Origin of the sequence: Leifsonia shinshuensis, assembly GCF_013410375.1 — a bacterium.
Lineage (GTDB): Bacteria > Actinomycetota > Actinomycetes > Actinomycetales > Microbacteriaceae > Leifsonia > Leifsonia shinshuensis.
Genome location: NZ_JACCFL010000001.1, coordinates 3,089,125 through 3,201,815, shown reverse-complemented (window position 1 = coordinate 3,201,815; position 112,691 = coordinate 3,089,125). Strand labels below are relative to the sequence as shown.

The 112,691-nt window shown below is 71.5% G+C and carries 109 protein-coding genes, 1 tRNA gene and 1 pseudogene (2 of these 111 only partly in view); 63 read left to right on the top strand and 48 right to left on the bottom strand.

What is annotated here, in order from left to right:
• The 4 genes from HNR13_RS15565 to HNR13_RS15550 all read left to right on the top strand — a co-directional run.
• Positions 1–256: the final stretch of an ABC transporter ATP-binding protein gene (locus tag HNR13_RS15565; protein ID WP_179607215.1), read on the top strand. Its footprint begins 347 nt before the window's first position; the window shows 256 of its 603 coding nt (coding positions 348–603); its start codon lies off the left edge, out of view; it ends in the stop codon at positions 254–256.
• On the top strand, positions 253–1,344 hold the full coding sequence (locus tag HNR13_RS15560; protein WP_179607213.1) for a hypothetical protein: 1,092 nt from the start codon (positions 253–255) through the stop codon (positions 1,342–1,344). Before HNR13_RS15565 ends, HNR13_RS15560 begins: the two co-directional genes overlap by 4 nt.
• Positions 1,345–1,417: 73 nt before the next feature.
• Entirely contained in the window at positions 1,418–1,735 is a 318-nt protein-coding gene (locus tag HNR13_RS15555; protein ID WP_179607211.1) for a hypothetical protein, read from the top strand.
• Positions 1,736–1,906: 171 nt separating this feature from the next.
• Positions 1,907–2,458: a hypothetical protein gene (locus tag HNR13_RS15550; RefSeq protein ID WP_179607209.1), complete on the top strand. Its 552-nt coding sequence runs from the start codon at positions 1,907–1,909 to the stop codon at positions 2,456–2,458.
• A gap of 32 nt (positions 2,459–2,490) precedes the next feature.
• Here HNR13_RS15550 and HNR13_RS15545 read toward each other — a convergent pair whose 3' ends face one another.
• Positions 2,491–3,852 carry a DUF2252 domain-containing protein gene (locus tag HNR13_RS15545; protein ID WP_179607207.1) on the bottom strand — a complete coding sequence of 454 codons (1,362 nt, stop codon included), beginning with the start codon at positions 3,850–3,852 and terminating at the stop codon, positions 2,491–2,493.
• Between the two features lie 75 nt (positions 3,853–3,927).
• On the opposite strand from HNR13_RS15545, the gene HNR13_RS15540 reads away from it, so the two are divergent.
• From HNR13_RS15540 to HNR13_RS15515, 6 genes are all read left to right on the top strand, one after another.
• On the top strand, positions 3,928–4,278 hold the full coding sequence (locus HNR13_RS15540; RefSeq protein ID WP_179607205.1) for a hypothetical protein: 351 nt from the start codon (positions 3,928–3,930) through the stop codon (positions 4,276–4,278).
• 97 nt (positions 4,279–4,375) lie between these two features.
• Positions 4,376–5,998: an MFS transporter gene (locus HNR13_RS15535; RefSeq protein ID WP_179607203.1), complete on the top strand. Its 1,623-nt coding sequence runs from the start codon at positions 4,376–4,378 to the stop codon at positions 5,996–5,998.
• An 82-nt stretch (positions 5,999–6,080) separates the two neighbouring features.
• Positions 6,081–7,913 (top strand): glycoside hydrolase family 15 protein, encoded by a 1,833-nt coding sequence (locus HNR13_RS15530; protein ID WP_179607201.1) that lies wholly within the window; start codon positions 6,081–6,083, stop codon positions 7,911–7,913.
• The gene (locus HNR13_RS15525; RefSeq protein ID WP_179607199.1) at positions 7,910–9,010 is read left to right on the top strand and encodes an ATP-binding protein; all 1,101 of its coding nucleotides are present in this window, start codon (positions 7,910–7,912) and stop codon (positions 9,008–9,010) included. Before HNR13_RS15530 ends, HNR13_RS15525 begins: the two co-directional genes overlap by 4 nt.
• 66 nt (positions 9,011–9,076) lie before the next feature.
• Positions 9,077–9,967, top strand: a complete 891-nt coding sequence (locus tag HNR13_RS15520; protein ID WP_246312784.1) for an MIP/aquaporin family protein — start codon at positions 9,077–9,079, stop codon at positions 9,965–9,967.
• 89 nt (positions 9,968–10,056) lie between these two features.
• A complete protein-coding gene (locus HNR13_RS15515; protein ID WP_179607197.1) occupies positions 10,057–10,608 on the top strand; it encodes a hypothetical protein in 552 nt (183 codons plus the stop codon).
• 11 nt (positions 10,609–10,619) lie between these two features.
• Here HNR13_RS15515 and HNR13_RS15510 read toward each other — a convergent pair whose 3' ends face one another.
• The 4 genes from HNR13_RS15510 to HNR13_RS15495 are packed head-to-tail and all read right to left on the bottom strand — an operon-like array spanning position 10,620 to position 14,767.
• Positions 10,620–11,291 (bottom strand): GAP family protein, encoded by a 672-nt coding sequence (locus HNR13_RS15510; protein ID WP_179607195.1) that lies wholly within the window; start codon positions 11,289–11,291, stop codon positions 10,620–10,622.
• Positions 11,292–11,312: 21 nt separating this feature from the next.
• Entirely contained in the window at positions 11,313–12,575 is a 1,263-nt protein-coding gene (locus HNR13_RS15505; protein ID WP_179607193.1) for an AI-2E family transporter, read from the bottom strand.
• Complete coding sequence (locus HNR13_RS22060; RefSeq protein ID WP_343063580.1) at positions 12,562–14,292, bottom strand: SulP family inorganic anion transporter; 1,731 nt, start codon at positions 14,290–14,292, stop codon at positions 12,562–12,564. The genes HNR13_RS15505 and HNR13_RS22060 overlap by 14 nt, the downstream gene beginning before the upstream one ends.
• Positions 14,293–14,305: 13 nt before the next feature.
• Positions 14,306–14,767 carry an SHOCT domain-containing protein gene (locus HNR13_RS15495; protein WP_179607192.1) on the bottom strand — a complete coding sequence of 154 codons (462 nt, stop codon included), beginning with the start codon at positions 14,765–14,767 and terminating at the stop codon, positions 14,306–14,308.
• A gap of 130 nt (positions 14,768–14,897) precedes the next feature.
• Between HNR13_RS15495 and HNR13_RS15490 the strand changes: the two genes are divergently transcribed.
• The 3 genes from HNR13_RS15490 to HNR13_RS15480 all read left to right on the top strand — a co-directional run bounded on the left by HNR13_RS15490 (position 14,898) and on the right by HNR13_RS15480 (position 19,960).
• Positions 14,898–15,941: a Fic family protein gene (locus HNR13_RS15490; protein WP_218881241.1), complete on the top strand. Its 1,044-nt coding sequence runs from the start codon at positions 14,898–14,900 to the stop codon at positions 15,939–15,941.
• Positions 15,942–16,008: 67 nt separating this feature from the next.
• A complete protein-coding gene (locus HNR13_RS15485) occupies positions 16,009–18,348 on the top strand; it encodes a sulfatase-like hydrolase/transferase (protein WP_179607190.1) in 2,340 nt (779 codons plus the stop codon).
• Between the two features lie 7 nt (positions 18,349–18,355).
• Positions 18,356–19,960, top strand: coding sequence for a SulP family inorganic anion transporter (locus HNR13_RS15480; RefSeq protein ID WP_179607188.1), 1,605 nt, complete (start codon positions 18,356–18,358; stop codon positions 19,958–19,960).
• Here the strand turns inward: HNR13_RS15480 and HNR13_RS15475 are convergent, their stop codons facing one another.
• Positions 19,961–20,866 carry a prenyltransferase/squalene oxidase repeat-containing protein gene (locus tag HNR13_RS15475; protein WP_179607186.1) on the bottom strand — a complete coding sequence of 302 codons (906 nt, stop codon included), beginning with the start codon at positions 20,864–20,866 and terminating at the stop codon, positions 19,961–19,963.
• 10 nt (positions 20,867–20,876) lie between these two features.
• Positions 20,877–21,716 carry a helix-turn-helix transcriptional regulator gene (locus tag HNR13_RS15470; protein WP_179607184.1) on the bottom strand — a complete coding sequence of 280 codons (840 nt, stop codon included), beginning with the start codon at positions 21,714–21,716 and terminating at the stop codon, positions 20,877–20,879.
• Positions 21,717–21,818: 102 nt separating this feature from the next.
• On the opposite strand from HNR13_RS15470, the gene HNR13_RS15465 reads away from it, so the two are divergent.
• On the top strand, positions 21,819–22,595 hold the full coding sequence (locus tag HNR13_RS15465; protein WP_179607182.1) for an SDR family oxidoreductase: 777 nt from the start codon (positions 21,819–21,821) through the stop codon (positions 22,593–22,595).
• Here the strand turns inward: HNR13_RS15465 and HNR13_RS15460 are convergent.
• From HNR13_RS15460 to HNR13_RS15450, 3 genes are all read right to left on the bottom strand, one after another.
• Positions 22,592–23,683 carry a DNA glycosylase AlkZ-like family protein gene (locus HNR13_RS15460; RefSeq protein WP_179607180.1) on the bottom strand — a complete coding sequence of 364 codons (1,092 nt, stop codon included), beginning with the start codon at positions 23,681–23,683 and terminating at the stop codon, positions 22,592–22,594. The two genes, HNR13_RS15465 and HNR13_RS15460, sit on opposite strands and share 4 nt — an antisense overlap.
• A 62-nt stretch (positions 23,684–23,745) precedes the next feature.
• Positions 23,746–24,444, bottom strand: a complete 699-nt coding sequence (locus HNR13_RS15455; RefSeq protein ID WP_179607179.1) for a DedA family protein — start codon at positions 24,442–24,444, stop codon at positions 23,746–23,748.
• Complete coding sequence (locus HNR13_RS15450; RefSeq protein ID WP_179607177.1) at positions 24,441–25,982, bottom strand: glycosyltransferase family 39 protein; 1,542 nt, start codon at positions 25,980–25,982, stop codon at positions 24,441–24,443. The genes HNR13_RS15455 and HNR13_RS15450 overlap by 4 nt, the downstream gene beginning before the upstream one ends.
• Positions 25,983–26,210: 228 nt before the next feature.
• Here HNR13_RS15450 and HNR13_RS15445 point away from each other — a divergent pair, with 228 nt between their 5' ends.
• Entirely contained in the window at positions 26,211–28,757 is a 2,547-nt protein-coding gene (locus HNR13_RS15445) for an AAA family ATPase (protein WP_179607175.1), read from the top strand.
• Positions 28,758–28,812: 55 nt separating this feature from the next.
• On the opposite strand, the gene HNR13_RS21305 is transcribed toward HNR13_RS15445, so the two are convergent.
• The gene (locus tag HNR13_RS21305) at positions 28,813–29,412 is read right to left on the bottom strand and encodes a DUF2510 domain-containing protein (protein WP_218881240.1); all 600 of its coding nucleotides are present in this window, start codon (positions 29,410–29,412) and stop codon (positions 28,813–28,815) included.
• A gap of 160 nt (positions 29,413–29,572) precedes the next feature.
• On the opposite strand from HNR13_RS21305, the gene HNR13_RS15435 reads away from it, so the two are divergent.
• Positions 29,573–32,095: a transglycosylase domain-containing protein gene (locus HNR13_RS15435; protein WP_179607173.1), complete on the top strand. Its 2,523-nt coding sequence runs from the start codon at positions 29,573–29,575 to the stop codon at positions 32,093–32,095.
• On the opposite strand, the gene HNR13_RS15430 is transcribed toward HNR13_RS15435, so the two are convergent.
• The 4 genes from HNR13_RS15430 to HNR13_RS15415 form a co-directional block, all read right to left on the bottom strand.
• Positions 32,092–32,973, bottom strand: a complete 882-nt coding sequence (locus tag HNR13_RS15430) for a 3-methyladenine DNA glycosylase (RefSeq protein ID WP_343063579.1) — start codon at positions 32,971–32,973, stop codon at positions 32,092–32,094. The genes HNR13_RS15435 and HNR13_RS15430 overlap by 4 nt on opposite strands.
• Positions 32,974–32,995: 22 nt before the next feature.
• Entirely contained in the window at positions 32,996–33,601 is a 606-nt protein-coding gene (locus tag HNR13_RS15425) for an HD domain-containing protein (RefSeq protein ID WP_179607171.1), read from the bottom strand.
• Between the two features lie 88 nt (positions 33,602–33,689).
• Positions 33,690–34,724: a zinc-dependent alcohol dehydrogenase family protein gene (locus HNR13_RS15420; RefSeq protein ID WP_179607169.1), complete on the bottom strand. Its 1,035-nt coding sequence runs from the start codon at positions 34,722–34,724 to the stop codon at positions 33,690–33,692.
• Positions 34,721–35,170 carry an NUDIX domain-containing protein gene (locus HNR13_RS15415; RefSeq protein ID WP_179607167.1) on the bottom strand — a complete coding sequence of 150 codons (450 nt, stop codon included), beginning with the start codon at positions 35,168–35,170 and terminating at the stop codon, positions 34,721–34,723. The genes HNR13_RS15420 and HNR13_RS15415 overlap by 4 nt, the downstream gene beginning before the upstream one ends.
• A gap of 39 nt (positions 35,171–35,209) precedes the next feature.
• Between HNR13_RS15415 and HNR13_RS15410 the strand changes: the two genes are divergently transcribed.
• The 5 genes from HNR13_RS15410 to HNR13_RS15390 all read left to right on the top strand — a co-directional run bounded on the left by HNR13_RS15410 (position 35,210) and on the right by HNR13_RS15390 (position 40,268).
• Entirely contained in the window at positions 35,210–35,752 is a 543-nt protein-coding gene (locus tag HNR13_RS15410) for an isochorismatase family protein (protein WP_179607165.1), read from the top strand.
• A 236-nt stretch (positions 35,753–35,988) separates the two neighbouring features.
• Positions 35,989–37,509: a tetratricopeptide repeat protein gene (locus HNR13_RS15405; RefSeq protein ID WP_179607163.1), complete on the top strand. Its 1,521-nt coding sequence runs from the start codon at positions 35,989–35,991 to the stop codon at positions 37,507–37,509.
• Positions 37,506–37,847, top strand: a complete 342-nt coding sequence (locus HNR13_RS15400; protein ID WP_179607161.1) for a hypothetical protein — start codon at positions 37,506–37,508, stop codon at positions 37,845–37,847. Before HNR13_RS15405 ends, HNR13_RS15400 begins: the two co-directional genes overlap by 4 nt.
• A 72-nt stretch (positions 37,848–37,919) precedes the next feature.
• Entirely contained in the window at positions 37,920–38,690 is a 771-nt protein-coding gene (locus HNR13_RS15395; RefSeq protein ID WP_179607159.1) for a hypothetical protein, read from the top strand.
• A gap of 6 nt (positions 38,691–38,696) precedes the next feature.
• Positions 38,697–40,268 carry an alpha/beta fold hydrolase gene (locus tag HNR13_RS15390; RefSeq protein ID WP_179607157.1) on the top strand — a complete coding sequence of 524 codons (1,572 nt, stop codon included), beginning with the start codon at positions 38,697–38,699 and terminating at the stop codon, positions 40,266–40,268.
• A gap of 37 nt (positions 40,269–40,305) precedes the next feature.
• Here HNR13_RS15390 and HNR13_RS15385 read toward each other — a convergent pair whose 3' ends face one another.
• From HNR13_RS15385 to hpaH, 7 genes are all read right to left on the bottom strand, one after another.
• Complete coding sequence (locus HNR13_RS15385) at positions 40,306–41,424, bottom strand: hypothetical protein (RefSeq protein WP_179607155.1); 1,119 nt, start codon at positions 41,422–41,424, stop codon at positions 40,306–40,308.
• A gap of 127 nt (positions 41,425–41,551) precedes the next feature.
• Positions 41,552–42,625 carry a 3,4-dihydroxyphenylacetate 2,3-dioxygenase gene (gene hpaD, locus HNR13_RS15380; protein WP_179607153.1) on the bottom strand — a complete coding sequence of 358 codons (1,074 nt, stop codon included), beginning with the start codon at positions 42,623–42,625 and terminating at the stop codon, positions 41,552–41,554.
• Between the two features lie 13 nt (positions 42,626–42,638).
• Positions 42,639–44,135 (bottom strand): 5-carboxymethyl-2-hydroxymuconate semialdehyde dehydrogenase, encoded by a 1,497-nt coding sequence (hpaE, locus tag HNR13_RS15375; RefSeq protein WP_179607151.1) that lies wholly within the window; start codon positions 44,133–44,135, stop codon positions 42,639–42,641.
• Between the two features lie 54 nt (positions 44,136–44,189).
• Positions 44,190–44,903, bottom strand: coding sequence for a GntR family transcriptional regulator (locus tag HNR13_RS15370; RefSeq protein WP_179607149.1), 714 nt, complete (start codon positions 44,901–44,903; stop codon positions 44,190–44,192).
• Positions 44,885–46,318 (bottom strand): fumarylacetoacetate hydrolase family protein, encoded by a 1,434-nt coding sequence (locus tag HNR13_RS15365; RefSeq protein ID WP_179607147.1) that lies wholly within the window; start codon positions 46,316–46,318, stop codon positions 44,885–44,887. The genes HNR13_RS15370 and HNR13_RS15365 overlap by 19 nt, the downstream gene beginning before the upstream one ends.
• A 91-nt stretch (positions 46,319–46,409) precedes the next feature.
• Complete coding sequence (locus HNR13_RS15360) at positions 46,410–47,222, bottom strand: HpcH/HpaI aldolase family protein (protein ID WP_179607145.1); 813 nt, start codon at positions 47,220–47,222, stop codon at positions 46,410–46,412.
• A complete protein-coding gene (gene hpaH, locus HNR13_RS15355; RefSeq protein WP_179607143.1) occupies positions 47,207–47,992 on the bottom strand; it encodes a 2-oxo-hept-4-ene-1,7-dioate hydratase in 786 nt (261 codons plus the stop codon). The genes HNR13_RS15360 and hpaH overlap by 16 nt, the downstream gene beginning before the upstream one ends.
• Before the next feature lie 140 nt (positions 47,993–48,132).
• On the opposite strand from hpaH, the gene HNR13_RS15350 reads away from it, so the two are divergent.
• The 6 genes from HNR13_RS15350 to HNR13_RS15325 all read left to right on the top strand — a co-directional run bounded on the left by HNR13_RS15350 (position 48,133) and on the right by HNR13_RS15325 (position 53,338).
• Entirely contained in the window at positions 48,133–48,369 is a 237-nt protein-coding gene (locus tag HNR13_RS15350; protein WP_246312783.1) for a type II toxin-antitoxin system prevent-host-death family antitoxin, read from the top strand.
• Positions 48,366–48,803, top strand: coding sequence for a type II toxin-antitoxin system VapC family toxin (locus HNR13_RS15345; protein WP_343063578.1), 438 nt, complete (start codon positions 48,366–48,368; stop codon positions 48,801–48,803). The genes HNR13_RS15350 and HNR13_RS15345 overlap by 4 nt, the downstream gene beginning before the upstream one ends.
• A 149-nt stretch (positions 48,804–48,952) precedes the next feature.
• Positions 48,953–50,230: a hypothetical protein gene (locus HNR13_RS15340; RefSeq protein WP_179607139.1), complete on the top strand. Its 1,278-nt coding sequence runs from the start codon at positions 48,953–48,955 to the stop codon at positions 50,228–50,230.
• Between the two features lie 48 nt (positions 50,231–50,278).
• Positions 50,279–51,235, top strand: a complete 957-nt coding sequence (locus tag HNR13_RS15335) for a helix-turn-helix domain-containing protein (RefSeq protein ID WP_179607137.1) — start codon at positions 50,279–50,281, stop codon at positions 51,233–51,235.
• A 104-nt stretch (positions 51,236–51,339) separates the two neighbouring features.
• Complete coding sequence (gene gap / locus HNR13_RS15330) at positions 51,340–52,335, top strand: type I glyceraldehyde-3-phosphate dehydrogenase (RefSeq protein WP_179607135.1); 996 nt, start codon at positions 51,340–51,342, stop codon at positions 52,333–52,335.
• A 73-nt stretch (positions 52,336–52,408) separates the two neighbouring features.
• Positions 52,409–53,338: an MBL fold metallo-hydrolase gene (locus tag HNR13_RS15325; RefSeq protein ID WP_179607133.1), complete on the top strand. Its 930-nt coding sequence runs from the start codon at positions 52,409–52,411 to the stop codon at positions 53,336–53,338.
• A gap of 34 nt (positions 53,339–53,372) precedes the next feature.
• On the opposite strand, the gene HNR13_RS15320 is transcribed toward HNR13_RS15325, so the two are convergent.
• Positions 53,373–53,675: a DUF1905 domain-containing protein gene (locus HNR13_RS15320; protein WP_179607131.1), complete on the bottom strand. Its 303-nt coding sequence runs from the start codon at positions 53,673–53,675 to the stop codon at positions 53,373–53,375.
• A 114-nt stretch (positions 53,676–53,789) separates the two neighbouring features.
• Here HNR13_RS15320 and HNR13_RS15315 point away from each other — a divergent pair, with 114 nt between their 5' ends.
• The 4 genes from HNR13_RS15315 (at position 53,790) to HNR13_RS15300 (ending at position 56,134) form a co-directional block, all read left to right on the top strand.
• Entirely contained in the window at positions 53,790–54,185 is a 396-nt protein-coding gene (locus HNR13_RS15315; RefSeq protein ID WP_179607129.1) for a DUF7144 family membrane protein, read from the top strand.
• Positions 54,186–54,275: 90 nt separating this feature from the next.
• Positions 54,276–54,902, top strand: a complete 627-nt coding sequence (locus HNR13_RS15310) for a hypothetical protein (RefSeq protein ID WP_179607127.1) — start codon at positions 54,276–54,278, stop codon at positions 54,900–54,902.
• Between the two features lie 132 nt (positions 54,903–55,034).
• On the top strand, positions 55,035–55,586 hold the full coding sequence (locus HNR13_RS15305; RefSeq protein WP_179607125.1) for a hypothetical protein: 552 nt from the start codon (positions 55,035–55,037) through the stop codon (positions 55,584–55,586).
• A 98-nt stretch (positions 55,587–55,684) separates the two neighbouring features.
• Positions 55,685–56,134 carry an HTH domain-containing protein gene (locus HNR13_RS15300; protein WP_179607123.1) on the top strand — a complete coding sequence of 150 codons (450 nt, stop codon included), beginning with the start codon at positions 55,685–55,687 and terminating at the stop codon, positions 56,132–56,134.
• On the opposite strand, the gene HNR13_RS15295 is transcribed toward HNR13_RS15300, so the two are convergent.
• A complete protein-coding gene (locus HNR13_RS15295) occupies positions 56,128–57,570 on the bottom strand; it encodes a lipase maturation factor family protein (RefSeq protein WP_179607121.1) in 1,443 nt (480 codons plus the stop codon). The genes HNR13_RS15300 and HNR13_RS15295 overlap by 7 nt on opposite strands.
• 80 nt (positions 57,571–57,650) lie before the next feature.
• Positions 57,651–58,301 carry an endonuclease/exonuclease/phosphatase family protein gene (locus HNR13_RS15290; protein WP_343063669.1) on the bottom strand — a complete coding sequence of 217 codons (651 nt, stop codon included), beginning with the start codon at positions 58,299–58,301 and terminating at the stop codon, positions 57,651–57,653.
• Positions 58,302–58,474: 173 nt separating this feature from the next.
• On the opposite strand from HNR13_RS15290, the gene ligD reads away from it, so the two are divergent.
• Complete coding sequence (gene ligD, locus HNR13_RS15285; protein WP_179607119.1) at positions 58,475–59,494, top strand: non-homologous end-joining DNA ligase; 1,020 nt, start codon at positions 58,475–58,477, stop codon at positions 59,492–59,494.
• A 145-nt stretch (positions 59,495–59,639) separates the two neighbouring features.
• On the opposite strand, the gene HNR13_RS15280 is transcribed toward ligD, so the two are convergent.
• Positions 59,640–60,710: an ATP-dependent DNA ligase gene (locus HNR13_RS15280; protein ID WP_179607117.1), complete on the bottom strand. Its 1,071-nt coding sequence runs from the start codon at positions 60,708–60,710 to the stop codon at positions 59,640–59,642.
• Between the two features lie 108 nt (positions 60,711–60,818).
• On the opposite strand from HNR13_RS15280, the gene HNR13_RS15275 reads away from it, so the two are divergent.
• Positions 60,819–61,268 carry an SIP domain-containing protein gene (locus HNR13_RS15275; RefSeq protein ID WP_179607115.1) on the top strand — a complete coding sequence of 150 codons (450 nt, stop codon included), beginning with the start codon at positions 60,819–60,821 and terminating at the stop codon, positions 61,266–61,268.
• Here HNR13_RS15275 and HNR13_RS15270 read toward each other — a convergent pair.
• The 7 genes from HNR13_RS15270 to HNR13_RS15240 form a co-directional block, all read right to left on the bottom strand.
• Positions 61,243–62,070 carry an SDR family NAD(P)-dependent oxidoreductase gene (locus tag HNR13_RS15270; RefSeq protein WP_343063577.1) on the bottom strand — a complete coding sequence of 276 codons (828 nt, stop codon included), beginning with the start codon at positions 62,068–62,070 and terminating at the stop codon, positions 61,243–61,245. The genes HNR13_RS15275 and HNR13_RS15270 overlap by 26 nt on opposite strands.
• 110 nt (positions 62,071–62,180) lie before the next feature.
• Positions 62,181–62,585, bottom strand: a complete 405-nt coding sequence (locus HNR13_RS15265; protein ID WP_382313465.1) for a Fe-S oxidoreductase — start codon at positions 62,583–62,585, stop codon at positions 62,181–62,183.
• Positions 62,582–64,033, bottom strand: a complete 1,452-nt coding sequence (locus tag HNR13_RS15260) for a dihydrolipoyl dehydrogenase family protein (RefSeq protein ID WP_179607111.1) — start codon at positions 64,031–64,033, stop codon at positions 62,582–62,584. Before HNR13_RS15260 ends, HNR13_RS15265 begins: the two co-directional genes overlap by 4 nt.
• Positions 64,034–64,108: 75 nt before the next feature.
• Positions 64,109–64,894 carry a crotonase/enoyl-CoA hydratase family protein gene (locus HNR13_RS15255; RefSeq protein ID WP_179607109.1) on the bottom strand — a complete coding sequence of 262 codons (786 nt, stop codon included), beginning with the start codon at positions 64,892–64,894 and terminating at the stop codon, positions 64,109–64,111.
• Between the two features lie 22 nt (positions 64,895–64,916).
• Positions 64,917–65,873: an arginase family protein gene (locus tag HNR13_RS15250; RefSeq protein WP_179607107.1), complete on the bottom strand. Its 957-nt coding sequence runs from the start codon at positions 65,871–65,873 to the stop codon at positions 64,917–64,919.
• Positions 65,870–66,517 carry an NADPH-dependent F420 reductase gene (locus HNR13_RS15245; RefSeq protein ID WP_179607105.1) on the bottom strand — a complete coding sequence of 216 codons (648 nt, stop codon included), beginning with the start codon at positions 66,515–66,517 and terminating at the stop codon, positions 65,870–65,872. The genes HNR13_RS15250 and HNR13_RS15245 overlap by 4 nt, the downstream gene beginning before the upstream one ends.
• The gene (locus HNR13_RS15240) at positions 66,514–67,161 is read right to left on the bottom strand and encodes a TPM domain-containing protein (protein WP_179607104.1); all 648 of its coding nucleotides are present in this window, start codon (positions 67,159–67,161) and stop codon (positions 66,514–66,516) included. Before HNR13_RS15240 ends, HNR13_RS15245 begins: the two co-directional genes overlap by 4 nt.
• A gap of 126 nt (positions 67,162–67,287) precedes the next feature.
• Between HNR13_RS15240 and HNR13_RS15235 the strand changes: the two genes are divergently transcribed.
• Entirely contained in the window at positions 67,288–68,031 is a 744-nt protein-coding gene (locus HNR13_RS15235) for a gamma-glutamyl-gamma-aminobutyrate hydrolase family protein (RefSeq protein WP_179607102.1), read from the top strand.
• Between the two features lie 117 nt (positions 68,032–68,148).
• Here HNR13_RS15235 and HNR13_RS15230 read toward each other — a convergent pair.
• The 8 genes and pseudogenes from HNR13_RS15230 to HNR13_RS15195 form a co-directional block, all read right to left on the bottom strand.
• A pseudogene (locus HNR13_RS15230) lies at positions 68,149–68,775 on the bottom strand (protein-L-isoaspartate(D-aspartate) O-methyltransferase); the annotation flags it as partial.
• A gap of 28 nt (positions 68,776–68,803) precedes the next feature.
• A complete protein-coding gene (locus tag HNR13_RS15225; RefSeq protein ID WP_246312782.1) occupies positions 68,804–69,823 on the bottom strand; it encodes an N-acetylglucosamine kinase in 1,020 nt (339 codons plus the stop codon).
• Positions 69,824–69,831: 8 nt separating this feature from the next.
• Positions 69,832–71,091, bottom strand: a complete 1,260-nt coding sequence (locus HNR13_RS15220) for a family 4 glycosyl hydrolase (RefSeq protein WP_179607096.1) — start codon at positions 71,089–71,091, stop codon at positions 69,832–69,834.
• A gap of 3 nt (positions 71,092–71,094) precedes the next feature.
• Entirely contained in the window at positions 71,095–72,000 is a 906-nt protein-coding gene (locus HNR13_RS15215) for a carbohydrate ABC transporter permease (protein ID WP_179607094.1), read from the bottom strand.
• Complete coding sequence (locus HNR13_RS15210; protein WP_179607092.1) at positions 71,997–72,980, bottom strand: ABC transporter permease subunit; 984 nt, start codon at positions 72,978–72,980, stop codon at positions 71,997–71,999. The genes HNR13_RS15215 and HNR13_RS15210 overlap by 4 nt, the downstream gene beginning before the upstream one ends.
• A gap of 4 nt (positions 72,981–72,984) precedes the next feature.
• Entirely contained in the window at positions 72,985–74,316 is a 1,332-nt protein-coding gene (locus tag HNR13_RS15205) for an extracellular solute-binding protein (RefSeq protein WP_179607090.1), read from the bottom strand.
• Between the two features lie 67 nt (positions 74,317–74,383).
• Positions 74,384–75,532 (bottom strand): ROK family transcriptional regulator, encoded by a 1,149-nt coding sequence (locus HNR13_RS15200; protein ID WP_179607088.1) that lies wholly within the window; start codon positions 75,530–75,532, stop codon positions 74,384–74,386.
• 108 nt (positions 75,533–75,640) lie between these two features.
• Entirely contained in the window at positions 75,641–76,636 is a 996-nt protein-coding gene (locus HNR13_RS15195; RefSeq protein WP_179607075.1) for an SDR family oxidoreductase, read from the bottom strand.
• 174 nt (positions 76,637–76,810) lie between these two features.
• Here HNR13_RS15195 and HNR13_RS15190 point away from each other — a divergent pair, with 174 nt between their 5' ends.
• From HNR13_RS15190 to msrA, 4 genes are all read left to right on the top strand, one after another.
• Positions 76,811–78,019: a mechanosensitive ion channel domain-containing protein gene (locus HNR13_RS15190; protein ID WP_179607073.1), complete on the top strand. Its 1,209-nt coding sequence runs from the start codon at positions 76,811–76,813 to the stop codon at positions 78,017–78,019.
• 187 nt (positions 78,020–78,206) lie between these two features.
• Positions 78,207–79,031 carry a type IV toxin-antitoxin system AbiEi family antitoxin domain-containing protein gene (locus tag HNR13_RS15185; protein WP_179607071.1) on the top strand — a complete coding sequence of 275 codons (825 nt, stop codon included), beginning with the start codon at positions 78,207–78,209 and terminating at the stop codon, positions 79,029–79,031.
• Positions 79,032–79,123: 92 nt separating this feature from the next.
• Positions 79,124–79,597 (top strand): peptide-methionine (R)-S-oxide reductase MsrB, encoded by a 474-nt coding sequence (gene msrB / locus HNR13_RS15180; RefSeq protein ID WP_179607069.1) that lies wholly within the window; start codon positions 79,124–79,126, stop codon positions 79,595–79,597.
• Positions 79,597–80,109 (top strand): peptide-methionine (S)-S-oxide reductase MsrA, encoded by a 513-nt coding sequence (msrA, locus tag HNR13_RS15175; protein ID WP_179607067.1) that lies wholly within the window; start codon positions 79,597–79,599, stop codon positions 80,107–80,109. Before msrB ends, msrA begins: the two co-directional genes overlap by 1 nt.
• Positions 80,110–80,163: 54 nt before the next feature.
• Here the strand turns inward: msrA and rlmC are convergent, their stop codons facing one another.
• Positions 80,164–81,294, bottom strand: coding sequence for a 23S rRNA (uracil(747)-C(5))-methyltransferase RlmC (gene rlmC, locus HNR13_RS15170; RefSeq protein ID WP_179607065.1), 1,131 nt, complete (start codon positions 81,292–81,294; stop codon positions 80,164–80,166).
• A gap of 130 nt (positions 81,295–81,424) precedes the next feature.
• Between rlmC and HNR13_RS15165 the strand changes: the two genes are divergently transcribed.
• The 5 genes from HNR13_RS15165 to HNR13_RS15145 all read left to right on the top strand — a co-directional run bounded on the left by HNR13_RS15165 (position 81,425) and on the right by HNR13_RS15145 (position 86,711).
• Positions 81,425–82,210 (top strand): DeoR family transcriptional regulator, encoded by a 786-nt coding sequence (locus tag HNR13_RS15165; protein WP_179607063.1) that lies wholly within the window; start codon positions 81,425–81,427, stop codon positions 82,208–82,210.
• The gene (locus HNR13_RS15160) at positions 82,207–83,154 is read left to right on the top strand and encodes a hexose kinase (RefSeq protein WP_179607059.1); all 948 of its coding nucleotides are present in this window, start codon (positions 82,207–82,209) and stop codon (positions 83,152–83,154) included. Before HNR13_RS15165 ends, HNR13_RS15160 begins: the two co-directional genes overlap by 4 nt.
• Positions 83,155–83,234: 80 nt before the next feature.
• A complete protein-coding gene (locus HNR13_RS15155) occupies positions 83,235–85,301 on the top strand; it encodes a fructose-specific PTS transporter subunit EIIC (protein ID WP_179607057.1) in 2,067 nt (688 codons plus the stop codon).
• Positions 85,302–85,360: 59 nt separating this feature from the next.
• The gene (locus tag HNR13_RS15150) at positions 85,361–85,630 is read left to right on the top strand and encodes an HPr family phosphocarrier protein (protein WP_179607055.1); all 270 of its coding nucleotides are present in this window, start codon (positions 85,361–85,363) and stop codon (positions 85,628–85,630) included.
• A 121-nt stretch (positions 85,631–85,751) separates the two neighbouring features.
• Entirely contained in the window at positions 85,752–86,711 is a 960-nt protein-coding gene (locus tag HNR13_RS15145) for a trypsin-like serine peptidase (protein ID WP_179607053.1), read from the top strand.
• Between the two features lie 96 nt (positions 86,712–86,807).
• Here HNR13_RS15145 and HNR13_RS15140 read toward each other — a convergent pair.
• Both HNR13_RS15140 and HNR13_RS15135 read right to left on the bottom strand, forming a co-directional pair.
• Positions 86,808–86,880 (bottom strand) — tRNA-Arg (locus tag HNR13_RS15140).
• Positions 86,881–86,961: 81 nt separating this feature from the next.
• Positions 86,962–87,573 carry an iron ABC transporter ATP-binding protein gene (locus HNR13_RS15135; protein WP_179607051.1) on the bottom strand — a complete coding sequence of 204 codons (612 nt, stop codon included), beginning with the start codon at positions 87,571–87,573 and terminating at the stop codon, positions 86,962–86,964.
• 99 nt (positions 87,574–87,672) lie between these two features.
• Between HNR13_RS15135 and argS the strand changes: the two genes are divergently transcribed.
• From argS to prfA, 8 genes are all read left to right on the top strand, one after another.
• Positions 87,673–89,376 carry an arginine--tRNA ligase gene (gene argS / locus HNR13_RS15130; protein WP_179607049.1) on the top strand — a complete coding sequence of 568 codons (1,704 nt, stop codon included), beginning with the start codon at positions 87,673–87,675 and terminating at the stop codon, positions 89,374–89,376.
• 4 nt (positions 89,377–89,380) lie between these two features.
• Positions 89,381–90,205, top strand: coding sequence for an LmeA family phospholipid-binding protein (locus HNR13_RS15125; RefSeq protein ID WP_179607047.1), 825 nt, complete (start codon positions 89,381–89,383; stop codon positions 90,203–90,205).
• 136 nt (positions 90,206–90,341) lie between these two features.
• Positions 90,342–91,757, top strand: coding sequence for a diaminopimelate decarboxylase (lysA, locus tag HNR13_RS15120; RefSeq protein WP_179607045.1), 1,416 nt, complete (start codon positions 90,342–90,344; stop codon positions 91,755–91,757).
• Entirely contained in the window at positions 91,754–93,109 is a 1,356-nt protein-coding gene (locus HNR13_RS15115) for a homoserine dehydrogenase (protein WP_179607043.1), read from the top strand. The genes lysA and HNR13_RS15115 overlap by 4 nt, the downstream gene beginning before the upstream one ends.
• The gene (gene thrC / locus HNR13_RS15110) at positions 93,109–94,230 is read left to right on the top strand and encodes a threonine synthase (RefSeq protein WP_179607041.1); all 1,122 of its coding nucleotides are present in this window, start codon (positions 93,109–93,111) and stop codon (positions 94,228–94,230) included. The genes HNR13_RS15115 and thrC overlap by 1 nt, the downstream gene beginning before the upstream one ends.
• A gap of 2 nt (positions 94,231–94,232) precedes the next feature.
• Positions 94,233–95,189: a homoserine kinase gene (gene thrB, locus HNR13_RS15105; protein ID WP_179609535.1), complete on the top strand. Its 957-nt coding sequence runs from the start codon at positions 94,233–94,235 to the stop codon at positions 95,187–95,189.
• A 260-nt stretch (positions 95,190–95,449) separates the two neighbouring features.
• Positions 95,450–97,642 carry a transcription termination factor Rho gene (gene rho / locus HNR13_RS15100; protein WP_179607040.1) on the top strand — a complete coding sequence of 731 codons (2,193 nt, stop codon included), beginning with the start codon at positions 95,450–95,452 and terminating at the stop codon, positions 97,640–97,642.
• A gap of 87 nt (positions 97,643–97,729) precedes the next feature.
• On the top strand, positions 97,730–98,806 hold the full coding sequence (gene prfA / locus HNR13_RS15095) for a peptide chain release factor 1 (RefSeq protein ID WP_179607038.1): 1,077 nt from the start codon (positions 97,730–97,732) through the stop codon (positions 98,804–98,806).
• Positions 98,807–98,879: 73 nt separating this feature from the next.
• Here the strand turns inward: prfA and epsC are convergent, their stop codons facing one another.
• Together epsC and cysK are read right to left on the bottom strand one after the other, a co-directional pair.
• The gene (epsC, locus tag HNR13_RS15090) at positions 98,880–99,449 is read right to left on the bottom strand and encodes a serine O-acetyltransferase EpsC (protein WP_179607036.1); all 570 of its coding nucleotides are present in this window, start codon (positions 99,447–99,449) and stop codon (positions 98,880–98,882) included.
• Positions 99,450–99,453: 4 nt separating this feature from the next.
• Positions 99,454–100,392 (bottom strand): cysteine synthase A, encoded by a 939-nt coding sequence (cysK, locus tag HNR13_RS15085; protein WP_179607034.1) that lies wholly within the window; start codon positions 100,390–100,392, stop codon positions 99,454–99,456.
• Between the two features lie 62 nt (positions 100,393–100,454).
• Here cysK and prmC point away from each other — a divergent pair, with 62 nt between their 5' ends.
• Complete coding sequence (gene prmC / locus HNR13_RS15080) at positions 100,455–101,330, top strand: peptide chain release factor N(5)-glutamine methyltransferase (protein ID WP_179607032.1); 876 nt, start codon at positions 100,455–100,457, stop codon at positions 101,328–101,330.
• Between the two features lie 122 nt (positions 101,331–101,452).
• Here the strand turns inward: prmC and HNR13_RS15075 are convergent, their stop codons facing one another.
• Complete coding sequence (locus HNR13_RS15075; protein WP_179607030.1) at positions 101,453–102,391, bottom strand: TetR/AcrR family transcriptional regulator; 939 nt, start codon at positions 102,389–102,391, stop codon at positions 101,453–101,455.
• Between the two features lie 118 nt (positions 102,392–102,509).
• Here HNR13_RS15075 and HNR13_RS15070 point away from each other — a divergent pair, with 118 nt between their 5' ends.
• Entirely contained in the window at positions 102,510–103,433 is a 924-nt protein-coding gene (locus HNR13_RS15070; protein WP_179607027.1) for an ATP-binding cassette domain-containing protein, read from the top strand.
• Positions 103,430–104,242: an ABC transporter permease gene (locus tag HNR13_RS15065; RefSeq protein WP_179607025.1), complete on the top strand. Its 813-nt coding sequence runs from the start codon at positions 103,430–103,432 to the stop codon at positions 104,240–104,242. The genes HNR13_RS15070 and HNR13_RS15065 overlap by 4 nt, the downstream gene beginning before the upstream one ends.
• Positions 104,243–104,299: 57 nt before the next feature.
• Here HNR13_RS15065 and HNR13_RS15060 read toward each other — a convergent pair whose 3' ends face one another.
• A complete protein-coding gene (locus HNR13_RS15060; RefSeq protein ID WP_246312781.1) occupies positions 104,300–104,980 on the bottom strand; it encodes an HAD family hydrolase in 681 nt (226 codons plus the stop codon).
• A gap of 17 nt (positions 104,981–104,997) precedes the next feature.
• Here HNR13_RS15060 and HNR13_RS15055 point away from each other — a divergent pair, with 17 nt between their 5' ends.
• From HNR13_RS15055 to HNR13_RS15015, 9 genes are all read left to right on the top strand, one after another.
• The gene (locus HNR13_RS15055; protein ID WP_179607023.1) at positions 104,998–105,786 is read left to right on the top strand and encodes an L-threonylcarbamoyladenylate synthase; all 789 of its coding nucleotides are present in this window, start codon (positions 104,998–105,000) and stop codon (positions 105,784–105,786) included.
• A 3-nt stretch (positions 105,787–105,789) separates the two neighbouring features.
• Positions 105,790–107,073, top strand: coding sequence for an MraY family glycosyltransferase (locus tag HNR13_RS15050; protein WP_343063576.1), 1,284 nt, complete (start codon positions 105,790–105,792; stop codon positions 107,071–107,073).
• Positions 107,070–107,564: a Cg1360 family ATP-synthase-associated protein gene (locus HNR13_RS15045; RefSeq protein ID WP_179607022.1), complete on the top strand. Its 495-nt coding sequence runs from the start codon at positions 107,070–107,072 to the stop codon at positions 107,562–107,564. The genes HNR13_RS15050 and HNR13_RS15045 overlap by 4 nt, the downstream gene beginning before the upstream one ends.
• A 170-nt stretch (positions 107,565–107,734) precedes the next feature.
• A complete protein-coding gene (gene atpB, locus HNR13_RS15040; protein ID WP_179607021.1) occupies positions 107,735–108,532 on the top strand; it encodes a F0F1 ATP synthase subunit A in 798 nt (265 codons plus the stop codon).
• 51 nt (positions 108,533–108,583) lie between these two features.
• Positions 108,584–108,805 carry a F0F1 ATP synthase subunit C gene (atpE, locus tag HNR13_RS15035; protein WP_179607020.1) on the top strand — a complete coding sequence of 74 codons (222 nt, stop codon included), beginning with the start codon at positions 108,584–108,586 and terminating at the stop codon, positions 108,803–108,805.
• 35 nt (positions 108,806–108,840) lie between these two features.
• Positions 108,841–109,416: a F0F1 ATP synthase subunit B gene (locus HNR13_RS15030; protein WP_179607019.1), complete on the top strand. Its 576-nt coding sequence runs from the start codon at positions 108,841–108,843 to the stop codon at positions 109,414–109,416.
• Positions 109,416–110,207, top strand: coding sequence for a F0F1 ATP synthase subunit delta (locus HNR13_RS15025; protein WP_179607018.1), 792 nt, complete (start codon positions 109,416–109,418; stop codon positions 110,205–110,207). Before HNR13_RS15030 ends, HNR13_RS15025 begins: the two co-directional genes overlap by 1 nt.
• Positions 110,208–110,241: 34 nt before the next feature.
• Complete coding sequence (atpA, locus tag HNR13_RS15020) at positions 110,242–111,879, top strand: F0F1 ATP synthase subunit alpha (RefSeq protein WP_179607017.1); 1,638 nt, start codon at positions 110,242–110,244, stop codon at positions 111,877–111,879.
• A 26-nt stretch (positions 111,880–111,905) separates the two neighbouring features.
• Positions 111,906–112,691, top strand: partial view of a F0F1 ATP synthase subunit gamma gene (locus HNR13_RS15015; RefSeq protein WP_179607016.1) — the 5' portion only. Its footprint extends 114 nt past the window's final position; 786 of the gene's 900 nt are visible here — the first part of the coding sequence; its start codon is at positions 111,906–111,908; its stop codon lies off the right edge, out of view.

Genomic DNA, 112,691 nt, shown 5'->3' with positions numbered 1-112,691 from the left:
CGCAGCGGATCGGCCGTTCCGTGCGTTGTCCGGCGGCGAGGCGCAGCGGCTGATGCTCGCCCGCGGCATCGCGACGGCGCCGGATCTGCTGCTCGTCGACGAGCCGACCGCGCAGCTCGATCAGCGCACGTCCGCCGTCGTGAGCGACACGCTGTCGAGAATCGCGACGGACGGCGTGATCATCGTCGTCGCGACCCACGATGCCCGCACCCGCGATGCGTGCACGGACCTCATCGATCTCGGGGCGCCGACATGACCGGCGCCGGTATGCGCTTCACGGAGGTGCGCAGGGAAGCCGCGCGGAACATCGCGACGGGCACCAGCCGCGCGGTCCTGCTCGCGGCCCTGATCGCCGTCGTCTCCGGGGTCCTCGCCGGCCTGGACGCGATCGCGATGAACGGCGTCATCACCCGGGCAGACGAATTCCGGGAGCGCGGCGCCTCCATCACGATCCTCACGGTCGAGGACGGGATCGACGGGCGGCTGTGCGACGCGCTCGCGAGCCAGCACGGGGTGCGTGCGGCCGGCGCGCTGAAGCCGGAGGCGACCCCGCTGAGCGTCGCGGGCGTCCCGGGGAACCCGCTCCCGTCCTTCACCGCATCGCCCGGGTTCTCGGCGATGCTCCCCGAATCGAGCGGCCGCGCCGCTTCCGGCCTCCTCCTGCCGAGAACGGTCGCCGAGACGCTCGGACTCCGGACGGGAGACCCGATCCACACCGCGGACGGGCCGACCCGGCTCGGCGGCACGTTCGAGTACCCCGACGACGGGCGCTCCCGCGGCCTCGGCTACGCCGCGATCGCGCCGACCAGCCCGGACACTCCGTTCGATCAGTGCTGGATGGACGCGTTCCCGGTGAGCCGGGCGACGACCGAACTGCTCTACACGACGATCGCGGCGAACTCCATCGTCGCGGACACCGCGCCGAAGCTCTCCCAGCACAACACGGTCCTCGGCGTGGCGATCGACCCCGCCGAGGCCTATCGGACCCGCACCGCTGTCGCGTTCTCGGCAGCCGGCCTGATCCTCGGCTCGTTCGCGGGATTCGTCGCGGTGTGGGCGCGCCGGCTCGAGATCGCGTCCGCGCTCCACTCCGGAGTCCGCAAGCGCGACCAAGCCGCGACGCTCCTGCTGGAGACCCTCGCGTGGTCCACGGCAGGCGCGGTCACCACGATCCCCGTGATCGCGGTCCTCACCTCGGGCTTGGCGGCTGCAGACCACCTTCCGGTGGTCTTGACCGCCTCATCGACTCCCGTCCTGACTGTCTCCGGGGCCGTCCTCGGGGCGCTGGTGGCGGCTCTCGCAATACGCGAACAACGTTTGTTCTCGTACTTCAAGGGCCGATGAACACCAGCACAGGCGGGGGCCGCCGCCCCATCGGCAGCGGGACACATCACCAGAAAGAGAAAGAGGAACAACGATGACTGCTACCACCATGAGCACGGGCCGGGTCTCGCGCCGGCTGCGCACCATGCTGCTCGCAGGAGTGCTCGCCACCGGCGGCCTTCTCGCGGCGCAGGTCGCCGCTGCGCCCGCGTCGAATGCCGCGGTCTGCGGCTCGTCGACGTTGAGCCCCGGCTACGCCTACGCGAACAACCCCTGCGGGTTTGCGCAGGCCGAGGTCGCCCGGGTCATCAACGGCCAGGGGAAGTACGTCAGCGGCACGGTCTACGGGACCTGGGTGTCCGTCAACTGGACGGCGGGGTCTCGCCTGTACGAGGCCGCCGCCCGCTGGTGAGCTCACTCGACCACTGACCCCACGGGGCGTGGGCGGCGCGTCGCGCGTCGTCCACGCCCCCCTTCTCCGAGAGCAGTTGACATGGCAAGACATTTCACCCGACGGTCCCTGGCCGGACTCGCGCTGGGGGCGGCACTCGTCGTGAGCGGGTGCTCCGCGGTCCCGGACGCGATGACCACGGCTCAGCCCGCTGTGTCGTCGGACGCCGCGCCGACACTGGACAGCCTGATCTCCGATGGTCTGCGTCAGGCGAAGTCCGAGTTCCAGAAGGAAGTGCTCACGAAAGCCCGCGAGACGGGCAGCATCAGTGAGGCGGACTGGAAGGAAGCGAACAACCGTTACAAGGCGTGCCTGGACGAGCAGGGGTACGCCGCCGACCTGCTCTACGACGGCAGCAAGGTCCTGATGGCCTTCGATGCCGATTCCAACGAATCGGAGGCGGCGAAGAAGACGCGCCAGGCCGCGGACCTCGCGTGCTATCAGAAGACCAGCGCGTTCATCAACGAGGTCTACGCGTACCTCAACGGCGGGTCGGACAGACCGGACGCCGACGCCGTTCAGCGCGCCGTGCTCGCGTGCCTCATCGATCGCAAGCTCGTGCCGGCGGACACCAGCTACGACCAGTTCCTGGCGGATCTCGAGCAGAACGAAGGCAAGCAGTTCGGCGCCCAGAGCGCTGCCGACGAAGAGGCCGTCACGAAGTGCTGGATCGAGAACACCTAGCGAACCGTACCGCCGCGCGGCACGGACGCGCCCTACCCGAACCGGCCGGAGTGGAGTGCCTCGACGAAGGTCTGGTAGTCCGCTTCGGCCTGGTTCGCGTAGGCCTCCGCCCACGCGGACACGGCCCGCACGAAGGTGGCCCCTGTGCCCATGTAGCCGGCGGCGAACGGCGCCTTCGGCGAGCGGGCGTGGGCACGGCCGAGCACGATCGCGCACGCCTGGGCGTACTCGCCGAACTGGACGCGGTTCATGTCGGCGATCTCGAACGAGGCGTTCCTGTTGCGGAACACGCGCATGTAGAAGCTGTAGTCCTCCACGTTGAGGTAGCCGAGGAACGGGTCGGACACCGCCTGCAGGATGCGCTGGCAGCCGACCACCCGATAGCCCTCGTGCTGCGCCGCCAGCTTCGCGTCGAGGTACCCGACCACGGGCGCGACGCCGCCGTACTGCTGGATCACCGACCGGCTGGCCTCCTTGAGCTGCAGGATCATCACGTCGCCGGTCGGGTCGCCGAGGGCGATGATGAAGCAGCGCGTGCCGACGCTGCCCACCCCGACCACGCGGCGGGCGACGTCGAGCACCGTGTACTGCGACAGCATCAGCGCGAGGTTCGTGGGGACCGTGTCGCGGTAGGCCGCGAAGACCGACTCGATCTGCGTGCGGATCTCCGGCTCCAGCCGGGTGAGGATCGGCGGGTTCTCGACGAACTGCAGGCTCCCGTCGCCGCCCTGCTCGAGGGTGCGCCGGGCGACGCGCTCGCTGGTGCGCTTGTCCGACTCCTTCAGGGTGCGCTTGATCATGCGCTCGCTGTCCGGGCTCAGGATCTGCCGGTCGACCAGGCTGGTCGGCCGGAAGTACCGGCTGTACAGCGTCTGCTGGAGGGCGTTCCGCAGCGAGTTGCGGTACATCGCCGCCGCCGCGAGCACGATCGACTGCAGGTCCGGTCCCGTCATCCCGAGGGAGCGGCCGGCCAGCACCACGCTGGCGAGCAGGCGCTTGACATCCCACTCCCACGGCCCGACCGAGGACTCGTCGAAGTCGTTGATGTCGAACACCATCGCGCGCTCGGGGGAGCGGTAGATGCCGAAGTTGCTGAGGTGCGCGTCGCCGCAGATGACGACCTCCGCGCCCGAGGTCGGCCCGTGGCGCATGTCGGCCGCCTGGATGGCCGCGCTGCCGCGGTAGAACGCGAACGGGTCGGTGCCCATCCGCTGCATGCGCAGCTGGACGAGCCAGGGGAGACGGGACTCGTTCTGCTCGAGCAGGATCCCGAGCGGGTCGCGGTCCGGCGGCGGCGTGTACTCGGCCTGGGAGGTCCGCGGCGTCTGGGAGCGCGCCGCGCGCCCTGCCTCGTAGAGCTCGGCTTCGGTGAGCGGGGTCGCGATGGTCGTCATGACGCACCTCCTGGGGTGGCGCTCATGCTAGCTCGGCGCGGTCCCGTCGGGTAGATCGCCGTTAGGGTGGACGCCGTGGACAGGAGCGACTGGATCGAGCACCGCAGGCACGACGGCGAGCGCGTCGGCTGGATCCGGCCGGACGGCGACCTGTTCGTCCCGGTCGATCTGCTGGGCCGCGACCTGAGCGGTCCGGTCGGCTGGCTGGAGGCCGAGGAGGCGCTGGAGAGCGCGGGCATCGGCTACCTCGCCGAGCTGTACGAGCTGCGGCGGCCGGACGGCTCCTGGCTGCGCGTGCGGCTGGCGGAGGTGTCGCCCGACCGCATCGTGGCGAAGAAGGACGACTTCGGCGCCGTGGGCGCGCCGCAGCTGTACTACGCGCTGCCGTTCCCGGCGCCCGACGACCTGCGCGTGCTCCGGCGCTGATCGGACGCCCACTGCGGCGGGGCCGGCCGCGCGGCGGGTCTGGTGCGCCGCGAGCGCCCCGGGCTACCATCGGGCAGATTTCCCGGAAGGGGCTGTCATGGCGGGACGGTGGGGCGCGGTCACGGTGCTGGCCTCTGCGCAGTTCGTCATGACGCTCGACAGCACCGTCATGAACGTCTCGATCTCGACGGTCGTCAAGGACCTGCACACGACCATCTCGGCCATGCAGGCCTGCATCACCTTCTACACGCTCACCATGGCCGCCTTCATGCTGCTCGGCGCGAAGCTGGGCGACGTCTGGGGCCGCCGCCGGGCCCTCGTCATCGGCTCGATCGTCTACGCCGTCGGCTCCGGCACGACGGCGCTGGCGCCGAACATCGTGGTGCTGTTCCTCGGCTGGTCGGTGATCGAGGGGCTGGGCGCCGTGCTGGTCATCCCGGCGATCGCCGCGCTCATCGCGAACAACTACTCGGGCCACGCGCGAGTCACCGCGTTCGCCACGATCGGGGCCGCCTCCGGCGTGGCCGTCGCCGTGGGGCCTCTGATCGGCGGCTTCCTCACCACCTACGCGAGCTGGCGGTACGTGTTCGCGGGTGAGGTCGTGATCATGGCGATCGTCCTGCTGTTCCGCACCGTGGTGTCCGACACCGGCGAGCGCGCGCACATCCGCATCGACGTCCTCTCGGTGCTGCTGTCGGCCGCCGCCCTGGTGCTCATCGTCTACGGCCTGCTGCAGACCAAGACCTGGGGCTGGATCCTGCCGACGCAGCAGGACATCAAGATCCTCGGCATCTCGCCCGTCCCGTTCATCGTCGGGCTCGGCGCGGTGCTGCTCTGGCTGTTCTTCCTGCGGCAGCGCCGGCTGATCCGGCTGGGCAGGCCGCCGCTGCTGAACACCGCGATCCTGCGGCTCCGGCAGCTGCGCGCCGGCGTCGGCAGCCTGGGCATCCAGTACACGGTGACGGCCGGCCTGTTCTTCATCGTGCCGATCTTCCTGCAGCTCTCGCTCGGGCTGGACGCGCTGGCGACCGGCCTGCGGATCTTCCCGCTGTCGGTCGCGCTCGTGCTGTTCTCCATCCTGGGCACAGCGCTCGCCCGGCGGCTGTCGCCCAAGCTGATCGCCCGGATCGGCCAGTTCGGGCTGGTGCTGTCCAGCCTGGTGCTGCTCGGCTCCGTCGACACCACGCTCTCCAACTGGGTCTTCGGTTCCGGGATGTTCCTGGCCGGCGCCGCCCTCGGCCTGCTGGCCTCCCAGCTCGGCAACGTTACGATGTCGGCGGTCGGGGAGGACGAGCTCAGCGAGGCCGGCGGCGTCCAGGGCGTCTACCAGAACCTCGGCTCGTCGCTCGGGACCGCCTTGATCGGCTCGGTGATGATCGCCTCGCTCACCACCCTGTTCAGCGGCGGCGTCGCGGCGAGCACCCTGCCGGACTCCGTGCAGCAGCAGATCGCCGCGCAGACGCAGGGCGGCGTCGCCGTCGTTCCGGTGGCGGAGGTGCCGAAGATCGCGACCGACGCCGGCCTCTCGCAGGACCAGGCGAACGAGCTGTCCACGATCTACAGCACGTCCCAGCTCGACGCGCTGCGGCTGTCGTTCGCGGCGCTCGCGATGGTCTCGCTCGGCGCGGTGTTCTTCTCCCGCAACCTGCCGTCGAGCGTGCTGGGCAAGCCGGAGGTCGCGGAGACGGAGGACGCCGAGGAGGACGCACCCTCCGCCTGACAGGTCTGGTGCCGCGCTCGCGCGCGGAGCTAGCATGCGGCCGTCGGCGCCCGGCGGCGCGGCACGAGGGGAGGAGATCGGCATGGAGGCGTTTCCCGACATCGCGGACCACGGTCTGATCGGCGACCTCCAGACGGTGGCGCTGGTCTCCACGGCCGGCTCGATCGACTGGTTCTGCGCGCCCCGCTTCGACTCGCCGACGATGTTCGCGTCGCTGCTCGACCGCGAGAAGGGCGGCTACTTCCGCATCCACGCGCTCGCCGACGACGCGCGGATCCGGCAGATGTACTTCCCGCAGACCGCGGTGCTGATCACCCGGTTCATGTCGTCGAAGGGCGTCGGGGAGGTCATCGACTTCATGCCCGTCGCCGACGAGCCCACCATCGCCACAGCGCGGCGCGTCATCGTGCGGGCGGTGCGCGTGGTGCGCGGCGAGCTGACCTTCCGGCTGGAGTGCCGGCCGCGGTTCGACTACGGCCGCAGCGTGCACACGACGACGGCCTCCGAGAACGGCGTGCTGTTCGCCGACGACACGACCAGCGCGGCCCTGCACGGGGTACCGGCGGACTCGGTGGCCGACGGCGACGTCGACCTGGAGTTCGCGCTCGCCGCGGGCGAGCTGCGGATCTTCGCGTTCGAGACCGAGCCGCGCGGCGAGCCCCGCGACATCGGCCGGGCGCGCGGCAACCGGCTGTTCCGCGAGACCGTCGCCTTCTGGCGGGACTGGATCGGCCGTAGTACCTACTCCGGCCGCTGGCGGGAGGATGTGGAGCGCTCGGCGATGGTGCTGAAACTCCTGCAGTACGCGCCGAGCGGAGCCTTGGTCGCCGCCCCGACCGCGGCGCTGCCCGAGCAGCTGGGCGGCGTCCGCAACTGGGACTACCGCTACACCTGGATCCGCGACGCGTCCTTCTCGGTCTACTCGTTGCTCGCGCTCGGCTACGAGGAGGAGGCCGTCGCGTTCGCGCTCTGGACGGCCGACCGGGTGTCCGAGCAGGTCGGCGAGAGCTCCGGGCCGCTGAAGATCATGTACCGGATCGACGGCTCCTCAGACCTGGAGGAGCTCACCCTCGACCACTTCGAGGGATACGCGGGCTCGACGCCGGTGCACATCGGCAACGGCGCCGCCGACCAGCTCCAGCTCGACATCTACGGCGAGGCGCTGGACGCGCTGTCCATCGCCGAGGACCACCATCCGATCGGTCACCCGGGCTGGATGAAGCTGGTCGGCATCCTGGACTGGCTGGCCGACAACTGGGACCAGCCGGACGAGGGCGTGTGGGAGACCCGCGGCGGCCGCAAGGACTTCACCTACGGGCGGATCATGTGCTGGGTCGCCTTCGACCGCGCCATCACGATCGCCAGGGAGCGGAGCAGGCCCGCGCCGCTGGAGCGCTGGATCACGACCCGCGACGCGATCTACGAGCAGGTCTTCACGAAGTGCTGGAACCCGGAGCGGAAGGCGTTCACCCAGCACCCCGGCACGGACGTCGTGGACGCGATCACCCTGCTGATGCCGCTGGTGGGGATGATTTCGCCGCAGGACCCGATGTGGCTCTCGACGCTGGACGCGATCGGTGAGGAGCTCGTCACCGACAGCCTGGTCTACCGCTACAATCCGTCGGCGTCGCCGGACGGCCTCCCGGGCGAGGAGGGCACCTTCTCGCTGTGCTCGTTCTTCTACGTGTGCGCGCTGACCGACGCCGGGAGGCTGGACGAGGCGCGGTACGCGTTCGAGAAGATGCTCACCTACGGAAACCACGTCGGCCTGTTCGCCGAGGAGATTGACCCGGCCGGCCTGCAGCTCGGCAACTTCCCGCAGGCGTTCACCCACCTCGCGCTCATCCGGGCGGCCATCGCGCTCGACACCGCCCTGACCGCGCAGAACAGCACGAACCGGAAGGCCGCGCGATGATCCCGCTCACCATCGGCACCACCGTCGGCGCGCCGGAGCGTCCCGCCGTCATCGACGGGTCGCGCTTCAACCGGCACACGTTCTGGTGCGGCCAGAGCGGGTCGGGGAAGACCTACGCGCTCGGCGTCGTGCTGGAGCAGCTGCTGCTGCAGACCGAGCTCCCGGTGGCGGTGCTCGACCCGAACGCCGACTTCGTCCGGGTGTCGCGCACCCGCGAGGACGCGTCGCCCCAGGAGCGCGATCGGTTCGCCTCCTTCGACATCCGGGTCTTCCACTCCAGCACCCGCGCCGAGCCGCAGCTGCACGCCCGCTACGTCGACCTCAGCGTGCGCTCGCAGGCCGCCGTGGGCAGGCTGGATCCGATCGCCGACGAGGAGGAGTACAACGCCCTCCTGCACCTCGACAAGTCGCAGGCGCAGCACTTCGACAAGCAGCGCTTCCTGGAGGCGCTCGCCTCCTCGCACGACCCGGCGCGACGGCGCCTGGGGATGCGGATCGACAACCTGGAGATCCTGGACTGGCCGCTCTGGTCGTTCGGGCGCTCCTCGGTCGTCGACGCGATCGACGAGCGGCCGCGCGTCACCGTGCTCGACGTGGGCGGCTTCGCGCACCAGGCCGAGCCGCAGGCGGCGGCGCTGTGCGTGCTGGAGCACCTGTGGGAGAAGCGGATGGAGCGCACCCCGCTCCTGATCGTGATGGACGAGGCGCACAACTTCTGCCCGCCCGTGCCGCGGAACAGCGTGGAGGCGCAGCTCACCGAGCAGCTCATCCAGATCGCCGCCGAGGGCCGCAAGTTCGGGCTGTGGCTGTTCCTCTCCACGCAGCGGCCGACCAAGATCCACCCCAACGTGCTGTCCCAGTGCGACAACCTCGGGCTGATGCGGATGAACTCGCCGCGCGACCTGGACGAGATCGGCGACGTGTTCGGGTTCGTGCCGCAGAGCGTGCTGGAGCAGTCGCCGACGTTCCGCAAAGGCGAGGCGCTGTTCGCCGGCGCGTTCTCGGACGAGCCGCAGCTCGTCCGGGTCGGCCGGCGCATCACGGTGGAGGGCGGGAGCGATCTCTCGGTCGAGCCCAGCGCGGTCGAGGTCGGATAGGCGCGGTCGAGGTCGGAGAGCGCGGTCGAAGATCGACACGCGCGGCGATCGGATGGAGGAGGCGGTATGAGCCAGGCACCGGATTCGCAGCAGGCGCCCGGTCCGCGGCAGGAGCGGACGCAGGAGGACGCGGTGGCGGCGCGCGGCATCATGGCGGACGTCGTCCACGGCCGGCTTATGCACGTCCCGGTGAGCCTGGAGCAGTCGATCGAGGACTTCCACGACTCGTCGCAGGAGTGGCGGCGCCTGTTCTCCGAGCTGCTCGGCACGTTCTTCCTGGTGCTCGTCGCGGCGGGCGGCGGCATGATGGGGCAGGCGTTCCCGAACACGATCTCCCGCACGGCCGCGGTGACCGCGCCCGCGCTGATGGTGTTCGCGATCATCCTGTTCATGGGCAAGGTGTCCGGCGCGCACCTCAACCCGGCGGTGAGCGTCGCGTTCGCGCTGCGCGGGGACTTCCCGTGGTCCCGGGTGCCCGGCTACATCCTCGTCCAGCTGGCCGGGGCCTCCCTGGCCGCGTGGTTCCTGGAGGGGGTCACCCACGTGTCGGCGCACTACGGCTCGAACTACCCGGCGACCGGGTTCACGTCGTGGGACGCCCTGCTGATGGAGACCGTGCTCACGTTCGGGCTGGTGAGCGTCATCCTGGGCACGGCGTCCGGCGCCCAGAACCTCGGCATCATCGGCGCCTTCGGCGTCGGCGCCTACATCGCGCTGGCCGGGCTGTGGGGCAGCCCGATCTCGGGGGCGTCGATGAACCCGGCCCGCACGTTCGGGCCCGACCTGGTGAGCGGGCACTGGGACGCGTACTGGGTGTACATCGTCGGGCCGCTCGCCGGCGCGGTGATCGCGGTCGGCGCGGCGTTCCTGCTGCGCGGCCGCGGCGGCGGGGTGGCGGGGTCGGAGGCGGCGCAGGGCGGGCTCATGACCCAGGCGCGCTTCCCCGAGCAGGAGTGAGGGCCGGTCGCCGCCGGGTTCGATCGCTCGCCGGGTCTGACGTCGTGCCGGGTCTGACGTGGCGCGCGGCGGCGGACCATGATGTCCTCATGGACTCGATGGACCTCAATCCGCCCGAGGCGCCCGCCGGCAGCGTCCGGGTGCAGCGAGCGCTCTGGCGGCACTGGGGGACCCCGGCGGGGATCTACGGCACCATCGTCTACGCGAGCGTGGTGGCGGCGAGCTCCGGCGGAGCCGCCAGCCAGGGGGACGCCCTGCACGTCCTGGTCTTCAGCCTGGTCAGCATCGTGGTCTTCTGGCTGGCCCACGTCTACTCCACCGCCCTCGGCTTCCACGCCGACGACGAGAGCGTCCGCGCCCGCATCGTCGACTCGCTCCGGCACGCCCTGTTCGAGTCGAGCGGCATGCTGGAGGCGGCGGTCGTTCCGAGCATCCCGCTGCTGCTGGCGGCCCTGGGCGTCCTCTCGGCCCAGACCGGCGTGCTGGTGTCGCTCTGGCTGACGGTGCTGCTGCTCGCGCTGCTCGGCTACCTGGTGTTCCTCATCCGCGGGAGGTCCGTGTGGATCTGCCTGACCGGCGCGGTGGTGACGGGGCTGTTCGGGGTCGTGGTGATCCTGCTGAAGGTCACGCTGCAGCACTGAGGCCCGAGCCCTCAGAAGCTCCCGATCCCCTTCCCGATCAGCACGACCCCGATCACCAGCAGCAGTACCGCCATCACGGTCGCGTTGTTGCGGACGAGCCAGTCGCGGAGCGCGTCGAGCGGGCCGCGCATCCGGTCGGCGGCGACCAGGTAGCCGATCACCGGGATCGCGACCGAGCTCGCTGCGACGAGCACGAAGATCAGGATGACCACCGTCGCGGAGCCCGCGGAGAGCCCGGCCGTTCCGATGGCCACGCCGGCGCCCGCGGCCAGCAGGAGGTTCTTCGGGTTCACCGCCGCCAGGATGAACGCGAGCACGAAACCGCGGCCGGCCGTCATCGAGTCGATCGCGCTCATCCACTTCGGGAGGGCCGCCGTCTCGCCCGGCGCCGGGCGTGAGCGCCACTGCCGCAGGGCGAGGAGGAGCAGCCCGAGGCCGAGCAGGATCTTGATGACGCCGGCGATCGGCTTCGCGGCGTTCGGGTCGGCGGCGGGGAGCAGCCCGGAGAGCAGCGTGAAGACCACCACCGCCACGACGATGCCCAGCACCCAGCCGATCAGGAACCCGACGCTCGTCCCTCTCGCCTTCGGCGAGAGCAGCATCAGGATCGCCGCGATGATCGGTATCGGGCTGATCGCGATGCCCAGCGCCAGTGGGAGGGTGTCCCCGATCGCACTCCCCATTGCGGTCTCCTCACCTCGTGGTTACGTCGTCCCTGTCGTTCCGTCCGCACCGCCCGCGCCGGCCGGCGGCTGCGGGCCGCCCGCGCCGCCGGAACGCGCGATCGCCTTCGCCTCCCGGCGCTCGGCCTTCGCGGCGTCGGACTCCTCCTTCATGAGGTCCTTGGTCTCCCGTAGGTCGCCGATCGCGGCGCGCCAGATGCGGGCGCGCGGGTCCGAGTCGACCAGGATCGCCCGGGCGAGCAGGGTCAGCGGGATGGCGAGGATCGCGCCGATCGCGCCCAGCACCACGGCCCAGAGCAGCACCGAGAAGAAGGTCAGCGTCTGGCTGAGCGCCACGGCGTTGCCGACCACCTTAGGCTGCACGACCGACTGCACGACCGCGTTGACGATCCCGTAGATGACGATGATCGCGATGACCGTGCCCCAGCCGCCGATCAGGTAGCCGAACACCAGCGGAGGCACGAGGGCCAGGAAGTAGCCGACGTTGGGGATGAAGCTGCACAGGAACGACAGGATCGCCCAGAGCAGCGCGGCCGGCACCCCCAGGATCCACAGGGCGATGCCGTTGATGACGCCCTGCACGATGCCGAGCAGCGTCGTGACGACCATGTAGCGGCGGACGCTGTGCGCGAAGCCGGTCATCGCGTAGACCAGGTTCGGCTTGGTCGGCTCCAGCTGGCGCAGCAGCGTCGGCGTGTAGGCGGCGTCGGCGGGCATCAGGATGAGCATGGTCAGCACGATCACGCCGAAGGTGATGAGACCGAACGCGCCGCCGAGCAGACCGCTGAAGAAGTTCAGGAGCTTGGTCGGGTCGAAGCCCTGGGTCACAACCTTGAGATCCTGCGGGCTGATGCCGATGCTCGACAGCCAGTTCGCGAACTGCTGCCCGAGCTGCTGGAACTGCGCCTTGTACTGCGGCAGCATCCCGACGAACTGGGCCATCGCGATGATCAGGAGGGCGACGAAGCCGGCCAGCAGCGCGAACGTCGTCAGAGCCACGGCGCCGGTCGCGACCCCGCTCGGCGTGCCGTGGCGCTCCAGCCAGACCCGCACGGGCTGGGCGCAGATCACCAGGACGAGGGCGAGCAGCGACGGCGCGAGGATGCCCGCGATCGCGTGGAACCCGAACAGGATGACGATCCCGCTCGCCAGGCCGAGCAGGATCCGGACGCTGCGGCCGTTCGCGGTCTCGGCCGCCTGGTCGGTGTCCGGGCCTTCCGGCGGTTGTGCTTCCGGTCGGCGAGTGCGCCGCCGGAACGGCCAGATCCCGCTAGCGGCGGCCATGATCGTTCCCCGCGATCGGTGTCTGGAGCGCCATGATGGCCTCCCGGTTGGTGTCGAAGAAGCGCACCCCGTCGAGGAGCCCGAGATGCTGGAGGCGGTCGCGGATGCCTGGGCGCACCCGCGTGAGGGACAGATCGGCGCCGTGGGCGGTCAGGAAGGACTGCACGGTCTCCCACGACTCGGCGCCGGTCACGTCGACGTCAGTGACGGCCTCCAGGTCGAGCACGACGTGCGCGGCGCCGGTGTCGCGGACGGCTCGCTCGACGGCCTTCTCGAAGGAGGTCGCGTTGGCGAAGAACAGCGGAGCGGCCAGCCGGACGACGACCACTCCCGGCACGGTCGGCTCTCCGGCGGACGCAGCCTCCAGGAGCGAGTGCTGCGGGTCGCCGTCGGCGGCGAGGGTGTCGATCGGCGGGTTCGCCGCGCGCCGGGTGACGTTGACGACCGCGAGGACGAAGGCGATCACGATACCGGCGATCGGCCCCACGAACAGGGCGCCGAGGAAGCAGGCGGCGCCGATCGCGAACTCGAACCGGTCGAGCCGCCAGAGCCGGATGAAGTCGGGGATGCCGAGCAGCGGCACGACCGCGACGGCGACGATGGTGCCGATGGCGGGCGAAGGGATGTCCTGCAGCAGGGCGGTGCCGAAGATCAGCAGCAGCAGGGTGCCGAGCGCGGTCACCAGCGACGGCAGCTGCGTGCGCGAGCCGGACTGGTCCATCGCGGCGGTGCGGGAGGTCGAGGATCCGACCGTGAAGCCGCCGCTGACGCCCGCGGCGATGTTCGCGGCGCCGAACGCGAAAAGGTCGCGGTCGGGACGCGTCGGGTAGTTCCGCTTCTCGCCGTAGGAGCGGGAGACGAGGAGGCCCTCGCCCATGGTGACGACGGTGAGAGCGATGGCGGAGGGGATGAGGGCGAGCCATTGGCCCCACTCGATGACCGGCCAGGTGAACGTCGGAGGCCCGGCCTCCACGGGTCCGAGCACGGCGACGCCGTCCCGCTCCGCGCCGGTGAGCAGGACCACGACGGTGGCCACGATGAGGACGAGGAGCGCCCACGGCACCGCGCCGGCGAGCCGGCGGCCGACCAGGAGCACGACGAGCGAGCCGAGCGAGATGAGCACGGACCAGACGTTGAGGGTCGGCAGCCCCGTGATGAGCCCGCCGACCTTCGCCACGAACTCGCCGCCCGAGTCGATCTTCACGCCCAGCATCTTGGCGACCTGGGACACCAGGATGTCGAGGGCGAGACCGCCGACGAAGCCCACCAGGATCGGCTTGGAGAGGAAGTTGGCGAGGAATCCGAGCTTGAAGAAGGAGCACAGCAGGAAGAGCACGCCGCAGATCAGGGCCTGCGCGAGGGCCAGCGTCACGTAGTCGCGGTGGCCGGCGACCGCGAGGCCGCCGAGGGACGACGCCACCAGGGCGGCGGCCGCGGCGTCCGGCGACGCGACCAGCTGGCGCGACGAGACGGTGAGCGCGTAGACGACGGCGGGGACCACCAGGGCGTAAAGCCCGGCGGTCGGCGGCAGGCCGGCGATCTGCGCGTAGCCGATGTTCAGCGGGATGGCGATCGCGAGCAGAGTGACGCCGGCGAGCACCTCGCGCACGGCGTTCCTGGCGGTGAGGCCCGCGAGCGGCCGGATGCGGGTATGGGACGGCGCCGGAGCCCTGCGGGACTCCGGCGCCGTCGCGGTCGGGTCGGTCACGTCGGTCACCGATCCCGTGGACTCACGCCGTGGGCGCTGCCGGCGGCGGGGTCGGCGTGGATGGCGCGGCCGGCGCCGCGTGGGCTCCGGCGCCCTGGTGGCCGAGGGCGACGCTCTTGAGGTGGTCGAACTCGGCGGGGGTGATGGTCCCGGCGTCCAGGAGGGCCTTGGCCTTGGCGATCTCGTCCGCGGGGCTCGCGGTCGCGACCTGGCGGATGTACGCGTCGGTGCTCTGCTGCACCTGGCGCGCCTCCTTCTGGCTGCGCTCCGCCATCCCCGGCCCGCGAGCGATGAGGTACACGAGCGCGGTGAGGAACGGCACGAAGATCAGGAAGATGATCCACAGGGCCTTCCACCACCCGTTGAGCTTGTGGTCGCGGAACAGGTCGCTGATGATCGCGAACAGCGCGAACAGGTAGGCGATGAAAGCGAAGCTCCAGAAGAACAGCCAGATGATGTTCCAGAAGTTGTTCCAGAAATCCATGTCGTTTTACCTTTCCCCCTGGCTCTCGTCCGAGCCTGGATGTGGGCTGAGAGTAACGCGGCGGGGGTCCGTGCGTCTAGAGGCCGATGGGGTGGGCTGAAGGTAGCCGATCGCAGAGCTCGCCATCCCGGTGAGCTCCGCCGTCACCGCCGAAGCGGTGGAGGCGGCCGCCCTGCTCACCCGCTTCGACGCCGAGTTCGGGCTGTCCGTGCTCCCGTTCGCGTCGATCCTGCTCCGGAGCGAGTCCGCGTCGTCCTCGCAGATCGAGAACCTGACCAGCGGTGCCCGGGCGATCGCGGAGACCGAGCTCGGCGAGCGCGACACCGGAAACGCCCCGCTGATCGTGCGCAACGTCCACGCCATGCAGGCGGCGCTGGAGCTCTCCGACGCCCTCGACGGCTCGGGCATCATCGCGACGCACGCGGCGCTCGTGGAGGATCACGCCCCCGAGCTGACCGGAGGGTATCGCCGCGAGCAGGTGTGGATCGGCGGCTCCGGCGTGAGCCCGCACGGCGCGGCCTTCGTCCCTCCCCATCACGAACGCGTGCCCGCGGCGATGGCCGACCTCGTCGCGTTCACCGGGCGCTGGGACATTCCAGCGCTGCTTCACGCGGCGATCGCGCACGCGCAGTTCGAGACCATCCACCCGATCCCCGACGGAAACGGCCGCACCGGTCGCGCCATCGTCCAGGCCATGCTGCGGCGCTCGCGGACCACTGCGACGGTCGTCGTGCCGGTGTCGGCCGGCCTCCTCCACGACGTAGACGGCTACTACGACGCGCTCACCGCCTACCGCGCCGGCGACCTCGACCCGATCGTCCGTGCGTTCACCGAGGCGGCGGGGTTCGCGGTGCGCGCCGGACGCGACCTCGCAGCGGCGATCGACGAGCTCCGCTCGCGCTGGGAGGAGATGCTGACCGGCCTTCGCTCCGACAGCTCTGCGCGCCGCGTAGCCGCCCTCGCCCTCGAGCAGCCCGTGCTCAACGTCGCCGTCGTGGAGGCCAGGCTCGGGCTCTCGGCGCCGGGAACGTACCGCGCGTTCGAGGCCCTCGTGGATCGCGGTGTCCTCCGTCCCGCGAACTCGCGCAAGCGCAACCGGCTCTGGATCGCGGACGACATGATCCAGGCGCTCGACGCGTTCGCCGACCGCGCGGCTCGTCGCTCCTCGTTTTAGCTAACTGGTCTAGACACTCCCGCACCCTCCTCGTTAGCGTGTGCCGCAAATCGAGGGGGCTGCTGCTGTGACCAGAGAATTCCAGGGAAAGATCGAACTCGATGTGCGGGACTCGGTGTCCGACTGGGACGCCTTCCTCCCGCCCGAGGCCCCGGAAGGGGCGCCCAATGTGCTGCTGGTGCTCTACGACGACACCGGGCAGGCGGCCTGGTCGCCGTACGGAGGGCGCATCCAGATGCCGACGATGGAGCGGCTGGCGCAGAACGGTCTGACCTACACCCAGTGGCACACCACCGCGCTGTGCTCGCCCACCCGGTCGACGCTGCTGACCGGGCGCAACCACCACTCCAACGGTTTCGCGACCATCTCCGAGTCGTCCACCGGCTTCCCCGGCTACAACTCGCACATCCCGGCGTCGAACGCGACCATGGCGAACCTGCTGCGCGACGCCGGCTGGGCGACGTTCTGGGTCGGCAAGAACCACAACGTCCCGATCGACGAGTGGACGGCGGGCGCCAGCAAGAAGAACTGGCCGCTGGCGCAGGGCTTCGACCGGTTCTACGGCTTCATCGGAGGCGAGACCAACAACTGGTATCCGTCGCTGGCGGAGGACAACCACTACATCGACCAGCCGTACCTGCCGGAGCAGGGCTACCACCTGTCGAGGGACCTCGCCGACCAGGCGCTCCGGATGTTGCGCGACGTGCAGCAGACCGAGCCGGGCAAGCCCTGGTACCTGTGGTTCTGTCCCGGCGCGAACCACGCCCCGCACCACGCGCCGCAGGAGTACATCGACAAGTACAAGGGCGTCTTCGACGACGGCTACGAGGCCTACCGCGAGTGGGTGCTGCCGCGGATGATCGAGAGGGGGCTGCTGCCGGAGGGCACCGAGCTCACCGAGCTGAACCCGATGCCGCCCGGGACGTTCTCGGCGAGCGACGAAGTGCGCCCGTGGGCCGAGCTGGGTGCGGAGGAACGCGCGCTGTTCTGCCGGATGGCGGAGGTGTACGCCGGCTTCTCCGAGTACACGGACGCCCAGGTCGGCCGGATCGTCGACTACCTGGAGGAGTCCGGGCAGCTCGACAACACGCTGATCATCTACTGCGCCGACAACGGGGCCTCCGGGGAGGGCAGCCCGAACGGGTCCGTCAACGAGGGCAAGATCTTCGGCGGCTATCCCGACGACCTGCAGGACAACCTCCGCATGGTGGACAAGCTGGGCTCGCCGGACACCTACAACCACTACCCGACGGGCTGGGCCGCCGCGTTCTCGACGCCGTACCGGATGTTCAAACGCTACGTCTACCAGGGCGGCGTCTGCGATCCGCTGGTGATCTCCTGGCCGAAGGGCATCGCCGCGCGCGGGGAGGTGCGCAACCAGTACCACCACTCGACCGACATCGTCGCCACGATCCTCGATGTCTGCGGTGTGGAGCTTCCCGCGACCTACAACGGGGTCGAGCAGCGACCGCTGGACGGCATTCCGATGACCTACAGCTTCGAGGCCGACGGCGAGACGACGAAGCGGACGCAGTACTTCGAGATGTTCGGCAATCGCGGCATCTGGCACGACGGCTGGAAGGCGGTCACCGAGCACGGCCCGGTGAGCGGCCGCGGCGACTTCCCGAGCGACACCTGGCAGCTGTTCCACACCGACACCGACCGCTCGGAGGCGCATGACCTCGCGGACGAGCACCCGGAGAAGGTGGAGGAGCTGAAGGCGCTGTGGCTATCGGAGGCGAAGCGCAACGATGTGCTGCCGCTCAACGACCTCCAGATCATCGGCAACCCCAAGGACTTCGAGACGTTCATCTCGATGGAGTTCAAAGTCCCCGTTCCGGCGAGCGGCCAGTACACCTACTACCCGGGCACCAGCGAAGTCCCGGAGCGGTCGGCCGCGAACACCCACGGCGTCTCGTACAAGGTCCTCGCGGAGGTGACGACGACAGCGGACACGCAGGGGGTGATCTTCGCCCACGGCTCGCGGTTCGGCGGCCACAGCCTGTTCGTGAAGGACGGGAAGCTGACCTACGTCTACAACTTCCTCGGCATCCCGCCGGAGAACGTCATCTCTGCGCCTGTCCCCGAGCCCGGCCCGCACGTCTTCGGGGTCTCGTTCACCAAGGAGCGGGTGGGGGAGTACCGCGAGGCCATCGGGCCGCTCGCTCTCTACATCGACGACGAGAAGGTCGCCGAGCAGGAGATCCGCACCATCCTGGGGCACTTCTCGCTGTGCGGCGAAGGCCTCTGCATCGGCTACGACTCCGGCGACGCTGTGTCGAAGCTGTACGAGGGCTCGCGGTTCGACTACACCGGCGGCGAGATCATCAAAGTGGTGTTCGACATCGCCGACGACGCCTACGTGGATGTGGAGGCGCACCTGGCCGCAGCGATGGCCAGGGACTGAGGGACAGATGACCACCGCGCCCCCGGTCACCCGGCGGCCGTGGCTGCTGCCCACCCTGGCGGGCTACCGCCGGGAGTGGCTCGGCCGCGACATCCTCGCCGGGGTGTCGGCGGGCGCGGTGGTCGTCCCGCAGGCGATGGCGTACGCGACCATCGCGAACCTGCCGGTGGAGGCCGGCCTCTACACGGCGACCGTGCCGATGGCGGTGTACGCGTTCCTGGGCGGCTCGCGGGCGATGAGCGTCTCCACGACCTCCACGATCGCCACGCTCACCGCCACGACATTCGTCTCGGCGGGCGTCGTCGCGGACTCGCACGCGATCCCGCGCGACCTGGTGACCCTGACGTTGCTGGTCGGCGTCGCCCTGCTCCTCGCGCGGCTGCTGCGGCTGGGGACGCTGGTCGAGATCATCAACAAGCCCACGCTGCTCGGCATCCAGATCGGCGTCGGCGCGACGGTAGCCGTCGGGCAGTTGCCCAAACTGCTGGGGGAGACCGACGCGCCGACCGGCCACGGCTTCATCCACAGTGTGAACGCGGTGATCGCCGCCGTCCCGCACGCGAACCCCGTCACCGCGGTGCTGTCGGCGCTGTCGATCGCCGCGCTGTTCCTGTTCAAGCGGTTCCTGCCGCGGGTGCCGGGGCCGCTCATCGTCGTAGCCGCCGGGATCCTGTTGGTCGCGTTCGGCGGCCTCCGCTCGGCGGGAGTCGAGCTCATCACGCCGGTCTCGCAGGCGTTCCCGCTGCCGACGCTGCCGAGCCTCGACCACGTCTTCCAGCTCATCCCGGGCGCGTTGGCGATCGCCGTGATGGCGTTCTTGGAGTCGGCGGCCGTCGCGCGCGGCCTCCGCGAGCTGGACGATCCGCGGATCGACAGCAACCGGGAGCTGCTCGCGACGGCGATGGCGAACCTGATCGGCGGCTGGTTCCGGACGCTGCCCGCTGCGGGAGGCTTCTCGCAGAGCGCGGTGAACAAGTCCGCGGGGGCCCGCTCGCAGCTCGCCGCCCTCGTCACCGTGGTGCTGGCGCTGCTGATCGGGCTGTTCCTCGGCCCGGTGATCAGCCTGCTGCCGCAGGCGACCCTCGCCGCGCTGGTGTTCGTCGCCGTCTTCGGGCTGATCGACGTGAAGGACCTGGTGCTGCTCTGGCGCGTCAGCCGGCGCGACTTCGCGGTCGCGATGGCGACAGCGGTGATCGGCCTGACCGCGGGGCTGTTGGCGGCGGTCGGCGTCGGCGTGCTGTTCACGCTCGTGCTGGTGCTCGCGGCGCTGAACAAGCCGCGCGTCCGCGTCGACGAGAGCGAGGGAGGCCGGCTCGCGGTCAGCCTCCTCGGGCCGCTCTACACGGCCAACGTGCTCGCGACGGAGCAGGCGATCCTCGACGCGACCGACGCCGCCCGAGCCGCGGGGGAGGTCACCGAGCTCACTCTGGACTGCTCGCCGCTCCAGGACGTCTCCGTCACCGTCATCCTCGCGCTGCAGAACCTCGACCAGGAGCTCGCCGGGCGCGGGGTGCGGTTGCGTGTGCGCGGACTCCCGGCCGCTGCGCGGGCGATCGCGGCGCGCACGAAGTGGTTCCGGGGGCTGGAGGCGGAGGGGCGGGTCGGGGACTAGCTACGCCCCCGCCCACTCCAGCACCCGCAGCGCCCGCAGCGTGTTCCACCGGCTCGGCTCGCCGACGGCCTCCATCTCCAGCAGCGCGCGCCCGGAGTGCTCGTGGTCGAGCAGCCAGCGCCCGTCCGGCTGCCGGCGGGACGCCACGACCGACACCGCCTCCGCGACCCGATCGTCCGCCGGGACGCCGGCCGCGCGCAGGTGGTCGAGCCCGCGCAGGACGTCGTACGACCAGTAGTAGGGGAACGAGAACTGCAGCCAGCTGTCGCGGATGATCGACCCGTCGCCCAGCCGGCGCATCAGCCCGCGCGCCAGCAGGTACTCGTGGCCGCGCTCGATCGCCGCGGCCACGTCGGTCGGGCCGCCCGCGTCCCGGTAGGCGGTCAAGCCCTCCAGCGCGCAGACCGTGCTGTGGAACGAGCCGGGTTCCTGCCGGGTCTCGGCGTAGCAGTTCCAGCCGCCGTCGTCCTGCTGCTCGTTCAGCAGCCGCTCCACGATCAGCTCGCTGGGATGCCCGAAGCGTGCGCCGGCGACGAGGACGCGGCCGTTGATGCACGGCTCCACCTCGCCGTCGAAGAAGGGATGGTTCCACCATTCCTCGCCCCAGTCCACCTGGCGCACCACGCGGTCCACCGCGACGCGAGTGCGCTCGCCGTCCGCCGGCGCGCCCAGCAGCGCCAGCAGGAGCATCGCGTCGTCCACGCCGAGCCAGTCGCGCTGCGTCCAGACGCCCTCGCCCCAGGTGCCGTCCTCGCGTTGCAGGTTGAGCAGGCGGGCGCCCCAGCCTTCGGTCTCCACGTTCGCGCGCTCCGCGGCCACGGCGGCGTCCGGCTCGTGCAGCAGGTCGCGGCGGACCTGCCAGCGGATCGCCGGGTCGCCGTCGAGAAGCCAGCCGAGGACATCCACGGCGGACAGGCTACCCCGCGAACGACTGCGTGCCCAGTACCGCCAGCAGCGCCAGCTTCTCCGCCGCCTCGGTGCGCGGTGCGGCTGTCAGCACCAGCAGGCACTGCGACTGGTCCTCGGTGAACAGCGCCTGGCAGTCCAGCTCGATCGCGCCGAGCTCCGGGTGGATCAGCGTCTTGTGGTCCTCGAATCGGCGGGCGACCTCGTGCCGCTCCCACAGCTCCGCGAACTCGGGGCTCCGCTCCAGCAGCGCCCGGACGAGCTCGCCGGCGCGCGACTGCGGGCCGAGCGCGCCGTACGCGTCGCGAAGGGAGGCCACCTGGGCGCGGCTCTGCCGGTCGCGGTCGGCCTCCGGGTACATCGCGCGCGCGGTCGCGGGCTCGGTGAACCAGCGGTAGTACTCGCTGCGTTCGAGACCCGTGTAGTGCGAGCGGTCGCCCAGCAGCGCGACGGCCAGCCGGTTCTGCAGGAGGGTCTCGCCGAGGTTCGACAGGACGAGGGCCGGGGTGTCGTCCAGTCGGTCCAGCACGCGCTGCAGCGCAGGGGGGACGTGCGCGCCGCCGAGCCGGTCGGGGGTGTTGTGGCCGGCGATGCGGTACAGGTAGTCGCGCTCGTCGGCGGACAGCCGCAGTGCGCGGGCGAGCGAGGCGAGCATCTGGTCGCTCGGCTGCGGGCCGCGGCGCTGCTCCAGCCGCGTGTAGTAGTCGTTCGACATCGCGGCGAGCATCGCGACCTCCTCGCGACGGAGGCCGGGCGCGCGTCGGCGGGGCCCGGAGGGCAGGCCGACATCCTCCGGGCGCAGCTCCTCGCGGCGGCGGCGGAGGAAATCGGCGAGCGCGGTGCGGTCCATCACACCATCATCCGACGTCGGGCGGGTCCGAGCCAGGGATCGCGGATCCCCCGATGAGCGCTCCGCTCCCGCCCGCGAGTGAACGCCCGCAGAGTGGAGGGCATGAACATCACAGGGAACACCGTCTTCATCCCCGGCGCCACCAGCGGCATCGGGCTCGCCCTCGCCGTCGCCCTGCACGAGCGCGGCAACACCGTGATCGTCGGCGGCCGCCGCACCGAGCTGCTGGAGGCCATCGCGGCCGAGCACCCCGGCATCGACACGGTCCGCATCGACACCGCCGACGCCGACAGCATCCGGGAGGCCGCCGGCACCGTGCTCGCCGCCCACCCCGACCTGAACGTCCTGGTCACGATGGCCGGCATCATGCGCGCGGAGGACTGGCACCGCCCCGAGGCGTTCCTCGCCTCCGCGGAGTCCATCGTCACCACCAACGTGCTCGGACCGATCCGCCTGATCGCGGCGTTCGTCGAGCACCTGCAGTCCCGCCCGGACGCCACGATCGTCACGGTCTCCTCCGGCCTGGCGTTCACGCCGCTGAAGGTGACGCCGAGCTACAACGCCAGCAAGGCGGCCATCCACATGCTCAGCGAAAGCATCCGCCTCCAGCTCGCCGACACGTCGGTCCGGGTCCTGGAACTCGTGCCGCCCGCGGTGCGCACCGCCCTGATGCCGGGCCAGGAGGAGAGCGACTTCGCGATGCCGCTGGACGAGTTCGTCGCGGAGGTCATGGAGCTGATCGAGACGCAGCCCGACGCCACCGAGCTCCAGGTGGAGCGGGTGAAGTTCCTCCGCTACGGCGAGGCCCGCGGCGACTACGACCGCGTCGTGGAGGTGCTGAACGGCTCCGACCCGCACGCCCGCGAGTCCGCCGCCTAGGAGGCGTACTCGGGCGTGAGGGCGAGCCAGGCTGCGAGCGCGTCGATCTCGGCGCGCACCGCGTCCCGCGCCTCCGGCGCGAACGGCTCGTCCTCGTGGACGGCCGCGACGCGGAGGATCCCGGCCTTCCGGTCGGCGGTGGCGTCGAGTTTGCCGATCAGCCGGTCGCCGTGCAGGATCGGCAGCGCGAAGTAGCCCCAGCGCCGCTTGGAACCGGGCTTGTACATCTCCAGCAGGTACTCGAAGCCGAACACCTCCTGGCTGCGCACCCGGTCGTGCACGAGCCGGTCGAACGGCGACAGCAGCGCGGTCCGGCCGGCGAACGGGAGGCCGACGGCGGCCGGGTCCACCCGCCATTCCAGAGTGCTGCCCTCGACGGTCGCCGCTTCGCCCGCGTCGCCCACCAGGGCGCGGCGGGCGATGCCGAGCGCGCGCAGCCTGCGCTCGTCGCGCAGCCGGGCGGCCTCCGCCTCCGGCACCACCTCGATGCCGGCCGGATAGACGCGCTCGCCCAGGTCCCAGGTGCGCTGACGGCCGATCCGCCCGGCGACGGCGACCTCCCCGCGACCCTGAAGCAGTTCGAGCAGGCGGGTGACGTTCTGGTCGTGCGTCCAGCCGGTCGACACCCACGGCACGACCGCGGTGTCCGGGATGTCTTTCGACAGCGTCGGGCCCCGGTCGCGCAGCAGCGCGAGCACGTCGCGGCGGAACGCGTCGTTCGCCTCCAGCCAGGCCTGCGCACCCGACAGGCGCTCGGGCCAGCGCGACATCCGGTCGAGGTGGAGGCCGAGGTCGGAGACCGGCCGCACCATCGCGAACGGCGGCGTGACCGGATCGTCCATCGCCTTCACCTCGTAGAGCAGCCGGTCGGTCTCCAGCGCCTCAACCAGCGCCTCGGGGCGGTAGGTCGCGCCGAGCCGGGTGTACGCGATGAGGTCCGCGCTCGGCGCGATGGCGGCGGTGGGGTCGAGCTGGAGGAAGGTCAGGTCCTCCACGAGCGGGACGATCCCGGTCGGCCGCTCGGCGTCCAGGCGCTGCGCGCGCACGGCGATCCGGCGCGCTTCGTCGCGGTCCAGGGTGACGGCCATGCCCTTACGCTAGCGGCGGGATCCGACGGAAGTGCGGTCAGGCGTCGAGCCCCGAGTCACTGTCAGCGATCCTCCGAGTCGACCCGCGACCTCCGCCGGCGCAGTGCGATCGCCCGGACGATGACCGGTCCGACCGACAGCACGACGATCGCGATGAGGACCAGGTCCAGGTACTTCGACACGAAGTCCGCGACGCCGGGGATGTGCCCGAGCCCGAAGCCGATGAGCACGACCGCGGCGGCCCAGACCGCTGCGCCGATCAGGTTGAAGACGCTGAACACCCCGTGCCGCATCCGCCCGACGCCCGCCGCGACCGGCGCGAAGGTGCGGACGACCGGCACGAAGCGGGCGACCACGACGGCCCCGCTGCCGTACTTGTCGAAGAACGCTTGCGTGCGCACGACGCTCGCCCGGCTGAACAGGCCGGACTCGCGCCGGTCGAAGACCGCCGGGCCGCCCTTCCGTCCGATCAGGTAGCCCACCTCGCCGCCGGCGATCGCCGCGACGGCGACCGCGACGATCACCAGCCAGAGCGGCTGCGGGATGTGGCCGGTGAGCGTCAGCACGCCCGCGAAGAACAGCAGGGTGTCGCCCGGCAGGAAGAAGCCGAGCAGGAGGCCGGTCTCGGCGAAGACGATCGCGCAGACGCCGAGCAGCGCCCACGGGCCGGCGGCCTGGATGAGACCTTGCGGGTCGAGGAGGCCGGTGTGGACGAGGGAGCCGGACTGGACGAGCGCGCCGGCCAGGGCGTGGGGGATCATGGGGTCCTTTCGTACAGCGAGATCAGCTCGCGATGGGTCGCGATCCGCGTGCTGGTCTCGTGGAAGCCGAGCGCGGCGAGGTCGGCCACTCCGTAGTCGTCGACCGAGCCGGGGGAGGCCGCGTACTCGATCAGCCAGACCCGGCCGACGCCGTCGAACCGGCCGAGGGCGGCCGCCTGGCGCACCGTGTAGACGCTGTCGCGCCACGAGGTGGTCTGCGCGAACGGGAGGTCGAGCGCGATGTCCTTCGTCCCGGCGAACCCGGCGGGGTAGGTGTGCTCGGCGAGGCGCGGGAGCTTCGAAGGCTTGGTCGACTCGTCGAAGACGACCCCGTCGCCTGCGTGCGCGTTCGCACCGATCGCGGCGGACACCTCCGCCCAGTCGCTCTGGTTCTTCGCATACGGGGTGCGCTCCGCCACGTACACCGGGACGCACAGCGCGAGGACGAGCACGCCGGCGACGACGCCCGCCCAGCGCCGCCAGCGCATCAGGTCGTCGACGCCGCACGCGATCAGGAGGGCCGCCGCCGGCGCGCAGAACGACACATACCGTGCGGTGAAGTCGGGCACCACCGACTGCACCGCGATCAGGATCGCGGGAGGCAGCACCAGCCACAGCAGCGCCAGCGGCACCAGCGAGGGGAGCCGCGTCCCGGAGCCGAAGAACAGCCCGCCGCCCGCGGCCCGCGCGACGAGCGCCCTGCGCCGGGCCTCCGTCACGACGGCGACGCCGATGAGCGCCCACGCCGCGATCGCGAGCGGCCAGGAGTCGCCGAACCACAGGCCGCTGAACAGCGTCTGCGGCGCGAGCTGCTGCACGGCGCCGAGGTAGGCGATCTGGTGGTGCTGGCCGATCGCGACGATCAGCAGCGGAGCGGTGGCGAGGATCGCCGCGCCCACGGCGATCAGCCAGCCGCGGATCGTGCGCCGCGGCGCGCGCGACACTGCGACGATCACGCCGTGGACGATCGCGAACAGTGCGGTGTAGAGGAAGACGTAGGTGCCGACGGCGAGCAGCGCGCCGTACCCGGCGAACCACGCCGCCCGCGGCCGGTCGCGGTCGAGCGCGGCGATGAGCAGGACGGTCAGCCACGCGACGATCGCCGCCGAGAACGCGAAGGAGCGGGCCTCCTCGCCCATGTAGGCGACGCGCGGGAGGATCGCGCAGACCAGGCCGGCGACGACGGCCGTGCGCACGTCCCGGAGGCGGGCGGCGAGGAGGACGACGGCGGCCGTCGCCAGCCCGACCGCGATCGCGCTGGGCAGGCGCACGGAGACGGGGGAGAACCCGAACAGTTCGCCCCAGAAGTGCAGGCCGAGGTAGTACGCGCCGTGCACGGCGTCCAGCCGGCCGAGCATCGCGAACAGCGTGGGCAGCGGCCGCTGCGCCGACATGATGCTGGTGGCCTCGTCGCCCCAGAGCGATGGGATCCCGGACCCGATCGCCGAGAGCACCGTCGCGAGCACGCCGAACAGCGCGGCGAGCGCCGCGGGGCGGGTGAGCGGCGCGGCCCTCCGGATCGGAGCCGGCCGCAGCATCGTGACGGACAGATCGGCACCGTCCTTTCGAATCAGCGTCCGCTTCCAGTCAATCCCAGAGTCCTATGCAATCCCAGAGTTCCCCAGAAAGGTCCAAGACGGCGGTTAACGGCTGAAGGACTTTCGGTGACCGCGCCCCGGACCGGATCCTCGCGTCCCGGAATAAACGCTCCCCGGCAGCGTTGAACTTGAGTGCAACCAACTCAACTTTCAGAAACAGGAGATCAGGTGCCTGAGAACTTCACCCCCGAGAGCGGCAGCGAGAACTCGTTCGACGAGTTCCTCTCGCGCTACCTCGCGGGCGAGCGCGCCCGCGCCGCGCGCTCCATCGACATCAGCCGGTTCCTCAGCCGGCGCACGCAGGAACTCCTCGCCGAGGCGGGCCGGTACGCCCTCGAGCACGGCCACCGCGAGCTGGACTCCCTGCACATCCTCCGCGTGATGGCCGGGCAGGAGCCCGCCGCCGACGCGATGCGCCGCATCGGCGTCGACCCGTCCGCGGTCGCCGCCGCGGCCGAGCAGCGCCTCCCCGGCTCCGGTGAGCCGATCGACGCCGACGGCGCCTCGATCACGGCGTCGGCCCAGCGGGTGCTGTTCCACGCCTACCAGGTGGCCCGCGCGTCCGGCGCGACCTACATCGACCCCGAGCACCTGTTCTTCGCGCTCGTGATCGGTCAGGACGCGCCCGCCGGCCAGGTCCTCCAGGCCGCGGGTGTCACCCCCGACTCGCTCACCAACGCAATGCGCCAGTCCGCGACGGTCGGCGCGGGAGCCCAGGGCGGCCCGGACGAGGCCGCGGCCGACTCCGCGACCCCGATGCTCGACCAGTTCGGCACCGACCTGACCGCGCTCGCGCGCGACGGCAGGCTGGACCCGGTCATCGGCCGGCTCGACGAGATCGAGCAGACCATCGAGATCCTGTCCCGCCGGACCAAGAACAACCCCGTCCTGGTCGGCGAGGCCGGCGTCGGCAAGACCGCGATCGTGGAGGGCCTAGCCCGCGCGATCGTGGCGGGCGACGTCCCCGAGCAGCTGCGCGACAAGAAGGTCGTCGCGCTCGACCTCGCCGGGATGGTCGCCGGCACCCGGTACCGCGGCGACTTCGAGGAGCGGCTCACGAAGCTCATGGACGAGATCAGCGCGGGCAAGGACGAGCTGATCGTGTTCGTGGACGAGCTGCACACCGTGGTCGGCGCCGGAGGGTCCGGCGAGTCCGGCGGGATGGACGCGGGCAACATCCTGAAGCCCCGGCTGTCGCGCGGCGACCTCCACCTGGTGGGGGCCACCACGCTCAAGGAGTACCGCCGCATCGAGAAGGACCCGGCGCTGGAGCGCCGTTTCCAGCCGGTGCTGGTGGGGGAGCCGAGCGTCGAGGACGCCGTGCTCATCCTCGACGGCCTGCGCTCCGCCTACGAGGAGCACCACGCCGTGACGTACACGCCGGAGGCGATCCGCGCCGCAGTGGAGCTGTCCAACCGCTACATCTCCGACCGCTTCCTGCCCGACAAGGCGATCGACCTGATCGACCAGGCCGGCGCCCGGCTGCGGCTGTCGCTCGGCAAGAGGGTCGACGCGTCCGAGCTGATGCAGCGGCTGGCGACCCTGGAGTCCGAGAAGAACTCCGCCGTCGCCGGTGAGCACTACGAGGAGGCGTCCCGCCTGCGCGACGAGATGGAGGCCGTCCAGCACGCCATCGACGAGCTCGGGAAGGCCCCGCGCCACGCGGCGGAGGCGGTCGTGGACGAAGCCGAGATCGCGGCGATCGTGTCGCGGGCGACCGGCATCCCGGTGTCCCGCGTCGGCGAGGCCGACCGCGAGCGCCTGGCCGCGCTCGAGTCGGAGCTGCACGAGCGCGTCATCGGCCAGGACGACGCGGTGACGGCCGTCGCCAAGGCGGTGCGCCGCAACCGCACCGGCCTCGGCGACGAGCGCCGTCCCGTCGGTTCGTTCCTGTTCCTCGGCCCGACCGGCGTCGGCAAGACCGAGCTGGCCAAGTCGCTGGCGGAGTCGCTGTTCGGCGACGACAAGGCGATGATCCGGTTCGACATGAGCGAGTTCGGCGAGCGCCACACGGTCGCCCGCCTGGTCGGCGCCCCTCCCGGGTACGTCGGCTACGACGAGGCCGGCCAGCTCACCGAGCGCGTGCGCCGCAACCCGTACTCGGTCGTGCTGTTCGACGAGATCGAGAAGGCGCACCCGGACGTGTTCAACCTGCTGCTGCAGGTGCTGGACGACGGCCGGCTGACGGACGGCCAGGGCCGGACGGTCGACTTCCGCAACACGGTCGTCATCATGACCTCCAACCTGGGCTCGGAGTTCCTGGCCTCCCGCAGCGGCGCCCTCGGCTTCGTGCCGGCGGGCTCCGACGGGTTCGCCTCGGACAAGGACATCCGCGACCGGGTGATGGGCAAGCTCCGCGAGGCCATGCGTCCCGAGTTCCTGAACCGCATCGACGAGATCGTGCTGTTCCGCAAGCTGGACGCCGAGCAGCTGCGCGACATCGTCCGCCTGCTGCTGCACGCGACGGCGGCGCGGCTCGCGCACCGTTCGATCGGCTTCGAGGTCACGGACGCGGCCGTGCAGTGGATCGCCGACGCCGGCTACGAGCCGGAGTACGGCGCCCGCCCGCTGCGCCGTGTCATCCAGCGCGAGGTGGACGACCGGATCGCCGAGCTGGTGGTCGCGGGCAGCGTCGAGGACGGCGGGACCGTCGTGGTGGACGCGGCCGACGGGGCGCTGCAGGTGCACGCCCGGGCGGTGTACGCCGCGGCGTGACGCCGGACAGGGTGCGAGAGGCGCCGGCTCCTTCGGGGGCCGGCGCCTTTTCGCGTCACCCGTACAACCGCAGCCAGGTGAACCAGAAGTACCCGGTCGCGAGGAGGCCGAGGACGAGGCCGATGATCGAGGTCACGCGGCCGTTGTAGCGCACGGCGGGGTCGATCGTGGACGCGCGGACGAGACCGGCGATGGAGAAGCCGGCGCCGAGCAGCGAGAGGATCGAGAACGGATTGATGAGGAGTCCGATGAGGACCAGCAGGACACTCGTGTAGGCCCAGGGGTTGTTGCGGCGCATCTGCCGCTCCCGGTCGGCGCGGCGCGGCGCGACGGGCTCCATCGGGTAGGTCGGGCGCGGGCTGTACGCCGGGCCGCCGAAGCCGGGCTGGCCGCCGAAGCCGGGCTGCGCGCCGAAGCCGGGCTGGCCGCCGAAGCCGGCCGGGCCGAAGCCGGGCTGCGCACCGAAGCCGGGCTCGGCGGGAAGCCCCGGCTGCGGCGGGAACATCGGCGGCATCGGCTGCACGGGCGGCTGCACCGGCTGCGCCGCCGCCCCCGGGTGCGGCCGCACGTGCCCCGTCCACGCCGCGCCGTCCCACCAGCGGACGCGCTGGGTGTCTCCGGGGTCGGTGTACCAGCCGGCGTCGGGTGTCGTCACGGGAGCTCCTCGCAGTTCGTCCCGGCAGTCTACGGACCGGGTGCGGCCGTCCGGCATCCCCAGGTCGGGGCACCGGTCGGGGCACCCTTCCTGAAAGTCCACGAAGGGGTACAGTGCATGTCCCAACCCCTCCCACAGACGACCCTGGAAGCGTGGAGACGTGCCCATCCCGGACAGATTCCAGAATTCCCCGCGCCTTCAGGCGATCGACGAGCGTCTCGAGCCCCTCAAGCGGTTCGAGCTGCGCACTCCGCGCAGCAGGAACGCCGCGATCGTCCAGTTCCTGGCGCTCGCGCTCGTCGCTGCGGTGCTCTCCGCCTTGTTCTTTCTTCCGGGTTTCCTGGGAGCCGGCGTAGCGGCGGCTGCGGGGATCAGCGACTTCAACCGGCTGCCCGCCGAACTGAACATCGGGCAGTTCGCGCAGAACTCCACCGTCTACGCCCAGCAGGGCGGCCAGCAGGTGCCGATCGCGCAGTTCTATGCGCAGAACCGGCGCGACGTGGGCTGGGCCGACGTGGCGCAGGTCGCCAAGGACGCCGCGACCTCCGCCGAGGACCCGCGCTTCTACAGCGAGGGCGCCGTCGACCTGTTCGGCACCGTGCGCGGCGCGCTCTCAACGGTCGTCGGCGGCAACGTGCAGGGCGGCTCGTCCATCACGCAGCAGTACGTGAAGAACGTCGAGGTGGAGCACTGCGAGGGGCTCACCGACCAGAAGAAGGTGCAGGCCTGCTACGACGACGCGGCAGGCGTGACCCTGCAGCGCAAGGTCCAGGAGATGCGCTACGCGGTGGGCCTGGAGAAGAAGTACAGCAAGCAGGACATCCTGCTCGGCTACCTGAACGTCGTCGGCTTCGGCGGGCAGAACTACGGCATCGAGACGGCGTCGGAGTACTACTTCAACACCACCGCCGCCAAGCTCACCCTCCCGCAGGCGGCGACGCTGATCGCCATCGTCAACAACCCGTCGAACCTGCGGATCGACGAGCCGAACAACAAGGACAACGGCGCCGCCAACGGCTACAAGCTCACCAAGGCGCGCCGGGACTACGTGCTCGACCGCATGTACATCAACCACAAGATCACGCTGGCGGACCGGGACGCCGCCAAGAAGACGCCCGTCCAGCCCACGGTCACCCCGACCACCTCCGGCTGCGCGGCGGCCCAGCAGGTCAACGCGGCGTTCTTCTGCGACTACGTCCGCGACGTCATCCTCAACGACCCGGCCTACGGCAAGACCAGCGCCGACCGGTGGGGGACGCTCAACCGCGGCGGGCTCAAGATCTACACCACCTTGAACCTCGACCTCCAGCAGGTGGCGCAGCAGTCGCTGTCGAAGTACATCCCGGCGTCGCGGCCCGACATCGACATCGGAGGGTCGAACGTCTCCGTCGAGCTCGGCACCGGGCGCATCGTCACGATGGTGCAGAACCGGGCGTTCAACAACACCGACCAGCCGCAACCCGGCACGACCGCGGTGAACTACAACACCGACGAGGCGTACGGCGGCTCGGAGGGCTTCCAGACCGGATCGACGTTCAAGGCGTTCGACCTCGCCGGCTGGCTGGAGGGCGGCCACTCTCTCTACGAGACGGTCAACGCCTCCCAGCACACCTTCCCGATGTCCGACTTCTCCAGCAGCTGCGGCACGGTCTCCGGTCCGCCGTGGCCGGTGTCCAACGACGAGGGCTCGGCGAGCAGGCTGTCGGTGATGTCGGCGACGGCGCAGTCCGTCAACACGGCGTTCGCCATGATGGCGACCAAGACCGACCTGTGCTCGATCCTCAAGGCGGCGCAGAACCTCGGTGTTCACCCGGCCAAGACCGGCGCGCAGCTGAACTCCTACCCGTCGATGATCCTCGGCACGAACAACATCGCGCCGCTGACGATGGCGACGGCCTACGCGGGCATCGCCAACGGCGGCACCGTCTGCACGCCGATCGCGATCGACAAGGTCGTCAACGCCGATGGGACGCCGCACAAGGTGAGCCCGTCGACCTGCACGCAGGGCCTGCCGAAGAACATCGCGGCCGGCATCACCTACGCCCTCCAGGGCGTCATGCGCGGCGGCGGCACCGCCGCCAGCGCGAACCCGTACGACGGCACGCCGATCATGGGCAAGACCGGTACGACGGACGACTCGCTGCAGAACTGGATGATCACCTCCACTACGAAGGTCGCCCAGGCGACCTGGGTGGGCAACGTGTCCGGCCAGACCCCGCTGCGCAGCCTCGAGTTCAACGGCATCGGCGGCGGCAACGTCAAGTTCTCGATCGCCAAGCCGATCCTGGAGGCCCTCGACAACCTGTACGGCGGGGACTCGTTCCCGAAGCCGGACGACTCGGTGCTGTACGGCAGCCAGGTGACCGTGCCGGACGTGAGCGGCAAGACGCCGGACCAGGCCACGGCGCTGCTCCAGGGCCTCGGTCTCAGCGTGACCGTCGACCAGACCCCGATACCGAGCGACCAGCCCGCCGGAACCGTCGCCGGGACCAACCCGTCGGCGGGCACGGCCGTGGACGGCGGGTCGAGCGTCACCATCCAGCTCAGCTCCGGTCAGAACACCGGCGCACCGACGCCGACCGGCACGCCCACGCCGCAGCCGACGAACACGCCAGGGAACGGCAAGGGCGGCGGCGCAGGAGGCGGAACCGGCGGCGGCGCGGGAGGCGGCACCGGCGGCTAGGCCGGAACGCGGTCCGCGGCGGGCGTGAGCCCGGCCGCGTCGAGCACCTGGCCGCGCAGGGCGTTCGACCGCTCGGCGAACGCGCGCTGGCGGCGCACGTACTCGGCCTTGCCCTCCGCCGTCTCGATCCGCACCGGCTCCGCGCCCCACGGCCGCATGTCGTAGGGCGAGGCCTGCATGTCGAGCAGCCGGATGTCGCGGGCGAGCTCGAACGCGTCGAGCAAGAGCTCGCCGGGGACCAGCGGGCCGAGCTTCATCGCCCACTTGTAGACGTCCATCCCGGCGTGCAGGCAGCCGGGCTGCTCCAGGTCCGGCTGGGTCTCCCTGGTCGGCGCGAACCGGTTGCGCGGGACCGCGTCCGGAGTGAAGAACCGGAAGGCGTCGATGTGGGTGCAGCGCAGCTCCCCGGCCTCCACGACGGCGTCGGTGCCGCTCCGGCCGAGCCGCAGCGGCACGTCGTGGCGGTGCTCGTCCTGCCGGTAGACCATCGCCCACTCGTGCAGCCCGAAGCAGCCGAAGCTCCCCGGCCGTGCCGCCGTCGAGCGGAGGATCCGCTCGACGGTCGTCAGGAGCGGCGCCTTCTCGCGCTGCATGCCCGCGCGGTCCACGACGAGCCCGCCGGGCGTCGCGCCGGGGGAGTACCAGCGCCAGGAGGCGCGCGGCTCGCCCGCGGCGTCCAGCAGTTCGATGTCCGCGCCGGGATGCCAGCGGCGCAGCACGGCGGGCGAGTAGGAGTAGTAGGTGAAGAGGAAGTCCTCGATCGGGTGCTTCTCACCCCGCGCGGCCCGGGCGCGGTGACCGGCCGTGAGCGCGTCCGCGCGCTCGGCGTGCGCGGCTTCGCGGGCGCGCCAGGCGGTGGCGGGGAGCGGGATGGTCACCAGACGAGGATACGTCGCCGGGTCAGCCGAGCGACTCCAGCGGGTTCCGCTGCAGCTTGCCGGCGACGCCGCCGGCCACGATGCGCTGCGCGGCGGTGTCCGGCTTGCGCTCGGCCTGGTCGGTGACGCACGCCGTGAACTCGGCGGCCAGGGTGAGCCGCGGGAACGCCGTCACGACCTCCCGGCGGAACTCCAGCGGAAGCGCGTCGGGCCGCGCTCCGGAGATGTCCAGGCCGGTCGCGATCTCCAGGAGGTGACCCTCCGGGTCGAACGCGGGGTCGACCTCCGGCCAGTTGTGCCGCACGATCACCTCGTGCGCGCGGGTCCGGCGCGCGGCGGGCCAGCCCGCCCCCGCGGTGAGCGCCTTCGCGACGTGCCCGCCCGCGTCCTCGTAGGCGAGGGTGTGGTTGTCGAAGGCGGGGACGATCCCGATGTCGTGCAGGACGGCGGACACGTAGAGCAGCTCGCGGTCGATGCCGTGGAGTCCCTCGACGGTGGCGAAGCCCTCCGCCCACAGCCACGACCGCAGCACGTGGTTGAGCAGCGCGGGCGTGTGGTACTCGGTGGCCAGTTCGAGGGCGGCGCGGGCGGCGACGGAGTCGGGGGCGGGGATGTCGGCGAGGCGCATGCCTCCATCCTGGCGCGCCGTATCGCACAGATCCGGCCCGCCGCCGTCGAATTCCGGACGACTTCCGTCGTCGCCACCGCGGGAGGCGCTACGGGAGGGCGGGGTCGAGCACGGTGATGCCGGTGGAGGGGGCGGCCTCGGCGAGCGGCAGGAGCCGCGCGGCCTCCGCGAGCCCGACGGTGCGGCCGACCAGCAGCTCCGGCCGGAGGGCGCCGGAGGCGACCAGCGCGAGCATCCCCGGATAGTCCGCGGCCGCCATCCCGTGGCTGCCGAGGATGTCGAGCTCCCACGCGATCGCGCGGTCCAGCGGCAGCACGGGCATCCCGCCGGAGAGCAGTCCGATCTGCACGTGCCGGCCGCGGCGCCGCAGCGAGAGCACACTCGCGGCGGCGGTGTCCGCCGACCCGACCGCGTCGACCGAGACGTGGGCCCCGCCGGAGGTCAGCGCGGCGATGGCGTCCGGCGCGTCGGGTCCGGCCGGCAGCGTGTGCTCCGCGCCGAGGCGGGCGGCGGTCTCCAGTGCGGCCGGCGACCGGTCGATCGCGATCGGCCGGGCGCCGAGGGCACGGGCGATGACGATGGCGCTCAGCCCGACGCCGCCCGCGCCGTAGACCGCGATCCATTCGCCGGAGCGCAGGCCCGCGCGCGCCGTCAGCGCCCGGTACGCCGTCGCGAACCGGCAGCCGAGCGCCGCGGCGGCGGCATCGGGGAGTCCGTCCGGCACCGCGACCAGGTTGAGGTCGGCCGCGCGCACCGCGACGAGCTCGGCGTGCGAGCCCGCGTGCGTGAACCCGGGCTGGGTCTGCTCCGGGCAGACCTGCGCCTGACCGGAACGGCACCACTCGCACCGTCCGCAGCCGTTGACGAACGGCGCGGTGACCCGGTCGCCCGGCCGCCAGCGCTGGACGCCGGGGCCGACCGCCTCCACCACCCCGGCGAACTCGTGGCCCGGCACGTGCGGGAGGTGCACGGAGTCGTCGTGGCCGGCCCAGGCGTGCCAGTCGCTGCGGCACAGCCCGGAGGCGCCGACGCGGATCAGCGCGCCGCCGTCGGGCAGGTCGGGCGCGGGGAGGTCGCCGACCGACACCGGGCCGGCGAACGTCTCGTAGTACAGCGCCTTCATCGGGCGTCCTCCTCCTCGATCGGGGCGGGCACGGCGGCCGCCGCGAGCTGGTTTGCAGCCAGCGCCCCGAGCACCGCCACCACCGGCCGGTCGGCGTCGGCCCAGTCCAGGCCCCCGAGGGCGTCGGTACGGCGCCACTCCAGCGCGTCGTGGTCGGTGGACGCGGACGGCGGGTCGCCGAGCAGGGTCGCGGCGTAGCAGGCGAGGTCGACCCGCCCGGTCACCGAGCGGTCCAGCAGCCGGCCCACCCGCACCTCCACACCGAGCTCCTCGCGCAGCTCCCGCCGCAGCGCCTCGGCGGGGGCCTCGCCGGGCTCCACCTTGCCGCCGGGGAACTCCCACCTCCCCGCCGCGTCCTTGTGCGGGGCCCGCCGGCAGGCGAGCACGGCGCCGTCCCGCACGATCACGGCGGCGACGACCCGGAGGGGGAGAGCGGGGCTGGTCACCGTCCCATCCTGCCCCGTCCGGGATGCCAGGATGGACACGTGACCGACACGAACCCCACCGTCCTGCTCGTGATCGACCTGCAGAAGGGGGTGCTCCCCGGCTGCCTGGACGCGGACGGCGTCGTCGCCCGCACCGCCGCCCTGGTCGACCGCGCCCGCGCCGCGGGCGCCCCGGTGGTCTGGGTGCAGCACGAGGCGGAGGACCTCCCGTGGGAGAGCGCGCCCTGGCAGCTCGCCGACGGCCTCGTCCCCGCCGCCGGCGAGGCGCGGGTCCGCAAGGAGTACCGCGACGCGTTCGCCGGCACCGACCTCGACGAGGTGCTGGAGCGTCTGGACGCCACCCGCCTCGTCGTCGCAGGCGCGCAGAGCGACTACTGCATCCGCACCACCACCCAGAGCGCGGCCGTCCGCGGCTACGACGTAGTGCTGGTCGGCGACGCGCACACCACGACCGACGCCGAGTGGGAGGGCGTGACGATCGGCGCGGAGCAGATCGTCGCACACACCAACCGGTACTTCTCGGGGCTGCGGTACCCGGGGCAGGAGTTCGCGGTGGTGAGCGCGGCGGAGGTGGAGCTCTAGCTCAACAATTGTGAAATGCAAGCGTAGTATTTGAGTGTGAGATTGAGTACCTTGGTTCGGGGGAACGCCCGTTCCTCACAACGAAGGGAGCAGCCATGGAGCTGACAGTCGAGACGCCCACGGAGGACAAGGTGGACTTCGCCGTCCTGTACGGCGGCAAGGTCTTCTGACTCCTCAGGGGGGACGCCGCATCGCGGCGTCCCCCCTGTCCCGTCTTCGATCCTCCTGAGGCACTCATGATCACTGTCGACGCTCCCGATCAGGACGTCATCTCCTTCGGAACCGCGAAGCTCGTCCTTTCCGGACTCGGGCTCACGCCCCGCGTCGCGGACCTCGCCGTCGCACGGAGCCTTCGGCTGCTCTATCCGCTCGATGCGAAGCTGACGGCGTTCGTGCGCGAGGGGGCGACGTCTCTCACCGACGCGGCGTCGGCGGACGAACAGATCCGCTTCTTCCAGCGTCGCCGCGTAGAGAGGAACTACATCCGCCTTGCTGAATGGGCGACGGCCCGCGGCCCGGTCTCGGTGCGCATCGGCAATGCCGCTGCGATCGACGGGCCGAGCAGGGAGCTGCTGCGGATCGCGGCGGCCGTCGCCGGCTGGACCGTCGAGTACTCCGAAGCGCGTCTGGTCCGCTCGGCTCCGGCCGTCGACCCGGAGACCGGAGAGCTGCTCGATGCACTCGAGCGCCTTCCGAGCGCGGACGACGCCGACCGCGTGTGGCGGGCCGCTTTCGACTTCGTCAATGCGGGGGATGCCTGGACAGCGGTCGGACTCGGCCGCCGTCTCGCCGCGGCAGAGAGCTCAGCACGGGTCTGGAACCTCCTGGCTATCGGCCACGCGATGCTCGACCAGACGGAGACGGCCGAGTACTACTACGACCGCTGGGCGGACAGCGATGACCCGCTTGACGGGATCCGCGCACTGTACGGGAAAGCAATGCTCTACGCTCGGCACCATCCGGACGGTCTGCGCGACCTGGAGACGAGCGGTGAACTGCTCAATGAGGCGTTCGCGCTTTTCGACCGTCTCCCCGAGGCCGAGCGTTCGAGCGATTCCGTCGTCTTCGACGAAGTCTTCAATCGCAACGGCTACGCCCTGATCCTCTTCCGGCGCGGCGAAGTCGAGGAGGCCCTGCGCTCGCTGCAGACCGGCATCGAGAGACTCAGCGGCACGAGCGAGAAGATCGCCATCCATCGCTCCGTGCTGATGTACAACCTCGCGCAATGCCTGCAGCGCCTGGGTCGGTTCGAGGAGGCGATCGCCGCGTACGAACGACTGATCGCCGTCGATCCGCACATGGCGGAGTATCGGCTGGAGGCCGCGAAGTGCCTTGCCGCGGGCGGCCGGCGCGAAGACGCGGTCGCCCGGTGCCGGGAGGCGATCGAGATCGACTCGTCGTTGCCCGTGGCGTGGAGCCTGCTCGGATTCTCTCTCGGACAGGTGCAGCAATGGTCGTCCGCCGCGGAAGCCTACGAACGCGCTGCGAGGCTCGATCACGCGAGCGACAAGGCCCGTCTCGACGCCGCCCATCATTGGATCTTGGCCGGGCGGACGGAGGCCGCCGAGCGTGCCCTGGAGACTGCGGTGATCGCGCGGATGAGTGCGAAGGAGTTCGAGCGCCACGCGATCCTCCGCGCCGAGACGATGCTCCGGAACGGGCGACGTCAGGAGGCGGTCGGCTCCCTCCTCGCCGCACTCGAGCGCTATCCGCGCTCGGAGGCGCTGCGATCGAATCACGACGCCCTCGTTCGATGAAGAGCATCAGCCTCCGCACGCAGCTCGGAGTCTTCTCGGCTCTTTTCGCGGCCGGGATGTGGATGTCGAAGGTCGCGCAGCCGCTCCACTACGACAACGCCGGCGCCCTGGTCGCGTTCGGAGTCGGGTACGCGGTGATGGCGGTCGCGGGCGGATTCTCGTTCCTCTGGGGCACTCTGGCCGACCGGATCGGCGGCGTGAACGCGATGCGCATCGGCACGGTCGCCTACGCGATCGGGATCGCCGGTCGGCTGATGACCGACCTCCTCCCCACGGTCGTCTTCTCCTTCATCGCGGGCGCGGGCGCCTCGCTGGCGCTGGTGGGCATCCGGCCGTAGATCCGATCGAAGGCCTCCGACGAGGAGATTCCAGGGATCGTCGCCGGTCGGAACCTCGGCAACCAACTCGGCGTGCTCGTGGGAACGCTCGGAGCGGCGGGGATCTTCGCGCTGGTGGGCGCCTCCGACTTCGGGCCCTCGATCGCGTTGGCACTGGCTCCGGCCGTGGTGCTCATCGGGTGCGTGTGGCTGCTCGTCGCGGTGAAAGCGGAGCGTGCGAACCCGAAACCGGCTCCCGAGGAGAGACCGCCGCGCGGCTCGTTCTCAGCACTGGCCGTCCGGCTCGCGATCATCGGAGGTCTGTCGGGGCTCTATGTCAGCCTCGTCACCCCGTTTCTTCCGTTGTTCCTCACCCAGGGCGGGCTGACCGACTCCGTCGCAGCGATCGTCGTCGCTTCGATGAGCGTCGTGCAGTTGCTCGTGACCTGGTGGATAACGAGACGGGGGATCGGTGAGCGGCCGTTCCGGCTGTTCTTCGTGACGGAGCTGGTCACGGGCCTGTCCACGGCCGCGGTCGCCCTCGTGCTCGATGTGTCGGTGGTCCTCGTCGCCGGACTGTTCCTCGCGCGGGCCGCCTTCGTCGCGATCGCCGTCGTCGCCGAGGAGACGATTCAATACGCCGTCATGCCCGGTGCGTCGGCCGGCGCACTGTTCGGGATCTCCCAGACCGCCTTCCTGGTGGGCGATGCGACAGGCGGCGCGGTCGGCGGAGGCCTCTGGGTGTCCGTGGGACCGGTCGGCCTGGCCGTTCTGGCCGGGGCGATCACCGTCCTCAACGCGCTTCTGCTGCCGACTTTGCTCCGGCGCCACGCGCGAGCCGCGCCGGCCCGCACCGGCTCCTGAACCGGGATGCCGATCCGAAGCCTCATCGAGGAGGACAGCCTCGTCCCGATCGCGTTCGACCGGAGCACGTGGTTCTTCAGCCGCGCGGACGGGAATCTTCGCTACGGTGCGCCGGACTACCGGAAAGTCTCGATCCGGCACCTCGACCGTCCGTTCGTCGTGCCGGGCGACCGCTGCCTCTTCGACTTCTCGGTCAATGGTCGGAAACTCGTGGTGGCAACATACGCGTTGCAGAACGGACTGCTGGTCCCGGAGCCGCCGTCGGTGATACCGCTCCCGATTCCGGGCAGCTGGTCCGTGTCCACGGTCGTCCCCGGCCAGGATGGAGATCGACATGTTGCGATCACGGCGTCGACGGGCGCGCACCTCGTGAACCTCCGAACAGGGAGCCGGCGGACGCTCGAAGTCGGTCGGAGGGCGACGGTTCACGCGGTGCTTTCGACCGGCGTCCTCGTCGGCGATGACCATTCGCATTGGATCTCGCGCGCCGAGGACCGGCGGACGGAGCGCCACCCCGGCCGGGTGGTGGGAGTCGCCGGCGATCGATACCTCGTCGCCGGATCTGGAAAGGAGGTCCGGGACTTCTCGATCATCGACGCGGCCGGCTCCCACGACCTCCGGCCTCCCGGTCAGTGGTCGCCCGTTCAGGTGGGTCTGTGGGGTCGAGGATTCCTGGCCGCCTGCGTGCATCCGCGATTCGGCTACGGGTTGTGGGACGGGCACGACATCGAGCGGGTGAAGGGCACGGCGGCGATCTTCCCGGCCGGTGCGTCGGCGCCTCCGTTCGTGCGGGTGACGTCCGTCCGAGGAGGATCGCACTGGCGCTCCGCTGGGGGCGCCGCTCCGGGAGCGGCAGCTCCGTCCGCCGACATCGAGACCGTGTCGTCCGTCATCGACGGCGTTCCGACCATTCACCTCAGGTCGGGACGGACGAACACCCGGCTCCTCGTGTCGCTCCACGGTGGTCCCGACAGCCACGAGTGGGACGACCTGCGATACGGCGGCGCCTACCGCACGATTCTGGCGTCCGGGTTCGACATCCTGGTCGTGAACTACCCCGGCTCCCGCGATCTGGGGCCGGCCCTGCAGCGCTCCGGCTGGAATGCGTGGGGGGCGAGCGCGGCGTCGATCGCAGACATCGCGTCACGCGTCACGAAATCGAGGGGCTACCAGGAGGTCCGCGTGTTCGGCGTGAGCTTCGGGTCGTGGCTGGGAGTGCAGGCCGCTCAGCTCCTCGGGGCTGCACGGATGATCGCGATCTCGCCGATCTTCCAGCTGGAGTCGCACCTGGCATCCCATGCCGCGAAGGGCGAAGAGTTCGCCCGGTGGGCACAGCGCCGGTTCGGCGATCGGTTCGAGCATGCGGCGGAGGGCGACCGCGTATTGCGGGCGGCGACGACGCCGGTCGAGGCTGTCATCCCGCGCGACGACGAGGTCGTGTCCGTGGCCGAGACCCGCGCCGTGGCGAGACGGATGAACTGGCGGGAGGTCATCGTGGATGGGGCGCACTTTCCGGCGACGGCTGACCACGCCGAGCAGCGGTGGCGCTCACTGGTCGCGGCGGTCACGCGCGACTGAGGACGACGCTCAGCTCCGGCCGGTCACGTCCGACCCCTCACGGCGTCCACCGCAGCTCGATGATCTCGTGGGAGTCGCTGAGGTAGAACACGTTCTGCGTCCCCTGGTCGACCTCCACGAATGCCTTGGGGGCGCCGACGATCGGCGGGGCGCCGACCAGGGGCCCGATGTCGTTCGTGTGCCAGACGCCCTCGCGCCACCACAGCTCGTGGACGTTGCCGTCGTTCCCGGTGAAGATCACGTGCTGGGTCGCGATCGGCTGGAACGGGCCTGCCTCGAACGCGTAGCCGGCCGGGCTGGACGTGGGGAACGGCGGCACGGCTCCGCCGGCGGTGGTGAGGTCGTTGTGGTGCCAGCCCGAGGGGTCCCACCACAGTTCGTGGAGGTGCCCGTTCCCGCCGACGTAGTCGATGTGCTGGGTGCCCTGGCCGCGGAAGACGTACCCGGAGACCGTCTCGGCGTCGCTCACCACGGGTGCGCCGGTGACCGCTGTGAGGTCGCCCCAGTGCCAGGCGGTGGCGTCGCGCCAGAATTCCAGGAGGTGCCCGACTTCGGTGCGCACCAGCACGTGCGCGGTCCGCTGGTCCTCGAACGAGTACCCGGTCGGAGCGGCGTCGGGGGCGCAGGGCGGCGCGCCGGTCGCGGCGGTCAGGTCGAGGTCGTGCCAGCCGTCCCCTGAGTTGCTCAGCTCGTGGATGTGGCCGCCGACGCGGGCCTGGTAGACGACGCGCTGGGTCCCGTCGTAGAAGGTCTCGTAGCCGTACGGCTGCGACAGGGTGAGCGGGGCGCCGGCCGCCTCGGTGAGGTCGTTCGCGTTCCAGCCGTCATCCTCCGTGTACCAGAGCTCGTGGACGTGGCCGTCGAACCGCTGGCCCTGGTACACCACGTGCTGCGAGCCCTGGTGCGCCCAGATGTACCCGTTGGCGTTGGTCGCGGCGGCGGCGCCTCCCGCCTCGGAGACCAGGTTCTTGACGCTCCAGTCGTCGCTCCCGCTGCAGTACAGCTCGTACAGCTGGCCGTCGCCTCCTGTGGTGGCGTTGTAGCCCTGGAACACGACGTGGCGCGTGAACTGCGCGAACAGCCACGCGGTCGGCTGGTACACGGCGAGCGGCGCTCCCGCGGTCGCCGTCGTCAGGTTGGTGAGACTCCATCCCATGGTTCCGCTCCGATCTGCTCGGCGTCGGCGTCGGGAATCGGCGTTGACAGCACCCAGGGTAGGCGCGCGCGGGCCGCTGCGGGCCAGCGGATCGGTGGCACGTCGCACGCGGCCCGCGACCGCCGCCCTACAGCTGCGCCCCCAGCTTGAACCCGTGCTCGGTGTCGTCCTTGCGCGTGTACGAGAACCCGTCGGCGCCGATCGTGACGGCCATCTCGGAGTCGTCCGTGCGCGCGGTGAGCGGCTGGACATTGCCGTCCAGATCGAGCACCGGGGACGCGTCGGTGTACCAGGACGGGACCACCGGGTTGCCCCACCAGTCGCGGCGCTGGTTGTCGTGGACGTCCCAGGTGACCACCGGGTTGTCCGGGTCGCCGGTGTAGTAGTCCTGCGTGTAGATCTCCACCCGGTGGCCGTCCGGGTCGCGCAGGTACAGGTAGAACGCGTTGGACACGCCGTGCCGGCCGGGTCCGCGCTCGATGGCGTCGCTGCGGCGGAGCGCGCCGAGCTTGTCGCAGATGGCGATGATGTTGTGCTTCTCGTGCGTGGAGAACGCGACGTGGTGCATCCGCGGGCCGTCGCCGCCGGTCATGGCGGTGTCGTGCACGGTGGGCTTGCGGCGCATCCAGGCCGCATAGGTCGTGCCGGCCTCGTCCTGGATGTCCTCGGTCACCCGGAAGCCCAGGTCCTCCATGTACTTGACCGCGCGCGGGACGTCGGGCGTGACCTGGTTGAAGTGGTCGATGCGCACGAGCTCGCCCGGGGTGTGGACGTCGTAGCTCCAGGTGAGCCGCTCGACGTGCTCGACGTCGTAGAAGAACTCGTACGGGAAGCCGAGCGGGTCCTCCACGCGGACGCTGTCGCCGACGCCCTTCGTGTAGCCGCCCGCTCGCCGCTCGACGCGGCAGCCGAGCTCGGTGTAGAACGCGACGGCGCGGTCCAGGTCCGCGGGAGTGCGCACCCGGTACGCGAAGGCGGCCACCGCGGCGACCGGGCCCTTCCGCAGCACCAGGTTGTGGTGGATGAACTCCTCGAGGCTGCGCAGGTAGACGGCCTCCTCGTCCTCCTCGGTGACGTGCAGGCCGAGGACGTCGACGTAGAAGTCGCGGCTGGCCTGCAGGTCGGTGACGACGAGCTCCATGTAGGCGGCGCGGACGACGTCCGGCGGCGTGGCGGCGGGGGTGGGGATGGGGGTGCTCATGCTGACTCCTTCGTCATTCGGCGCCGAAGCGCGGCGTGTGGACCTGGCCCAGCGTGATGTGGACCGCCTGCTGGTCGGTGTAGAAATCGATGGACCGGTAGCCGCCCTCGTGACCGAGGCCGGAGGCCTTCACGCCGCCGAACGGGGTGCGCAGGTCGCGGACGTTGTGCGAGTTGAGCCACACCATGCCGGCCTCCACGTTCTGGGCGAAGGTGTGGGCGCGCTTCAGGTCGTTGGTCCAGAGGTAGGCGGCGAGGCCGTACTTCACCCCGTTGGCGAGGCTCAGCGCCTCCTCGTCGGAGTCGAACGGCGTGATCGCGACGACCGGGCCGAAGATCTCCTCCTGGAAGATCCGCGCGTCGGGCGCGACGTCGGCGAACACGGTCGGGGCGATGTAGTTGCCGTGGTCGATGCCCTCGGGGCGGCCGCCGCCGGCGAGGAGCCGGCCCTCCTGCTTGCCGAGCTCGACGTAGCTCATCACCTTCGCGTAGTGCTCGGGGTGCACGAGCGCGCCCACCTCGGTCTTCGGGTCGTGCGGGTCGCCGACGACGATGCGCTGGGCGCGCTCGGCGTAGCGGGAGCAGAACTCGTCGTAGACGGCGCGCTCGACCAGGATGCGGGAGCCCGCGGTGCAGCGCTCGCCGTTCAGCGAGAACACGCCGAACAGCGTGGAGTCGATCGCGGCGTCCAGGTCGGCGTCGGCGAACACGACGGCGGGGGACTTGCCGCCGAGCTCCATCGAGAGCCCCTTCAGGAAGGGCGCGGCGTTGGCGAAGATGAGCTGCCCAGTGCTGCTCTCGCCGGTGAAGGAGATGAGCGGGACGTCGGGGTGCTTCACCAGCGCGTCGCCGGCCTCCTCGCCCAGGCCGTTGACCAGGTTGAACACGCCGTCCGGCACACCGGCCTCGCGGAAGATCTCGGCCCACAGCGACGCCGACAGCGGGGTGAACTCGGCCGGCTTGAGCACGACCGTGTTGCCGGTGGCGAGGGCGGGGGCGAGCTTCCAGCTCTCCAGCATGAACGGGGTGTTCCACGGCGTGATGAGCCCGGCCACGCCGATCGGCTTGCGGTTGACGTAGTTGAGCTGGCTGCCCGGCACCTTGTAGGCGTCGTCCGCCTGCGCCACGATCAGGTCGGCGAAGAACCGGAAGTTCTCCGCCGCGCGCTGCGCCTGGCCGAGAGCCTGCGTGATCGGGAGGCCGGTGTCGAAGGTCTCCAGCTCGGCGAGCCGGGCGTCCTGCGCGGCGACGGCGTCGGCGATGCGGTTGAGGACGCGAGCGCGCTCGCGCGGCTTCAGCCGGGGCCACGGACCCTCGGTGAACGCGCGGCGCGCGGCGGCGACGGCGAGGTCGATGTCCTCCTTCTGCCCGGCCGCAGCCTGCACGTAGGTCTCGTTCGACACCGGGTCGAGGACGTCGAAGGTCTTCCCGGAGACGCTGTCGACGAACGCTCCGTCGATGAAGTGCTGGATCTTCCCCGGCAGCCCGTCGGGGATGTGGTGCTGCGGCATGCGCGGCCTCCTGTCTCGTGCGTGGTCGTGGTGGTGAACGGTCGGTTCGCGCGCTCAGTGCTGGTGCTCGGCCTGGTAGCGCTGCAGCGCGTCCAGGGTCGCGAGCCGGTGCTCGCGGGCGGCGAGCTCGACGTCGAGGGGCTCGGCGCCGCTCTCGATGAGCCGCAGGATCTCCTCGTGCTCCGCCACCGACTCGCGGGCGCGGCCGGGAACGAAGCTGAAGGTGGAGTCGCGCAGCACGGTCAGGCGGTTCCAGCCGCGGTGCACGAGGTCGAGGATGTGCGGGTTCGGGCACTCCTCGAACAGCACCGAGTGGAACTGCTGGTTGAGCTCGGTGAAGCGGTGCGGGATGAAGTCGTCCAGGCACGCGATCAGCTCGCGGTTGATCAGCCGGGCCCGGTGCAGGTGGTCGCCGTTCAGCAGCGGAGCGGAGAGCCGGGTGGCCGCGCCCTCCACGAGAGCGAGAGTCTCCATCGTGTAGGCGTACTCGGCGTCGTGCAGCAGGGCGACCTGGGCACCGACGTTCTTCTCGAACGTCACGAGGCCCTCCGCCTCCAGCCGCCGGATCGCCTCGCGCACCGGGACGACGCTGACCCCCAGCTCGCCGGCGATCTGACCGAGGACCAGGCGGAACCCGGAGACGTAGCGGCCGTCGTCGATGCGCTCGCGGACGAACTCGTAGGCGAGCTGGGACTTGCTCGGCGCCACGGTCTTCGCGGCGGCGGGCGTCGCCGCCGGGACGACGGGCTTCAGCGCTGCGTCTGCCATGCGCGGTACCTCTCCTTCCACGCGGCGTTCATAGGGAACAGGCCGTCGACCTTCTCGCCGGACCGCACCATCTCCGCGATGAACTCCTCCTCGCGTTCCTGCTCGATCGCGTCCGCGACGACCTCGGCCACGAGGGCGGGCGGGATGACGAGCAGGCCGTCCGCGTCGCCGACGATCACGTCGCCCGGCAGGACGGTCGCCCCGCCGCACGCGATCGCGACATCGGCGTCCCACGGCACGTGCCTGCGGCCGAGCACCGCCGGGTGCGGGCCCGCCGAGTAGGTGGGGATGTCGAGGGCCGCGACCTCCGCGAGGTCCCGGACGCCGCCGTCGGTCACGATGCCCGCCGCGCCGTTCACCTGGGCGCGCAGCGCCAGCACGTCGCCGACGGTGCCGCTGCCGCGCTCGCCGCGGGCCTCGATCACGAGCACCTCGCCGGCGCCGACCGCGTCGAACGCGCGCTTCTGGGCGTTGTAGCCGCCGCCGTGCGAGGCGAAAAGGTCCTCGCGGCCGGGAAGGTAGCGAAGCGTCCGCGCCGTCCCGATCAGCTTCACGCCGGGGCGGGTGGAGGTCAGCCCGTCGATGGAGACGTCGTTCAGGCCGCGCTTGCGCAGCTGGGAGCTGAGGGTGGCGGTGGCGACGGAGGCGAGCTGGGCGCGCAGCTCGGCGGTCAGCTCGAACGGCTTCTCGGGGCGGACGCCGAAGGCCTCGCTCCGCTGGGTGTCGTCCACGCTGGGCTTCGAGCCGAAGTCCCCGAACGGGACACTCCCTTGGGTGACGCGGGTGACCAGCCGCCCGGTGGTCGGCGCGCCGGGAGCGGTCGGGGCGTCCACCTCGACTTCGACGGTGTCGCCGGGCTGCGTGACGGAGGATCCCGCGGGCGTCCCGGTCAGGATGACGTCGCCGGGCTCCAGGGTCATCAGCTGGGAGAGGTCGGCGACGAGCCGGCCGAACGGGAACAGCAGGTCGTCGGTCGTGCCGTCCTGCACCAGTTCGCCGTTCAGCCAGGTCCGCACCCGGAGCGCGTCCGGGTCGACGGCCGCGGCAGGGATCACGGCGGGGCCGAGCGGGGTGAAGCCGTCGCCGCCCTTGGAGCGGACGTTGGAGCCCTTGTCGGCGGCTCGGAGGTCGTAGAGCCCGAAGTCGTTCGCGGCCGTGACGCCGGAGACGGCCGCCCAGCCCTCCGCGGGGGAGACCCGGCGGGTGGGGCGGCCGATGATGAGCGCCACCTCGCCCTCGAACGCGAGCAGCTCGGTCCCGGCCGGGCGCTCCAGCTCCGAGCCGGAGGCCGAGACGGAGGAGGCCGGCTTGAAGAAGTACGACGGCTGCGCCGGGGTGCGACCGCGCTGCGCGGCGCGCGAGCGGTAGTTGAGGTGCACCGCGATGATCTTGCCTGGCCGGCCGATGTCGCTCACAGCTCGGTCTCCTCGTCGTCGGGGATGAATGGGACGCTCACGATGGAACGTATTCGAGATTGTATACGATTCGCAGCGCCAGCGGAAGGGGTCAGTAGGAGGCCGGGGCCGGACCCGCCGATCCGTCGCCGATGAACCGCGTCGCGAGGCCCTCCGAGGCGCGAGCGAGCAGCGTCACATCGCTGCCGACCAGCACATAGGCCGCGCCGGCCTCGGCGTAGCGGGCGGCCATCGCCGGGTCGAAGGCGTTGACACCGACCGGGGTGCCCGCGGCCCGGCCGGCCCGGATGACGCTCTCGACGGCGGCGACCACGTCCGGGTGGTCCTGCTGCCCGAGCAGCCCCAGCGACGCCGCGAGGTCCGCCGGCCCGACGAGCAGGGCGTCGACGCCCTCCACCGCCGCGATGCCGGCCGCGGCGGCGAGCCCCTCCACCGTCTCGATCTGCACGGTCAGCGAGACCAGCTCGTGGGCGCGCGCCAGGTAGTCCGGGATGCGGCTCCACCGCGATGACCGCGCCAGCGCGCTGCCGACGCCGCGGACGCCGAGCGGCGGGTAGCGCACGGCCCGCACCGTCGCCTCGGCGTCCTCCACGCTGGAGACCATCGGCACGAGCACGTTCTGCGCGCCGAGGTCGAGGAGCTGCTTGAGGAGCACCGGGTCGCCGATCGGGGCGCGCACGACCGGCACGACCGGGTAGGCGGCGGCCGCCTGCAGCTGCGCGAGGATCGACTCCAGGCCGACGGGGGAGTGCTCGCCGTCGATCAGGAGGATGTCCAGCCCGCTGCCGGCGCAGATCTCCGCGACGAGCGCGCTGCCCGCGCACGACCAGATCCCGTACAGGGTGCGGTCGGCTCCGCGCAGGCGGTCGGCAAAGGTGGCGTCGGGGGTCAGGCGAATCGGCATGTCACGGCTCCCAGGGTCCCGTAGTCGGCGTGGATGGTGTCGCCGCGCTCCACCCACAGCGGGCGGGTGAACGAGCCGGCCAGGACGATGTCGCCGGCCTCCAGGCGGGTGCCGTGCTGGGCGAGCTTGTTCGCGAGCCAGGCGACTCCGGCGGCGGGGTGGTCGAGCACGGCGGCGGCGACGCCGGACTCCTCGATGGTCTCGTTGCGGTAGAGCAGCGCGGACACCCAGCGCAGGTCGATCGCGTCGACCGCGACCGGCCGGCCGCCGACGACCATGCCGCCCATCGCCGCGTTGTCGGAGATGGTGTCCACGATGGTGCGGCCCTGCAGCTCGATGCGGGAGCTCAGGATCTCCAGAGCGGGGACCACGTACTTCGTCGCGCCCAGCACGTCGAACAGCGTGACGTCCGGCCCCTGCAGCGGCTCGGCGAGCACGAACGCCAGCTCGACCTCGATGCGCACGTTCGAGTACTGGTCGAACGGGATGACGGAGCCGGTCTCGTACACCATGTCGGCGAAGATCGCGCCGTAGTCGGGCTCGGTGATCCCGGTCGCCTGCTGCATCACCTTCGACGTCAGCCCGATCTTGCGGCCGACCAGCCGGCGCCCGGCGGCGAGCCCGCGCTCGACCCAGACCCGCTGCACGGCGTAGGAGTCCTCCACGGTCATGCCCGGGTGCCTGGCCGTCAGCAGCGGCACGGTGGCGCGCTCCCGTTCGGCGTTCGCGAGCTCGTCCGCGATCGCCTGGATGGTGGTGGTGTCGAGCATCGGCGGCTCCCTGTCGTCGTCGGTAGGAGGGCGTCATCCGGGCCCGGGATGAGCCCGTTCAGGATCGTATATCATCCAACCGGGCTGCGCTGTGATATATTCGTACCTACGTAACTACAGGGGGGAAACAGATGGCAGTCATGACGGCGCGAGCCTTCAACCAGGACGCCTCGGCCGCGAAACGGGCGGCGGCGCGCGAGCCGCTGATCATCACCGACCGCGGCACGCCCTCGTTCGTGCTCCTGACGTACACGCAGTATCGCGAGCTGATGGGGGAGCTCGACAACATCGTCGACCTTCTGCGACAGGATGACGAGGGCGATTTCGAGGCCGAGTTCCCGCCCATGGTCCTCGGGTCGAGGGAGATCGACCTGTGAAGTGGCTGCTCGACACCATGACGCTGTCGGCGACCCGACGGCCCGATCGCGAGGACCCGGACGTCATCCGGTGGCTCGAACGCCAGAACCCGTACTCGCTCCACATCTCGGCGATCACCATCTTCGAGCTCGAGGTCGGCATTCAGCGCACGGAGCGCATCGACCCGGCGCAGGGGATCGTGCTGCGACGATGGCAGGACGATGTGATGATGGTCTTCTCCGATCGCATCCTGCCCGTCGACGGGGAGGTCGCGGGCCTCGCCGCCGGCTACCACGTGCCGGATCCGCGGCCCGAGCGGGACGCCCTGATCGCTGCGACCGCGGAGGTGGGCAACCTCACCGTGGTCACGCGCAACTCGCGCGACTTCGAGCCGTTCCGCGTCCGGACGTTCAACCCGTGGATCACCCGGCTCGCGAAAGCCGCGACGTCATAGCCGGCGGCTGCGGATGTCCTCCGGCGGCTGGTGGACACCCGTGCGGTGAGCGGCCGGTGGGCGCGCGCCGCTAGGCTGTGCTCACCTCCCGGCTCGTCCGGGATCACCCGAACCGGCGCGGACCCGCGCGCCCCACCCGAAGGACCACCGTGCGCCGTCGCCCGTCCCGCTCGCTCCCGTACCTCTCCGGCCTCCTGCTCGCCGTCGGCGCCGTCGCGCTCGCGGGGACCCCCGCGCTGGCGAACAGCGCCTCGCCCGCCACCTGCGTCACCGGTTGCACGGCCGTCTTCGACACCGCGGGCACCGCGACCTTCACGGCTCCGCCCGCGGCCACCAGCCTCACCGCGACGATCGTCGGCGCTTCGGGCGCCCCGGCGCCGCTCGCGATCACCGCCGACCCGACCGCCGTGGGCGGCGCGGGCGGCAGCGCGACAATCGCCCTCGGCGCCGCGTACGCGGGGCGCACTTTCAGCGTCACGGTCGGCGCCGCCGGGACCGGCAGCGCCAGCCAGCTCACCTCCGGAGGCAGCCTCGTCGCGATCGCCGGCGGCGGAGGGGGCGGCGGCTACGCCGGCCTCCTCGACCTGCCGGGCCAGATCTTCGCCACCTACCCGGGCGGCGCGGGCGGCTCGCCCACCACGGCCGGCGTCACGGCGGGCGGCGCAGGCACGGCGTTCGGGACGCTGGCCGCCAACGGCGGAGGCGGCTCCGCGGCGGCCGGCGCAGCGGGCGCCGGCGACGCGCCGGGCGTTCCGGGCGCCGCGCCGAGCGGGACCGCGGCGGTCGCGGGCGGCGCGGGCGGCTCGCTCACGATCGGCGCGACCACCCACCACGCCGGCTCCGGCGGAGCCGGGTACGCCGGCGGGGGCGGCGGCGCGATCATGCGCAACGTCCCGAACGGCGACAGCCCCGTCGACGTCGTGGCCCCGGGCGGCGGCGGCTCCGGCTTCCTCGCGACCGGGCTGACGGCTTCCGCTGCCGCAGCGGGGACCGGCTCCGGCACCGTGACGTTCACCTGGTCGTTCACGCCGAAGGCGACGACCGCTGCCACCACCGTCAAGCCCGGCGACACGGTCACCGTGCAGGTGAGCGGACTGCCGTCGAACATCCCCTTCACCGAGACCTTCGCCGGAGCGACCGTCGCGAGCGGGACCACCGACGCCTCGGGCGCCGCCACCGTGACATTCACGGTCGCCGCCGGCCAGGCCGCCGGATCGTTCCCGGTGCAGACCGTGGTGGCGGGCTCCGTCGTCGCGAGCACGAGCGCCGTGACCGTCGTCATCCCGGCCGCGGTCGCCGGAGGCCCCCAGCTCGCCGACACCGGATCGACCGCCGCGACGTGGGCGCCGGCGGGAGCCACGGCCGCGGTGCTCCTGGTCGCGGCCGGCGCTCTGCTGCTGGTGCTGCGCCGCCGGCTCCGCGCCTGAGCGCCGCGGGCGACCGCGTCGCCGACCGGCCGGCGCTAGCCTGAAACCGTGTCCGACCGCCTGAACCGCGTCGCCGTCCTCGTCCTGGAGGGGGCCAAGCCGCTGGACGTCGGCATCCCCGCGCAGGTCTTCACCACACGCGCGAGCATGCCGTACGAGGTCCGCGTCTGCGGCGCCGCGCCCGGGCTGGTGACCGGCGGCGACGGCCTGTCGTACCACGTGGCGCACGGGCTGGAGGCGCTCGGCTGGGCGGACATCGTCTTCCTGCCGGGCTACCGCCACCCCGACCGCGACGATCCGCCGCCCGCGGTGGTGGAGGCCCTGCTCGCCGCGCACGCGCGCGGCGCCCGGCTGGCGGCGATCTCGACGGGCGCGTTCGCGCTCGCGGCGACCGGCCTCCTGGACGGCAAGCGCGCCACCACGCACTGGCACTACACGCGCGCCCTCGCGCAGCGCCACCCGCGGATCCGGGTGGACGAGAACGTCCTGTTCGTCGACGAGGGCGACGTGCTGACGTCGGCGGGAGCGGCCAGCGGCATCGACCTCTGCCTGCACATCCTGCGCGGCGACCTCGGCATCGCCGCCGCCAACCACGCCGCCCGGCGGCTGGTCGCGGCGCCCTACCGCAGCGGCGGGCAGGCGCAGTACGTGCCGCGCAGCGTCCCGGAACCGCTCGGCGAGCGGTTCGCCGCGGTGCGGGAGTGGGCGCTGCACCGGCTGGGGGACCCGCTGACGCTGGAGGTGCTCTCCCGCCGTGCGGCGGTCTCGCCGCGCACCTTCTCGCGCCGCTTCGTGGAGGACACCGGCTACACGCCCATGCAGTGGGTGATGCGGGCGCGCATCGACGTCGCGCGCGAGCTGCTGGAGCGCTCGGAGCTGAGCGTCGAGCAGATCGCCGCGGATGTCGGGCTCGGCACCGGCGCCAACCTGCGACTGCACTTCCAGCGCATCCTCGGCACGACGCCGAGCGAGTACCGGCGCACCTTCAGCGGCGACGCCGGCTGAGCCGCACTGCCCTGGCGGGATCCTTTCGAACCGTGGCGATCACGCCCCTGTCGGCCCGAGACTGCGGCGGCGAGGCTGGGAGGGAACGAAAGGATCCCCTCCGCATGACCCGCATCGCCATCAACGGATTCGGCCGCATCGGCCGCAACGTGCTCCGCGCCCTCCTGGAGCGCGACAGCGACCTGGAGGTCGTGGCCGTCAACGATCTGACCGAGCCCGCCGCCCTCGCCAAGCTCCTCGCCTTCGACTCCACCGCCGGACGTCTCGGCCGTCCCGTCTCCGTCGACGGCGACGTGCTCGTGGTCGACGGCCGCCGCATCCGCGTGCTCGCCGAGCGCGAGCCCGCCCAGCTGCCGTGGGGCGAGCTCGGCGTGGACATCGTGCTCGAGTCCACCGGCCGGTTCACCTCCGCCACCGCCGCGCGCGCCCACCTGGAGGCCGGCGCGAAGAAGGTGCTGATCAGCGCCCCCGCCGACGGCGCGGACGTCACGCTGGCGTACGGCGTGAACACCGACGCCTACGACGCGGCCGTGCACACCATCGTCTCGAACGCGTCCTGCACCACGAACGCCCTCGCGCCGCTCGCCGCGGTCCTGGACGAGCTGGCCGGCATCGAGCACGGCTTCATGACCACCGTCCACGCCTACACGCAGGAGCAGAACCTGCAGGACGGCCCGCACCGCGACCCGCGCCGCGCCCGTGCCGCCGCCGTGAACATCGTGCCGACCACGACCGGCGCCGCCAAGGCGATCGGCCTCGTCCTCCCGAACCTCGACGGCAAGCTGTCCGGCGACTCGATCCGCGTGCCGGTCCCGGTCGGCTCGATCGTGGAGCTGAACACCACGGTCTCGCGCGACGTCACCCGCGACGACGTGCTGGCCGCGTACCGCGCCGCCGCCGAGGGGAAGCTCGCCGGCATCCTGGAGTACTCCGACGACGCTCTGGTCTCGTCCGACATCACCGGCAACCCGGCGTCTTCGATCTTCGACTCCGCGCTGACCCGGGTGGACGGCCGCCACGTCAAGGTCGTCGCCTGGTACGACAACGAGTGGGGCTTCTCGAACCGTGTCGTCGACACCCTCGGGCTGCTCGCCGGCTGACAGCTGTCCTCCCGAACGGACCGCGTCCCTCGCCGGGGCGCGGTCCGTTCCGCGTCTCCAGTAGCGTGAGGGGATGCCGTCGACTTCCGCCACCGAGACCATCGCGCCAGGTGTGCGCCGGGTGCGCGTCCCGATGCCGCCCGGCACCGGCCTGCCGTTCAGCAACGCCTATCTGATCGACGACGCCGACGGCCGGGTCCACGTGGTCGATCCCGGGTCGCCGACGCGGGCGGCTCGGGCGACGCTGCGCGAGTCCCTCGGCGCTGCGTCGGTCGCGGCGATCGTGATCACGCATCTGCACCCCGACCACGCCGGCGGCGCCGCGGCGCTGGCGGCGGAGACCGGCGCGTCCGTCCTCGTCCACGACCGGGAGCGGGCGGCGCTCGGGCTGATCGCCGCAGGTCTCCCCGCGCCGGACCTCGACGCGTGGGGTGTCCCGCCGGAGCGCCGGCCGGAACTGCTGGCGGCGGCCGCGGTGCCCACGGGGCCCGCCGCGGAACTGGTGGACTCGGTGCTGACCGGCGTGCTGACCGACGGCGAGCTGCTGGCGCTCCCCGGCCGGAGGATCCGCGTCGTCGGCACGCCCGGCCACACCGGCGGACACCTGTGCCTGCACGACGAGGAGGCCGGCCTGCTGCTCACCGGCGACCACGTGCTGCCGACCGTCAACTCCGGCCTGGGGCTCGGCGGGCCGACCACGACCAACCCGATCGCCGACTACCTCGCCTCGCTCGACCGCGTCGCGCGCCTGGACCGCGACGGGCTCCGCGCCCTCCCCGGCCACGAGGACCCGTTCACCGGGCTGCGCGAGCGCTGCGCCGCCCTGGCCGCCCACCACCTCCGCCGTGCGGAGGAGGTCGCCGCGCATCCGGGCGGCACGGTGTGGGAGACCGCGCGCACGCTGACCTGGACTTCAGGCTGGGACGCCCTCGCCGGCTTCACCCTGCTCTCCGCGCTGCGGCAGACCGCGCAGCACCGCGAGTTCGTCGCCCGCGCGGCGTGAACGGCCGGTGCCGTCGCCGAGACCGTGCCGTCGCCTACAGCAACGTCTCCACGCCCAGCAGCACCCGGTCCCCGAGGCCGACGCCCTCGCGCCGGCGGACGTCGCCCTTGATCGCCACCACGTAGGCGCCGTCGGCGCTCTCCGGGAACACCGAGGTCGACCAGCGCGACCCGCCGAGCGTCACCATCACTTTGACCGAGCCCCAGCCGGCGGGCGGATGCGGCTGCAGCCGGATCTCCTCCGACACGTCGTCGGGAAGCCGGGCGAACACCCACAGGTCGCGCCGCGCCTCCCAGCGGAACAGCTCCGTCTCGAACTCGTAGCGCACACCGGCCATGACCCCAGCCTGCCACGGCCTCCCGACATCCGCCGGGCGCGCGACCGACGCACGATGCCCCTGCCCGGCGCGCGGCCTCCGGCGCTATCCTCGCAGCAACTGTGAGGAGGACCCATGCCAGCCACCCGTCCCGGCTCCGTGACGTTCGTCGCCGTGCTCACCTACATCGACGGAGTCCTCGGCATCATCGGCGGGGTGGTCATCCTCTTCACCCGCGACCAGATGGTGCGCGCGTCGGACGCGGGCGCGGTCGCCGGGATCACCACCTCGGCCATCCTCTCGATCATCCTGGGCATCGTGGTCCTGATCGTCGCCCGCGGCCTCCTGAGCGGCAGCCGGTTCGCGCGCGGACTGGTCACGGTCGTCATGATCCTCAACGCGGTCAGCGGCGTGATCCTGCTGTTCAGCCTGCAGTTCTTCAGCGGGATCCTCGAGATCCTCTGGGCCGTGGTCATCCTGTCGCTGCTTTACACGCAGCGCGCCAACACCTTCTTCGCGAGCCGCGGCTGAGCCCGTCGCGCCGGGCTGTCGGCGCGATCGGACAGAATGGGAGGTGGCGCCGAAGCCCGGCGTCCCCGACCGACCCGAAAGGCTGTGGCCATGCGCTGGCCGAACTGGCTGAGGAAGCGCACGGAGAAGACCGTGCGCACGCGTCCCTTCGACGAGGACGCCCTGCCGGAGACCGCCGCGCCCACGCTGGAGCAGACGGTCGAGGAAGGTATGCTCCTGGCGGAATACGCCACCCGGATGGCCGTCAAGAACCACATCGTGGTGGACACCCTGCAGTACGGCAACGACTTCGACCCCGCCCGGCACACCGGCGAGGCGGCGCACCTGCTGCGCGAGCTCGCCTCCGAACAGGGGGAGGCCGCCGGCCGGATCGACGCGGATCTGGAGGTCGCCCAGGGCCTGCGCGGCGACGCGACCCACCCGCACGACTACCGCGACGTCGACGTGGCGAACCTGCGGCTGCGCAGGGACGCGGCGGTCGCGCTGGCGAGCGCGCTGCGGGCCAAGGCGGACTCGGAGGACGAGCTGCTGGCCCTGGTCGAGCGCGGCCGGGTGGACGCCTGGGACGAGGTCGGCCGCGCGATCGAGGCGGGGCTGGACGCGTTCTCCGGCGTCGAGGCGCTGAAGGCCGACTACGAGCGGGAGAAGCCGGCGAGGCTCAAGCTGCTGATCTGGCGCGACCTGGCCCGGCTGCAAGAGGAGCGCACCGGGTACTGACGCTCGCGTCTCTCGGGAACCGCGCCCCTGAAGACAGATCTGCTCCATCGCCCGGTTGAGATATTTGAGATGGATGTGGTTAGAGTCGCCATGAAATCGTTTCATCGGTTCGGATCTCAACGAGGAGCCAGCATGAGTGAATCAACCACTGTCGGTACGCACGCGACTGCACCCCGGCCCACACGCGGAGTCTCGGTCGTCGTCATTGCCGTCGTCGCGGCTATCTTCGCGATCGGGGCCACGGCGCCCCCAGCGAACGCGGCCGAGGTTGCGGAGTCGAGCTATGAGCTCACCATCGGCGGCGAGACCATCACCTTCGCGGAGGGTGAGACGGTCACGGTCGGTATGGAGCGGATCGCTCCGGACGAAGCTGCTGCTGGGACCTTGTCGCGCGCTGTGTTCAGCGGCAACGCAGGAACGCTGACAGTCACCGGTTCGAATGGTGCGTTCCGCTATGGAATCGCGATGTCCATCCCGGTGACGACCTTCGTGGGAGTCTTCACGGTGACTGACATCTCCCACGGCGGATCTGGGGGTAGGAGCCCGGTCGTCGGATTCTCCGGCTCCGTCCCCACCAGCAACTTGCGCGGCCACACATACAGCGGCGTTCTCGAAGGCACGGCATTCCTTCTGGGCGCGGCCGTTGCCAAGACCATGCCGATCTACACGACGTTCAAGAACTAGCGAAACCCTGGCATCGCGTGCGTGAATCGGAGCACGCACAGCGTGTTCGAGCGGCACCGGGTGCGCGGTGCGAGGGCGACGCGGGAAGGGAATCATCGATGGGCGGAACGAGCTTCAACACCGTGGCCGAGCTGCGGCGCATCGTCGCGCAGGGCCGCGTCTCAGAGACCGCGCTGGAGGCGATCACAGGAATCGCCGGGGAACGCCTTGGGGCAGTCCTCGCGGAGTCGAATCGTTACGAGGTGGGGATGTCAGCGGCGGCGTTCCCGCTCTCAAGTGACGAAAGCACTCGCTTATCGGTTCTTGCAGCGCAACTGATCCAGGGGATGGAGATCGGAGACGACGAACGCCTGAAGGCGATTCTCGAAGGGCTGACCATCGAGTTCAAGCTGACGACACTCAACCTTGCCCTGCTCACCGGTACGAACCTGGATGACATCGAGGCCTGTCTCGTCGATCCGGCGGCGGTGGCTCCCGAGCGGAAGTATCCGCTTGCTGTCCGGGCCTCCTATCTGAGCCTCGCAATCGCTAATGCCCGACCCTATTGACCCCGCAGCGCGACCGGCGGCACCAGCGTCCCGACCTCGGTGCGCACCCAGCGGTCCCCGGTCGCGCGCTTCTCGGCGCGCGTGGCGAAGCGGTACAGGAACATCCGCGCCCGCACCGAGCGCGGAGCCTCCCCGCCGAACGGGTCCTCGCGGAGCAGCCGGAGCGTCGGCCGGTCCGCCTCCAGCAGGCGCAGCAGGAACACCTCGAACCACGGCGAGTCCCGCGAGCCCAGCGCGAGGAACCACATCAGCCAGTCCAGCCGCAGATGGTACGGCGCGTACTGCCGCGGCAGCCGCCGCACGTCGCCCGGCTTGCCCTTGAAGCCGTACTCGCGCCACTCGGCGCCGGCGGCGTGCGGGTCGTCGGCCGTGCCCTCCACCACCACCTCGTAGCGCTCCTTGGTGACGCTCCCGAACGCGCCGTAGGCGTTGACCAGGTGCCAGCGGTTGAAGCTCGCGTTCATCAGCTGCCGGCGGCGGAACAGGTTCCGCAGGGGCCACCAGCTGAGCGCCACCAGGAACGCGCTCACCAGCAGCGCGACGACCGCGTACCAGAGCGGCACCTCCGCCGCGCCGATGCCGCCGTGGATCGCGCCGCCGCTGATCCAGCGCCACGCGCCGTCGCTGACGCCCGCGAAGGCCAGCACGATGGTGATCCAGTTCAGCCAGGCGAAGTTGCCGGTCGCCACCAGCCAGAGCTGGGTGAGAATGACGACCGCGGCAGCGGCGCTCGCCACCGGCTGCGGGAGGAACAGCAGCCACGGAACGACGAGCTGTGCGAAGTGGTTGCCCAGCACCTCCACGCGATGCCACCACCTCGGCAGCAGGTGCGCGGTCCGGGAGAGCGGGTTCGGCATCGGCTGGGTCTCGTGGTGGTAGTACAGCGCGGTCAGGTCGCGCCAGGAGCGGTCGCCGCGCATCTTGATCATCCCGGCGCCGAACTCCAGCCGGAACACCAGCCAGCGCAGCAGGAAGACGATCGTGATCGGGGGAGCGGTGTCCCAGGCGCCGAGGAAGGCGACGGTGAAGCCGGCCTCGCAGATCAGGCTCTCCCAGCCGAAGCCGTAGAAGGTCTGCCCGATGTTCACGATGGAGAGGTACAGGAACCAGATCACGAGGAAGACCGGCACGAACACGTAGGACGGGGCGAGCTGCAGCACCCCGACGACGACCAGGGCGGCCAGGACGGCTCCGGTCCAGGCGACGGCGAGCAGCAGCCGGTCGGAGTACCGCCACCGGAACAGCGTCGGCTGGCGCCTGGCGTAGGTCAGCCGCAGGAAGCGCGGCGCGGGCAGGAGGCCGTGCTCGCCGAGGAGGGCGGGGAACTGCGCGACGGCCGAGAGGAACGCCACGACGTAGAGTGCCGCGACCCCGCGCTGCAGGATCTCGCGCGCGATCGTGTAGTCGGTCCCGGCCAGCCAGCCCAACGCGTCCATCGGACCTCACGGTACGCTCGCCGCGGCGGAGGGCGAACGCCGGATCGGCCCGGTCGGCCGCTTCCCTGATGGAGGGGAGGCTAGGCCGCCAGCTCCGCGTCCAACCGGATGGCCCGGTGGTCCGACGCGCCGGCGGGGAGCACGTCCACCCGGTCCACGTCGAAGCCGGTGGAGGTCACGAAGTCGAAGTACCCGCTGAAGAACTTGTACCGCAGGTAGGTCGGCTCGTCGCTGCGCTTGAGCGTGTAGCCGGACGTGGTCAGATGCCGCTCCAGGCCGCGGATGAACCACGGGTAGTTGAAGTCGCCGACCATGATCGCGGGTGTCTCCGGCGCGAGCGACCGCATCCCTTCGTGGGCGGCGGCGATCTGCTTGCGGCGCAGCGAGTTGGAGGCCGTGAGCGGTGCGGCGTGGAACGATCCGAGCAGCACGCGCTCCCCGGAGTCGCGGTCGCGCAGCAGCGCTGCGAGCAGCCGCTCGTTGGCGGGGGCGAGGACCCGGTCGTGGAGGGACTTCTGCACGGCGAAGACCTGTGTGTCCAGCACCTCCCAGCGCTCGTCGCGCACGTAGACGGCGAGCCCGAGCCGGTTGGCCTTGGTGGTGTCGGCGAGCTGGAGGTCGTGCAGGCGGGGCGCGAGCGCCTCGCTGTCGCACTCCTGCAGACACAGCGCGTCGGCGTCGTACGTCTTGGCGATGTCCTCGAGTTCGTGACCGGCGGCGTGCTTGCGCAGGTTGTAGCTGATGATCCTCAGGGCCCCGCACCTCCTCGCGTCGTAACGTCGCCGGGCAACACCCGGTCACCGCTCATTGTGGCCCAACCATCATGCTGCACAACGAGGACCGATCGTATCCCACACGGAATTCACACCCTGGTCATCGCCCGTTGGGCCGGTACGGTGGTCGCATGGCAGGCGACGCAGTCACCCTCCGGGTCCCCGGTCCGCACGGCGAGCGCGAGGTGCGCATCTCCAGCCCGGGCAGGGTGCTCTACCCCGAGCTCGGCATCACCAAGCTCGACCTGGCGAACTACCTCGTCGAGGTGGGGGAGGCCTTTGTCCGGGCCAACGGCGACCGGCCGCTGTCGCTGCAGCGTTTCCCGGACGGGATCGACGGCGAGCAGTTCTTCTCCAAGAACCCGCCGCGCGGCACGCCGGACTACGTGCGCTCGGTCATGGTCGTCTACCCGAGCGCCCGGTCGCACCCGCAGCTGGTGATTGACGAGCCCGCGGCCGCCGTGTGGGCGGCGCAGATGAACACGGTGGTCTTCCACCCGTGGCCGTCGCGGGCGGAGGACTCCGACAACCCGGACCAGCTCCGCATCGACCTCGACCCGCAGCCGGGCACGGACTTCACCGATGCGATCCCCGCCGCGATCGAGCTGCGCTCCGTGCTGTCGGAGGCCGGGCTGGAGGCGTACATCAAGACCTCGGGCAACCGCGGCCTGCACGTCTTCGCGCCGATCGAGCCGAAGCGGGAGTTCCTGGACGTCCGGCACGCCGTCATTGCGGCGGCGCGCGAGCTGGAGCGGCGGATGCCCGATCGGGTGACCACGGCGTGGTGGAAGGAGGAGCGCGGCGAGAAGGTGTTCGTCGACTTCAACCAGGCCAACCGCGACCGCACGATGGCGGGAGCGTACAGCCCACGGGCGCTGGCCCACGCGCCGGTCTCCACGCCGGTGACCTGGGACGAGCTCCCGGAGGTCGACCCGCGCGACTTCACGGTGCGCAGCGTCCCGGAGCGCCTGCGCGGCACGGGAGACCCGTGGCAGGACTTCGGCGAGCGCCCCGGCACGATCGACGCCCTGCTGGAGTGGTGGCAGCGCGACCTCGACAACGGCCTCGGCGAGCTGCCCTTCCCGCCCGACTACCCCAAGATGCCCGGCGAGCCCCCACGCGTCCAGCCCAGCCGAGCCAAAAAGCCGTGACCTCCCCGCACCCGCCGACCCGCCGACCCGCCGAGTACGCAGAGAATCAGCCGGAAACAGCCGAGTACGTCGATAATCTGCGTACTCGACGGTTTCCGGCTGAATTTGTGCGTACTCGCGAGGTTGCGGGTGGGTGGGGGCGGGGTCAGGACATGACGTCGGCGAGGTCGTAAGCGATGGGGCGGTCGAGCTGGTCGTAGGTGCAGGAGGCCGCGTCGCGGTCGGGGCGCCAGCGCTCGAACTGCGCGGTGTGCCGGAAGCGCCAGCCCTCCATCTGGTCGTAGCGCACCTCCATGACCCGCTCCGGGCGCAGGCGCACGAACGAGACCTCCTTGCTGGCCGAGAACCGGCTGCGCTCGGTCTCGCCGGTCACCGCGGCGCCGCTGTCGTCGCGCTCGACCAGCGGCGCCAGGTCGTCGACGAGCTGGAGCCGCACCTTGTCGCTGAACGCGGAGACGCCGCCCACGTTGCGCAGCACGCCGTCCTCGCCGTAGAGCCCGACCAGGAGCGAGCCGACGCCCTGGCCGCTCTTGTGCACCCGGTAGCCGAGCACGACCACGTCGGCCGTGCGGTGGTGCTTGATCTTGAGCATGGTCCGCTTGTTGGGCGCGTAGACGCCGTCCAGCGGCTTCGCGACCACGCCGTCGAGCCCTGCGCCCTCGAACTCGACCAGCCACCGGCGGGCGCGCTCGGTGTCGACGGTGGTGCGGGTGACCTTGATGGGGTCGGGGAGGGCGCCGGCGAACTCCTCCAGCGCCGCCCGCCGCTCCGCGAACGGGCGGTCCAGGTAGGAGTCGGCGCCGAGCGCGAGCAGGTCGAACGCGACGAAGGTGGCCGGGGTCTGCTCGGAGAGCAGCTTCACCCGGCTGGCGGCCGGGTGGATGCGCTGCGACAGGGCCTCCCAGTCGAGCCGCTGCGCGCCGGGCTCGCCGGTCGGCACCACGATCTCGCCGTCCAGGACGCACGGACCGGGCAGCAGCTCGCGGAACGCCGCGACCAGTTCCGGGAAGTAGCGGGTGAGCATCTTGGACCCGCGGCTGCCGATCTCGACGGCGCCGATGGTGCCGTCGCCGGCGTCGTCGGCGTAGACGATGGCGCGGAAGCCGTCCCATTTCGGCTCGAAGCTCAGCCCGCCCGGCACGCTGTCCTGGTCGGGCACGGCGGGGACCGCCTTGGCGAGCATCGGGGCGACAGGGGACTCGGAGGTCGGACGCATGTCTCGATCATGCCGTGAGCGGGGGCCGACCGGAAGGGCGGCGGCGTCCCGGTGCGGCGCCCTGCTCCCGGCGGGGGTTAGGTAAGCCTCGCCTATAATCGAACAGCCATGTACCGCCCCGACCACGCCACCCACACCGCATCGACCGCGCACAACGACGACCGCGTCCAGTTCCTGGTCGTCGGCGACGAGACGTCGCTGGCCGAGCTGGAGGCCGAGCTCGCCCTGTTGCCGCTCTGCGCGCGCGGCCGCGTGTTCGTGGAGGTCGCCGAGCAGAGCGCGATCGTGCCGCTGACCGCGCCGATCCGGATGACGGTCACCTGGCTGGTGCGCGCTCAGCGCTCCGGCCGGCCGGGGACGGCGGCGCGCTGCGCGCCGGGCGAGGCCGCCGTGCGCGCGGTCCGCGCCTGGAGCGCCGAGATGCTGTGCGACGGCCCCGGCCGCACGCGCGCGATCGTGACCGGGTCCTGGTCGCTGGAGACCGACGTGCGCGAGCTCCTGGTCGACGAGGCCGGCATGGACGCGGCCGCGATCAGCCCCGCACCGCGACTCCCATGAGCCCCTCGCTCAGCGCCCACAGGTCGCGGCCGAGCTGGGGGTCCTTGGCCTGGGCGCTGACCCGGCCGTTGGCCGTGAACCGGTCGAAGTAGGTCCCGCTCGGCGCCCCGACCGGCACCGGGCCGGCGAGCCGTTCGAGCGGAGCGGCGCCCGCCTCCGGCGTGACGCCGTACCGGCCCCCGGTGACCGCGCCGCCGAACCGGATGAGCGGCGAGCTGGAGCCGAACCGGGTCACGACGGTGCCGGGGTGGAACGAGTAGGCCGTCACGCCCGTGCCGGTCAGCCGCTCCGCGAGCTCGACCGCGAACAGGATGGTCGCGATCTTGGCCGTGCCGTACGCCCGCCAGCCGCCGCGCCAGCGCCGCCGCTCCCAGTCCAGGTCGTCCAGCCGGAGGCGCCCGAACAGGTTGGCCATGCTGGCCGTCGACACGACGCGGACGTCCCGGCCCGACGCGGCCGTCTCCTCGAGGCGCGGCCGGAGCAGGTGGGTGAGCAGGAAGGGCGCGAGGTGGTTGAGCTGGATGGTGCGCTCGTGCCCGTCCACCGTGACGCGTCGCTCGTGGTACAGCCCGCCCGCGTTGTTGGCGAGGACGTCGATGTGCTCGTAGCGCTGGAGGAGGGCGTCCGCGAGGGCGCGCACGTCGTCCAGCCGCTCGAAGTCGGCGAGGAAGGCCGTCGCCCCGATGCGCTCGGCCACGGCCCGTGTGCGCTCGGGATCGCGGCCCACCACCGCGACGTCGTCCCCGGCCGCGGCCAGCCGTGCCGCCGCTACCTCGCCGATGCCCGAGCTGGCTCCCGTCACGATCACGGTGCGCCGCGCCGGGCCAGAGGATGCGGGGCCGGAGGATGCCGGGCGCAACGATGTCGGACGCGCGGCTTCGGGGCGCGTCGGTTCGGGGTCCGCTTCCCGGCTCATCGGTAGCCGCCCTTCTCGAGGCCCGCCTCGATTTCGAATCGGTTGCGCAGCGGGTCGCGTCCCGCCAGGAGGTAGAGGAACGGGAAGAGCATCCCGTAGCGCTGCCACTGCCGCTTGTGCACGGCTTCGTGCTCGAGCACGTCGTCGCTGACGTTCCGGTCGGTGAGGTAGCACGCGCCGACGCAGGAGCCGCCGCGGCCGAAGGTGCGCCGGGGCATGCCGCGGAACACGAACAGGCCCGCCCGCCGCTCGACCCTGCCGGTGCTCCAGACGAAGCCCCAGACCAGGCCGACCGCGGTCGCGTACAGGTAGCCGAGCCGGCTGATCGGGGAGTCGAGGAACAGCACGGTGAGCCCGCGCGCCGCTGCCGGGCGTTCCGGCTCCGCTGTGGGCGCCGTCACTCCGCCGGCCTGCCGTAGGTCTCGAGCAGCCGCAGCCAGACCTCGCTGACCGTGGGGTAGGACGGCACCGCGTGCCAGAGCCGCTGCAGCGGCACCTCCCCGACGATCGCGATCGTCGCGGAGTGCAGGAGCTCTCCCACGTCCTGACCGACGAAGGTCGCGCCCAGGACGACGCCGCGGTCCTCGTCGACGACCATGCGCGCCATGCCGTCGTAGTCGTCGGCGAGCACGTAGGCGCCGCTCACGGAGCCGATCGGGTAGTCCACCACGCGGATCCGGTAGCCAGCCTTGTCCGCCGCGGCGGCCGTGAGCCCCACGGACGCGACCTCCGGTTCGGTGAAGGTGACCTGGGGGACGGCCTGGTGGTCGGCGGTCGCGACGAACGCCCCCCAGGGCGCCAGCGAGACCTCACGGCCCTTCGCCCGGGCGGCGATCGCGTCTCCCGCCGCGCGGGCCTGGTACTTGCCCTGGTGCGTCAGGAGCGCACGGTGGTTGACGTCGCCCGCGGCATACAGCCAGCCGCCGTCCACCGGCTCTCCGGCCGCGTCGAGCACCCGCATGCTGTCGTCGACGGTCAGCCAGCCGCCGTCCTCCAGGCCGAACGCCTCGAGACCGAGCCCGGAGGTGCGGGGGAGGCGGCCGGTCGCGACAAGCAGCTCGTCGGTCTCGACCACCGACCCGTCGCCGAGCCGGATGCGGAACCCGTCGTCGTCCGTCCGCTCGACGGACTCGGTCGTGACGCCGAGGTGGACGTGCGCGCCGAGCTCCTTCAGTCCGGCGGTCACGCGCTCGCCGGCGAACGGCTCCGCGCCGCCGAGCAGCCCGCTGCGGGCGATCAGGTGAACCTCGGTGCCGAAGCCCGCATAGGCGGTCGCCATCTCCGTGCCGACCGTGCCGCCGCCGAGGATCGCGAGCGAGACGGGAACGCGCTGCACGCTGGTGGCGTCGCGGCTCGTCCACGGCTCGCTGTCGCGCAGACCAGGGATGTCGGGCAGCACGGCCGCGGAGCCGGTGCAGACCGCGACGGCGTGCCGCGCGGTCAGGACCGTGGTCGCGCCGTCCGGCCCCGTCACGGTGACCTCGCGCGGGCCGGAGACCGTCGCCCAGCCGCGGACCAGGTCGATGCCGGCGCCGTCGAGCCACTTCACCTGGCCGTCGTCGGTCCAGTCGCTCGTCATGTAGTCGCGGCGGCGGAGCACGGCGGCCACGTCGAGCGGCCCGGTGACGGCCTCTCTGGCCCCGCCGACCCGCTGCGCAGCCCGGAGTGCGGCTGCGGATCGCAGCAGCGTCTTCGACGGAATGCAGGCCCAGTACGAGCACTCGCCGCCGACCAGCTCCGCCTCGACGATCACCGTGCGCATCCCGCCCTGGGCGGCGCGGTCGGCGACGTTCTCACCGACCGTCCCTGCTCCGATGACGATCACGTCGTACTCCGTGGCTGCGGACATCTCTCCTCCTGCGTTCTCCTGCGACTGGAACTTCGTGCGACTGCTCGTGGACCGGCGGTGCGACGCTCTCGGCCGTCAGCGGCCGACGAACTCCGCCGTGCTGCGGGTGAGGAACGCCTGCATGCCGATGCCGGCGTCCTCGCTGGCGGCCAACCGGACCAGCGCCGGCTGCAGCGCGGCCTCGGCGGCGGCGTCGCCGTCGCGCACCGCGGTGACCGCGTTGGCGAGCGTGGCCTGCACGGCCAGGGGCGCCTGGGCGGCGATCCTGCCGGCGATGGCGAGCGCGGCGTCGAGCTGGTCGCCGTCGTCGACCACCTCCTGCACGAGGCCCATCCGGTACGCCTCGTCCGCGTCGAACGCGTCGCCCGTGAGGATGTAGCGCATGGCGTTGCCCCAGCCGGCGGAGCGCGGGAAGCGGATGGTCGCCCCGCCGAACGGCAGGATGCCGCGCCCGACCTCGATCTGGGCGAAGCGCGTCGAGCGCGCCGCCACCGCGACGTCCGCCGCGAGGATGAGCTCGATCCCCAGCGTGAGGCAGGTGCCCTGCACCGCCACCACCACCGGCTTGCGGACCCGCGGCCCGGACACGCCCCAGGGGTCGACGCCCGTCTCTCCGACGAACGACAGTCCCTCCGGGCCGATGCGCGGCCCCACGTCGGCGAGGTCGAGCCCGCCGGTGAAGTGGTCGCCGATCGCGTGCACCACGCCCACCCGGAGCTCCGGATCGCGGTCGAGCTCGCCGTAGGCCTCGGCCAGGGCGTTCAGCAGCTCGTAGTCGGCCGCGTTGCGCTTCTCGGGCCGGTTCAGGCCGATCAGCAGCAGGTGGCCCCGCCGTTCGGTCAGGATCTTCGGTTCGCTCATGCCTCTCAAGCTACCGGGGGGATCAGCGGACGTCATCCGGCGGCGCGGTATCCGTGGAAAGGTGGCGCGGCCCGTGATCTGTGGAGGAGCCGCCGCCGACCGCGCTCTCCGCCGCCTCGGCCCGCGCCGCGCCCTTCAGCGGCGCCGTCAAGCTGCCCAGCACGCGCAGGATGACGCCCAGGTCGCGGCCCGCCGCGTCCGGGGACTCCGGCGCGAACTCGGTCACGGCGGCCCCGGCGAGCTCGAACCGCGCCCGCAGCGCCCGGATGGCGTCGGTGAGCTGCTCCGGCGTCACGCCGAACGGCTCCGGGTACCCGATCCCCTCGATCGCGGAGGGGTCGAGCACGTCCAGGTCGACGTGCAGGTAGACGGCCGTCGCACCGGTCGCCTCCACGGCGCGCACCAGCGCCTGCGGGTCCTCGAACTCGCCGGGGGCGACCACGCGGATCCCCATGTGCTCCACGAACGCGGACTCGCCGTCGTCCAGCGCGCGGGTGCCCGCCAGCACCAGCTGCTCGTGATGCAGGCGCGCCGCGCCGGTCGCGGCGAGGCCGTCCGGCCCGTCGCCGAGGAGGGCGCGGACGACCATCCCGTGGAACGCGCCGGACGGCGACGTCGAGACGCTGTTGATGTCGCCGTGCGCGTCGAACCAGACGACGGTGACCGAGCCGGGCGGGTGCGACGCGACCGCGTGCTGCACGCCGGCGAGGTCGGAGCCGCAGTCGCCGCCGATCGTCACGACCGGCGCCTCCAGGACCGCGAGCTCCGCCGCGGCCAGTTCGCGCACCAGGCTGAGCGACGAGTACCGGAGCACGCCGGTGCCGAGGGCCTCGCCCGCCGCGGCCGGGACCGCCACGCTGTGCGTGGCGTTCGCCGGGAGGTCGCCGCGGATCGCGTCGGCCCCGTCGATCAGGCGCATCGCCCTGGACGAGCCGGAGCCCTGCCATTGCGGTACGACGAGGAACGATGCCGGACTCATCCTCTCTCCTTCCGTGTCGCCGCCGCGGCCGCGCTGCGCAGGCCGGAGGCGGTGAGGTGCTGGCCGTAGGCGGGCATGTCGCGCTCGAACCGCCAGCCCTCGGCGAGCGGCCCGAGGTCGACGACGTCGAAGCCGAACTCGTCGAGCAGCTCGGAGACGAGCGCCTTGGCGTCGGGGTCGTCGCCCGCGATCGCGAGGGCGCGCCGGCCGGGGGTGCCGGGCGGCGCGGCGTCGGCGGTGAGGTTCGCCGCGGGAATGTGGTTGAAGGCCTTCACCACGCTCGCCTGGGGCAGGATGCGCTGCAGCAGGCCGGACACCGTCTCGCGGCCGTCCTCCAGCTCCGGGATGACGCCGTCGCGGGCCGGGTAGTAGTTGCCGGTGTCGATCACGACCTTGCCGGCGAAGGCGTCCGGCGGCAGGGCGGCGATGGAGCGCAGCGGGATGGCGACGACGACGATGTCGCCGGCGCGGGCGGCCTCAGCCACCGTGGCGGCCCTGGCGTGCGGGCCGAGCTCGCCGATCAGCGCGGCCAGCGACTCCGGCGCCCGGGAGTTGCTCACCACGACGTCGTAGCCGTGGGCGATCCCGAGGCGGGCCAGCTGGCTGCCGATGCGGCCGGCCCCGACGAGCCCGAGTGTGGTCATGGTGCGGTCTTCCTCTCGTCCGCGTTCTGCTTCGCGCCGCGCCGTCGCCGGAGGACCAGCAGGAGCACGAGGGCGCCGATGACCAGGACGACGGCGAGGACGACCCAGAAGATCACCGCGCCGCCGCTGGCGCCGACCGCGGCGCCGAGGCCCTGCGCGGCGGCGACGGCGGCCGGCGTCCAGTCCTGGGTGCTCAGCTTGGGCTCGATCCGCGTCTGCTCGATCGAGGTCAGCTCGCGATCGCTGACCGGGCCGCTGCTGTCGCCGGAGAGGTAGTAGCCCTGACCGTCCGTCGCGACGGCGAGGAGGTAGTCGGTCGGGCCGAAGTCGTTGCGCGCGGCGGTCTCATTGGCCCAGTCCTCCGCGTCGGCCGGGTTCGTGAAGTGGTCGACGTAGGCGACGTAGAGCCGGATCCCGTGGTCCTTGTAGAGGGCGGAGGAGGCCGCCTCGATGGTGTCCACGTCGGCGTCGGAGAGCACGCTCGCCTGGTCGACGACGTGGCCGGAGCCGAAGTCGACCGGGTCCTGCGCCCGGGCGGCGCGGGCCGCGGACGCCGGCAGCGCCAGGGGAGCGGCGGCGACGCCGAGCGCGAGCAGCAGGGCGATGAGCGCGCGACGCCCGATCAGCGAAGGATGCACCGGCATTCACCCACTCTCCCGAGCTTTCCTGTCATCGAGCCGAGTCTATGAGCGGCGCTCCCGGCCTGTCACTGTTTCGACCTGTTACGCCCGCGGGTGCGCTCGGCGGCCGCCCGCCGCAGAATGGCTGTCATGTCTCCGGCCGCCCGCACCCTCGCCGTCGTCGAGGCGACGCGCTTCCGCGGGCACGACCCGGAGTACCACGCCTACGTTCAGGTGCTCGTCGGGGGAGTCGTCCGAGCGGCGGAGGCCGACGGCTGGACGGTCTCCCGGCTGGCGGCCGACGCCGGAACCGACTCCCTGCTCGCGGCGACCGAGCGCGCGGACGCGGTCGTGATCGTCGGCGGCGAGGACATCGCGCCGCGCTTCTACGGCGGCGCCGGAGGCTACCCGCACGAGAGCCTGCACCGCGAGACCGCCGACGCCGCCCAGCTCGCGCTCGTGCACCGCGCGATCGAGCGCGGCGTCCCGCTGCTCGGCATCTGCCGCGGCCTGCAGATCGTCAACGTCGCGCTCGGCGGCACCCTCGTCCAGGACCTCGGCGAGTCGGACCACGTGCGCCGCGGCGTGCCGATCCCCGAGGTGCTGACCACCCATCCCGTCCTCCTGGAGCCCGACAGCCGGGTGGAGGAGCTGCTCGGCGGCCCGGTGGTCGCCGTCCGCAGCGCGCACCACCAGGCCGTCGACGTCCTCGGCGCCGGCCTGCGCGTCACCGGCCGGGCGCCGGACGGCCACGTCGAGGCGATCGAGCACGAGACCGCGCCGATCCTCGGTGTGCAGTGGCACCCGGAGGATCCCGCAGCGCCCGCCGGGCAGCTCGCCGCGCTGCTGGGCGCGCTGCGCGTGCCGGCCCGCGCCGCCTCCCTCGCCGCCTGAGCGACGCTGCGTCAGGGCGTCCAGCACATTCGCCACGAATGTCCCGAATGGCGCCGCGATACGCGACATTCGTCACGAATGTTTCGGGCCCCCTCCACGGAGGATTCGCGGGTCGCGTCAGGAGGTCCAGCCGTCGTCGCCGACGAGCGGCACGAACGCCACCGCGCCGAGGTTGCGCTCGTGCAGGGCGCCGTCCGGTCCGCGCTCGAAGACGGCCAGGTGCTGCGCGCCGCCCGGATGCCCCACCGGCATCACGATCCGGCCGCCCGGCGCCAGCTGCTGCGGCCACGCCCGCGGCACCGCCGGCCCCGTGGCGGCCGCGACGATCGCGTCGTAGGGCGCGCCGGCCGGCCAGCCGAGCGTCCCATCGCCGGTGACGACGTTCACGCGGTAGCCGAGGGCCTCCAGCGTGGCCGCCGCCGTCACGGCGAGGTCGGGATGGCGTTCGATGCTGACGACGCGGTGGCCGAGCTCGGCGGCGACGGCCGCCGCGTAGCCCGAGCCGGTGCCGACGTCGAGCACCACGTCCTCCGGCCCGATCCTCGCCGCCTCCAGCATGAGCGCGACGATGTACGGCTGGGAGATCGTCTGGCCGTCGCCGATCGGCATCGGATGGTCCTCGTAGGCGTACCGCTCCGCGCCCTCCGGGACGAACTCGTGCCGCGGCACACGCCGCATCGCATCGAGCACGCGCTGGTCCTCGATCCCGCGGAGGGCGAGCTGCTCCTCGACCATCCGTTCGCGTTCGGCGGTGAATTCCCTGTTCGTACCGCTATTGAACCACCGCGGCCCGCCGGTCCTGAAGGCTCGATGTCGCGGTGTCCAGGGCCTCCTGGGAGGCTCCGGCCGCCTCCAGCGCGAGCAGCGCGGCCCCGAGGATCGGCGCCGCCGTGACCAGCCGGATGCGGGCGAGCGGAGCGCGGGCGGAGAGCCGGCGCTCGATCCCAGAGAGCAGCCGCTCGTCGCGCGCGCCGATCACGCCGCCGCCGAGCACGACGGGCACCTCGCGGTCCAGCAACCCGAGCCGCCGGAGCGTGGTCACGGCGAACACCACGATCTCCTCCGCCTGCCGGTCGACCAGGTCCTGCGCCACCACGTCGCCCGCGCGCGAGGCCGCGAGCACAGCCGGCGCGATCCGGGAGAGGTCGCTGCTCGGGATGCGCTGGAAGTGCAGCGCCTCGATCACGGCCGGGATGTCCGCCAGCCCGTAGATCGGCGGGATGGCCTCCGCCAGGGCGGTGGCGGAGCCGCGGCCGTCGACGGCGCGCGCCGCGTGCCAGAGCGCCTGCTCGCCGAGGTGCCAGCCGCCGCCCCAGTCGCCGGAGGTCATCCCCAGCGACGGGTAGCGCACCACGGCGCCGTCGGCGCGCACGCCGACGCAGTTGATGCCGGTGCCGCAGACGACGGCGACCGCGTCGGGCTCGCTGGTGCCGGCGCGCAGCAGCGCGAACAGGTCGTTGTCGACCACCGCGTCCGCCCACGCGTAGCCTGCGATGCCCGCGCGGAACTCGGCCTCCTCGGCGGGGAGGTCCAGCCCGGACAGGTAGATGTTGGCGGCCGCGATCGGGCGCGGGCCGGTCTCGGCCAGCAGGCGCTCGATCAGCTCGTCGACGAGGGCGGCGGTCGCCGTCATCCCGATCAGGTGCGGGCTGGAGGTCGCGCCGCGCGCGGTGGCCGCGACCGTGCCGTCGAGCTCGAGCGCGACCGCGTCGGTCTTCGAGCCGCCGCCGTCGACCGCGATCACGATCGGGGGCGCCGGATCACCGGACGCCGGATCACCTGCCGCCGTCAAAGCGCCGCTCATCGCGCCCACGCCAGGTGCGCACGGTTCTCCGCCAGGAGCAGGTCGGTCAGCTTCTCCGCGCGGTCGTACTGCCCGACCAGCGGGTGGGCGAGCATCGCCCGCAGCACCCGGTCGCGGCCGCCGTGCACCGCGGCGTCGAGGGCGAGCCGCTCGTAGCCGGCGACATGGCCGATCAGCCCGGCCAGGTCGTCGGGGAGGGCCGGGACCTCCACCGCCCGCACGCCGGACGCGCCGACGACGGCCGGGACCTCGATCACGTGGTCGTCGGGCAGGAAGGGCAGCGTGCCGTCGTTGCGCAGGTTGACCACCTGCACGTCGCCGCGGTCGCCGGTCAGCGACGCGAGCAGGTCGACCGCCGCCTCCGAGTAGAACGCGCCGCCGCGCTGCGCCAGCTGCTCCGGCTTGGTGTCGACGGACGGGTCCGCGTACAGCTCCAGGAGCTCGCGCTCGACCCGCTGCACGGCCTCCGCCCTGGTCGGGGCGTCGAGCTGCTCGCGCAGCACCTCGTCGTGGGCGTAGTAGTAGCGCAGGTAGTAGCTGGGGACCGTGCGCAGCAGGCGGATCAGCGACGCCGGCAGCTCGATCTCCTCGGCCAGCTGCGGCAGGTGCGTGCCCAACAGGTCGGGGAGGACGTCCCTGCCGCCCACGGTGACCGACCGCTCCCAGGTGAGGTGGTTGAGCCCGACGTGCCCGAGGGCGACGTCGGACGGTGCGACTCCGAGCAGGCCGGCGAAGCGGCGCTGGAAGCCGATCGCGACGTTGCAGAGCCCGACCGCGCGGTGGCCCTCCTGGAGCAGCGCACGAGTGACGATGCCGACCGGGTTGGTGAAGTCGACGATCCAGGCGTCCGGCTTGGCGTGCTTCCGCACGGCCTCCGCGACCGAGAGGACGACGGGGACGGTCCGCAGGGCCTTGGCGAAGCCGCCCGGGCCCGTCGTCTCCTGGCCGATGCAGCCGCACGCGTGCGGGAACGTCTCGTCGCCGTGCCGGGCGGCCTGGCCGCCCACGCGCAGCTGGATGAGCACGGCGTCGGCGTCCGCGACGCCGGCGACCAGGTCGGAGGTCGCCACGATCCGCCCCGGATGCCCCGCGGCGCGGAACATCCGCTCGCTCACGCCGCCGACCAGCCGGAGCCGCTCCGGGTCGGTGTCGACGAGCCACAGCTCCTCGATCGGCAGCAGGTCGCGCAGCCGGGCGAACCCGTCCACGAGTTCGGGGGTGTAGGTGGAGCCTCCGCCCACGACGGCCAGTTTCACGAGTTATCCCTTCACGCCGGTGAGTGTGATGCCCTCCACGAAGACGCGTTGGGCGAAGAAGAAGATGATGACGACGGGCACGGTGACGAGCATGGTCATCGCCATGGTCAGTCCCCAGTCCGTGCCGTGCACGCCGCGGAACGACGCCAGTCCGTAGGCGACCGGCCACGCCGCCGGGTTCTCCGACGTGTAGAGCAGCGGGCCGTAGTAGTCGTTCCAGGAGTTGAAGAACATGAAGATCGCGGTCGCCGCGATGCCGGGCTTCGCCATCGGCAGGACGACCCGCCAGAGCACGCCGAACTCGCCGTTGCCGTCGATCCTGGCCGCGTCGGAGTACTCCGGCGGGATGGTCAGGAAGAACTGGCGCAGCAGGAAGATCGAGAACGCGTCGCCGAGCAGGTTCGGCAGGATCAGCGGCCAGAGCGACCCGGTCAGGCCGAGCTGCGACCACATCACGTAGATCGGGATGGCCGTCACCTGCGGAGGCAGCAGCATCGCCACGATGATCGCGGTGAACAGCACGCCGGAGCCGCGGAAGCGGATCTTCGCCAGCGCGTAGGCGGCGGGCACCGACGAGACGAGCATGAAGGCCGTGGCCAGGATCGCGTACATCGCGGAGTTCGCGAACCACTGCGCCAGCGGCACGGTCGTGAACACGGTGACGTAGTTGCTCCAGACGAACGGCTGCGGCCAGAGCGACGCTGTCAGCGTCTGCGAGCTCGACATCAGCGAGGTCAGCAGCACGAACACGACGGGGGAGACGAACAGCACCGCGAGCACGATCAAGACGGCGTGCTCGGCGATCCAGCCGAGCGCCTTGCGGGTGCGCAGCGAGCGTGGGCTGCGGATCTTCCGCTGCGGGGCGGCGGGAGACGTCGCCGTCTCCGGGGTGAGGGTTGCGGACGTCATTGTGCGCCTTCCGGAGTGAACGCCTTGAAGCGGCGCAGCAGCAGGACGAGGATGATCGCCGCGACGACGAACAGCAGCACGGCGAGCGCCGAGGCGTAGCCGAGCTGGTAGGTGCCGAAGCCGCGGACGTAGAGCCACTGCGTGTAGGTGAGCAGCGAGCCGTCCGGGTAGCCGAGCGTGTTGCCGATCCCCTCGCCGACCACGGCTTTGCCGCTGGCGACCGAGGAGGCGACCGCGGCCTCCGTGAAGTACTGGATGGCCGCGATCACGCCGGTGACCACCGCGAACAGCAGCACAGGCGAGATGCTCGGCAGGGTGACGTAGCGGACCTTCTGGAGGCCGCCCGCGCCGTCGAGCGAGGCCGCCTCGTACTGCTCGCGCGGCACGTCGAGCAGCGCCGCGAGCAGGATGATCATGATGTCGCCCATCACCCAGACGCCGAGCAGCACCAGCGACGGCTTCGACCAGGCGGGGTCGTTGAACCAGAGCGGTCCCTTGATCCCGAACCAGGCGAGCACCTGGTTCACCGGCCCGGTTCCCGGGTTGAAGAGGAACACGAACGCGACGACGCTCGCCACCGGCGGCACGAGGGCCGGCAGGTAGAAGATCGTCCGCCAGATCCCGGAGGCCCGGCGGGCGCGGGCCAGGAGGCCGGCGACGATCAGGGCGAACCCGGTCTTCACCGGCACCCAGATCACCACGAACCACAGGGTGTTGAGCGTGGCGAGCCAGACGTTCGGGTCCTGCGTGAACAGGTACTCGTAGTTGCGCAGGCCGATCCACTCCGGCGGCGAGATGAGGTCGAAGCGCGTGAACGAGTAGTAGACCGAGGCGATCAGCGGGTAGACGAAGAAGATCGCGAGCCCGAGCAGGGCGGGGGCGAGCAGCGCCAGCGTCACCAGGTTGCGGCGCAGGCGGCCCCGGGAGGACCGCGCGGGGCGGGCGGTCGCCCGCCCCGCGCTGCGAGCCGTGGTCGTCACGAGCTCACGGACCCTTGGACAGGGCGAGGGCGTCGTTGATCTGCTTGTCGACCGACTTCAGCCCGGCGTCGATGTCGCCGCCCTGGCTCTGGTACTTGTTCCACCAGTCCTGGAAGCTGTTCTGGTAGCCGGCGCCGAGCGGGCTGGCCGGCGTGGTCATGACGTGCTTGTTCGAGGCGATGTCGAGGAACGTCTTGTACTGCGGAGAGACCTCCAGGTTCGGCGAGGCCAGCGCGTCCTTCGTGGTGGGCACGTTCTTCAGGCCGTTGGCGAGCTTCACGACCGCGCCGGTGTCGGTGGTGAGATACTTCAGCAGCGTCCAGGCCAGCTCCGGCTGCTTCGAGCCCTTGGAGATGCCGATGATGTTGCCGGTGATGTACCCGCCGCCGTAGAGGTCGGTGTGATCGTCGGCCGTCGGGAACGGCGCGGTGCCGTAGTCGAGGCCCTTCGCCTGGTCGTCGATGAACGCGGTGCGGTACTCGCCGTCCATGTTCATCGCCACCTGGCCGGTCTGGAACGCGTTGTCGGCCGAGAACTCCTGGCCGAGTCCGGACGTGAAGGCGTTGAGCTTGTCCCAGCCGATCTTGTCGACGTAGGCCTTCTGCCACTGGATCAGCTCCTTCCAGCCGGGGGAGGAGGAGATCGCGCTGGTGCCGTCGGCCTTCAGCCACTCGGCGCCGGCGGCCGGGCCGTAGTGGGCGGCCGAGTTCTCGTACCAGCCCATGGTCGGGTTGAAGCCGAGCGTCTTGATGGAGCCGTCCGGGTTGAGCGTCGTCAGCTTGTCGGCCATCGACTCCAGCTCGCTCAGCGTCTTCGGCGGCGCGGTGAAGCCGGCGGCTTGCAGCAGCTTCTTGTTGTAGTAGAGGCCGTACGTGTCGGCGAGCATCGGCATCGCGCAGCGGTTGCCCTTGAACTCGGTGTACGACTTCACGGTGTCGCTGAACTGGCTCATGTCGACGTGGTCGCGCGCGATCACCTTGTTGAGCGAGCGGAACGCGCCGTTGGTGCAGAAGTTGCCGACGATGTCGGTCGAGTAGGACAGCCCGACGTCGACCTTGCTGCCGGTGGCGATGGCCTTCTGCAGCTTCTCGTCGTCCTGGCCGGCATGCACGTCGACCTTGATCTTCGGGTACTTCTTCTCGAAGTCGTCGACGACCGACTGGATGACCTTGGCCTCCCGGTCGGAGAAGAAGTGCCAGAACGACACGGTGCCGGAGAGGTCGGACGGCGTGCTGTCCTGGAACGACGATCCGCTGGACCCGCCGGAGCAGCCGGCCAGGGTGAGGGCCGCGGCCGCCGCGACGGCGACGGCTGCGATGAGGTGACGATGTTTCACGGGTGGTTCCTCGCTGATCCTTCTCGTGATTTCAGTGGACGGGTGGTGCGGAGGTGCGCGCGTCGCCTCAGACGGCGATGCGCGACACTTCGTCGAAGAGCGCCTCGCGCACCTCGCCGAGGAGGTGCTCGCGGGCGCCGCGGAGGACGGGATGGGTGGGGACCCCGGTGGCGACGACGGCGCGCTCGCCCCAGGCGTCGCGCAGCTCGGCGGCGACGAGCTCGGCCAGCCGCGGTCCGCAGGCGGCGCCGGTGGGGCCGCCGAGGACGACCAGCTCCGGGTCGAGCAGCGCGAGAACGGGGACCACGCCGACGGCCACGCGCGCGGCGAGCTCGGCCACGAGCGCCTCCCGCGCAGCCTCGTCGCCAAGGAGGTCGCCGCTGAGCCCGTGCGCGGCGGCCAGCTCTGCGACGGCCGGGCCGCCGATGAGGTCCTGGAGGTCGGCGGCGGCGGGGTCGAGCTCCGCGGCCGCGCGGGGGATGGGGAGGTAGCCGATCTCGCCTGCGCCGCCGGAGGCCCCGCGGTGCACGGCGCCGGCCTGGTCGACGGCGAGGCCGAGGCCGTCGCCCATCCAGAGCAGCGCGAAGCCGGCGGTGTCGCGCCCGGCGCCGTCGGTGCGCTCGGCGATGGCGGCGAGGTTCACGTCGTTGTCGATGTGGACCGCGATGCCGAGGGCGTCCTCCAGCCGGTGGCGGATGCCCCGCTTGGGCCAGCCGGGCAGCGTCTCGATGTAGGTGAGCTCGTCCGTGCGCGGGTCGAGGGCGCCCTGAACGCCGACGCAGACCGCGCGCACCCGCTCCGGGTCGACGGAGGCGGCCGAGCAGGCCGCGTCGATCGCGAGGCGCAGGTCCGCCTCCGGCGTCCGCGCGGCGAGCGGGGTGACGGCGATGGGGTGTTCGGCGCCCGCCGCGTCCACGATGGTGGAGCGCAGGGAGGTCGCGTCGATGTCGACCGCGACGCCCAGCATCCGGTCGGTGCGGACCGCGTAGCCCGCGGCGTTGGGGCCGCGGCCGGCGGAGACCTCGCCGACGACGTGGATGAGGCCGGCCGTCTCCAGCCGCGACACCATCTGCGCCGCCGTCGGCTTGGAGAGCCCGGAGAGCTCGCCGATGCGGGTGCGCGTCAGGACGCCGTGCTCGAGCAGCAACGCGAGCGCCGTGCGGTCGTTGGTCTCGCGGAGCCACCCCGGGGTTCCCCGGACGGGTCGGTCGGCCATTGTCATCCCCTCGTCGGAACGATCTGATGGCCCGAATGTATCAGGAAACTTTCTTTATAGTAAAGAGACCGCGGGAAACGTGATCGAACCGTGAGGTGACCCGCCCGCTCAGACCACCGAGCGCGCGTGGTCGACGAGCCGGTCGAACGCGGCGTCGAGGTCGGGATCGAGCCGCTGGCGCGACGCGTCGGCCAGGTACCAGTCCACGATCTCGCCCGCGCCGTGTGCGAAGGTCACGCTGGCCCGGTACTCCGGCACCAGGGCCTTCACCTTGGCGTTGTCGAAGTGCATCGAGTGCGCCTTGTCGCCGAGCAGGCCGGGGCCGAGGTCGGGGATCGCGGCCGCGATCGTCTCGCTCGCCACGTGCACGAGCTCCGCCTCCACACCGAGCGCCTCGGCCAGGTAGCAGTAGATCTGATCCCAGGTAGGCGCCTCGTCGGAGGTGATGTGGAAGGAGTCGCCCACGGCCTCCGGGCGGCCGAGCAGCCCGACGAAGGCGACAGCGAAGTCGGTGTTGTGGGTGATCGTCCACCGGCTGGTTCCGTCGCCGTGCACCACCACCGGCGCCCCGCGGCGCATCCGCTCCAGGTCGGTCCAGTGGCCGCTGGTCGGGATCATGGTGCGGTCGTAGGTGTGCGAGGGGCGCACGATCGTGATCGGGAAGCCGCGCTCGCGGTACGCCTCCACCAGGAGGTCCTCGCAGGCGATCTTGTCGCGCGAGTACTGCCAGAACGGGTTGCGCAGCGGCGTCGACTCGGTCACCGGCAGGCGCGACGGCGGGGTCTGGTAGGCGGACGCCGAGGAGATGAACACGTACTGCCCGACCCGGCCCTCGAACAGCTCGAAGTCGGTGCGGATGTGCTCCGGCGTGAACGCGAGGAACTCGGCCGCCACGTCGAAGCTGCGCTCGCCGAGCACGCGGTGGACGCCCTCGGCGTCGCGGATGTCGGCGTGCAGTACCTCCACGCCGTCGGGGAGCGGGCGCAGCTCGCTGCTCCCGCGATTCACGACCGTGACCTCGTGGCCCTGGGCGAGGGCCCGGGCGACGCACGCGGAGCTGATGACCCCGGTGCCGCCGATGAAGAGTGTCCGTGTCGCTGCCATCCCCTGCTCCTCGCTTCATCGCCGGCCCTGACGCACGGGTTCGTGGTCCACTCCGGCCGCGCCCCCAGACTGCCCAGACTAACGCGCCGAGGGCCAGGAGGTTAAGGTCCGGTCACGCTCCGCGTACAGTGCAGGTCGTCCACCCGGCAGACAAGGGAGAGGAGCCGCCCCGTCGTGGTTCTGCGCAGCTGGCCGTCGCTCGTGATCGCGTGCCTGATCGCCGTCGTCGTCGCCGTGGTGGTGACCGCGATCGTCGGCCTCATCCTCCGCGGGGTGGGCCGCCGTCGCCAATGGCCCGCTGTCCTGGTGAAGCGGGCGAGGGTCCCGTTCCGGCTGCTCCTCGCGATCGTCGTGCTCTGGATCGCGGTCGCGCTGACGCTGCCGGCGGAGGTGCCGCCGGACTGGGCCGCGCGGATCAACCACGGCTTCCTCATCCTCACGATCGCCGCCGGGACCTGGTTCCTCGCGGCGCTGGTGGTCTTCGCCGAGGACCTCGGGCTCAGCCGCTACCGGGTCGACGTGCCGGACAACCGGTACGCCAGGCGCGTGCGCACGCAGGTGCTCGTCCTGCGGCGGCTGACGATCGTCGCCGCCGTCGTGATCGGGCTGGCCGCGATCCTGCTCACCTTCCCGGTTCTGCAGGCGGCGGGCGCCAGCCTGCTCGCGTCCGCGGGGATCATCGGTGTGATCGCCGGTGTGGCCGCGCAGTCGAGCCTCGCGAACCTGTTCGCGGGCATCCAGCTCGCCTTCAGCGACGCCATCCGGATCGACGACGTGGTCGTGGTCGAGCAGCAGTGGGGGACCATCGAGGAGCTCACCCTCACCTACGTGGTCGTGCACATCTGGGACGACCGCCGGCTGGTGCTGCCGTCGACCTACTTCACGACGAAGCCGTTCGAGAACTGGACGCGCCAGCACAGCGAGCTGCTCGGCTCGGTGGAGTTCGACCTCGACTGGCGGGTGTCGCCGTCGGGGATGCGCGCGGAGCTGAACCGCATCCTGGCGGCGACCGACCTCTGGGACGGCCGCACCGGGGTCCTCCAGGTCACCGACGCGACCCAGGGCTGGGTGCGCGTGCGCGTGCTGGTCACCGGCAAGGACGCGCCGACCCTGTTCGACCTCCGCTGCCACGTCCGCGAGCTCCTGATCGACTGGATGCAGCGCTACTCGGACACCGCGCTGCCGCGCAAGCGCGTCGAACTCGTGGAGACCCCGGAGACCCAGGTGCCGAGCGCCCGGGCGCGCACCGCCCAGGAGGGCGAGGGCCGTCTCTTCGGCGGCACCCCGGAGAAGGAGCAGCGGGCCTCCCAGTTCACCGACGCCATCCCGATCCAGCCGGACCCGGTGCGCACCGACGAGCGCCAGGCCGACCCCGCCGACTGACCCTCGCCCCCCTCGCCCCGCAAACCGGAGATTTCCCCGCGACACACCTCGAATGTCCTTCCGAAGCCCCATCGGCAGGAGATTCAGATCGTGTCTCCTGTCCACACCAAACGCCTCGACAGCGGAGCTCTCCACAGATTCGCTCAGGAGAGCCGCGGAGCGGCGCTCCGACGTCCACGATCGGTCCATGACCTGGATGAATCGGCTCAGGGAACTCGGTGGCGCGGCCACCACCCATCAGCTCCGGATGGCGGGTGCGACAGCCGAGGATCTGAAACGCGCCGTACGCAGTGGCGCGGTGGATCGGGTCCGCAGGGGCGTCTACATCTCGCCGCTCCTCGACGGAGCAGGCCTCGACGCCGTCCGCGCGGGAGCTCGCCTGTCGTGCGTCTCGGCCTGCGCCAGCTACGGGCTCTGGGCCGGATCGGGTCGACGGACGCACGTCACGCTGTCGCCGCAGTCGCGTCGTGCGCCGCCGGGCCTCGTCTGCCACTGGTGGCCGGTGGAGGCGCATCCGGAGCTCTGGCGGGTGTCGCTCGCCGACTGCCTGCGGTCGGTCGCGCGGTGCGGTGACGAGGAGACGGCAGTGGCGGCGTTCGACACGGCGCTGGCGGCGGGGCACGTCAGTCCCTCCGGTCTGCGACGGATTCTGGAGGGGACTCCGAAGGCTGCGCGGGACCGTGCGGCGCTCGCCCGACCGGGTTCGGACTCCGGGGTCGAGTCGGTGGTGCGGCAGCGGCTCGAGCGGCACGGGCGCCGGGTCGAGCAGCAGGTGCACGTGCGCGGCGTCGGCCGGGTGGACATGCGGATCGACGGCGAGCTGTATCTGGAGATCGACGGGTACGCCTTCCACGGCGACGCGCGTGCTTTCGAGCGCGACCGGCTGAGAGACGCCGCTCTCGCCGAGCTCGGACACCGGCGACTCCGGGTGAGCGCACGGCAGGTCGTCGAGGATTGGCAGAGGGTCGAGACCGCGATCGACCGCATCGTCGAACGGCAGCGCCCTCAGTGAACTCACAGGAACCCAGGGACCAACCTGGCCGCCTCCGCTGTTCTCCTTACTGACGGCGCCGCAGCCAGCGCTCGCCGCACACAGGAGGAAACGTGACACAGGACTATCGCAAGAGCCAGGACGCCGTCGCGCGGCTCACCCCCGCGCAGTACGCGGTCACCCAGGAGGCGGCCACCGAGCCCGCCTTCCGCAACGAGTTCTGGAACAATCACGAGGCGGGGCTCTACGTCGACATCGTGTCGGGGGAGCCGCTCTTCGCGTCCGTGAACAAGTACGACAGCCGGTCCGGGTGGCCGAGCTTCACCGTTCCCGTCGAGCCTGCCAACATCGTGGAGAAGACCGACCGCACCTACGGGATGGTCCGCACCGAGGTGCGCTCCGCCCACGGCGACAGCCACCTCGGGCACCTGTTCGACGACGGGCCCGCCGAGGCCGGCGGCCTGCGCTACTGCATCAACTCCGCCGCGCTCCGCTTCGTCCCGCTCGCCGAGCTGGATGAGCAGGGCTACGGCGACTACCGCCACCTTTTCGAGAACGACAAGCACGAGAACGAGGAGAACCACTGATGACGACGGAGAAGGCCATCCTGGCCGGAGGCTGTTTCTGGGGCATGCAGGATCTCATCCGCAAGCGCCCGGGCGTCGTGAGCACCCGCGTCGGCTACACCGGCGGCGACGTGCCCAACGCCACCTACCGCAACCACGGCAGCCACGCCGAGGCGATCGAGATCGAGTTCGACCCCGAGAGGATCAGCTACCGCGACCTCCTCGAGTTCTTCTTCCAGATCCACGACCCGTCGACGAAGAACCGCCAGGGCAACGACGTCGGCACGAGCTACCGGTCGGCGATCTTCTACGAGAACGCCGAGCAGCGCCGGGTCGCCGAGGACACCATCGCCGATGTGGACGCGTCCGGTCTCTGGCCGGGCAAGGTCGTCACCGAGGTGGAGCCGGCCGGGCCGTTCTGGGAGGCCGAGCCCGAGCACCAGGACTACCTGGAGCGGATCCCGTGGGGCTACACCTGCCACTACGCCCGCCCGGACTGGAAGCTGCCGCGCCGCGAGGCCGCAGCGAGCTAGTCCCGTCCCGCAGAGCAGGAGGCCCGCGTCATGATGACGCGGGCCTCGTGCCGTTCACGCTCCTACCCGGTCGAGCAGCACTGCGACCTCCAGGTGCCCGGTCTGCGGGAACATGTCGAGCACGCGCCCGGTGCGGATCCGGTACGACGGCATCCGGGCCAGGTCATGCGCCAGGCTCTTCGGGTTGCAACTGGAGTACACCACGCTCGGCACGCCGGAGCCCTCCAGCCAGCCGGAGAGCTCCGCGCCGATCCCGCGCCGCGGCGGGTTGACGATCACCAGCTCCGGCGCGGACTTCGCGGCGAGCGCGAAGGCCGTGGCGTCGCCGGCGCGGAACGCCACCAGCGGCAGGCCGGCGGCGGACGCGGTCGCCCGTGCGCTCCGCACCGCCTCGGTGCTGGTCTCCACGCCGACAACGCGCCGGCCGGGCGCAGCGACGTTCAGGGCGAAGCCTCCGACGCCGCAGTAGAGGTCCCAGACGCTGGCCGGCCCGACCTCGTCCACCCAGGACGCGACCTGAGCGTAGAGCGCCTCGGCGACCGCCGTGTTGGTCTGGAAGAAGCTCTGCGGGCGCAGCCGCAGCGGGATGCCGCCCACGCGCATCACCAGCGACGACTCCGGCGTCAGCACGATCTCCCGGTCGCCCTCGACGACCGCCTTGTGCTCCGGCTGGAGGTTCGCCGTCACCACGCGCGCGTTCGGCAGCGCAGCGAGCAGCTCGGGCAGCCGCGACCGGATGCGCCCGACGGCCTCCTCCGAGCGCACCACGAACCGCACCAGCAGCTCGTCGTCGGGGGAGTGCGTCACGAGCACGTACTTGAGCTCGCCGCGCCGCTCCGGCACGCTGTACGGCTCGATGCGCGCGCGGGTCACGAAGTCCGCGAGCACGGGCAGCGCCGCCCGCACGCCCGGCGCGCAGATCCCGCACGCGCGCAGGTCGACGCCGCGGCCCGCCTCGTCGAGGATGCCGATGGTCGGCGCGTCGACGGTGCCGGAGACGACCATCTTCGCCTTGTTGCGGTAACCGGACTCGGCGCTGGCGACCGGCGGCAGCCAGCTCGCGTCCCCGTAGGGCGCCAGGAGCTCCCTGGCGTGCCGGTCCTTGCCGGCGAGCTGCTCGGCGTAGGGGACGCCCATCAGCGTGCACGAGCGGCACACGCCGGCGTCGAAGTACGAGCAGTCCATTCCGCGATCGATTGTACGTGGCGCGCCGATTCCCACCGCGTCGCGCGGAAACGCAGAAACAACCACAGAATTCCCTCTTGCTCGATGTTGATTCGTGTTGTAATGTGTGGGAAACCAAAGGAGGCGCGGCGTGTATGCAATGGAGCGTCAGGAGCTGATCGAACGGCTGCTGCTCGAAGAGGGCCGGGTCGCCGTCATCGAGCTGGCCGAGCGTTTCGGGGTCACCACCGAGACCGTCCGCCGCGACCTCGACGCGCTGGAGACCGCAGGCGCCCTCCGCCGCGTCCACGGCGGCGCCGTCGCCCTGGAGCGCGTCAGCACCGCGGAAGCCACCGTCTTCGAGCGCACCGGGCTCCGGGCCGACACCAAGCAGCGCATCGCCGCCCGCGCGCTCGACGTCCTCGGCGACGGCTTCCGCGGCTCCCTCTACCTCGACGCCGGCACGACGACCGCCGCCGTCGCCCAGCTCCTGCCCGCGCGGCTCACCGCGACCGGGGGAGAGGCCGAGGTCGTCACCCACTCGCTCACGCTGGCGCCCGCCCTCGCGGCCGCCGACCGGGTGGCGCTGACGGTCGTCGGCGGCCGCATCCGCGGGGTCACCGCCGCCGCGGTCGGCGCGGCGACGGTCCGCTCGATCCAATCGCTCCGCCCCGACATCGTGTTCGTCGGGGTCAACGGCGTCTCCGCCGGCTTCGGCCTCAGCACCCCCGACCCGGAGGAGGCCGCCGTCAAGGAGGCGATCGTCCGGGCCGCCCGACGGGTCGTCGTCGTCGCGGACGCGACCAAGTTCCAGCAGGAGTCGCTCGTCTCGTTCGCGCCGCTCGACGCCGTGGACGTCCTCGTGACGGACCGTGCGCCGGAGGGCGAGCTCGCCGACGCGCTCGCCTCCGCCGGGGTGGAGGTGGTGCAGGCATGATCGTCACGCTCACCGCCAACCCGTCCCTGGACAGGGCCGTCACGCTGAGCGCGCCGCTGCGCCCCGGCGAGGTGCAGTCCGCGGCGTCGTCGCGCGAGGACGCCGGCGGCAAGGGCATCAACGTGGCGCGCGTCGTCGCGGCCGCGGGCGTCCCGGCCCTCGCGGTCCTCCCGCTCGCCGCGGACGACCCGTTCGGCGTCGCGCTCCGCTCGGCGGGCGTGCTCATCCGTCCGGTGCCGATCCGCGGCCACGCCCGCGCCAACCTGACCATCACCGACCCGGCAGGGGTCACCACCAAGCTCAACCTCCCCGGCGCCGCGCTCGATCGCGACGACGCCGCGGCACTGGTGGAGGCCGTGGTCGAGGCCTGCGCCGGCGCGCGGTGGCTGGTGCTCGCCGGGTCGCTGCCGCCGGGCGCGGGCGACGACTTCTACGTGACCGTCATCCGCGCCGTGCGCGAGCGCTGGGCGGGCGCCGCACCGCTGATCGCGGTCGACACCTCCGGCGAGGCCCTGCGCGCCGCGGTCTTCGACGGCCATCCCGACCTCATCAAGCCGAACGAGGACGAGCTCGCCGAGCTCACCGGCGCCTCGTTCCCGGACGGCGGGCTGCCGGAGGCGGTCCTCGCCGTCGCCCGCACGCTCGTCCCCGAGCAGGCCGGCGCCGCGCTGGTCACGCTCGGCGCGCTCGGCTCCGTCCTCGTGACCGCCGACGGCGGCTTCACGGCCGCCGCGCCGCGCATTCCGGTGCGGAGCACCGTCGGCGCGGGCGACAGCGCCCTCGCCGGCTACCTGCTGGCCGACGTCGCCGGCGCCGGCCCGCACGAGCGGCTCGTCCACGCGATCCGCTACGGCTCCGCCGCCGCCGCGCTGCCCGGGACGCAGGCGCCCCGGCCGGCCGATCTGCCCAGCGGCGACCCCGCGGTCGCCGCACTCCATCCCTGAACCCGCTAACCCTCTCAACCTCGAACCCTCGAACCCGCGAACTCCCTCGAGTTCACCCCAGCGACACCCTGGAGGAAACCGTGTCATCGAAGACCATCACCCCGGCGCTCGTCAGCCTCGACAGCGGCGTCGTCGGGGACAAGAGCGCCGTCATCCGCGCACTCGCCGCCCGCGTCGTCGCGGAGGGGCGCGCCAACGACGCGGACGCCCTGTACGCCGACGCCTGGGCCCGCGAGCAGAAGGACGAGACCGGCCTCCCCGGCGGCATCGCCATCCCGCACGCCAAGAGCCCGTCGGTGACCGTCCCCACCCTCGCCTTCGCCCGGCTGGAGCCCGGCGTCGACTTCGGCGCGCCGGACGGCCCCGCCGACCTCGTGTTCCTGATCGCGGCGCCGGCCGACGCGGCGGAGGCGCACCTCGCCGTCCTGTCCAAGCTCGCTCGCAGCCTGATGACCGAGGAGTTCACCGCGGGCCTGCGGTCCGCGAAGACCCCGGAGGACGTCGTGGCGCTCGTGGACGAGGCGATCGGCGAGGGCGAGCCTGCGGCGGCGCCGGCTGCGGCCGCGCCGTCGGCGAGCCCAGTTCCCGCGACCGACAGCGCCCTGCTGATCGACGGCCGCCCCGCCCGCATCGTCGCAGTCACCTCGTGCGCCACCGGCATCGCCCACACCTTCATGGCCGCGGACGCGCTGACCGCCGCCGGCACCAAGAACGGCGTCGCCCTCGCCGTCGAGCCGCAGGGCTCCAGCGGCTACCAGGCCCTCCCGCAGAGCGTCATCGACGACGCCGACGCGGTCATCTTCGCCAACGACGTCGACGTGCGGGAGGAGGCGCGCTTCGCGGGCAAGCCGGTCGTCCGCTCGACCGTCAAGCGCGGCATCGAGCAGCCCGACCAGCTCATCGCCGAGGCGGTCGCCGTCGCGGCCGACCCGCGCGGCGCACGCGTGACCGCCACCGGAGGGTCGTCCGCCGCCTCTACCGCGGCCACGCTCTCCTGGGGAGCCAACCTCAAGCGCATCCTGCTCACCGGCGTCAGCTACATGATCCCGTTCGTCGCCGGCGGCGGCCTGCTCATCGCGATCAGCTTCCTGCCGTTCCTCGGCGGCTACGGGATCGCCCTCGCGCACGGCACGTCCGGCATGAACAACGCCGTGTACACCCTGACCCACTACGCGATCTGGAACCTGCCGCCCGAGGGCCTCGGCTACTACCTCGGCGCGATCGCCTTCGAGATCGGCAGCGTGAGCCTCGGCTTCCTGGTCCCGGCCTTGGCAGGCTACATCGCCTTCGCGATCGCCGACCGGCCCGGCATCGCACCGGGCTTCGTCGCGGGCGCCATCGCGGTCTTCATGAACGCCGGCTTCCTCGGCGGCCTGATCGGCGGCCTGCTCGCCGGCTACGCCGCCTGGCTGATCGGGCGCCCGGCCGTGCCGCGCTGGCTGCGCGGCCTGATGCCCGTCGTGATCATCCCGCTCGGCGCCTCGATCATCGCCTCCGGCTTGATGCTGCTCATCCTGGGCGCGCCGATCGCCTGGCTGATGACCCAGCTCACCCAGTTCCTGAACGGCCTCTCCGGCGCCGGCGCGATCGGCCTCGGCGTCATCCTCGGCCTGATGATGTGCTTCGACCTCGGCGGCCCGGTCAACAAGGTGGCCTACGCGTTCGCGGTCGCCGGCCTGGCTCAGCAGACCGATGCGAGCTTCCACATCATGGCGGCGGTCATGGTCGCCGGCATGGTGCCCCCGCTCGGGATGGCGCTCGCCTCGACCGTGCTCTACCGCCGCGGCTTCACCCAGGTCGAGCGGGAGAACGGCGCGGCCGCCTGGCTGCTCGGCGCCTCCTTCATCTCCGAGGGCGCGATCCCGTTCGCGGCCGCCGACCCGCTGCGCGTCATCCCGGCCAACCTGGCCGGCGGCGCGGTCGCCGGGGCACTGGCGATGGCCTTCAGCGTGAGCTCGCGGGCGCCGCACGGCGGGATCTTCGTGTTCTTCGCGATCGATCCGATCTGGGGCTTCCTGCTGGCGCTCGTCGCCGGCACGCTCGTCACCGCCGTGCTGGTCGTCGGCCTCAAGCGGTTCGCGGCGCCCCGCGTCGTGACGCAGCAGGCGGAGGCCGAGCAGCCGGTCCGCGAGACCGTCGCGGCCTGACCGCGCCCGGTCCCGATCCCCACCACTCCACCGACAACGACCTCCGAGAGAAGACACCGATGACCGAGCGCACCGCCACCGTCGCCAGCAGCTCCGGGCTGCACGCCCGCCCCGCCAAACTGTTCGTGCAGGCCGTCCAGGAGAAGGGGATCCCCGTCACGATCGCGGTCGGCGACGGCCCGGACCTCAACGCGGGAAGCATCCTCTCGCTCATGGGCCTCGCCGCGAGCAAGGGCACGGTCGTCACCCTGAGGTCGGACGCTCCGGGCGCCGAAGGCGCACTGGACGAGCTCGTCGTCCTCCTGGAGACCGACCTCGACGCCGTGTGACGGCTGAGCGTCGCCCCCTCCCGAGCACGACGCGGCGCGGCGGGTCCCGGCCCTAGCGTCGAAGGACACCGCTCGGGAAGGCGCGTCCGCCGGGGCCGCGGGAGCGGGAAGGGGGACGACGATGCGCAGACATTCAGCCAGCACGCACTCGGTCAGAGGATCGGCCGCACTCGCTGGCGTCCTGCGGGCGGCGGCGGTGCTGGCCGCGGCCGCCGCGGTCGCCGTCGGCGGACTCGCGCCGGCGTCGGCCGCGGAGCCAGCCGCGGAGTCGCCGCAGGGGGCGAGGGCCTACTGGACGTCCGAGAAGATCTGGGCGGCGGAGCCGGACCAGGAAGAGCCGGCGACCCAGCCGCCCCCGGTGGCCGCGCTGGGGAGCGCCGACCAGGCGTCGTCCGGCTCCGGCGCCGGAGTCAACGTCACCGTCGGGAGGCTGTTCTTCCGCAAGCCCACCGGTGACGCGTACTGCACCGCCGCGGCGGTCAACAGCGCGACGCGCAACCTCATCATCACCGCGGCCCACTGCGTCCACGCGGGCGGGGCCGGGCAGCGCTACTACGACGACTTCCTGTTCGCGCCGGGCTGGAAGAACGGGCCGTCCGTGCACGGCTACTGGACGGCGACGGCCGTGGGCGCCCCGCCCGAGTGGACGCAGAGCAAGAAGTGGGACCACGACTACGCGTTCGTGCGGCTCGCCGCGGACAACGGCCGGCAGCTCGTGGACCGGGTGGGCGGCAACGCCGTCGTCGGCGGCGCCGGGCACGTCGTGCCGGATGCGCAGATCTGGGCCTACCCGGGCGACGCCCCGTACACCGGTCAGGTCGCCTACCGCTGCGTGGTGACCACCACCCGCCCGTTCAGCTACGCGCCGGACGCCAGAGCGGGGTGCGACTTCAACCACGGCGCGAGCGGAGGCCCGTGGCTGAAGGACGTGCTCCCGTCGGGGCAGGGCTACATCTGGGCCGTGACCTCCCGCTGCGAGAGCGCCCCGGGCGGCGGAGGGGCGTGCGCGGGGACCGCCCTGTTCGCCGCGCCGCTCCCGCCCGACGTGTACGCGCTCCGCGATGCGGTCGGCAGCCGCTGAACACCGGTCCCTGATGACGCGGGCCCGTCTGGATGCAGGCCCCTCTTGATGCAGGAAGGCCCCCTCGCTGCGAGGGGGCCTTCCGGCGTTCCGATGTGCCCCCAGTAGGATTTGAACCTACGGCCTTCTGCTCCGGAGGCAGACGCTCTATCCCCTGAGCTATGGGGGCCAGGAGTGCCCGTCCAGGCTAGCATCCTTTCGCGCCGTGCCCGTCCAGCGCGGCGGTGGAGCGGCCCCGACCGGGCGCGGCTCAGCTCGCGGGCAGGTTGCCCAGGACGCTCTGCATCACCGGCGCGGCGTCGCCCGGCTCGAAGAACGCGGTCGACTCGGCGACGACCCAGTACTTGCCGCGGAAGACCTGCACCTGGCCTGCGGTGCCCGGCTTGAAGTAGCCCTCCACCTGCGGAGGGGTGCCGTAGGTGGGGACCGGCTGGGCCACGGTGATCGCGGTGTTCTTGAGCCCCTCGAGCTTGTCCGAGGGCGGCATGGCGATCGCGATCTGGACGACGTCCCCGCTGGTCTGGTTCTTCCAGGCGCAGGTGACGCCCTGCCAGTCGGCGACCTGCTTCTCGAGCGTGCCTGCGGTCGGCGCGTAGCCGGGGTCCTTCGAGAAGTTGGGGTTGTACGCGTACACCTGGTCGGCGGTGAGGACCTGGTCGCAGGTGAGCGTGACCGGCGTGGGCGGCACCGTCGCGGTCGGCGTCGGCGTCGGCGTGGCCGCCGGGCCGCCCTGCGAGCCGCCCGCCTGCGCGGACGAGGAGGAGGTCGTGCCCGGCTTCGCGGCCGAGGTGCACCCGACCAGCGTGACGGCGGCGGCGGCGATCGCGAGGGCGGCGAGGGTCCGTGCTGTGTGCTGCTGCATGCGGGGTGTGCGTCTTCCGTGTCGGCCGGTGCGTATCGCATCGCACCCTATCAACACCCGGATCGGGTTAGCTCGGAGTGGGAACTAGACTTGTTCCTCATGACTCCCGCTGACCTCTCCGCCGCCCTGCTCGCCATCGTGACGACCGTGGTCAGCCGCCGACGCGAGGCCGACGAGAGCATCCCGGAGCTCACGATCACGGCGGAGGACATCCCGCTGGAGCGCCCCAAGAACCGGGAGCACGGTGACTGGGCGTCGAACGTCGCGATGCGGCTCGCCAAGCGCCTCGGCGCCAACCCGCGCGAGCTCGCCGGCGAGATCGCCGAGGGCGCCGCCGCGATCGACGGCGTCGCCTCCGCCGAGGTCGCAGGCCCCGGCTTCATCAACTTCCGCCTGGAGGCCGCCGCCGCGGGCAAGCTGGCGCAGACCATCGTGGAGGCCGGCGACGCCTACGGCCGCGGCGACCTGTACGACGGCCTCCTGGTGAACCTCGAGTTCGTGTCGGCCAACCCGACCGGCCCGATCCACCTCGGCGGCGCGCGCTGGGCGGCCGTGGGCGACAGCCTCGCCCGCATCCTTCAGGCCGAGGGCGCCGACGTGACGCGCGAGTACTACTTCAACGACCACGGCTCGCAGATCGACCGTTTCGCGCGCAGCCTCCTCGCGGCCTACCTCGGCGAGCCGACCCCGGAGGACGGCTACGGCGGCGCCTACATCGGCGAGATCGCGGCCCAGGTCGCGGACCGCGCCGCGGCCGACCCGGAGATCGGCGACCTGGCCGGCCTGCCCCGTGAGCAGCAGCAGGAGGTCTTCCGCCGCATCGGCACCCAGCTGATGTTCCAGGAGATCAAGGACCGCCTGCACTCCTTCGGCGTCGACTTCGACGTCTACTTCCACGAGGACTCGCTGCACGAGTCCGGCGCCGTGGAGCGCGCGATCGCGCGCCTCGACGAGCTCGGCCACATCTTCGAGGCCGACGGCGCGATCTGGCTGCGCACCACCACGTTCGGCGACGACCGCGACCGCGTCGTCGTGCGGTCCAACGGCGAGCCGGCCTACATCTCCGGCGACCTCGGCTACTACCTGGACAAGCGCGAGCGCGGCTTCGAGCAGAACATCATCATGCTGGGCGCCGACCACCACGGCTACATCGGCCGCATGATGGCGATGACGGAGGCCTTCGGCGACATCCCGAACGTCAACCTGCAGATCCTGATCGGGCAGATGGTCAACCTGGTCAAGGACGGCGAGCCGGTCCGGATGTCCAAGCGCGCCGGCACCATCGTGACCCTCGACGACCTGGTGGACGCGGTCGGCGTCGACGCCGCCCGCTACTCGCTGGTGCGCTCGTCCACCGACTCGCAGCTGGACATCGACCTCGACCTGCTCGCCAAGCGCAGCAACGAGAACCCGGTCTACTACGTCCAGTACGCGCACGCCCGCACCTGCTCGGTCGCCGCCAACGCCGCCAAGGCCGGCGTCGACCGCAGCGTGTTCAAGCCGGAGCTGCTGACGCACGAGACCGAGAGCGCGCTCCTCGGCGGGCTCCAGGAGTTCCCGCGCGTGATCGCGCAGGCCGCCGAGCTCCGCGAGCCGCACCGCGTCGCCCGCTACATCGAGGAGCTCGCCGGGCTGTACCACGCCTGGTACGCCGTGCGCGACGGCTCCACCCGCGTGCTGCCGCACGGCGACGAGCCCGTGACCGACGCGCACCGCACCCGCCTCTGGCTCAACGACGCGACCGGCCAGGTCGTCCGCAACGGCCTCGGGCTGGTGGGGGTGTCCGCTCCGGAGCGGATGTGACGTCATGAGCGACCAGCGCGATCAGCCCACCGAGGTCCTCACCGGCGCGCAGCCGCCCGCCGGCGCCGCGGCCGCGCCGCCGCGCGCCCGCCGGCCGCGCCGGCTGAGGACCGTCCTGCGGATCGTCATCCCGATCGTCGTCGTCGTCCTGCTCCTCGTGGTCGCCGACTCCGTCACCCGTGCCGTCGCCGAGCAGCGGGTGGCCGCGGAGATCGAGAAGAACCTCCCGGACACGGTGAAGGGCGACGTCACCGTGCACATCGGCGGCTTCTCCGTGATCGCGCAGTTCCTCCAGGGCAGCTTCGAGAGCGTCGACCTGAACGCCCCGCACGCCACCGTCAACGGCGCCCCGCTGAGCGCGGCCATCCACGCGACGGGCGTCCCCGCCGACTTCAGCAAGCCCATCCAGTCCGCGACGGGCACGCTGAGCATCTCGCAGGACTCGCTCAACAAGCTCGTCACCATCCCCGGCGCGAAGGGCGACATCACCCTCGGCGACGGGGTGCTCGGCTACGACGGGAGCATCGACCTGCTCGGCCTCCCGGTCGACTACACGGTGAGCGCGACCGCGAAGGCGAACGGGAGCACCGTCCTGCTCACGCCGGGCAAGGCCAGCGTCTCGGCCGGGTCGGGCAACGTGAACGTCACCAAGCTGCTCCAGGCGCTGACCGCGAGCGGGCCGTTCCCGCTGTGCGCGGCGCAGTACCTCCCCGCCGGCGTGCAGGTCAGCGACATCCACGTCACGCCGAATCGCGCCACCGTCACGCTGACCGCGTCGAACTTCGTCATGGACGAGAAGTTCCTGCACAGCAAGGGGAGCTGCTCGTAACACGGCGAAGCGGTGCGCGGCGCGTCGATAGACTGCTTCCAGCTTCTCCACCGGCTTCAGGGGCCAATCCGGGTCCGCTCGCCAGAGAGAACCCCACTCGTCGACTTGTGATTTCCGTACTCGTGAGGTTGTCCCCATGGCATCGAATCCGCTCGCACCCCCGTGGCTCAGGGAGCCCGACGACGCGAACGCGCTCGTCCCCGGCCTCTGGTCGCGCACCGTCCACCGTGACGAGGGCGCCATCGTCGTCGGCGGCGTCCCCGTCGCCGAGCTGGCCGAGCGCTTCGGCACGCCGCTCTACGTCGTGGACGAGGCGGAGGCGCGCGAGCGCGCCGTCGAGGTGCGCTCGGCGTTCCAGCGCGCGTTCGCCGAGGTCGGCTCCGCCGCCCGCGTGTACTACGCGGGCAAGGCGTTCCTCTCCATCGAGATCGCCCGCTGGATGACCGAGGCCGGGCTCAACATCGACGTCTGCTCGGGCGGCGAGCTCGCCGTCGCGCTGGCCGCGGGCGTCCCGGCCGAGCGGCTGGGCTTCCACGGCAACAACAAGTCCGCCGCCGAGATCGACCGCGCGGTGGCGGCGGGCGTCGGCGCGCTCATCATCGACAGCCTCCAGGAGATCGACCGGATCGCGGAGGCCGCTGCGCGGCACGGCGTCGTCCAGCGGGTCCGCCTGCGCGTGAACAGCGGCGTGCACGCGCACACGCACGCCTTCCTGGCGACCGCCCACGAGGACCAGAAGTTCGGCATCGCGCTCGCCGACGCCGCCGACGCCGTCGCGCGGATCCGCGCGCACGCCGGGCTGGCCTTCCTCGGCCTGCACTGCCACATCGGCTCGCAGATCTTCGGAGCGGACGGTTTCGCGGAGTCCGCCGCCCGGCTGCTCGCCGTCCACAAGGAGCTGCTGGCGGGCGGCGACGTCCCCGAGCTCAACCTCGGCGGCGGCTTCGGGATCGCGTACACCGCGGCCGACGACCCCGCCCCGATCGAGACCCTCGCCCGCAGCATCGCGGAGACCGTCGCGGCGGGCTGCGAGGACCTGGACATCCCGTTCCCGGCCGTCGCCTTCGAGCCGGGCCGCTCGATCATCGGCACAGCCGGCCTCACTCTGTACACCGTCGGCACCACCAAGGACGTCACGGTGTCCGCGCAGGACGACGGCGAGACCGCGGTGCGCCGCTATGTGAGCGTCGACGGCGGGATGAGCGACAACGCCCGGCCCGCGCTCTACGGCGCCGACTACTCGGCCAGGATCGCCGGCCGCGCGTCCGCCGCCGCGCCCGCGCTCGTGCGCGTGGCGGGCAAGCACTGCGAGAGCGGCGACATCGTCGTGGACGCCGAGTACCTCCCGGGCGACGTCGCCCCGGGCGACCTCCTCGCGGTGCCGGCGACGGGCGCCTACTGCTGGTCGCTGGCCAGCAACTACAACTACCTCGGCCGTCCTCCGGTCGTCGCCGTGCGAGACGGCGAGGCCCGCGTCATCGTGCGCGGCGAGACCGAGGCGGACCTGCTGGCACGCGACGCCGCGTACGAGAACGGGAGCACCCCGCGATGATCGAATACCGCAACCTCCGTGTCGCGCTGCTGGGCGCCGGCTCCGTCGGCTCCCAGGTGGCCCGGCTGCTGCTGGAGCAGGGCGACGAGTTCGCCTCGCGCGTCGGCGCCCGGCTCGAGCTCGTCGGCATCGCCGTGCGCGACGTCGACGCCCCCCGCGACGTGGACCTGCCGCGCGAGCTGTTCACCACCGACGCCACCTCGCTCATCCTCGGCGCCGACATCGTCGTGGAGCTGATGGGCGGCATCGAGCCGGCCCGCGGCTATGTGCTGGAGGCGCTGAACTCCGGCGCCGACGTCATCACCGCCAACAAGGCGCTGCTCGCCACGCACGGCCCCGAGCTGTTCGAGGCCGCGGAGCAGGTCGGCGCACAGCTCTACTACGAGGCCGCGGTGGCGGGCGCGATCCCGATCATCCGGCCGCTGCGCGACAGCCTCGCCGGGGACACGGTCTCCCGGATTCTCGGCATCGTCAACGGCACCACCAACTTCATCCTCGACCGCATGGACGCGACGGGGGAGACGCTCGCCGACGCGCTCGCCACCGCCACGCACCGCGGCTACGCGGAGGCCGATCCGACCGCCGACATCGGCGGCTACGACGCCGCGCAGAAGGCGGCGATCCTCGCGAGCCTCGCCTTCCACACCACCGTGCCGCTGGAGCAGGTCTACCGCGAGGGGATCACCGCGATCACCCGCGAGCAGGTCGAGTCGGCGCGCGAGGCCGGCTCGGTCATCAAGCTGCTGGCGATCTGCGAGCGTCTGACCGACCCGGAGACCGGGGAGGAAGGCGTCTCCGCCCGCGTCTACCCGGCGCTGATCAGCCGCGAGCACCCGCTCGCCGCCGTGCGCGGGGCCCACAACGCGGTGTTCGTCCAGGCCGAGGCCGCGGGCGACCTCATGTTCTACGGCGCGGGCGCCGGCGGCGTGGAGACGGCCTCCGCCGTGCTCGGGGACGTCGTCTCCGCCGCCCGCAGGCACGTCGTCGGCGGCCCGGGCGTCGCGGAGTCGACGCACGCCGGCCTCCCGGTGCTCGACATCGGCCGCGTCGTCACCCGGTACCAGATCACCCTCTCGGTGGCGGACCAGCCCGGCGTGCTCGCCAAGGTCGCCCGCATCCTGAGCGACGGCGGCGTGAGCGTGGAGACGGTGCAGCAGTCCGTGCCGAGCTCCACCGGCGCCGTCGTCATCTCCGGTAACCATCCGATTCACGGCGCAGCCGCGCCCACCGCTACCCTGGTGATCGGCACCCACGAAGCCGAGGAGGCCGCGCTCGCGGCCACCGTGGAGGCGCTCGCCGCGAGCGACGTGGTGACCGCCGTCTCTTCCGTTCTCCGAGTCGAAGGATCGTAATGCCCCAGTCGTCGAATGGGCCGAAGTCGTACAGCCGGCAGTGGCGCGGCGTGCTCCGCGAGTACGCGGACCGCCTGAACATCTCCGAGGCGACTCCGATCGTGACGCTCGGCGAGGGCGGCACGCCGCTCCTGCCCGCCCCCGCGCTGTCCGCGCGCACCGGCGCGAACGTCTTCGTCAAGTTCGAGGGCATGAACCCGACCGGGTCGTTCAAGGACCGCGGCATGACGATGGCGATCTCCAAGGCCGTCGAGCACGGCGCGAAGGCCGTCATCTGCGCCTCGACCGGCAACACCTCGGCGTCCGCTGCGGCGTACGCCACGCACGCCGGCATCCAGGCCGTCGTCCTGGTGCCGGAGGGCAAGATCGCGATGGGCAAGCTCAGCCAGGCGATCGCGCACAACGCGCAGCTCCTCCAGGTGCAGGGCAACTTCGACGACTGTCTCGACATCGCCCGCGACCTGGCCACCAACTACCCGGTGCACCTGGTCAACTCGGTCAACCCCGACCGCATCGAGGGCCAGAAGACGGCCGCGTTCGAGGTCGTCGAGGTGCTCGGCGACGCGCCGGACTTCCACATCGTCCCGGTCGGCAACGCCGGCAACTACACCGCCTACCACCGCGGCTACACCGAGGAGCTGCAGCGCGGCGAGGCCACGAAGCTGCCGCGGATGTTCGGCTTCCAGGCCGCGGGCAGCGCGCCCATCGTGCTCGGCCACGCGGTCAAGGACCCCGACACCATCGCCACCGCGATCCGCATCGGCAACCCGGCGTCGTGGGAGCTCGCGCTCAACGCGCGCGACGACAGCGACGGCTACTTCGGCGCGATCGACGACGCCGGCATCCTGGAGGCGCACCGCATCCTCTCGGCCGAGGTGGGCATCTTCGTCGAGCCCGCGAGCGCGATCAGCGTCGCCGGCCTCCTGGAGCGCTCCGCCGCCGGCGTCATCCCCGCCGGCGCCACCGTCGTGCTCACCGTCACCGGCCACGGCCTGAAGGACCCGCAGTGGGCCCTCCGCACGGCCGACGGCTCCGACGTGCAGCCGACGAGCGTCCCGGTGGACACCCGCGCGATCGCGGACGTCCTCGGCCTCGTCGCCACCTCGGGAGCGTCGGCGTGACCTTGCGCACCGCCGACCTGCGCGGGCGCGCGGTCGCGGTGAAGGTCCCGGCGACGAGCGCCAACCTCGGTCCCGGCTTCGACACGCTCGGGCTCTCGCTCGCGCTGTACGACGAGCTGCGGGTCTCCGTCCGCGACGAGCCGGGCGCGACCGTCGAGGTCGTCGGCGTCGGCGCGGGGGAGGTCCCCACCGACGAGAGCAACCTCGTCGTGCGGGCGATCGCCCACACCTTCGAGTCGGTCGGCGTCGCCCTGCCCGGGCTGGACCTCGTCGCGCGCAACAACATCCCGCACGGCCGCGGCCTCGGGTCCTCCGGCGCCGCGATCGTGTCCGGCATCATGGCCGCGAAGGGTCTGCTGGAGGGCGTCGCCGAGTTCGACGCCCAGGCATTGCTCGCGCTCGCGAACGACATGGAGGGCCACCCCGACAACGTCGCGCCCGCCCTCTTCGGCGGACTGACGATCGCCTGGGTCACCCCGGAGGGCCCGCGGTTCAAGAAGCTGATCGTGCACCGCGGGGTCTCCCCGCTGGTGCTCGTGCCGGAGCACGTCATGTCGACGGCGCTCGCGCGCAGCCTCCAGCCGCAGTCGGTCCCGCACGAGGACGCCGTGTTCAACGTCTCCCGCTCGGCCCTGCTGGTCGCCGCGCTCATCCAGAGCCCCGAGCTGCTGCACGCCGCCACCGAGGACAAGCTCCACCAGAGCTACCGCGCCTCGGCGATGCCCGAGACCGACCGGCTGATCACGCTGCTGCGGTCCAACGGCTTCGCGGCGGTCGTCTCCGGCGCCGGGCCCTCGATCCTGGTGCTCTGCAGCGACCCGAGCCAGCGGCTCGCCGCGGCGGAGCTCGTCGCGCGCGAGGCGCAGACGGCCTGGCAGCCGCTCATGCTCGCGGTCGATTTCAAGGGCGCGACGGTCACCGCGGTGGCCGCCGACGACGTGGACACACCGGCGGCCTAGCGTCAGAAGCGCACGTTCCGAGGTGGTAAACTACCGAGTGCACCCGTGAAGAACCCGCGTCACGAGCGAATCCAGCTTCCGGGTGATCTCTTAGCAATCATGCCGTCACTCCTGCCTGCGCTTTTCGGATATCCGGAGCATCCGGGTATCCAGAGCGCACCGTAGCGCGGATCCGAACGCAGCACGGTAAGGCAGGCTCACGTGACGAGTGCTCCACAGCGGCGCGCAGAGTGCGCGCCGGGGGAAAGGAATCCTCTTCAGTGACTGATGTCGAACTCCACGCCGGGGGCGTGGACACCAGCGACCTGACCTCGCTCAAGGTGGCGGAGCTACAGGCTCTCGCCGCCGAGCTCGGCCTCCAGGGCGCGACCCGGCTCCGCAAGGGCGAGCTGGTCGAGGCGATCGCGACGGCTCGCGCCGCGGCCGCCGGGACCGCCGACGCTCCTGCCGAGCAGGAAGCGGCGGCGCCCGTCTCGCTCGAGACGGCCCCCGCCGAGACCGAGCAGCCTGCCGACCACGCGACCGCGGCCTCCCAGGTGCTCATCGAGCCGCTCATCGCCGAGCCCGTGGCCGACGAGCCGATCGCCGGCGACGACCTCCTGGGCACGGGCGACGCACTCCTGGGCCGCGACCCGCTGACGGCGCAGGTCGCCGCCGAGCCGCGCCGCCGCGGCTCCCGCCGCGCCTCGAGCCCGGACGGCACGAGCATCGCCCCCGCGTCCAGCGTGGCCGCGGGCGCCCACGTCAACACCGGCGAGACCGGTGTCGAGTCGCTCATTCCGGACGTCGACGCACTGCTCGACTCCGCGCTCGCCTCCCGCGAGCAGGCGCAGCGCGACGGCCAGGGCGGCCGCCGCCGCCGCGGCCGTGGCCAGAACGGCCAGCAGAACGGCGCGGCGCAGGAGACCGACGAGCAGTCGGCCGAGGCTCCCGCTCAGAGCGAGCAGCCGCAGGGCGACGCCGCCGAGCAGGGCGAGCAGCAGCCGTCCGGCCGCAGCCGCCGCAACCGCAACCGCAACAAGGGCGGCCAGAACGGCGACCAGGGCCAGAACCAGCAGGGCGGCCAGAACCAGGGTGGCCAGCAGGGCCAGCAGAACCAGCCGAAGGACCTCCAGGGCGACGGCGGCCAGCAGGGCGGGCAGCAGAACCGCGGTCCGCAGCAGCAGCAGCAGGCCGAGGGCGACCGCGCCGGCCGCTACCGCGACCGCAACCGCAAGCGCCGCGGCGCCACCGGCGGCGACGACCTCGAGCCCGAGATCGCCGACGACGACGTGCTGATCCCCGTCGCGGGCATCCTGGACGTGCTGGACAACTACGCGTTCGTCCGCACCACGGGCTACCTGCCCGGCGCCAGCGACGTCTACGTCTCGCTCGGCCAGGTCAAGAAGTACAACCTGCGCAAGGGCGACGCCGTGGTCGGTGCCATCCGCCAGCCGCGCGAGGGCGAGAACAACAGCCGCCAGAAGTACAACGCGCTCGTGAAGGTCGACTCGATCAACGGCCAGACCATCGAGGAGGCCGCGACCCGCGTCGAGTTCGGCAAGCTCACCCCGCTGTACCCGCAGGAGCGCCTGCGCCTGGAGACCGAGCCCACCAAGGTCACCCAGCGGATCATCGACCTGGTCGCCCCGATCGGCAAGGGCCAGCGCGGCCTCATCGTCGCGCCGCCCAAGGCCGGCAAGACCATCGTGATGCAGCAGATCGCCAACGCGATCACCACCAACAACCCCGAGGTGCACCTCATGGTCGTGCTGGTGGACGAGCGTCCCGAAGAGGTCACCGACATGCAGCGCACGGTGAAGGGCGAGGTCATCGCCTCCACCTTCGACCGTCCGGCGGAGGACCACACCACCGTCGCGGAGCTCGCGATCGAGCGCGCCAAGCGCCTGGTCGAGCTCGGCCACGACGTGGTCGTGCTGCTCGACTCGATCACCCGCCTCGGCCGCGCGTACAACCTGACGGCCCCGGCCTCCGGCCGCATCCTGTCGGGCGGTGTCGACGCCTCCGCGCTGTACCCGCCGAAGCGCTTCTTCGGCGCCGCGCGCAACATCGAGCACGGCGGCTCGCTGACCATCCTCGCCTCGGCGCTGGTCGAGACCGGCTCCAAGATGGACGAGGTGATCTTCGAGGAGTTCAAGGGCACCGGCAACATGGAGCTCCGCCTGTCGCGCCAGCTGGCCGACAAGCGCATCTTCCCGGCCGTCGACGTCAACGCCTCCGGCACCCGCCGCGAGGAGATGCTGATGGGCCAGGACGAGGTCAAGATCACCTGGAAGCTGCGTCGCGCGCTCGCCGGCCTCGACCAGCAGCAGGCCCTGGAGATCGTGCTCGGCCGCCTGAAGGAGACCTCGAGCAACGTCGAGTTCCTCATGCAGGTGCAGAAGTCGATGCCGCAGCCGGCCAACGGTCACGGCAACGCCCACTCGCACGGCCACGAGAACGACCACCGCTAGCTGACGAAGCGCCCGTCCGCCGTGCCCTGTGCGCGGCGGCGGGCGCTTTCTCGTTCCCCGACGGCGCCACCCAGAAAGAAGTCACGCATGTTCGAGTCGGTCAGCGGCCTCATCGCCGAGCACGACGACCTCCAGCAGCAGCTCTCCGACCCGGAGCTGCACAGCGACCCGGTCCGCTCCAAGAAGGTGAACCGCCGCTACGCCGAGCTGTCGCGCATCGTCGCCTCGTACAACCAGTGGAAGCAGCTGTCGGACGACCTGGAGGCCGCGCGCGAGCTGGCCGCGGAGGACGAGGCGTTCGCCGAGGAGATCCCCGGCCTGGAGCAGAGCCTGGAGGAGTCCGGCGAGAAGCTGCGCCGGCTGCTGATCCCGCGGGACCCCAACGACAGCCGCGACGTCATCATGGAGATCAAGATGGGGGAGGGCGGGGCCGAGTCCGCGCTGTTCGCAGGCGACCTCCTGCGCATGTACCTGCACTACGCGGACTCCAAGCGCTGGAAGGCCGAGATCATCGAGCAGACCTCCAGCGACCTCGGCGGCATCAAGGACGTCCAGGTGGCGTTCAAGGGCAACTCGAGCGACCCGGCCGAGGGCGTCTGGGCGCACCTGAAGTACGAGGGCGGCGTGCACCGCGTGCAGCGCGTGCCGGCGACGGAGTCGCAGGGCCGCATCCACACCTCCGCCGCTGGCGTGCTGGTGTTCCCGGAGGTCGACGAGCCCGAAGAGGTCGAGATCAACCCCAACGACCTCAAGATCGACGTCTTCCGGTCGTCCGGCCCCGGCGGCCAGTCGGTCAACACGACGGACTCGGCCGTGCGCATCACCCACGTGCCGACCGGCATCGTGGTGTCGATGCAGAACGAGAAGAGCCAGCTGCAGAACCGCGAGGCCGCGATGCGCGTGCTCCGGGCTCGCCTGCTCGCGAAGCAGCAGGAGGAGGCGGACGCCGAGGCGGCCGAGTTCCGCAAGGGCCAGATCCGCACGATGGACCGCTCCGAGCGCATCCGCACGTACAACTTCCCGGAGAACCGGATCGCCGACCACCGCACCGGCTACAAGGCCTACAACCTCGACTCGGTCATGAACGGCGCCCTCGACCCCGTCATCGACTCCAACATCCTCGCCGACGAAGAGGCCCGCCTGGCCGACCTGGCCCAAGACTGAAACAGCCGAGTACGCGATTATTCAGCTGAGAACTGCCGAGTACGCAGATAATCTGCGTACTCGGCAGTTGCGGTCAGATGTAGAGGGCGGGGTCCAGCCACTCGTCGCCGGCGATCTGCTCGTGGCCGGAGCGCGGGCGTGCGCGGGCGGGGACGCCGGTGAGCACCGAGTCCGGCGGGGCGTCGTGCACGACGACGGCGTTCGCGCCGATCACGGTCCGCGTGCCGATCTCGATCGCGCCGAGCACCTTGGCGCCCGCGCCGATCGTCACGTGGTCGTGGATGGTCGGGTGCCGCTTGCCGTGGCCGCTGCCGCGTCCGCCGAGGGTCACGCCGTGGTAGAGCATCACGTCGTCGCCGATCCAGGTGGTCTCGCCGATGACGACGCCCATCCCGTGGTCGATGAAGAAGCGCCGGCCGATGCGGGCGCCGGGGTGGATCTCGATGCCGGTCAGGAAGCGCGTGAACTGCGACAGCATCCGCGCCGGCATCCGGAACCCGGCGCGCCATAGCCGGTGCGCGACGCGGTAGGACCAGACCGCGTGCAGCCCGGAGTAGACGAGCGCGATCTCGGCGCCCCCGCGCGCGGCGGGGTCGTGCGTGCGCGCGTTGCGGATGTCCTCGCGCGCCCGGAACAGGGCCACGCGGTCAGTCCAGCAGGTCCGCCCAGAGGGCGGTCGAGATGTAGCGCTCACCGGTGTCGCAGACGACGGCGACGATGGTCTTGCCCGCGTTCTCCGGGCGCGCGGCCACCTGCAGCGCGGCCCAGACGATCGCTCCGGAGGAGATGCCGGCGAGGATGCCCTCTTCGCTCGCGAGCCGCTTCGCCACCTCGATGGAGTCCTCGAACGACACGTCGATGACCTCGTCGTAGACGGAGGTGTCGAGGATCTCGGGGACGAAGTTGGCTCCGATGCCCTGGATCTTGTGCGGGCCGGGCTTGCCGCCGTTGAGGATGGGGGAGTCGGCCGGCTCGACCGCGATGATCTGCACCTCGGGCTTGCGCTCCTTGAGCACCTGGCCGACGCCGGTGATCGTGCCGCCGGTGCCGACGCCGGAGATGAAGATGTCGACGCCGCCGTCGGTGTCCGCCCAGATCTCCTCGGCGGTGGTGGCGCGGTGGATGGCGGGGTTGGCCTCGTTGGCGAACTGCTGCGCCCAGATGGCGTTGTCGTTCTCGGCGACGATCTTCTTGGCGGCCTCGACCGCGCCGCGCATGCCCTCGGGGCCGGGGGTGAGGACGATCTCGGCGCCGAACGCGCGCAGGAGCACGCGCCGCTCCTTGCTCATGGTCTCCGGCATGGTCAGGATGACCTTGTAGCCGCGGGCGGCGCCGACCATCGCCAGGGCGATGCCGGTGTTGCCGCTGGTGCCCTCCACGATGATCCCGCCCGGGCGGAGGGCGCCGGCCTTCTCGGCGGCGTCGATGATCGAGACGCCGATCCGGTCCTTGACGCTGGCGGCGGGGTTGAAGAACTCCAGCTTCGCCAGCACGGTCGCGCCGGTGTCGGCGGCGAGCCGGTTCAGCTTGACGAGCGGAGTGCGTCCGACGGTTTCGGTGATGTTCTCGTAGATCTTCGCGGGCATGGTGCTCACTCTATTCCGCCCGGAGCCTCGGTGAAGGCCTGTGACGGTAAGCTCGTCGGGCCATGTCCGACACCGCAGCCCCCGCCACCGTCCGCTCCGTCCGCGAGGAGACGGTCGCCGCGCTCGCCCAGGCGGGGGTCCCCGACCCCGAGGTGGACGCCGACCTGCTCGTCGGGTTCGTCCTCGGCGTCGGCCGCGGCCGCGTCCAGGCGCTCGTGGTGATGGATTCGACGATCGACGGCGAGGACGCGGAGCGCGTCCGCGAGCTCACCGCTCGCCGCGCGACGCGCGAGCCGCTGCAGCACATCACCGGCACGGCGCCGTTCCGCGCGCTGGAGCTCGCCGTCGGCCCCGGCGTCTTCGTGCCGCGCCCGGAGACCGAGCAGGTGGTCCAGTTCGCGATCGACGCGCTCCGGGCGGTGCCGTCGGCCGAGCCGGTCGGCGTCGACCTCGGCACGGGCAGCGGGGCGATCGCGCTCGCCATGGCGACGGAGGTCCCGCACGCGCGCGTCTACGCGGTGGAGAAGTCGCCGGAGGCGTTCGCGTGGACCCGCCGCAACGTCGAGGCGGTGGGAGCCGCGAACCTCCAGGCCGTGCTCGGCGACCTCGCCGACGCCCTCCCCGAGCTCGACGGCACCGTGGACGTCGTCATCTCCAACCCGCCGTACGTGCCGGACGACGCGATTCCGCGCGACCCGGAGGTGCGGCTGTTCGACCCGGCGGCGGCGCTCTACGGCGGCGCCGACGGCCTGGACGTCGTGCGCGTCATCTCCGGCGTCGCCCGCCGGCTGCTGCGGCCGGGCGGCACGCTGGTGCTGGAGCACGGCGAGCTCCAGGGCGCGCAGATCCGCGACCTCCTGACCGCCGACGGCTGGCGCGCGGCCGCCACCCACCGCGACCTCACCACCCGGGACCGGGCGACCACCGCGCTGAAATAACCGCGCCGCGACTCGTGCCGAATGTGGGGTATGGCGGCGCCATTCGCGACATTCGTGCTGAATGTGCGCTCGTTGGGCGGCGCGATTCGTGCTGAATGTGCGCTTGTTGGGCGTGACGAGTGTCAGCGGCGCGCCCCGCGGTCCGCGTCGCGCGCGGCGCGCTCGCGGGCGCGGGCGATCGCCTCGCGCTCCCGCTTGCGGGCCTCGCGCAGCGCCTTCTCCGCCTCGCGGCGCGCCTTCGCGGCCTCCCGGACCGCCTTGTCGTGCGGCACGGGCTCCGGCCGCGGCTCGTACGCGACGATGGGCTCGCCCGCGGCGCGGGCGGTCACGTAGCGCTCGATCCCGTCCAGGATGCGCTCCAGCCCGAACGCGAAGTCGTCCTGCTCGTCCTCCCCGTCCGAGTAGCCGCCGGAGGCCACCAGCGGTGCCAGGTCGGGGAAGCGCTCCGGCGTGACGAGCTCGGCGAGCGCGGCGGCGAACGCCTCCCCGCTCTGCGGCGGCGTGGCGCCCTTCTCGCGGGACTGCCGCACATCGCGCTCCACCACGCCGACCGCGCGCGCGTACGACGACAGCAGCAGCGCGGTGGACATCTTCTCCGCGTCGGTCAGCGGCAGCCCCCGCATCTCGCGCAGGCCCCAGTCCAGCACGGCGAGGTTGTTCGGCATGAGCGGGATGCCGGAGATCGGGATGTCCGGGAACCACGGGTGCGCCTGGATCACCTCGATGGTCGCCATCGACCAGCGGCGCAGGCCTCCGCGCCAGTCGGACCCGGCGGCCTCCTCCGGTGGGATCGGGACGTCGCAGACCGCGTCCTGCATGAGCGCGAGGACGTCGTCCTTGCCGGTCACGTAGCGGTAGAGGGACATCGTGGTGAAGCCGAGCTCGGTCGCGATCCGGCTCATCGAGACCGCGGAGAGGCCTTCCGCGTCGGCGACGCCGATCGCCGCGTCCACGATGCGCTCGATGCTGAGCTCGCGTTTCGGTCCGCGCTGCGGGCGCTCGGCGATGCCCCAGCTCAGCGCGACGGCGCGCGGCAGCGCCTGTTCGACTTCGTCGGCCATTCCGCACGCCTCTCCGGTTCGGTGTTGACACCCATCCTAGAACTGTGTATCACTTAAACGAAATGGTGTGCGCCATAAACAGTTTGCTCGATACACAGAATCAGGAAGGAAACGGATCATGACAGCACCAGCGATCGAGGTGGCCGGACTGCGCAAGTCCTTCGGCTCGCAGACCGTCCTCGACGGGGTCGACCTGCGGGTCGAACGGGGGAGCGTCTTCGCCCTCCTCGGCCCGAACGGGGCCGGCAAGACGACCGTCATCAACATCCTCAGCACCCTCGTGCTGCCGGACGGCGGGACCGCGGTGGTCTGCGGCCACGACGTGTCAAGCGACCCGGAGGGGGTCAAGCGGTCGATCAGCCTCACCGGCCAGTCCGCCGCGGTGGACGACGTGCTCACCGCCGACGAGAACCTGCGCATGATGGCGCGGCTCTCCGGCTTCGGCCGCGCGGAGGCCGCCGCACGCGCCCGGGAGCTGATCGACGGCTTCGACCTCCGCGACGCCGCCCGCAAGCGCGTCAAGACCTACTCCGGCGGCATGCGCCGCCGGCTCGACCTCGCGCTGAGCCTCGTCGCCACACCGCCGGTGATCTTCCTCGACGAGCCGACCACCGGGCTCGACACGCGCAGCAGGCAGGCGCTCTGGGCGATCATCCGGAGCCTCGCCGAGCGCGGCGTGACGATCCTGCTCACCACGCAGTACCTGGAGGAGGCCGACCGGCTCGCCGACCGGATCGCGGTCCTCGACCACGGCAGGATCGTCGCCGAGGGCACCGCCCCCGAGCTGAAGGCGCGCGTCGGCGGCGAGGTCGTGGAGCTCCGCGACGCGAACGACGAGGTCGTGCGCGAGCTGCCCACCGACGGGACCGTCGACGGGCTCCGCGCCGCCATCGACCTGCTCGACGGCCTCGGCGTGGCCGGCGCGTCGATCGCCCTGCGCAAGCCGAGCCTCGACGACGCGTTCCTCGCGCTCACCGGCGGCGCCCCCGGTCCTGCGCCCGCCGATCCCCGCTCCACGCTCCAGAAGGAGGCCATCCGATGACCGCGCTCACCGTCCCCGCCGTCCCGACCCCGGGCGCACCCGCCCGCCGCGTGAGCGGCGCCACCGCCACGGCGGTCTTCATCGGCCGCAGCGTCCGTCACTCGCTCCGCAACGTCGAGGCCCTGACCATGGCGATCGTCCTCCCCGTCATGCTCATGCTGCTGTTCACCTTCGTCTTCGGCGGCGCCTTGGACAAGGAGGGCGGCTACGTCGACTACGTCGTACCCGGCATCATCCTGCTCTGCGCCGGCTTCGGCGCGTCCAGCACCGCGGTGGATGTGGCCGAGGACCTGAGCAACGGGATCGTCGACCGCTTCCGCACGATGCCGCTGCGGGCCGGCGTTGTGGTGACCGGGCACGTGGTGGCGAGCCTGCTGCGCAACCTGGTCGCCACCGGCGTCGTGATCGGCGTCGCCCTCGCGGTCGGCTTCCGGCCGACGGCGAACCCGCTGGAATGGCTGGGCGCGCTCGGAATGGTGGCCCTCTTCATCCTCGCCATCACCTGGCTCTACGCGGCGATCGGCCTGGCCGCGGCGAACCCGACGGCGGCGAGCGGCTACGGCTTCGCGCTGCTGTTCCTGCCCTACCTGTCGAGCGCGTTCGTCCCCACGGACACCATGCCGACGTGGCTGCAGTGGATCGCGCAGAACCAGCCGATCACGCCGATCATCGAGACGATCCGGGCGCTCCTGTTCGGGCGCGACCCCGGCAGCGAGCTCTGGTGGGCGCTGGGCTGGTGCGCGGTGATCATCGTGGGCGCGTACCTGTGGGCGGCGTGGCTGTTCCGGCGGAAGGCCGGGCGGCGCTGAGCTGCTGTGCGAGGCCGGGGCCGACCGATGTCGGCCCCGGCTTCTCAGCGCTCGTCGTCACCGCTCCGCGAACGCCCTGACCGCCGCGAGCAGCCCGTCGGTGTCGAAGGTCCCGTCGTCGCGCCGGGTGAAGTGGAACGCGTGCATACCCGCCTCCCTGGCGCCTTCGACGTTGGGGAGGGAGTCGTCGAACAGGATGGCGTCCTCCGGGCGGACGCCGAAGCGGCCGAGGGCACGGGTGTAGATGCGGCGCTCCGGCTTGCGGGCGCCGAGGACCGCCGAGACGAGGTCGTTGGTGCCGAGGATCGGGTACGACTCCGGCATCAGGACCGGCAGGGAGTCCTTGAACGGGATCGGGTTGTTCGACAGCAGGGACACCGTCCCGAGCGTCGCGGCGACGCGGAGGGCCTCGATCGAGCCGTCGATCGGGGTCATCGCGGCCTTTCTGGCGTCCTGCCACTGCTCCAGCGTGAGGTGCGCGCCGGTCACCTCGGCGAACGCCGCCAGGTACTCCTCGCTGGTCGCGTACTCGCCGATCTCGGCCGCGCGCTCGTGGCCGCCCGCCCACCAGCCGGAGGCGAGCCGGTACTGGCTGACGCCGCTCAGCTCGGCGAGGCGGGGGAGGCGCTTGTGGAAGTCGTAGTCGTAGAGGGTCTTGTCGCAGTCGAAGAAGTAGACGTCCATCGCCACCAGTATCCCGCCCGGGGCGCGGTCGCAGAGAACCTTGCGGTCGCTCAACTATCATGGGTGCCGTCATGGCTCCCATCTACGACTGCTCCGTCGACTCCGAACTGCTCACCGGCATGCGCCTCGCCCGCGGGGCGATCGGCCGCGGCGAGCTCGTCGTGATCCCCACCGACACCGTCTACGGGGTCGCCGCCGACGCCTTCAGCCCGGCCGCGGTGCAGCGCCTCCTGGACGCGAAGGGGCGCGGCCGGCAGTCGCCGCCGCCCGTCCTCGTCCCCGGCATCCCCACCCTCGCGGCCCTGGCCGAGCACGTGCCTGCCGAGGTGGACGCCCTGGTGAAGGAGTTCTGGCCGGGCGGCCTCACGATCGTGCTGCCGGCCGCGCCCTCCCTGGTCTGGGACCTCGGCGAGACCCGCGGCACCGTCGCCCTGCGCATGCCGCAGGACCGCATCGCCCTCGAGATCCTCTCGGAGACCGGCCCGCTCGCCGTGTCCTCCGCCAACCTCACCGGCCGCCCGGCCGCCCGCACGGCGGCGGAGGCCGAGGCGATGCTCGGCGACTCCGTCTCGGTCTACCTCGACGGGGGAGAGGCCGGCACCGCCTACGAGCGCGTCGAGGGCAAGGACTCCTCGTCCACGATCGTCGACGCGACCGCGCTCGCCTCCGGCGCCGGCAAGCTCCGCATCCTCCGCCACGGCGTCATCAGCGCCGAGCAGCTGCGCGCCGTCGTCGGCGACGCACTGGAAGAGGAGCGCACCGACACCGACACCGACGACACCACCGACGACACCGCCGGCTCCGCCGCCGCGGCGGAGACCGATGACCAGGCCCGCGCCGACGCCGCCGCGGACACCTGAGCCGTGACCCTCTTCCTCGCCCTCGCTGTCATCTCGGCCGTCATCACGTTCGGGATGTCCCTGGTGGTCTACCGGGTCGCGATGCGGTTCAAGCTCTACCCGAAGATCCGCGAGCGGGACGTGCACACCCGGCCGACCCCGCGGCTCGGCGGCGTCGCCATGTTCCTCGGCATCCTGGTGGCGTTCGCGGTGTCCTGGCTGCTGTCCAGCCAGTTCGGCGTGCTGTCCTTGATCTTCTCCGACGCGGGTCCCATCCTCGCGATCCTCGGCGCCTCGCTCCTCATCGTCGTGCTCGGCGTCGCCGACGACCTGTGGGACCTCGACTGGATGACCAAGCTCGCCGGGCAGTTCGTCGCGGCCGGGATCGTCGCCTGGCTGGGCGTGCAGATCTACTCCCTGCCGATCGGCGGCCTCACCATCGGCTCACCGGTGATGAGCATCGTGATCACCCTGTTCGCAATCGTCCTGGTGATGAACGCGATCAACTTCATCGACGGCCTGGACGGCCTCGTCGCCGGCGTCGCGCTCATCGCCAACGGCACGTTCCTCGTCTACACGTACCTGCTCCAGCGCGACATCAGCCCGCAGAACTACTTCAGCCTCGCCGGCGTCATCGCGGCCATCCTGGTCGGCGCCTGCGCGGGCTTCCTCCCGCTCAACTGGCATCCGGCGAAGATGTTCATGGGCGACGCGGGCGCACTGCTGATCGGCCTGCTGATGGCCACCTCGGCCATCTCGGTCACCGGCACGATCAACCCGGAGGCGCTGCAGACCCTGGGCAAGTCCTCGCTGGTGCCCGCGTTCATCCCGGTCACCATCCCGTTCGCCGTGCTGGTCATCCCGCTGCTCGACTTCGGCCTTGCGGTGGTGCGCCGCCTGCGGGCCGGGAAGTCGCCGTTCAGCGCCGACCGCAAGCACCTGCACCACCGGCTGCTCGACATGGGCCACTCCCACCTGCACGCCGTGCTCATCTTCTACGCGTGGACCGCTGTGCTGTCGATCGGCTGCCTGCTGTTCTTCTTCGACCCGTACTGGATGGCCATCGTGTTCGTCGCGATCGGCCTGGTGATCTGCACCGCGATCACCCTCGCGCCGCTCAGCCGCCGCAAGGCCAACGAGGCCGCCGCCGAGCTCGCCCCCGCCGGCAGCAAGGAGGCCGAGGAGACGGCGCGGTACGACCAGCTCGACATCGCGAGCGAGCAGCTCCGCGTCACCACCCCGCCCGGCCCCCGCGACGACGCGGCGCCGGACGACCCCGCCGACCCCACCAGCAAGGAGACCCGATGACCGACCACCAGGACGGAAGCCCCGCCCCGCGGCCGGACCAGCCCCCGCAGCAGCCCACCTCGACGCCCGTGCTGAAGGACGTGCTCAAGTACGGTTTCATCCTCTCCGGGGCGATCGCGATCGTCGGGATGGTGCTCGGCGGAATCTTCGCCGGCTGGGTCGGCGTCACGAGCGCGCTGATCGGCACCGTGATGGCTGCGGTGTTCCTCAGCATCACGGCGCTCAGCATCCTGATCGCCAACCGCTTCATCGGCTCCGACCTGTTCGTCGGGCTGTTCTTCGGCATCGTGCTGGGTGGCTGGATCGTCAAGTTCGTGCTCTTCATCGTGCTCGCGCTGCTGCTGCGCGACCAGCCCTGGATCAACCCCGTCGTGCTGTTCCTGAGCCTGATCGCGGGCGTGATCGGGTCGCTCGTGGTCGACATGATCGTGGTCTTCCGATCCCGCATCCCCTACGCCAGCGACGTCCGGCTGCCGGGGGACAAGCGCTGACCTGTATCCGATTCGTTACCGCTTGAAAACTCTTGTAGAGTTGTCAGTGATCCCCCACCCGTACGCGCCCACGCACCACCGGTCGCGCGAACGCGGGTGTCCACCGTTCGTCGTCGCGAGAGCATCAGCTCGACGCCCCGAAACAGGAGATAGCGCTGTTAGCTAACGCTGTGAACCTGCTGGTCCAGGCCGCAAGCTCCGATGGAGGAAGCTTCCAAGGCCCGTCGATCAACGAGTTCTTCCCACCCACCCTGTTCACCATCGGCGGACTCGAGTTCAACCGCATCACGCTGGTTCGCATCATCTCCACCGTCGCGCTGATCCTCGTCTTCTGGCTCGGCACGCGCAAGATGAAGCTCATTCCGGGCCGGTTCCAGTCGGTCGTCGAGATGGGCCTGGACTTCGTCCGCGTCAACATCGCGGAGGACCTGCTCGGCCGCAAGGACGGCCGGCGCTTCCTGCCGCTGCTCACCACGATCTTCTTCATGGTGCTGTTCTTCAACATCACCGGCATCATCCCGTTCCTGAACATCGCGGGCACGGCGATCATCGGGACGCCCATCGTCCTGGCGATCGCGGCCTACATCGCGTTCATCTACGCGGGCATCAAGAAGAGCCCGGGCAACTTCTTCCGGAACGCGCTGTTCCCGCCCGGTGTGCCGTGGTTCCTCTACATCCTGGTGACGCCGATCGAGTTCATTTCGACGTTCATCCTGCGGCCGATCACCCTGACGCTCCGACTTCTGATGAACATGGTCGTCGGGCACCTGCTGCTCGTGCTGTTCTTCACCGGCACCGCGTTCTTCGTCTTCACCCTGGGCGGGCTCTGGTCGCTGTTCGGTGTGGTGACCTTCGCCTTCGGGTTCGCATTCTCCCTGTTCGAGATCCTGGTGGCCGTCCTCCAGGCATACGTCTTCGCACTGCTCACGGGTGTCTACATCCAGCTCGCAGTCGCCGAGGAACACTAATTACGGTTCGCGCGACCGCGCGCACCGCCATCACGGAAGGAAACACATAACGTGGACATCGCTGCAATCAACGGCAACATCGCCACCGTCGGTTACGGCCTCGCCGCCATCGGCCCGGCCATCGGCGTGGGCATCGTCGTCGGCAAGACCATCGAGGGCGTCGCCCGCCAGCCCGAGCTGGCCGGCCGCCTGCAGGTCCTGATGTACATCGGTATCGCGTTCACCGAGGCGCTCGCGTTCATCGGTATCGCCGTCGGCTTCATCTTCCAGTAGTCCGTCCTCTTTATCCATTCCCGTAAGGAGGAACGATGCTCAACAGTGTCGTGATCGCCGCGACGGAGGAGACGCACAACCCGCTGATCCCCGCGTGGCCGGACATCATCGGCTCGGTGATCTGCTTCGTCATCATCCTGTTCTTCTTCTGGAGGCTGGTCCTTCCGCGCATGCGGAAGCTCCTGGATGAGCGTGCCGAGGCCATCGAGGGCAACATCGCGAAGGCCGACGAGGCTCAGCACAAGGCCGAGGCGCTGCTGGAGGAGTACACCGCCCAGCTCGCAGAGGCGCGTGCCGAGGCCGGCCGCATCCGCGAGACGGCGCGCAACGACGGTCAGAAGATCGTCGCCGAGGCCAAGGAGACCGCGACGGCCGAGGCCGCCCGCGTCACCGCGACCGCCCAGGCCCAGATCGAGGCGGAGCGCCAGAGCGCGCTCGTCTCGCTCCGCGGCGAGGTGGGCTCGCTCGCGATCGACCTCGCCTCCGGCGTGGTCGGTGAGGTGCTCACGGACGACAAGAAGGCCCAGGCGATCGTCGACCGGTTCCTGGCCGACCTCGAGTCCAGCGACGCCCAGCAGGCCGCGGCCCAGAAGGCAGGGTCGAGCAACTGATGGGAAGCGCCTCCAGAGAAGCACTGGCCCGATCCGTCCAGGCGCTCGCCGGGCTCGGGTCCAAGGCCGATCTGGCGACGGCTGAAGACCTGTTCGCCGCAGGACGAGTCGTCGCCGACTCCGCCCAGCTCCGTTCGGTCCTCAGCGACCCGTCGGCGCCGGCCGAGGGCAAGGCCGCGCTCGTGCAGCGCGTCTTCGGTTCGCTCTCGGCGCCCGCCGTCGAGCTGCTGACCGTCGTCGCCGGCCAGCGCTGGTCCGACCAGGACGACGTCCTCGCCGCGATCGAGGAGCTCGGCATCCGCTCGATCGCCGCCTCCGCTCCGCGCAACGTGGACATCCCGGGCGAGCTCTTCGCGTTCGGAGGCGCCGTGACCTCCGACGCGGAGCTCGAGCTCGCGCTCCGCAGCAAGCTCGCGGACCCCGAGGCGAAGGCGGCCCTCGCCGAGCGCCTGCTCGCGGGCAAGGCCTCGAAGCAGACGGTCGCGATCGCGCGCCAGCTCGTGCTGCAGCCGCGCGGCCGCAGCATCCGCGAGTCGCTCCGCGACGCCGCGCGCATCGTCGCCGCCCAGTACGGCCAGACGATCGCCACGGTCGTCACCGCCACGCCGCTCCCGGCCGAGCAGGCCGAGCGCCTCCGCGCGAGCCTCGCCGCGAAGTACGGCGAGCTCAAGCTCAACGAGGTCGTCGACCCGGCGATCCTCGGCGGCCTGCGCGTGCAGGTCGGCGACGACGTCATCGACGGAAGCGTCGCGTCGCGCCTCACCGAACTCCGACTTCAGCTCGCGGGCTGATCGCCCGACAGAGAAACCCAGATAGGGAACAACGATGGCAGACATCCAGATCAGCCCCGATGAGATCCGGGACGCGCTCAAGGACTTCGTCTCGAAGTACGAGCCGGCCAAGGCCGAGACCACCGAGGTCGGACACGTCCTCGACGCCTCCGACGGCATCGCGCACGTCGAGGGCCTCCCCGGCGTGATGGCGAACGAGCTCATCCGCTTCGCGGACGGCACCCTCGGCCTGGCGCAGAACCTCGACGAGAACGAGGTCGGCGTCGTGGTCCTCGGCGAGTTCGACGACATCGTCGAGGGCATGGAGGTGACCCGCACCGGCGAGGTCCTCTCCGTCCCCGTCGGCGACGGCTACCTCGGCCGCGTGGTCGACCCGCTCGGCAACCCGATCGACGGTCTCGGCGAGATCGCCACCGAGGGCCGCCGCGAGCTCGAGCTCCAGGCCCCCGGCGTCATGCAGCGCAAGTCGGTGCACGAGCCGCTCCAGACCGGCATCAAGGCGATCGACGCCATGATCCCCGTCGGCCGCGGTCAGCGCCAGCTCATCATCGGCGACCGTCAGACCGGCAAGACGGCCATCGCGATCGACACGATCATCAACCAGAAGGCCAACTGGGAGTCCGGCGACGTCAACAAGCAGGTACGCTGCATCTACGTCGCGATCGGCCAGAAGGGCTCGACCATCGCCTCGGTGAAGGGCGCGCTCGAGGACGCCGGCGCGATGGAGTACACCACCATCGTCGCGGCCCCGGCCTCCGACCCGGCCGGCTTCAAGTACCTCGCCCCCTACACGGGCTCGGCCATCGGCCAGCACTGGATGTACGGCGGCAAGCACGTCCTCATCATCTTCGACGACCTGTCGAAGCAGGCCGAGGCCTACCGCGCCGTCTCCCTCCTCCTGCGCCGTCCGCCGGGACGCGAGGCCTACCCGGGCGACGTCTTCTACCTGCACTCCCGCCTGCTGGAGCGTTGCGCCAAGCTCTCCGACGAGCTGGGCGCCGGCTCGATGACCGGTCTGCCGATCATCGAGACGAAGGCGAACGACGTCTCGGCGTACATCCCGACCAACGTGATCTCGATCACCGACGGCCAGATCTTCCTGCAGTCCGACCTGTTCAACGCCAACCAGCGTCCCGCTGTCGACGTCGGCATCTCGGTCTCCCGCGTCGGCGGCGACGCGCAGGTCAAGTCGATCAAGAAGGTCTCCGGCACGCTCAAGCTCGAGCTGGCGCAGTACCGCTCCCTCGAGGCGTTCGCGATGTTCGCGTCCGACCTCGACGCGGCCAGCCGCCGCCAGCTCGCCCGCGGCGCGCGCCTCACCGAGCTGCTCAAGCAGCCGCAGTACTCGCCGTTCCCGGTGGAGGAGCAGGTCGTCTCGATCTGGGCCGGCACCAACGGCAAGCTGGACGAGGTCGCGGTGGAGGACATCCTCCGCTTCGAGTCCGAGCTGCTGGACCACCTGCGCCGCAACACCGACATCCTCACCACCCTGCGCGACACGAACGTCCTCGACGACGACACCGTGGCGAAGCTCGGCGAGGAGGTCGACAAGTTCAAGCTCGAGTTCCAGACCGGCGAGGGCAAGCCGCTCGCCTCGGTCGGACGCGAGGAGTTCGAGGCGAGCTCCACGGAGGACGTCAACCAGGAGCGCATCGTCAAGGCGAAGCGCTGAGCACGGATAGGTACTGAGGAAGACACATGGGAGCACAGCTTCGGGTCTACCGGCAGAAGATCAGGTCTGCCCAGACGACCAAGAAGATCACCCGTGCCATGGAGCTGATCTCCGCCTCACGCATCCAGAAGGCGCAGGCCAGGGTGGCCGCCTCCACGCCGTACGCCCGCGCGATCACGCGCGCGGTGTCGGCGGTGGCGACCTACTCGAACGTCGAGCACGTCCTCACCACGGAGCCGGAGAAGATCGAGCGCGCCGCGATCGTCATCTTCTCCTCGGACCGCGGGCTCGCGGGCGCGTTCAACTCGAACGTGCTCAAGGAGTCGGAGAAGCTCGCCGAGCTGCTGCGCAGCCAGGGCAAGGAGGTCGTCTACTTCCTGATCGGACGCAAGGCGCAGGGCTACTTCAGCTTCCGCCGCCGCGCGTTCGAGCGGGTGTGGACGGGCAACACGGACAACCCCGAGTTCGAGCAGGCCAAGGAGGTCGCCGACGCGGTCCTGGAGTCCTTCCTGCGTGACGCGTCCGACGGCGGCGTGGACGAGATCCACATCGTCTACAACCGCTTCATCAGCATGCTGACCCAGGAGCCCCAGATCGTCCGCCTGCTTCCGCTGGAGGTCGTGGAGGGCGTCGAGGAGCCGGACCGCACCCAGGTGCTGCCGCTCTACGAGTTCGAGCCCGACGTCAACACCGTGCTCGACTCGCTCCTGCCGGTCTACATCGAGAGCCGCATCTTCAACGCGATGCTGCAGTCCGCCGCCTCCAAGCACGCGGCCACGCAGAAGGCGATGAAGTCCGCGAGCGACAACGCC

Coding starts and splice junctions, on each gene's coding strand:
- HNR13_RS15560 (WP_179607213.1), top strand. CDS start 253: ATGACCGGCGCCGGTATGCGCTTCACGGAGGTGCGCAGGGAAGCCGCG.
- HNR13_RS15555 (WP_179607211.1), top strand. CDS start 1,418: ATGACTGCTACCACCATGAGCACGGGCCGGGTCTCGCGCCGGCTGCGC.
- HNR13_RS15550 (WP_179607209.1), top strand. CDS start 1,907: ATGACCACGGCTCAGCCCGCTGTGTCGTCGGACGCCGCGCCGACACTG.
- HNR13_RS15545 (WP_179607207.1), bottom strand. CDS start 3,852: ATGACGACCATCGCGACCCCGCTCACCGAAGCCGAGCTCTACGAGGCA.
- HNR13_RS15535 (WP_179607203.1), top strand. CDS start 4,376: ATGGCGGGACGGTGGGGCGCGGTCACGGTGCTGGCCTCTGCGCAGTTC.
- HNR13_RS15530 (WP_179607201.1), top strand. CDS start 6,081: ATGGAGGCGTTTCCCGACATCGCGGACCACGGTCTGATCGGCGACCTC.
- HNR13_RS15525 (WP_179607199.1), top strand. CDS start 7,910: ATGATCCCGCTCACCATCGGCACCACCGTCGGCGCGCCGGAGCGTCCC.
- HNR13_RS15520 (WP_246312784.1), top strand. CDS start 9,077: ATGAGCCAGGCACCGGATTCGCAGCAGGCGCCCGGTCCGCGGCAGGAG.
- HNR13_RS15515 (WP_179607197.1), top strand. CDS start 10,057: ATGGACTCGATGGACCTCAATCCGCCCGAGGCGCCCGCCGGCAGCGTC.
- HNR13_RS15510 (WP_179607195.1), bottom strand. CDS start 11,291: ATGGGGAGTGCGATCGGGGACACCCTCCCACTGGCGCTGGGCATCGCG.
- HNR13_RS15505 (WP_179607193.1), bottom strand. CDS start 12,575: ATGGCCGCCGCTAGCGGGATCTGGCCGTTCCGGCGGCGCACTCGCCGA.
- HNR13_RS15495 (WP_179607192.1), bottom strand. CDS start 14,767: ATGGATTTCTGGAACAACTTCTGGAACATCATCTGGCTGTTCTTCTGG.
- HNR13_RS15480 (WP_179607188.1), top strand. CDS start 18,356: ATGACCACCGCGCCCCCGGTCACCCGGCGGCCGTGGCTGCTGCCCACC.
- HNR13_RS15470 (WP_179607184.1), bottom strand. CDS start 21,716: ATGGACCGCACCGCGCTCGCCGATTTCCTCCGCCGCCGCCGCGAGGAG.
- HNR13_RS15465 (WP_179607182.1), top strand. CDS start 21,819: ATGAACATCACAGGGAACACCGTCTTCATCCCCGGCGCCACCAGCGGC.
- HNR13_RS15460 (WP_179607180.1), bottom strand. CDS start 23,683: ATGGCCGTCACCCTGGACCGCGACGAAGCGCGCCGGATCGCCGTGCGC.
- HNR13_RS15455 (WP_179607179.1), bottom strand. CDS start 24,444: ATGATCCCCCACGCCCTGGCCGGCGCGCTCGTCCAGTCCGGCTCCCTC.
- HNR13_RS15450 (WP_179607177.1), bottom strand. CDS start 25,982: ATGCTGCGGCCGGCTCCGATCCGGAGGGCCGCGCCGCTCACCCGCCCC.
- HNR13_RS15425 (WP_179607171.1), bottom strand. CDS start 33,601: ATGCGCCTCGCCGACATCCCCGCCCCCGACTCCGTCGCCGCCCGCGCC.
- HNR13_RS15420 (WP_179607169.1), bottom strand. CDS start 34,724: ATGAAGGCGCTGTACTACGAGACGTTCGCCGGCCCGGTGTCGGTCGGC.
- HNR13_RS15405 (WP_179607163.1), top strand. CDS start 35,989: ATGATCACTGTCGACGCTCCCGATCAGGACGTCATCTCCTTCGGAACC.
- HNR13_RS15400 (WP_179607161.1), top strand. CDS start 37,506: ATGAAGAGCATCAGCCTCCGCACGCAGCTCGGAGTCTTCTCGGCTCTT.
- HNR13_RS15390 (WP_179607157.1), top strand. CDS start 38,697: ATGCCGATCCGAAGCCTCATCGAGGAGGACAGCCTCGTCCCGATCGCG.
- HNR13_RS15385 (WP_179607155.1), bottom strand. CDS start 41,424: ATGGGATGGAGTCTCACCAACCTGACGACGGCGACCGCGGGAGCGCCG.
- hpaD (WP_179607153.1), bottom strand. CDS start 42,625: ATGAGCACCCCCATCCCCACCCCCGCCGCCACGCCGCCGGACGTCGTC.
- hpaE (WP_179607151.1), bottom strand. CDS start 44,135: ATGCCGCAGCACCACATCCCCGACGGGCTGCCGGGGAAGATCCAGCAC.
- HNR13_RS15370 (WP_179607149.1), bottom strand. CDS start 44,903: ATGGCAGACGCAGCGCTGAAGCCCGTCGTCCCGGCGGCGACGCCCGCC.
- HNR13_RS15360 (WP_179607145.1), bottom strand. CDS start 47,222: ATGCCGATTCGCCTGACCCCCGACGCCACCTTTGCCGACCGCCTGCGC.
- hpaH (WP_179607143.1), bottom strand. CDS start 47,992: ATGCTCGACACCACCACCATCCAGGCGATCGCGGACGAGCTCGCGAAC.
- HNR13_RS15350 (WP_246312783.1), top strand. CDS start 48,133: ATGACGGCGCGAGCCTTCAACCAGGACGCCTCGGCCGCGAAACGGGCG.
- gap (WP_179607135.1), top strand. CDS start 51,340: ATGACCCGCATCGCCATCAACGGATTCGGCCGCATCGGCCGCAACGTG.
- HNR13_RS15325 (WP_179607133.1), top strand. CDS start 52,409: ATGCCGTCGACTTCCGCCACCGAGACCATCGCGCCAGGTGTGCGCCGG.
- HNR13_RS15320 (WP_179607131.1), bottom strand. CDS start 53,675: ATGGCCGGTGTGCGCTACGAGTTCGAGACGGAGCTGTTCCGCTGGGAG.
- HNR13_RS15315 (WP_179607129.1), top strand. CDS start 53,790: ATGCCAGCCACCCGTCCCGGCTCCGTGACGTTCGTCGCCGTGCTCACC.
- HNR13_RS15310 (WP_179607127.1), top strand. CDS start 54,276: ATGCGCTGGCCGAACTGGCTGAGGAAGCGCACGGAGAAGACCGTGCGC.
- HNR13_RS15305 (WP_179607125.1), top strand. CDS start 55,035: ATGAGTGAATCAACCACTGTCGGTACGCACGCGACTGCACCCCGGCCC.
- HNR13_RS15300 (WP_179607123.1), top strand. CDS start 55,685: ATGGGCGGAACGAGCTTCAACACCGTGGCCGAGCTGCGGCGCATCGTC.
- HNR13_RS15295 (WP_179607121.1), bottom strand. CDS start 57,570: ATGGACGCGTTGGGCTGGCTGGCCGGGACCGACTACACGATCGCGCGC.
- ligD (WP_179607119.1), top strand. CDS start 58,475: ATGGCAGGCGACGCAGTCACCCTCCGGGTCCCCGGTCCGCACGGCGAG.
- HNR13_RS15280 (WP_179607117.1), bottom strand. CDS start 60,710: ATGCGTCCGACCTCCGAGTCCCCTGTCGCCCCGATGCTCGCCAAGGCG.
- HNR13_RS15275 (WP_179607115.1), top strand. CDS start 60,819: ATGTACCGCCCCGACCACGCCACCCACACCGCATCGACCGCGCACAAC.
- HNR13_RS15260 (WP_179607111.1), bottom strand. CDS start 64,033: ATGTCCGCAGCCACGGAGTACGACGTGATCGTCATCGGAGCAGGGACG.
- HNR13_RS15255 (WP_179607109.1), bottom strand. CDS start 64,894: ATGAGCGAACCGAAGATCCTGACCGAACGGCGGGGCCACCTGCTGCTG.
- HNR13_RS15250 (WP_179607107.1), bottom strand. CDS start 65,873: ATGAGTCCGGCATCGTTCCTCGTCGTACCGCAATGGCAGGGCTCCGGC.
- HNR13_RS15245 (WP_179607105.1), bottom strand. CDS start 66,517: ATGACCACACTCGGGCTCGTCGGGGCCGGCCGCATCGGCAGCCAGCTG.
- HNR13_RS15240 (WP_179607104.1), bottom strand. CDS start 67,161: ATGCCGGTGCATCCTTCGCTGATCGGGCGTCGCGCGCTCATCGCCCTG.
- HNR13_RS15235 (WP_179607102.1), top strand. CDS start 67,288: ATGTCTCCGGCCGCCCGCACCCTCGCCGTCGTCGAGGCGACGCGCTTC.
- HNR13_RS15215 (WP_179607094.1), bottom strand. CDS start 72,000: ATGACGTCCGCAACCCTCACCCCGGAGACGGCGACGTCTCCCGCCGCC.
- HNR13_RS15200 (WP_179607088.1), bottom strand. CDS start 75,532: ATGGCCGACCGACCCGTCCGGGGAACCCCGGGGTGGCTCCGCGAGACC.
- HNR13_RS15195 (WP_179607075.1), bottom strand. CDS start 76,636: ATGGCAGCGACACGGACACTCTTCATCGGCGGCACCGGGGTCATCAGC.
- HNR13_RS15185 (WP_179607071.1), top strand. CDS start 78,207: ATGACCTGGATGAATCGGCTCAGGGAACTCGGTGGCGCGGCCACCACC.
- msrA (WP_179607067.1), top strand. CDS start 79,597: ATGACGACGGAGAAGGCCATCCTGGCCGGAGGCTGTTTCTGGGGCATG.
- rlmC (WP_179607065.1), bottom strand. CDS start 81,294: ATGGACTGCTCGTACTTCGACGCCGGCGTGTGCCGCTCGTGCACGCTG.
- HNR13_RS15160 (WP_179607059.1), top strand. CDS start 82,207: ATGATCGTCACGCTCACCGCCAACCCGTCCCTGGACAGGGCCGTCACG.
- HNR13_RS15150 (WP_179607055.1), top strand. CDS start 85,361: ATGACCGAGCGCACCGCCACCGTCGCCAGCAGCTCCGGGCTGCACGCC.
- HNR13_RS15145 (WP_179607053.1), top strand. CDS start 85,752: ATGCGCAGACATTCAGCCAGCACGCACTCGGTCAGAGGATCGGCCGCA.
- HNR13_RS15135 (WP_179607051.1), bottom strand. CDS start 87,573: ATGCAGCAGCACACAGCACGGACCCTCGCCGCCCTCGCGATCGCCGCC.
- argS (WP_179607049.1), top strand. CDS start 87,673: ATGACTCCCGCTGACCTCTCCGCCGCCCTGCTCGCCATCGTGACGACC.
- HNR13_RS15125 (WP_179607047.1), top strand. CDS start 89,381: ATGAGCGACCAGCGCGATCAGCCCACCGAGGTCCTCACCGGCGCGCAG.
- lysA (WP_179607045.1), top strand. CDS start 90,342: ATGGCATCGAATCCGCTCGCACCCCCGTGGCTCAGGGAGCCCGACGAC.
- HNR13_RS15115 (WP_179607043.1), top strand. CDS start 91,754: ATGATCGAATACCGCAACCTCCGTGTCGCGCTGCTGGGCGCCGGCTCC.
- thrC (WP_179607041.1), top strand. CDS start 93,109: ATGCCCCAGTCGTCGAATGGGCCGAAGTCGTACAGCCGGCAGTGGCGC.
- prfA (WP_179607038.1), top strand. CDS start 97,730: ATGTTCGAGTCGGTCAGCGGCCTCATCGCCGAGCACGACGACCTCCAG.
- cysK (WP_179607034.1), bottom strand. CDS start 100,392: ATGCCCGCGAAGATCTACGAGAACATCACCGAAACCGTCGGACGCACT.
- prmC (WP_179607032.1), top strand. CDS start 100,455: ATGTCCGACACCGCAGCCCCCGCCACCGTCCGCTCCGTCCGCGAGGAG.
- HNR13_RS15075 (WP_179607030.1), bottom strand. CDS start 102,391: ATGGCCGACGAAGTCGAACAGGCGCTGCCGCGCGCCGTCGCGCTGAGC.
- HNR13_RS15070 (WP_179607027.1), top strand. CDS start 102,510: ATGACAGCACCAGCGATCGAGGTGGCCGGACTGCGCAAGTCCTTCGGC.
- HNR13_RS15065 (WP_179607025.1), top strand. CDS start 103,430: ATGACCGCGCTCACCGTCCCCGCCGTCCCGACCCCGGGCGCACCCGCC.
- HNR13_RS15055 (WP_179607023.1), top strand. CDS start 104,998: ATGGCTCCCATCTACGACTGCTCCGTCGACTCCGAACTGCTCACCGGC.
- HNR13_RS15045 (WP_179607022.1), top strand. CDS start 107,070: ATGACCGACCACCAGGACGGAAGCCCCGCCCCGCGGCCGGACCAGCCC.
- HNR13_RS15030 (WP_179607019.1), top strand. CDS start 108,841: ATGCTCAACAGTGTCGTGATCGCCGCGACGGAGGAGACGCACAACCCG.
- HNR13_RS15025 (WP_179607018.1), top strand. CDS start 109,416: ATGGGAAGCGCCTCCAGAGAAGCACTGGCCCGATCCGTCCAGGCGCTC.
- atpA (WP_179607017.1), top strand. CDS start 110,242: ATGGCAGACATCCAGATCAGCCCCGATGAGATCCGGGACGCGCTCAAG.